The sequence below is a fragment of the Synechococcus sp. BL107 genome, from assembly GCF_000153805.1.
In the GTDB taxonomy this organism is placed as follows: Bacteria; Cyanobacteriota; Cyanobacteriia; order PCC-6307; family Cyanobiaceae; genus Parasynechococcus.
In genome coordinates this window covers 1,592,391-1,700,921 of the sequence record NZ_DS022298.1, presented here as the reverse complement: position 1 = coordinate 1,700,921, position 108,531 = coordinate 1,592,391, and the positions used below count along the sequence as shown (strand labels likewise).

134 protein-coding genes (2 of these 134 running past the window's edge) are annotated in these 108,531 nt (G+C 51.5%); 77 read left to right on the top strand and 57 right to left on the bottom strand.

The window, feature by feature from the left end; translation table 11 throughout:
• The 4 genes from BL107_RS08865 to BL107_RS12965 all read right to left on the bottom strand — a co-directional run.
• A protein-coding gene (locus BL107_RS08865; RefSeq protein WP_009789991.1) for a hypothetical protein crosses the window boundary here: on the bottom strand, positions 1-196 show its 5' portion. 125 nt of this gene lie to the left of the window's left edge; the window shows 196 of its 321 coding nt (coding positions 1-196); it begins with the start codon at positions 194-196; its stop codon lies off the left edge, out of view.
• 15 nt (positions 197-211) lie between these two features.
• A complete protein-coding gene (locus BL107_RS12320) occupies positions 212-886 on the bottom strand; it encodes a fatty acid desaturase (protein WP_232193082.1) in 675 nt (224 codons plus the stop codon).
• An 85-nt stretch (positions 887-971) separates the two neighbouring features.
• Positions 972-1,928: an orange carotenoid protein N-terminal domain-containing protein gene (locus BL107_RS08860; protein WP_009789989.1), complete on the bottom strand. Its 957-nt coding sequence runs from the start codon at positions 1,926-1,928 to the stop codon at positions 972-974.
• Positions 1,929-2,247: 319 nt separating this feature from the next.
• Entirely contained in the window at positions 2,248-2,412 is a 165-nt protein-coding gene (locus BL107_RS12965; protein ID WP_198002336.1) for a hypothetical protein, read from the bottom strand.
• Between the two features lie 169 nt (positions 2,413-2,581).
• On the opposite strand from BL107_RS12965, the gene BL107_RS08855 reads away from it, so the two are divergent.
• A complete protein-coding gene (locus BL107_RS08855) occupies positions 2,582-2,818 on the top strand; it encodes a Nif11-like leader peptide family natural product precursor (RefSeq protein WP_006169687.1) in 237 nt (78 codons plus the stop codon).
• Positions 2,819-3,115: 297 nt separating this feature from the next.
• Here the strand turns inward: BL107_RS08855 and BL107_RS08850 are convergent, their stop codons facing one another.
• Complete coding sequence (locus BL107_RS08850) at positions 3,116-3,376, bottom strand: hypothetical protein (protein WP_156776456.1); 261 nt, start codon at positions 3,374-3,376, stop codon at positions 3,116-3,118.
• A gap of 16 nt (positions 3,377-3,392) precedes the next feature.
• On the opposite strand from BL107_RS08850, the gene BL107_RS08845 reads away from it, so the two are divergent.
• The 4 genes from BL107_RS08845 (at position 3,393) to BL107_RS08835 (ending at position 5,834) form a co-directional block, all read left to right on the top strand.
• On the top strand, positions 3,393-4,058 hold the full coding sequence (locus BL107_RS08845; RefSeq protein ID WP_037988398.1) for an SDR family oxidoreductase: 666 nt from the start codon (positions 3,393-3,395) through the stop codon (positions 4,056-4,058).
• Between the two features lie 46 nt (positions 4,059-4,104).
• Positions 4,105-4,875: a J domain-containing protein gene (locus tag BL107_RS08840; protein ID WP_009789987.1), complete on the top strand. Its 771-nt coding sequence runs from the start codon at positions 4,105-4,107 to the stop codon at positions 4,873-4,875.
• Between the two features lie 319 nt (positions 4,876-5,194).
• Complete coding sequence (locus tag BL107_RS13255; RefSeq protein ID WP_009789986.1) at positions 5,195-5,323, top strand: hypothetical protein; 129 nt, start codon at positions 5,195-5,197, stop codon at positions 5,321-5,323.
• A gap of 316 nt (positions 5,324-5,639) precedes the next feature.
• Positions 5,640-5,834 (top strand): hypothetical protein, encoded by a 195-nt coding sequence (locus BL107_RS08835; protein ID WP_232192926.1) that lies wholly within the window; start codon positions 5,640-5,642, stop codon positions 5,832-5,834.
• A 406-nt stretch (positions 5,835-6,240) separates the two neighbouring features.
• On the opposite strand, the gene BL107_RS12675 is transcribed toward BL107_RS08835, so the two are convergent.
• On the bottom strand, positions 6,241-6,405 hold the full coding sequence (locus BL107_RS12675) for a hypothetical protein (protein ID WP_156779435.1): 165 nt from the start codon (positions 6,403-6,405) through the stop codon (positions 6,241-6,243).
• 84 nt (positions 6,406-6,489) lie between these two features.
• Positions 6,490-6,720 carry a DUF3136 domain-containing protein gene (locus BL107_RS12315; RefSeq protein WP_009789983.1) on the bottom strand — a complete coding sequence of 77 codons (231 nt, stop codon included), beginning with the start codon at positions 6,718-6,720 and terminating at the stop codon, positions 6,490-6,492.
• Between the two features lie 402 nt (positions 6,721-7,122).
• Between BL107_RS12315 and BL107_RS08825 the strand changes: the two genes are divergently transcribed.
• From BL107_RS08825 to BL107_RS08815, 3 genes are all read left to right on the top strand, one after another.
• Positions 7,123-7,809 carry a response regulator transcription factor gene (locus BL107_RS08825; RefSeq protein ID WP_009789982.1) on the top strand — a complete coding sequence of 229 codons (687 nt, stop codon included), beginning with the start codon at positions 7,123-7,125 and terminating at the stop codon, positions 7,807-7,809.
• A gap of 212 nt (positions 7,810-8,021) precedes the next feature.
• Positions 8,022-8,267, top strand: a complete 246-nt coding sequence (locus BL107_RS08820; RefSeq protein ID WP_009789981.1) for an RNA-binding protein — start codon at positions 8,022-8,024, stop codon at positions 8,265-8,267.
• A gap of 330 nt (positions 8,268-8,597) precedes the next feature.
• Entirely contained in the window at positions 8,598-8,816 is a 219-nt protein-coding gene (locus BL107_RS08815) for a DUF3136 domain-containing protein (protein WP_009789980.1), read from the top strand.
• A 180-nt stretch (positions 8,817-8,996) separates the two neighbouring features.
• Here BL107_RS08815 and BL107_RS08810 read toward each other — a convergent pair whose 3' ends face one another.
• Positions 8,997-9,593 (bottom strand): superoxide dismutase family protein, encoded by a 597-nt coding sequence (locus BL107_RS08810; RefSeq protein WP_009789979.1) that lies wholly within the window; start codon positions 9,591-9,593, stop codon positions 8,997-8,999.
• Positions 9,594-9,728: 135 nt separating this feature from the next.
• On the opposite strand from BL107_RS08810, the gene BL107_RS08805 reads away from it, so the two are divergent.
• The 4 genes from BL107_RS08805 to BL107_RS08785 all read left to right on the top strand — a co-directional run bounded on the left by BL107_RS08805 (position 9,729) and on the right by BL107_RS08785 (position 12,165).
• On the top strand, positions 9,729-9,965 hold the full coding sequence (locus BL107_RS08805; RefSeq protein WP_009789978.1) for a hypothetical protein: 237 nt from the start codon (positions 9,729-9,731) through the stop codon (positions 9,963-9,965).
• A gap of 118 nt (positions 9,966-10,083) precedes the next feature.
• On the top strand, positions 10,084-10,398 hold the full coding sequence (locus tag BL107_RS08800; protein ID WP_009789977.1) for a hypothetical protein: 315 nt from the start codon (positions 10,084-10,086) through the stop codon (positions 10,396-10,398).
• 398 nt (positions 10,399-10,796) lie between these two features.
• Complete coding sequence (locus BL107_RS08790) at positions 10,797-11,660, top strand: SDR family oxidoreductase (RefSeq protein WP_037988394.1); 864 nt, start codon at positions 10,797-10,799, stop codon at positions 11,658-11,660.
• A gap of 298 nt (positions 11,661-11,958) precedes the next feature.
• Positions 11,959-12,165, top strand: coding sequence for a hypothetical protein (locus BL107_RS08785; RefSeq protein WP_232192922.1), 207 nt, complete (start codon positions 11,959-11,961; stop codon positions 12,163-12,165).
• A 420-nt stretch (positions 12,166-12,585) separates the two neighbouring features.
• On the opposite strand, the gene BL107_RS08780 is transcribed toward BL107_RS08785, so the two are convergent.
• A complete protein-coding gene (locus BL107_RS08780) occupies positions 12,586-12,828 on the bottom strand; it encodes a hypothetical protein (protein ID WP_009789972.1) in 243 nt (80 codons plus the stop codon).
• A 109-nt stretch (positions 12,829-12,937) separates the two neighbouring features.
• Positions 12,938-13,312 carry a DCC1-like thiol-disulfide oxidoreductase family protein gene (locus BL107_RS08775; protein ID WP_009789971.1) on the bottom strand — a complete coding sequence of 125 codons (375 nt, stop codon included), beginning with the start codon at positions 13,310-13,312 and terminating at the stop codon, positions 12,938-12,940.
• Positions 13,313-13,326: 14 nt separating this feature from the next.
• Here BL107_RS08775 and BL107_RS08770 point away from each other — a divergent pair, with 14 nt between their 5' ends.
• Positions 13,327-13,680 carry a hypothetical protein gene (locus tag BL107_RS08770; protein WP_198002335.1) on the top strand — a complete coding sequence of 118 codons (354 nt, stop codon included), beginning with the start codon at positions 13,327-13,329 and terminating at the stop codon, positions 13,678-13,680.
• Here BL107_RS08770 and BL107_RS08765 read toward each other — a convergent pair.
• Positions 13,659-13,982 (bottom strand): hypothetical protein, encoded by a 324-nt coding sequence (locus tag BL107_RS08765; protein WP_009789969.1) that lies wholly within the window; start codon positions 13,980-13,982, stop codon positions 13,659-13,661. The genes BL107_RS08770 and BL107_RS08765 overlap by 22 nt on opposite strands.
• 10 nt (positions 13,983-13,992) lie before the next feature.
• Here BL107_RS08765 and BL107_RS08760 point away from each other — a divergent pair, with 10 nt between their 5' ends.
• Both BL107_RS08760 and BL107_RS13125 read left to right on the top strand, forming a co-directional pair.
• Positions 13,993-15,231 (top strand): glycosyltransferase family 2 protein, encoded by a 1,239-nt coding sequence (locus tag BL107_RS08760; RefSeq protein ID WP_009789968.1) that lies wholly within the window; start codon positions 13,993-13,995, stop codon positions 15,229-15,231.
• Between the two features lie 252 nt (positions 15,232-15,483).
• Positions 15,484-15,744, top strand: coding sequence for a hypothetical protein (locus tag BL107_RS13125; protein ID WP_009789966.1), 261 nt, complete (start codon positions 15,484-15,486; stop codon positions 15,742-15,744).
• A gap of 14 nt (positions 15,745-15,758) precedes the next feature.
• Here BL107_RS13125 and BL107_RS08745 read toward each other — a convergent pair whose 3' ends face one another.
• Entirely contained in the window at positions 15,759-16,106 is a 348-nt protein-coding gene (locus tag BL107_RS08745; protein ID WP_009789965.1) for a hypothetical protein, read from the bottom strand.
• A 50-nt stretch (positions 16,107-16,156) separates the two neighbouring features.
• Between BL107_RS08745 and BL107_RS08740 the strand changes: the two genes are divergently transcribed.
• Positions 16,157-16,339, top strand: coding sequence for a hypothetical protein (locus BL107_RS08740; RefSeq protein WP_037988392.1), 183 nt, complete (start codon positions 16,157-16,159; stop codon positions 16,337-16,339).
• 329 nt (positions 16,340-16,668) lie between these two features.
• Positions 16,669-16,794, top strand: coding sequence for a hypothetical protein (locus BL107_RS13250; protein ID WP_255344621.1), 126 nt, complete (start codon positions 16,669-16,671; stop codon positions 16,792-16,794).
• Positions 16,795-16,829: 35 nt separating this feature from the next.
• Here the strand turns inward: BL107_RS13250 and BL107_RS08735 are convergent, their stop codons facing one another.
• Together BL107_RS08735 and BL107_RS12310 are read right to left on the bottom strand one after the other, a co-directional pair.
• Positions 16,830-18,236, bottom strand: coding sequence for a serine hydrolase (locus BL107_RS08735; RefSeq protein WP_232192914.1), 1,407 nt, complete (start codon positions 18,234-18,236; stop codon positions 16,830-16,832).
• Positions 18,237-18,300: 64 nt separating this feature from the next.
• Entirely contained in the window at positions 18,301-18,546 is a 246-nt protein-coding gene (locus BL107_RS12310) for a DUF4278 domain-containing protein (protein WP_232192912.1), read from the bottom strand.
• A gap of 283 nt (positions 18,547-18,829) precedes the next feature.
• Between BL107_RS12310 and BL107_RS08725 the strand changes: the two genes are divergently transcribed.
• Positions 18,830-19,147, top strand: coding sequence for a DUF3303 domain-containing protein (locus BL107_RS08725; RefSeq protein WP_009789962.1), 318 nt, complete (start codon positions 18,830-18,832; stop codon positions 19,145-19,147).
• Between the two features lie 837 nt (positions 19,148-19,984).
• Here the strand turns inward: BL107_RS08725 and BL107_RS08720 are convergent.
• From BL107_RS08720 to BL107_RS08700, 5 genes are all read right to left on the bottom strand, one after another.
• Positions 19,985-20,278, bottom strand: coding sequence for a 2Fe-2S iron-sulfur cluster-binding protein (locus BL107_RS08720; protein ID WP_037988925.1), 294 nt, complete (start codon positions 20,276-20,278; stop codon positions 19,985-19,987).
• Between the two features lie 816 nt (positions 20,279-21,094).
• Entirely contained in the window at positions 21,095-21,247 is a 153-nt protein-coding gene (locus BL107_RS12665) for a hypothetical protein (RefSeq protein ID WP_009789959.1), read from the bottom strand.
• Positions 21,248-21,251: 4 nt separating this feature from the next.
• Positions 21,252-21,389 carry a high light inducible protein gene (locus BL107_RS13120; RefSeq protein WP_009789958.1) on the bottom strand — a complete coding sequence of 46 codons (138 nt, stop codon included), beginning with the start codon at positions 21,387-21,389 and terminating at the stop codon, positions 21,252-21,254.
• A gap of 579 nt (positions 21,390-21,968) precedes the next feature.
• The gene (locus tag BL107_RS08705; protein WP_009789957.1) at positions 21,969-22,331 is read right to left on the bottom strand and encodes a hypothetical protein; all 363 of its coding nucleotides are present in this window, start codon (positions 22,329-22,331) and stop codon (positions 21,969-21,971) included.
• Between the two features lie 361 nt (positions 22,332-22,692).
• On the bottom strand, positions 22,693-23,004 hold the full coding sequence (locus tag BL107_RS08700) for a hypothetical protein (protein ID WP_009789956.1): 312 nt from the start codon (positions 23,002-23,004) through the stop codon (positions 22,693-22,695).
• A gap of 458 nt (positions 23,005-23,462) precedes the next feature.
• On the opposite strand from BL107_RS08700, the gene BL107_RS12305 reads away from it, so the two are divergent.
• Positions 23,463-24,050 (top strand): phycobilisome rod-core linker polypeptide, encoded by a 588-nt coding sequence (locus BL107_RS12305; protein WP_009789955.1) that lies wholly within the window; start codon positions 23,463-23,465, stop codon positions 24,048-24,050.
• Between the two features lie 690 nt (positions 24,051-24,740).
• Here the strand turns inward: BL107_RS12305 and BL107_RS08695 are convergent.
• Complete coding sequence (locus tag BL107_RS08695) at positions 24,741-24,968, bottom strand: hypothetical protein (RefSeq protein ID WP_156779432.1); 228 nt, start codon at positions 24,966-24,968, stop codon at positions 24,741-24,743.
• Positions 24,969-25,207: 239 nt separating this feature from the next.
• On the opposite strand from BL107_RS08695, the gene BL107_RS12300 reads away from it, so the two are divergent.
• Positions 25,208-25,342, top strand: coding sequence for a photosystem II protein Y (locus tag BL107_RS12300; protein WP_009789954.1), 135 nt, complete (start codon positions 25,208-25,210; stop codon positions 25,340-25,342).
• Positions 25,343-25,710: 368 nt separating this feature from the next.
• Here BL107_RS12300 and BL107_RS08690 read toward each other — a convergent pair whose 3' ends face one another.
• Entirely contained in the window at positions 25,711-26,745 is a 1,035-nt protein-coding gene (locus BL107_RS08690) for a chlorophyll a/b binding light-harvesting protein (protein ID WP_037988387.1), read from the bottom strand.
• A gap of 1,084 nt (positions 26,746-27,829) precedes the next feature.
• Here BL107_RS08690 and BL107_RS08685 point away from each other — a divergent pair.
• Both BL107_RS08685 and BL107_RS08680 read left to right on the top strand, forming a co-directional pair.
• Positions 27,830-28,486: a uridine kinase gene (locus tag BL107_RS08685; protein WP_369791570.1), complete on the top strand. Its 657-nt coding sequence runs from the start codon at positions 27,830-27,832 to the stop codon at positions 28,484-28,486.
• Between the two features lie 23 nt (positions 28,487-28,509).
• Entirely contained in the window at positions 28,510-28,794 is a 285-nt protein-coding gene (locus BL107_RS08680) for a 2Fe-2S iron-sulfur cluster-binding protein (protein ID WP_037988384.1), read from the top strand.
• Here the strand turns inward: BL107_RS08680 and nth are convergent, their stop codons facing one another.
• A complete protein-coding gene (gene nth, locus BL107_RS08675) occupies positions 28,795-29,448 on the bottom strand; it encodes an endonuclease III (protein WP_009789950.1) in 654 nt (217 codons plus the stop codon).
• A gap of 164 nt (positions 29,449-29,612) precedes the next feature.
• Between nth and BL107_RS08670 the strand changes: the two genes are divergently transcribed.
• From BL107_RS08670 to BL107_RS08655, 4 genes are all read left to right on the top strand, one after another.
• The gene (locus BL107_RS08670; protein WP_009789949.1) at positions 29,613-30,545 is read left to right on the top strand and encodes a metal ABC transporter substrate-binding protein; all 933 of its coding nucleotides are present in this window, start codon (positions 29,613-29,615) and stop codon (positions 30,543-30,545) included.
• Positions 30,545-31,312: a metal ABC transporter ATP-binding protein gene (locus tag BL107_RS08665; RefSeq protein WP_009789948.1), complete on the top strand. Its 768-nt coding sequence runs from the start codon at positions 30,545-30,547 to the stop codon at positions 31,310-31,312. The genes BL107_RS08670 and BL107_RS08665 overlap by 1 nt, the downstream gene beginning before the upstream one ends.
• A 939-nt stretch (positions 31,313-32,251) precedes the next feature.
• Positions 32,252-32,503 carry a hypothetical protein gene (locus BL107_RS08660; protein WP_009789947.1) on the top strand — a complete coding sequence of 84 codons (252 nt, stop codon included), beginning with the start codon at positions 32,252-32,254 and terminating at the stop codon, positions 32,501-32,503.
• A gap of 123 nt (positions 32,504-32,626) precedes the next feature.
• The gene (locus BL107_RS08655) at positions 32,627-32,923 is read left to right on the top strand and encodes a hypothetical protein (protein ID WP_009789946.1); all 297 of its coding nucleotides are present in this window, start codon (positions 32,627-32,629) and stop codon (positions 32,921-32,923) included.
• Here the strand turns inward: BL107_RS08655 and BL107_RS08650 are convergent.
• Entirely contained in the window at positions 32,920-34,194 is a 1,275-nt protein-coding gene (locus BL107_RS08650) for a Y-family DNA polymerase (protein ID WP_009789945.1), read from the bottom strand. The genes BL107_RS08655 and BL107_RS08650 overlap by 4 nt on opposite strands.
• A gap of 5 nt (positions 34,195-34,199) precedes the next feature.
• Positions 34,200-34,643 (bottom strand): LexA family transcriptional regulator, encoded by a 444-nt coding sequence (locus BL107_RS08645; RefSeq protein WP_009789944.1) that lies wholly within the window; start codon positions 34,641-34,643, stop codon positions 34,200-34,202.
• 54 nt (positions 34,644-34,697) lie between these two features.
• Here BL107_RS08645 and BL107_RS08640 point away from each other — a divergent pair, with 54 nt between their 5' ends.
• Positions 34,698-35,111 carry a hypothetical protein gene (locus tag BL107_RS08640; protein ID WP_009789943.1) on the top strand — a complete coding sequence of 138 codons (414 nt, stop codon included), beginning with the start codon at positions 34,698-34,700 and terminating at the stop codon, positions 35,109-35,111.
• Here the strand turns inward: BL107_RS08640 and BL107_RS08635 are convergent.
• The 5 genes from BL107_RS08635 to BL107_RS08615 form a co-directional block, all read right to left on the bottom strand.
• On the bottom strand, positions 35,080-35,691 hold the full coding sequence (locus BL107_RS08635; protein WP_232192909.1) for a 2OG-Fe(II) oxygenase: 612 nt from the start codon (positions 35,689-35,691) through the stop codon (positions 35,080-35,082). The two genes, BL107_RS08640 and BL107_RS08635, sit on opposite strands and share 32 nt — an antisense overlap.
• Entirely contained in the window at positions 35,682-36,515 is an 834-nt protein-coding gene (locus tag BL107_RS08630; protein WP_009789941.1) for a hypothetical protein, read from the bottom strand. Before BL107_RS08630 ends, BL107_RS08635 begins: the two co-directional genes overlap by 10 nt.
• A gap of 63 nt (positions 36,516-36,578) precedes the next feature.
• Positions 36,579-37,013 carry a 23S rRNA (pseudouridine(1915)-N(3))-methyltransferase RlmH gene (locus BL107_RS08625; protein ID WP_009789940.1) on the bottom strand — a complete coding sequence of 145 codons (435 nt, stop codon included), beginning with the start codon at positions 37,011-37,013 and terminating at the stop codon, positions 36,579-36,581.
• Positions 37,010-37,429, bottom strand: coding sequence for a hypothetical protein (locus BL107_RS08620; protein WP_009789939.1), 420 nt, complete (start codon positions 37,427-37,429; stop codon positions 37,010-37,012). Before BL107_RS08620 ends, BL107_RS08625 begins: the two co-directional genes overlap by 4 nt.
• Positions 37,430-37,432: 3 nt before the next feature.
• On the bottom strand, positions 37,433-37,921 hold the full coding sequence (locus tag BL107_RS08615) for a pentapeptide repeat-containing protein (protein ID WP_050749875.1): 489 nt from the start codon (positions 37,919-37,921) through the stop codon (positions 37,433-37,435).
• 106 nt (positions 37,922-38,027) lie between these two features.
• Here BL107_RS08615 and BL107_RS08610 point away from each other — a divergent pair, with 106 nt between their 5' ends.
• The 8 genes from BL107_RS08610 (at position 38,028) to BL107_RS08575 (ending at position 44,438) form a co-directional block, all read left to right on the top strand.
• Positions 38,028-38,393 (top strand): YraN family protein, encoded by a 366-nt coding sequence (locus tag BL107_RS08610; RefSeq protein ID WP_009789937.1) that lies wholly within the window; start codon positions 38,028-38,030, stop codon positions 38,391-38,393.
• A gap of 95 nt (positions 38,394-38,488) precedes the next feature.
• Positions 38,489-39,313 carry a 16S rRNA (adenine(1518)-N(6)/adenine(1519)-N(6))-dimethyltransferase RsmA gene (gene rsmA, locus BL107_RS08605; protein ID WP_009789936.1) on the top strand — a complete coding sequence of 275 codons (825 nt, stop codon included), beginning with the start codon at positions 38,489-38,491 and terminating at the stop codon, positions 39,311-39,313.
• Between the two features lie 17 nt (positions 39,314-39,330).
• A complete protein-coding gene (gene ispE, locus BL107_RS08600) occupies positions 39,331-40,254 on the top strand; it encodes a 4-(cytidine 5'-diphospho)-2-C-methyl-D-erythritol kinase (protein ID WP_037988915.1) in 924 nt (307 codons plus the stop codon).
• On the top strand, positions 40,251-40,571 hold the full coding sequence (locus BL107_RS08595; protein WP_009789934.1) for a DUF3082 domain-containing protein: 321 nt from the start codon (positions 40,251-40,253) through the stop codon (positions 40,569-40,571). The genes ispE and BL107_RS08595 overlap by 4 nt, the downstream gene beginning before the upstream one ends.
• A 183-nt stretch (positions 40,572-40,754) precedes the next feature.
• The gene (locus BL107_RS08590) at positions 40,755-41,738 is read left to right on the top strand and encodes a pyruvate dehydrogenase complex E1 component subunit beta (protein ID WP_009789933.1); all 984 of its coding nucleotides are present in this window, start codon (positions 40,755-40,757) and stop codon (positions 41,736-41,738) included.
• Positions 41,739-41,743: 5 nt separating this feature from the next.
• Entirely contained in the window at positions 41,744-43,231 is a 1,488-nt protein-coding gene (gene secD, locus BL107_RS08585; RefSeq protein ID WP_009789932.1) for a protein translocase subunit SecD, read from the top strand.
• A gap of 3 nt (positions 43,232-43,234) precedes the next feature.
• Complete coding sequence (secF, locus tag BL107_RS08580; RefSeq protein WP_009789931.1) at positions 43,235-44,221, top strand: protein translocase subunit SecF; 987 nt, start codon at positions 43,235-43,237, stop codon at positions 44,219-44,221.
• Positions 44,222-44,228: 7 nt separating this feature from the next.
• Positions 44,229-44,438: a hypothetical protein gene (locus tag BL107_RS08575; protein ID WP_156779431.1), complete on the top strand. Its 210-nt coding sequence runs from the start codon at positions 44,229-44,231 to the stop codon at positions 44,436-44,438.
• On the opposite strand, the gene BL107_RS08570 is transcribed toward BL107_RS08575, so the two are convergent.
• From BL107_RS08570 to mnmH, 5 genes are read right to left on the bottom strand one after another with little or no spacing between them, the layout of a single operon-like run.
• Positions 44,429-44,653, bottom strand: a complete 225-nt coding sequence (locus BL107_RS08570; RefSeq protein ID WP_232192906.1) for a hypothetical protein — start codon at positions 44,651-44,653, stop codon at positions 44,429-44,431. The two genes, BL107_RS08575 and BL107_RS08570, sit on opposite strands and share 10 nt — an antisense overlap.
• Positions 44,654-44,701: 48 nt before the next feature.
• Positions 44,702-45,691, bottom strand: a complete 990-nt coding sequence (locus tag BL107_RS08565) for an AI-2E family transporter (RefSeq protein WP_037988911.1) — start codon at positions 45,689-45,691, stop codon at positions 44,702-44,704.
• The gene (locus tag BL107_RS08560) at positions 45,688-46,767 is read right to left on the bottom strand and encodes an AI-2E family transporter (RefSeq protein ID WP_037988381.1); all 1,080 of its coding nucleotides are present in this window, start codon (positions 46,765-46,767) and stop codon (positions 45,688-45,690) included. The genes BL107_RS08565 and BL107_RS08560 overlap by 4 nt, the downstream gene beginning before the upstream one ends.
• Positions 46,764-47,159 (bottom strand): photosystem II reaction center protein Psb28, encoded by a 396-nt coding sequence (gene psb28 / locus BL107_RS08555; protein WP_009789926.1) that lies wholly within the window; start codon positions 47,157-47,159, stop codon positions 46,764-46,766. Before psb28 ends, BL107_RS08560 begins: the two co-directional genes overlap by 4 nt.
• Before the next feature lie 26 nt (positions 47,160-47,185).
• Complete coding sequence (mnmH, locus tag BL107_RS08550) at positions 47,186-48,229, bottom strand: tRNA 2-selenouridine(34) synthase MnmH (RefSeq protein WP_037988379.1); 1,044 nt, start codon at positions 48,227-48,229, stop codon at positions 47,186-47,188.
• A gap of 40 nt (positions 48,230-48,269) precedes the next feature.
• Between mnmH and BL107_RS08545 the strand changes: the two genes are divergently transcribed.
• Positions 48,270-48,989 (top strand): GUN4 domain-containing protein, encoded by a 720-nt coding sequence (locus BL107_RS08545; protein ID WP_037988377.1) that lies wholly within the window; start codon positions 48,270-48,272, stop codon positions 48,987-48,989.
• Between the two features lie 16 nt (positions 48,990-49,005).
• The gene (locus BL107_RS08540; protein WP_009789923.1) at positions 49,006-49,455 is read left to right on the top strand and encodes an ATP-binding protein; all 450 of its coding nucleotides are present in this window, start codon (positions 49,006-49,008) and stop codon (positions 49,453-49,455) included.
• On the opposite strand, the gene BL107_RS08535 is transcribed toward BL107_RS08540, so the two are convergent.
• Entirely contained in the window at positions 49,452-49,706 is a 255-nt protein-coding gene (locus BL107_RS08535; RefSeq protein ID WP_009789922.1) for a DUF6439 family protein, read from the bottom strand. The genes BL107_RS08540 and BL107_RS08535 overlap by 4 nt on opposite strands.
• Between BL107_RS08535 and BL107_RS08530 the strand changes: the two genes are divergently transcribed.
• Entirely contained in the window at positions 49,705-50,025 is a 321-nt protein-coding gene (locus tag BL107_RS08530) for a hypothetical protein (RefSeq protein ID WP_232192904.1), read from the top strand. The genes BL107_RS08535 and BL107_RS08530 overlap by 2 nt on opposite strands.
• A gap of 6 nt (positions 50,026-50,031) precedes the next feature.
• Here BL107_RS08530 and BL107_RS08525 read toward each other — a convergent pair whose 3' ends face one another.
• The 3 genes from BL107_RS08525 to glnA all read right to left on the bottom strand — a co-directional run bounded on the left by BL107_RS08525 (position 50,032) and on the right by glnA (position 53,039).
• Positions 50,032-50,355, bottom strand: coding sequence for a hypothetical protein (locus BL107_RS08525; protein WP_009789920.1), 324 nt, complete (start codon positions 50,353-50,355; stop codon positions 50,032-50,034).
• 72 nt (positions 50,356-50,427) lie between these two features.
• Positions 50,428-51,501: a class I SAM-dependent methyltransferase gene (locus BL107_RS08520; protein ID WP_009789919.1), complete on the bottom strand. Its 1,074-nt coding sequence runs from the start codon at positions 51,499-51,501 to the stop codon at positions 50,428-50,430.
• A 116-nt stretch (positions 51,502-51,617) separates the two neighbouring features.
• Positions 51,618-53,039, bottom strand: a complete 1,422-nt coding sequence (gene glnA / locus BL107_RS08515) for a type I glutamate--ammonia ligase (RefSeq protein WP_009789918.1) — start codon at positions 53,037-53,039, stop codon at positions 51,618-51,620.
• A gap of 201 nt (positions 53,040-53,240) precedes the next feature.
• On the opposite strand from glnA, the gene BL107_RS08510 reads away from it, so the two are divergent.
• A complete protein-coding gene (locus tag BL107_RS08510) occupies positions 53,241-53,765 on the top strand; it encodes an allophycocyanin subunit beta (RefSeq protein ID WP_009789917.1) in 525 nt (174 codons plus the stop codon).
• Between the two features lie 95 nt (positions 53,766-53,860).
• Positions 53,861-55,045, top strand: a complete 1,185-nt coding sequence (locus BL107_RS08505; protein WP_009789916.1) for an alanine--glyoxylate aminotransferase family protein — start codon at positions 53,861-53,863, stop codon at positions 55,043-55,045.
• Here the strand turns inward: BL107_RS08505 and BL107_RS08500 are convergent.
• Positions 55,017-55,460, bottom strand: coding sequence for a nucleoside deaminase (locus BL107_RS08500; protein WP_037988908.1), 444 nt, complete (start codon positions 55,458-55,460; stop codon positions 55,017-55,019). The two genes, BL107_RS08505 and BL107_RS08500, sit on opposite strands and share 29 nt — an antisense overlap.
• 101 nt (positions 55,461-55,561) lie before the next feature.
• On the opposite strand from BL107_RS08500, the gene BL107_RS08495 reads away from it, so the two are divergent.
• A complete protein-coding gene (locus tag BL107_RS08495) occupies positions 55,562-56,962 on the top strand; it encodes a pyridoxal-dependent decarboxylase (RefSeq protein WP_037988372.1) in 1,401 nt (466 codons plus the stop codon).
• On the top strand, positions 56,946-57,101 hold the full coding sequence (locus BL107_RS12660; protein WP_156779430.1) for a hypothetical protein: 156 nt from the start codon (positions 56,946-56,948) through the stop codon (positions 57,099-57,101). The genes BL107_RS08495 and BL107_RS12660 overlap by 17 nt, the downstream gene beginning before the upstream one ends.
• Here the strand turns inward: BL107_RS12660 and BL107_RS08490 are convergent.
• The 3 genes from BL107_RS08490 to BL107_RS08480 all read right to left on the bottom strand — a co-directional run bounded on the left by BL107_RS08490 (position 57,089) and on the right by BL107_RS08480 (position 59,841).
• Positions 57,089-58,678: a YcjF family protein gene (locus BL107_RS08490; RefSeq protein ID WP_009789913.1), complete on the bottom strand. Its 1,590-nt coding sequence runs from the start codon at positions 58,676-58,678 to the stop codon at positions 57,089-57,091. The two genes, BL107_RS12660 and BL107_RS08490, sit on opposite strands and share 13 nt — an antisense overlap.
• 120 nt (positions 58,679-58,798) lie before the next feature.
• Positions 58,799-59,275 carry a signal peptidase II gene (gene lspA / locus BL107_RS08485; protein ID WP_009789912.1) on the bottom strand — a complete coding sequence of 159 codons (477 nt, stop codon included), beginning with the start codon at positions 59,273-59,275 and terminating at the stop codon, positions 58,799-58,801.
• Positions 59,272-59,841, bottom strand: coding sequence for a biotin transporter BioY (locus tag BL107_RS08480; RefSeq protein WP_009789911.1), 570 nt, complete (start codon positions 59,839-59,841; stop codon positions 59,272-59,274). The genes lspA and BL107_RS08480 overlap by 4 nt, the downstream gene beginning before the upstream one ends.
• Before the next feature lie 56 nt (positions 59,842-59,897).
• Here BL107_RS08480 and BL107_RS08475 point away from each other — a divergent pair, with 56 nt between their 5' ends.
• The gene (locus tag BL107_RS08475) at positions 59,898-60,185 is read left to right on the top strand and encodes a DUF3148 domain-containing protein (RefSeq protein ID WP_037988370.1); all 288 of its coding nucleotides are present in this window, start codon (positions 59,898-59,900) and stop codon (positions 60,183-60,185) included.
• Positions 60,186-60,206: 21 nt separating this feature from the next.
• Here BL107_RS08475 and BL107_RS08470 read toward each other — a convergent pair whose 3' ends face one another.
• The gene (locus BL107_RS08470; protein ID WP_009789909.1) at positions 60,207-61,460 is read right to left on the bottom strand and encodes a pitrilysin family protein; all 1,254 of its coding nucleotides are present in this window, start codon (positions 61,458-61,460) and stop codon (positions 60,207-60,209) included.
• The gene (locus BL107_RS08465; protein ID WP_009789908.1) at positions 61,457-62,695 is read right to left on the bottom strand and encodes a pitrilysin family protein; all 1,239 of its coding nucleotides are present in this window, start codon (positions 62,693-62,695) and stop codon (positions 61,457-61,459) included. Before BL107_RS08465 ends, BL107_RS08470 begins: the two co-directional genes overlap by 4 nt.
• A gap of 67 nt (positions 62,696-62,762) precedes the next feature.
• Here BL107_RS08465 and BL107_RS08460 point away from each other — a divergent pair, with 67 nt between their 5' ends.
• The 11 genes from BL107_RS08460 (at position 62,763) to BL107_RS08415 (ending at position 73,571) form a co-directional block, all read left to right on the top strand.
• On the top strand, positions 62,763-63,503 hold the full coding sequence (locus BL107_RS08460; protein ID WP_009789907.1) for a phycocyanobilin:ferredoxin oxidoreductase: 741 nt from the start codon (positions 62,763-62,765) through the stop codon (positions 63,501-63,503).
• Positions 63,503-64,417: an HlyD family efflux transporter periplasmic adaptor subunit gene (locus tag BL107_RS08455; RefSeq protein ID WP_009789906.1), complete on the top strand. Its 915-nt coding sequence runs from the start codon at positions 63,503-63,505 to the stop codon at positions 64,415-64,417. Before BL107_RS08460 ends, BL107_RS08455 begins: the two co-directional genes overlap by 1 nt.
• Entirely contained in the window at positions 64,414-65,583 is a 1,170-nt protein-coding gene (gene devC / locus BL107_RS08450) for an ABC transporter permease DevC (RefSeq protein ID WP_037988366.1), read from the top strand. The genes BL107_RS08455 and devC overlap by 4 nt, the downstream gene beginning before the upstream one ends.
• Position 65,584: 1 nt before the next feature.
• Entirely contained in the window at positions 65,585-66,298 is a 714-nt protein-coding gene (locus BL107_RS08445) for a DevA family ABC transporter ATP-binding protein (RefSeq protein WP_009789904.1), read from the top strand.
• A 30-nt stretch (positions 66,299-66,328) separates the two neighbouring features.
• Complete coding sequence (locus tag BL107_RS12655; RefSeq protein WP_006850288.1) at positions 66,329-66,484, top strand: hypothetical protein; 156 nt, start codon at positions 66,329-66,331, stop codon at positions 66,482-66,484.
• A 103-nt stretch (positions 66,485-66,587) separates the two neighbouring features.
• Positions 66,588-67,520 (top strand): glycosyltransferase family 2 protein, encoded by a 933-nt coding sequence (locus BL107_RS08440; protein ID WP_009789903.1) that lies wholly within the window; start codon positions 66,588-66,590, stop codon positions 67,518-67,520.
• A gap of 138 nt (positions 67,521-67,658) precedes the next feature.
• On the top strand, positions 67,659-68,378 hold the full coding sequence (gene rpsB, locus BL107_RS08435) for a 30S ribosomal protein S2 (protein WP_009789902.1): 720 nt from the start codon (positions 67,659-67,661) through the stop codon (positions 68,376-68,378).
• 82 nt (positions 68,379-68,460) lie between these two features.
• Positions 68,461-69,120 carry a translation elongation factor Ts gene (gene tsf, locus BL107_RS08430; RefSeq protein ID WP_009789901.1) on the top strand — a complete coding sequence of 220 codons (660 nt, stop codon included), beginning with the start codon at positions 68,461-68,463 and terminating at the stop codon, positions 69,118-69,120.
• 5 nt (positions 69,121-69,125) lie between these two features.
• Entirely contained in the window at positions 69,126-70,325 is a 1,200-nt protein-coding gene (locus BL107_RS08425; protein ID WP_009789900.1) for a hypothetical protein, read from the top strand.
• Positions 70,250-72,802, top strand: coding sequence for an ATP-dependent DNA helicase RecG (recG, locus tag BL107_RS08420; RefSeq protein WP_156779429.1), 2,553 nt, complete (start codon positions 70,250-70,252; stop codon positions 72,800-72,802). Before BL107_RS08425 ends, recG begins: the two co-directional genes overlap by 76 nt.
• Before the next feature lie 58 nt (positions 72,803-72,860).
• A complete protein-coding gene (locus BL107_RS08415; protein WP_009789897.1) occupies positions 72,861-73,571 on the top strand; it encodes a M15 family metallopeptidase in 711 nt (236 codons plus the stop codon).
• On the opposite strand, the gene BL107_RS08410 is transcribed toward BL107_RS08415, so the two are convergent.
• A complete protein-coding gene (locus BL107_RS08410) occupies positions 73,535-75,277 on the bottom strand; it encodes an NADPH-dependent assimilatory sulfite reductase hemoprotein subunit (RefSeq protein WP_009789896.1) in 1,743 nt (580 codons plus the stop codon). The genes BL107_RS08415 and BL107_RS08410 overlap by 37 nt on opposite strands.
• A gap of 87 nt (positions 75,278-75,364) precedes the next feature.
• Between BL107_RS08410 and glyS the strand changes: the two genes are divergently transcribed.
• On the top strand, positions 75,365-77,527 hold the full coding sequence (gene glyS / locus BL107_RS08405; protein WP_009789895.1) for a glycine--tRNA ligase subunit beta: 2,163 nt from the start codon (positions 75,365-75,367) through the stop codon (positions 77,525-77,527).
• Positions 77,528-77,654: 127 nt separating this feature from the next.
• Positions 77,655-77,840, top strand: a complete 186-nt coding sequence (locus BL107_RS08400; RefSeq protein WP_009789894.1) for a hypothetical protein — start codon at positions 77,655-77,657, stop codon at positions 77,838-77,840.
• A 19-nt stretch (positions 77,841-77,859) separates the two neighbouring features.
• On the opposite strand, the gene chlP is transcribed toward BL107_RS08400, so the two are convergent.
• Positions 77,860-79,218, bottom strand: coding sequence for a geranylgeranyl reductase (gene chlP / locus BL107_RS08395; RefSeq protein ID WP_009789893.1), 1,359 nt, complete (start codon positions 79,216-79,218; stop codon positions 77,860-77,862).
• 57 nt (positions 79,219-79,275) lie between these two features.
• Here chlP and BL107_RS08390 point away from each other — a divergent pair, with 57 nt between their 5' ends.
• The 8 genes from BL107_RS08390 to ccsB are packed head-to-tail and all read left to right on the top strand — an operon-like array spanning position 79,276 to position 88,157.
• Complete coding sequence (locus tag BL107_RS08390) at positions 79,276-80,079, top strand: D-alanyl-D-alanine carboxypeptidase family protein (protein ID WP_009789892.1); 804 nt, start codon at positions 79,276-79,278, stop codon at positions 80,077-80,079.
• Positions 80,076-82,631: a U32 family peptidase gene (locus BL107_RS08385; RefSeq protein ID WP_009789891.1), complete on the top strand. Its 2,556-nt coding sequence runs from the start codon at positions 80,076-80,078 to the stop codon at positions 82,629-82,631. Before BL107_RS08390 ends, BL107_RS08385 begins: the two co-directional genes overlap by 4 nt.
• A 57-nt stretch (positions 82,632-82,688) precedes the next feature.
• The gene (typA, locus tag BL107_RS08380; RefSeq protein ID WP_009789890.1) at positions 82,689-84,491 is read left to right on the top strand and encodes a translational GTPase TypA; all 1,803 of its coding nucleotides are present in this window, start codon (positions 82,689-82,691) and stop codon (positions 84,489-84,491) included.
• Positions 84,491-84,856, top strand: coding sequence for a DUF309 domain-containing protein (locus tag BL107_RS08375; RefSeq protein ID WP_009789889.1), 366 nt, complete (start codon positions 84,491-84,493; stop codon positions 84,854-84,856). The genes typA and BL107_RS08375 overlap by 1 nt, the downstream gene beginning before the upstream one ends.
• The gene (locus BL107_RS08370) at positions 84,846-85,328 is read left to right on the top strand and encodes a hypothetical protein (RefSeq protein WP_232192901.1); all 483 of its coding nucleotides are present in this window, start codon (positions 84,846-84,848) and stop codon (positions 85,326-85,328) included. Before BL107_RS08375 ends, BL107_RS08370 begins: the two co-directional genes overlap by 11 nt.
• Positions 85,325-86,053: an LPS export ABC transporter ATP-binding protein gene (gene lptB, locus BL107_RS08365; RefSeq protein ID WP_009789887.1), complete on the top strand. Its 729-nt coding sequence runs from the start codon at positions 85,325-85,327 to the stop codon at positions 86,051-86,053. Before BL107_RS08370 ends, lptB begins: the two co-directional genes overlap by 4 nt.
• Positions 86,050-87,204, top strand: a complete 1,155-nt coding sequence (locus BL107_RS08360; protein WP_009789886.1) for an LptF/LptG family permease — start codon at positions 86,050-86,052, stop codon at positions 87,202-87,204. The genes lptB and BL107_RS08360 overlap by 4 nt, the downstream gene beginning before the upstream one ends.
• A gap of 38 nt (positions 87,205-87,242) precedes the next feature.
• Positions 87,243-88,157 carry a c-type cytochrome biogenesis protein CcsB gene (gene ccsB / locus BL107_RS08355; RefSeq protein WP_037988356.1) on the top strand — a complete coding sequence of 305 codons (915 nt, stop codon included), beginning with the start codon at positions 87,243-87,245 and terminating at the stop codon, positions 88,155-88,157.
• 831 nt (positions 88,158-88,988) lie between these two features.
• Here ccsB and rpe read toward each other — a convergent pair.
• A complete protein-coding gene (gene rpe, locus BL107_RS08345) occupies positions 88,989-89,654 on the bottom strand; it encodes a ribulose-phosphate 3-epimerase (RefSeq protein ID WP_009789883.1) in 666 nt (221 codons plus the stop codon).
• A 779-nt stretch (positions 89,655-90,433) separates the two neighbouring features.
• Between rpe and glpX the strand changes: the two genes are divergently transcribed.
• From glpX to BL107_RS08310, 7 genes are all read left to right on the top strand, one after another.
• On the top strand, positions 90,434-91,438 hold the full coding sequence (gene glpX / locus BL107_RS08340) for a class II fructose-bisphosphatase (RefSeq protein ID WP_009789882.1): 1,005 nt from the start codon (positions 90,434-90,436) through the stop codon (positions 91,436-91,438).
• A gap of 30 nt (positions 91,439-91,468) precedes the next feature.
• Positions 91,469-92,767 carry a glutamyl-tRNA reductase gene (locus BL107_RS08335; RefSeq protein ID WP_009789881.1) on the top strand — a complete coding sequence of 433 codons (1,299 nt, stop codon included), beginning with the start codon at positions 91,469-91,471 and terminating at the stop codon, positions 92,765-92,767.
• Between the two features lie 121 nt (positions 92,768-92,888).
• Entirely contained in the window at positions 92,889-94,184 is a 1,296-nt protein-coding gene (locus BL107_RS08330; RefSeq protein ID WP_009789880.1) for a glucose-1-phosphate adenylyltransferase, read from the top strand.
• Between the two features lie 124 nt (positions 94,185-94,308).
• A complete protein-coding gene (gene gndA, locus BL107_RS08325; protein ID WP_009789879.1) occupies positions 94,309-95,727 on the top strand; it encodes an NADP-dependent phosphogluconate dehydrogenase in 1,419 nt (472 codons plus the stop codon).
• Between the two features lie 11 nt (positions 95,728-95,738).
• A complete protein-coding gene (gene pgl / locus BL107_RS08320; RefSeq protein WP_009789878.1) occupies positions 95,739-96,452 on the top strand; it encodes a 6-phosphogluconolactonase in 714 nt (237 codons plus the stop codon).
• Positions 96,433-96,993 (top strand): CIA30 family protein, encoded by a 561-nt coding sequence (locus tag BL107_RS08315; RefSeq protein ID WP_009789877.1) that lies wholly within the window; start codon positions 96,433-96,435, stop codon positions 96,991-96,993. Before pgl ends, BL107_RS08315 begins: the two co-directional genes overlap by 20 nt.
• A 4-nt stretch (positions 96,994-96,997) precedes the next feature.
• Positions 96,998-97,363 carry a hypothetical protein gene (locus tag BL107_RS08310; protein ID WP_009789876.1) on the top strand — a complete coding sequence of 122 codons (366 nt, stop codon included), beginning with the start codon at positions 96,998-97,000 and terminating at the stop codon, positions 97,361-97,363.
• On the opposite strand, the gene ilvD is transcribed toward BL107_RS08310, so the two are convergent.
• From ilvD to BL107_RS08295, 3 genes are read right to left on the bottom strand one after another with little or no spacing between them, the layout of a single operon-like run.
• Positions 97,364-99,037, bottom strand: coding sequence for a dihydroxy-acid dehydratase (ilvD, locus tag BL107_RS08305; protein WP_009789875.1), 1,674 nt, complete (start codon positions 99,035-99,037; stop codon positions 97,364-97,366).
• A gap of 44 nt (positions 99,038-99,081) precedes the next feature.
• Complete coding sequence (locus tag BL107_RS08300) at positions 99,082-99,360, bottom strand: hypothetical protein (protein WP_009789874.1); 279 nt, start codon at positions 99,358-99,360, stop codon at positions 99,082-99,084.
• Between the two features lie 37 nt (positions 99,361-99,397).
• A complete protein-coding gene (locus tag BL107_RS08295) occupies positions 99,398-100,015 on the bottom strand; it encodes a uracil phosphoribosyltransferase (RefSeq protein WP_009789873.1) in 618 nt (205 codons plus the stop codon).
• A 55-nt stretch (positions 100,016-100,070) separates the two neighbouring features.
• On the opposite strand from BL107_RS08295, the gene BL107_RS08290 reads away from it, so the two are divergent.
• Both BL107_RS08290 and cobW read left to right on the top strand, forming a co-directional pair.
• Positions 100,071-100,580 carry a pentapeptide repeat-containing protein gene (locus BL107_RS08290; protein ID WP_009789872.1) on the top strand — a complete coding sequence of 170 codons (510 nt, stop codon included), beginning with the start codon at positions 100,071-100,073 and terminating at the stop codon, positions 100,578-100,580.
• 10 nt (positions 100,581-100,590) lie between these two features.
• Entirely contained in the window at positions 100,591-101,691 is a 1,101-nt protein-coding gene (gene cobW / locus BL107_RS08285) for a cobalamin biosynthesis protein CobW (RefSeq protein ID WP_009789871.1), read from the top strand.
• Here the strand turns inward: cobW and BL107_RS08280 are convergent.
• From BL107_RS08280 to BL107_RS08270, 3 genes are read right to left on the bottom strand one after another with little or no spacing between them, the layout of a single operon-like run.
• Positions 101,628-102,479 carry an EamA family transporter gene (locus BL107_RS08280; protein ID WP_009789870.1) on the bottom strand — a complete coding sequence of 284 codons (852 nt, stop codon included), beginning with the start codon at positions 102,477-102,479 and terminating at the stop codon, positions 101,628-101,630. The genes cobW and BL107_RS08280 overlap by 64 nt on opposite strands.
• A 13-nt stretch (positions 102,480-102,492) precedes the next feature.
• A complete protein-coding gene (locus tag BL107_RS08275) occupies positions 102,493-103,461 on the bottom strand; it encodes an SDR family NAD(P)-dependent oxidoreductase (RefSeq protein WP_037988354.1) in 969 nt (322 codons plus the stop codon).
• Positions 103,415-104,257, bottom strand: a complete 843-nt coding sequence (locus BL107_RS08270) for an SdiA-regulated domain-containing protein (RefSeq protein ID WP_009789868.1) — start codon at positions 104,255-104,257, stop codon at positions 103,415-103,417. The genes BL107_RS08275 and BL107_RS08270 overlap by 47 nt, the downstream gene beginning before the upstream one ends.
• Positions 104,258-104,310: 53 nt before the next feature.
• Here BL107_RS08270 and BL107_RS08265 point away from each other — a divergent pair, with 53 nt between their 5' ends.
• From BL107_RS08265 to BL107_RS08255, 3 genes are all read left to right on the top strand, one after another.
• Positions 104,311-104,859 (top strand): TIGR00730 family Rossman fold protein, encoded by a 549-nt coding sequence (locus BL107_RS08265; protein ID WP_009789867.1) that lies wholly within the window; start codon positions 104,311-104,313, stop codon positions 104,857-104,859.
• Positions 104,852-105,547: an SDR family NAD(P)-dependent oxidoreductase gene (locus BL107_RS08260; RefSeq protein WP_037988353.1), complete on the top strand. Its 696-nt coding sequence runs from the start codon at positions 104,852-104,854 to the stop codon at positions 105,545-105,547. The genes BL107_RS08265 and BL107_RS08260 overlap by 8 nt, the downstream gene beginning before the upstream one ends.
• Before the next feature lie 94 nt (positions 105,548-105,641).
• Positions 105,642-105,929 (top strand): hypothetical protein, encoded by a 288-nt coding sequence (locus tag BL107_RS08255; RefSeq protein ID WP_037988902.1) that lies wholly within the window; start codon positions 105,642-105,644, stop codon positions 105,927-105,929.
• A 505-nt stretch (positions 105,930-106,434) separates the two neighbouring features.
• Here BL107_RS08255 and BL107_RS08250 read toward each other — a convergent pair.
• The 4 genes from BL107_RS08250 to BL107_RS08235 form a co-directional block, all read right to left on the bottom strand.
• Entirely contained in the window at positions 106,435-106,845 is a 411-nt protein-coding gene (locus tag BL107_RS08250; protein WP_009789863.1) for a hypothetical protein, read from the bottom strand.
• Positions 106,842-107,078 carry a hypothetical protein gene (locus tag BL107_RS08245; protein WP_009789862.1) on the bottom strand — a complete coding sequence of 79 codons (237 nt, stop codon included), beginning with the start codon at positions 107,076-107,078 and terminating at the stop codon, positions 106,842-106,844. Before BL107_RS08245 ends, BL107_RS08250 begins: the two co-directional genes overlap by 4 nt.
• 209 nt (positions 107,079-107,287) lie before the next feature.
• On the bottom strand, positions 107,288-107,437 hold the full coding sequence (locus BL107_RS12650) for a hypothetical protein (RefSeq protein WP_156771085.1): 150 nt from the start codon (positions 107,435-107,437) through the stop codon (positions 107,288-107,290).
• A 192-nt stretch (positions 107,438-107,629) separates the two neighbouring features.
• Positions 107,630-108,064: a hypothetical protein gene (locus tag BL107_RS08235; RefSeq protein WP_156779428.1), complete on the bottom strand. Its 435-nt coding sequence runs from the start codon at positions 108,062-108,064 to the stop codon at positions 107,630-107,632.
• Between the two features lie 194 nt (positions 108,065-108,258).
• Here BL107_RS08235 and BL107_RS08230 point away from each other — a divergent pair, with 194 nt between their 5' ends.
• On the top strand, positions 108,259-108,531 hold the 5' portion of the coding sequence (locus tag BL107_RS08230; RefSeq protein ID WP_232192893.1) for a DUF2808 domain-containing protein. Its footprint extends 249 nt past the window's final position; the window shows 273 of its 522 coding nt (coding positions 1-273); the start codon lies at positions 108,259-108,261; its stop codon lies off the right edge, out of view.

The window sequence follows — 108,531 nt, the reverse complement described above, 5'->3', positions numbered from 1 at the left end:
ACTCTGATCTCCCTTCAAATATATGCCGTTCTGTGCTGAGATAATCGTGCATGCTCCACACCGACTCATCAGTACTTAATTCCTGACATTTGGTTTGGAGTACTGAAATCAATGATTCGATCGAACGCCTCCTGCCATTATCGAATACATGGCGTGCAACTTGTTCTTCTTGGGATGACCAGTCGGCGGGCGTCATAAAAAGCTCTGGGGATTAGTGAGAATGTTTAATCTTGGCTCCTTCAACTTGTCGTAAAGCGACATGCAGATTAGGAAGCTTGAACCAGGGTGTGCTTGGACTCAAATGATGTTCTAAATGGTAGCCAAAGTGATAGCAAGCCGCGAACGAAATGAGCGGATGTAATGAAAGACTTCTGGGTAGTAGTCTTCCTGGCTCATTTTGTGATGGTTGATGTGGAAGGCATGTGCCAACCAAAAAAAGTTGAATAGAACTGATGATTAATGGTAGTGGGCAAAAAATTGCGACGTTCTGGATTGCATTAGGATTAACAACTATTGTAAGTTGCAAGATAGAAAGCCAAACCAGTAACAGAATGCAAAACTGTTTCCAATCAAGATAGTTACTCAGAAATCTGAAGTACCAGCCGATGGGTTTTGGATTTTGGGATGAATAAAAGTCTGGATCCGCTGCTGATTCTGGATAACAGTGATGAAGACGATGATTTTTTGAGCAAGACTTGTAAGAGAGTCCTGCGTACAAAAACAGACAGAGTCTCCCTATGTTGTTGTTCAGCTTTTCGTTGAGTGGAGCCAAGCTTTGATGCATGGAATCATGAGCAACGATGAACAAACCCGTATGGAGGAATGATCGAAGAAGAACAAAACCGAGAATCGCGGAGCTGGACCACACGTGAATGTCAATCAGCATGGAAATCACAAACGTGATAAACCACGCTAAGCAAATCAGAGTCGCAAAAAGAAGACTTTGGCGTTGATTCTTAGCTTGTAAAGGCTTAATTGCCACCAAGCTTTAGTAGTTCAGCGGGAGATGCCAGCAAATCGATTGCGACAAAGTATATTTTGTCGTTTTCATCTAACAAGAACCGCCAGGCGACATTCATTCCCACTTCTTGTCCAAACCAAGGTGTTTGCACTTTTCCTGTCACTTTAATTTGATTGAAGCCACTGTCTGCTGGTTCTCCAAAACCACCCTGAGGCATCAACCTGAGATTTTGACAATCGCGACGGAAAAACTTTAAAATTGATTCTCGGCCAACGATAGGACGTTGGAACGGTGGTTGCAAAGCACCATCGTCTAGGAATAGTTCAATTAATTGGTCGAAGTCATTGGAGTTCAAGAGCTCCATATAACTTAGGATGGTTTGATTGAGTACACCAGGGATGAATATCTTTTCCCTTTCACTCTCTGGTGTTGGAGCAACAATTGGCTCAGCTACAAGTTTATCGTCGACCACGTCTGGGTCGAAACCCATATCGGAAACAAAATTACGGAGCAAGCTAATTTGTTGACCTTGCTCAACTTTTTTAACCGCATCGAGAACTGAGGATGCGTTGGCTGAAAGCTTGTAGCCAGGTGGGATAGGCGCTACTTTTCCGCCTCGCATCAGTTCTCCGAGCTCGTACCAAAAACCAAGTTTCACGTTGATCGACCAGAAGGCGTAACGCGTCGAGATCGGTGCGTTGATTTTGCTTGCTAGGTCGCACATCACCTTTGTCTGCTCGTCAAAGCTCATGGCGACGATCTCGTCGAGCGTTGGCTTGGCTAAAGCCATTCTCGCTGCGCCAGGAGCGGCGACAGTAATCGTCTGCCCCATCTCTAGATAGGCGAACCAGATCAACGCCAGTTGGTCTTCAGCGCTTAGGAGCTTGAAACGAGCTGTGATTGCGGGTACAGCGTCGGCCGTTTGTGTATCAGGAAAAATCTGACGTGCCTTATCAATCGTGTACATCGCATCCCGGTACGTGAAGTGCTGAGACTATCACCATGTAAACGCTTGTGTCTTCTTTTCTCTGATTTCTGGTGTTTGAGCAAGTTTTGTGGTAGGAAATTTTGACGCACGGTCGATTCTCTAGCCACTGTTGAGAGCTTCGTTCGGGATGCAGGTGGATTGGATTGGGTAGCGATAGCCCGATGGATCAGATCGGTTGGGTTCTTGTTGTGGTGCGTGCCTCGGTCAATCTTTACGTTGGACTGTCGTTATTCATCTACAGCTTCCAATGGCACGCGTTAGTTGTTTGCCATCTCGTTGTCGCTTACCTCTTGTCCATTCAGTTGATTCGTTGTTCCTGCATACGTAGTGCCTCATAGGCCTGCCACAGTCCAGTGACTTCTGAGCATTGGGATTGTTTGTTGCAGACCCGATACCGGCCGTTGCCAACGGCATCAATGGTTGATCCCTTCGACGTTGCGCAGATCCGGCTGATAAACGACATTTGATCTTGTGCTCTGACTTCAGGTTTAGGTCTAATGGGCGCGTGTTCGCTAGAGAATGTTTTAGTTCGATATGACTATCGCGAAGAAATAAAGTTTTTCTAAGCTTTGCTACGACTGCTTAGGATTTCTGCGGTTCAGTCCGTTTCTCCTCGCCTTTGATTCGTTGTTATGACTGATGATTCTGGTATGGAGCTTGCACGGTTTTTTCAGCTCTTGGGTCGAGATTCAAGGTTGCAGGCGCAAGTGAGAGCTTGTATCACGGCCGATGAGGTTGCTCTCATTGCCCAGGACAATGGTTTTGCGGTAACGGGTGCTCAACTCTTGTTGGCGTCTGGTCGCACTGAATACGGGGTCACGATCGATCGCGTCGATCATCCTGGCGAATATCCTGGTCGTTATTACTAATTATCGACAAATGGGATGATTTGATTGCCGTTTTTTTGTGTTGTGGATATTTAAGTTCGTAATGTGTCTCCTAATTGATTTGATCGAGTTCGCCGCATTTGGTTGCTTACCGGATTTATTTGCTAATAAGTCTTTGTATTTGCCAATAGTATATTTCAGTGATTGTGATCTGTTGAATTTGCATAAATATTTTCTGCCATCTTAAACCTAGCTTTATAAGGGTTCATTCTAATGCTGCGTTTTGAACGACTAAGCTCTTCGCTTTTTCATTATTTGATTTTTTATCGATTCGTCGGCTCAATTATTTTTCCGGTGTGATGGTGGTTGGTTGGATAGTGATTCTGCAAATTCTCGAAAGGCTGTTGCGGCTAAATCTGTTGTTGTTCCGTACTTGGCCGACCATTGCTCCATCAGTTTGTGAAGGTCTTGCCACATTTCAATCATCGAAAGTGGATCAAAGGTTTTCTCATTCCCCGTGTCATCTCCTGATCTGGTCATTGTGTTGTTCTGATCGTTCCATCCATGATTGCAAGACGGCGTCAGGGGAGAATGCTGCAAGTTCAATCGATCAGCTATGGCAACTGTTCTCGTGACGGGTGCAAATCGCGGAATTGGACTGGAGTATTGCCGACAATTGAGTATCCGTGGTGACCACGTTATTGCTGTCTGCCGTAAAGCCAGTCGAGAACTCGGCTCTTTGGGGGTACAAATTGAAGCTGGAATCGAGCTCACTGAGGCGTCTGCACTAGATGAACTAATGTCTCGTCTTCAAAGTCAATGCCTTGATGGCGTAATCCTCAACGCTGGGATTTTGCACTCGAATGCATTAAACAATTTGGATGTCGAGGCCATCCGCCAGCAGTTTGAGATCAATGCGCTGGCTCCCTTGCGGCTTGTCAGTGCCCTAACTTCCAACCTTTCATCAGGGTCTTGGATTGCGCTGATGACCAGTCGTATGGGTTCCATTGCTGACAACTCTTCTGGTGGATCCTATGGATATCGAATGTCGAAGGCTGCTTTAAATATTGCCGGTAAGTCATTAGCAATTGATCTCAAGCCGCAGGGCATCGCTGTCGTCATTCTCCATCCAGGCTTGGTGGCGACCCGGATGATTAATTACAACCCAAGTGGCATTAGCCCTCAACAGTCGGTTGAGGGCTTGTTGAAGCGTATCGATGCTTTGACTCTTGAAACGTCTGGTTCGTTCTGGCATGCCAATGGCGATGTGTTGCCGTGGTAGTCGTTCTCGGCCGTAGATTGAAGATGTGTGGTGATTAAGGCAGCCCATGGGCTTTGATCCACGGCAGTGGACTTCGGCATCCCAGCCAAGTCAACGCCAACGTGTTACCAGCAATGTGGAGTCTTTGCTGGTGGAGAACGATGCTCTTCGCCATGAAGTGCGACGGTTGCGTGCAGAGCTCGAACGCCTCCGTTTGCATCAGGTTCGAGAAAATCGCCATCGGTCAAAAGAATCGTTCAACGACGCCACTGAGGTTTCAGGAATTACGGCTTTCCACATTGATGCATGGGGACAAGTCCTGTCTCAGCAAGTTGGGTGGGGGGATCTACGACTTCGTTCTTTGATCGCTTTAATTGAACGATTAAATCGCAAAAGCTTTCATCCAAAACTAAATCTTTATCAGCGATTAGATCGTTTGTTGCCAGGTTTTGGGAGTGAGCTCCATGCTGCGATGGCTGGTTCATTGACTAAAAAGCGTGGTGCGGTTTTGGCTGCCTTTGCCTTTTACGGAGTTCGAGCTAGTGAATGGCTTAATGAGGATCCACAACGCGTTGTCCAAGAACTCCTCAAGCATCAAGAGTCCACTCAATCGAGCCGTAGGACCAGGAGTGATCGACGTTCTACTGATCGAAAGAGATCCGGATCATCGGACGAACGTTTAGCCGCCTATACGATTTTAGGATTGCAATACGGTTCTACTGAGTACGATATCAAGAAGGCATATCGTCGCCTCGTGAAGCAACATCACCCTGACTTGGGTGGTTCAACAGAGGATTTTCATAAGATTAGTGAGGCTTATCAGTTTTTAATGGAATAAATTTTACGTTTAATGCCTACAGCAAAAGCTTAAATATAACACGCTAGATTGCGATTATAGCAAAATTTATTAAGGAGTTCCGAATAGATAGAAATGATCTTTGCATAACTATTAATCTGTTTCTTCTGTGATCCAAGGAATGCTATTTGTCTTTATCCTGCGATGGCAAATCAGATGGCTGAACTAGGACGTAGACGACGGCAATAGTGAACACAAGTCCAACTGCAACTAAAGCAATAATAGCTGTAGAATAATCTGTCATTGGAAATTTTATTCAACCCTTATATATTAACACTTCAAAGATTCGTCTTTGAGGTTGATGTCAACTGAAATCACCAAGCTCGCCATCTTGGATGGAGATGAGTCTTTGTTTTTCGAAAATGAGCTGCCGCAACTTCTCGGCGTTTTGCTTGTTTTCTCCTTCTGTCCAGTGATGCGGATGAGCTAGCCGCGATTCGAGCTCAGCGATGTGGTTTTTAAGATTGCGCGCTTGGCCCTCGGAGCCTTAGTTCAACTTCATTATGGCTGTTTTGTTGGTGTCATGCTGCTGCTAATGGTGTCTTTGAATTTACAGTTGCTTTGCCCAAATAGCTTTAAAACAGAGTTGTGGAGAGCGTTCTGAGCGAAATTCAAACCGGCAGTTGCTGACCACATTCTTCCGTCATGGTGTTTTGGTTTTGGTGTTGTTTTGTGATGACAATCAGCTGCAAAAACGAAGCTGAAGGCCTTTCGTTGGGAAAGAAGGCCATGGTTGAGTGATGAGCATGAGTCTTGAGAGAGTTGTTGCACGCGGTACGGCGCGTGGCTTGATTAACGGTTCGGCTGCGCCGAGCTACGAGATGGTGATCAGCCTCTACAAAATTTTGATGCTTGAAGGTGATGCCGTTCTTGCTGCAGGTTTGTTGGATTTGCTCGCTTCGAACAACCTCTCGGAGTTAGAAGATAGAAACTGCATCTAAGAAGTGACTCCGTTTGTGGATCGACCCATGTTCCGTTGAGCCATCCGAGCTGGCTTTCGCCCACAAATGTTTTCTCGCTTAGCGTCTGCAAAGTCTTATTGCGCGATTGCTGTTCGGGTGAGGTATTGCAGTGGTTGTTTTTGCTTGGGTTTCTGCGCTGTTTGCGATCCCTTCACTTCCTATTGCTGATCTTGGCTTGTTTCGGCAGTTAAACCAAGAACTTGGAGCGTTATGTATGGCTCCGCCAGCCCAAGCGGTGAAGGTCTGTCGTTTGCATGCAAGGCTCGTTCGCCATTAGGGCAGAGGATAATGCGAGTGTTTCATGAACTTCTATCGCCGATTCGTTGGTATCGTTTATGTGAACTGCCAAGCACTCAATACGAGCTATCTAAGTTACGAAAAGCGTTCAAAAATTATTGTTGATTTGCGGGTCGAGCAGCCATTCGCGCCATTCCTGCGTTAATGCATAGCTCTCTTCGAATTGTTCAAGATTATCAAGTTTAATGATTTGTCTCCAAACATCCTGCGTGAGTTTTTTTCTTAGTTGTAATTGAGAGGTTGTTGTTTTCATAATGTATTAAGTAATTTGCAAGGATCATGTTTTCGTGCTAAGGCTTGTGCCAACTTTTGGAGTCTTATGTGCTTAATTTAGCTTTTAGGGTTTAACTTTTTTAGAATTGATCTCGCTTTGCATGATCTGCATCAGGCGTTCGGGTGATTTATATTGTCGTGGGAGTGAGTGATGTAATTTTTCCAGCCGTTCCCAGCACACTGTCCTTCTAAGTCGCTCTGGCGTTTGACCATCTCGAAGCAAGAGCTTCATTGCTTTGCAATACAGCGGATACTTCGCTTCAAGTTCCCCGATTGTCAGTGTTGCGGATTGCATGCTTTAACCCTGTCATTTGTGTACTGTCTCGCAGAACTTGGATTGTCTCTCCTCCCAAAAGGGGACAGTTGACTTTCCCCTTTTGGGGATGAACCCATTTATCCTACATTGCGTCGATACCCCGAGTTTCTTGTTGGGGTTATTACAACTATCGTGGCCATGATCGGTGATTCAACCGTTTCACTGGTTTGAGTCCATTTTAAATGCTCCTTTTGTGGCCATCTTGGTGATGGAGTTCGTTGTCCCATATTTCCTTCTCGTAGAGTACAAATACTTATCGAATTGACGTCCATTCTTTTGTTTCTGGCTTTCACAGCCGATGTTGTCTATGACAACTAACAACGTCGGCTCCATTACGGGCATGCTTGTTGTAAGGATGGTCGCTCGGCGTATTGAGCCGCCATGGACCTCACGCCATATCTTCATGATCCATCCTCATCAGGTTTCGATGACGCACTCTTATCAGTAGCTGTCAACGGCAAAATTGCATTGGCGATGAGAGGTCGTTTTTTTCTACGTTGCTTTTGCGAAAGTTTCAGTGAAAAAACATATATTGGCTGTGCAGTCACCGATGAAGATTCTTGCTTGGAATATTTGCGTTCGGACCAGTTTGAATTGTTGATTTGTACAGATCAACTTGAGCGTGGTAATGGCTATGAACTTGTGAGAAAGGCGAAGGAGCAATATCCAAATCTCAAAGTTGTTGTTCTTGCTTTAACAGACGAGATTCCTGTTGAACACGATAAAGCTTCTTGGTTAGAAGCTGTTGTTGCTGAAGCTGACATCATTGAAGATCAAAAACCCCTTGAAGCTGCTGTTCTAGCTGTGATGGGGCATCACTCATATCGCAGTCCCTCGCTGCGGGGCGGGGAGCTGCCCTATCTGAGCTGCCCGCGTCTAACCCCACGTGAGTATGAGGTCTTGGATCGTCTCGCCCGTGGGATGACAGACAAGGAAATTGCCGAGGCTTTGGTGGTTAGTGAGCAAACAGCAAGGACGTACACCAAGCGATTGCTGAAAACTCTTGAGGTGAACAATCGCGTGCAGGCCGTCCTGAAGGGGATGCGATGCGGGATGGTTCAGCTGTGATTGTTTGCAGAACGTCGCTAAGAACCGAATTTTTCATCGTCCCCTCTTTCTCAGCGCTTCGAAAGCTTGTCAACACAATGGAGAATCACCGAGATGCTGTTTCTCCTCTGCGTCTGGATGACCATGTGCGCTCACCCTCACGAGGACAAATGCTTCTCGCCGATGCTTGTGGCGATGTGTGAAAATGGTGCTATCCCTTTTGGATTAATTTTTTGACGATTTTCATTGGTAATCTCTCCTGGGACGCAGAGAGAGAAGACCTCATCCACTTGTTCAGCCAGTACGGAGAAGTCAGCAAGTGTTCGATGCCCCTCGACCGGGAGACAGGTCGTAAGCGCGGTTTCGCCTTCGTTGACCTCGGCAACGCTGACGAAGAAAAAAAAGCCATCGATGATCTTCAGGATGTCGAGTGGATGGGACGTGCCATCTCCGTTCGTGTTGCTGAACCTCGCCGTTAAGCACTGCTAACTCAGGAGCGGCGCTTGGGTTTTGACTCTGATGTTTTACACGTTTAAGAGCCCCACCCAAGCGCAGTTTCTGCGATTTTCAGATCGACGTCCAATGACTCTGTTATTGGATTATTTCGTTGTGCCTGATGCGATCAGCTGTTGAATCAAGCCGAATGATTCTCCGTCGATTGTTATCCGCTTTTTTTGCTTGTTGGTCGGCTTCCGAGCGCCATTGCTTGGATCAACCTTGGCACCATCTCTTCAGACTGAAACACCCCATAAGGGGGTATTGGGATTTTGTTTTGTTTGGCTTAATGGTTGTTGCCCGCCAGACCGGCGATGTCAAGCATTACCTTCACCAACCATCCGTCCGTTGCTGAACTGCAACAGACTTACGACGTCTACACCAAAGCGCTGCGCCTGCTTGTTGCCGATGGTGTGAAGGAGTCCGAGGCCCGCAAAAGTGTCTGCTGGAAGCGATTGACGAGTTTGCACGAAGCCCTGCCTCACCTCTATGGCAATCCCCAATCAATGTTTCAAGCTCTCCAAAAACGTTGACTCTTCGGATTGCTAATGATTTCAAGAGCGAAATAATTTGTTTATATGAGTATAAAATCTGAAAATAATTCTTAGAATGAGGATGAATTGATCGATTAACTCATGTGTTAATCGTCGTAATTAATCAGCATTTAAGATAGATTTTGATTGTTAAAGGGCCTATAAATTGGTTTGTTTGGATCATGAATTGATCACGCCACAGGCCACGCGTTCTCCGCCACCGCCTAAAGGAGGAGTATCGCTGTAGGTGTCACCACCTGCATGAATGATCAAGGCACGACCCTTTAGGGCTTTTGTGTTGAGGCGCGGCGCAACGACGCTCGTTTTGGTTGTTCCATCCTCATCAACAATCAATTTGCTGAGATCGCCTCGATGTCCACTTCCAAAAGGGCCAAGGTGGGTTCCGCTGTTGTCTGGATCCCAGTGACCTGCCGCTGCTAGTCCTGCGACTGACTCACCCTCTGGGTTCAAGGCTGCTTCACAACTTGGGTTGCTGTGAACATGGAAGCCATGGTCTCCGGGGCTGAGGTTGGCCAAATCGGGAAAAATCACGAGCCCTTGGTCGCTATCTTTCGCCGTCACTGATCCGATCACGTCCCCAGCCCCATCGGCGTTGATGCTTCGCATGGTGATTTGAATCGGTTCTGCCTTGGCAATCGGTGCAGCGATGAGCCAGCAGATCAGGCAGGTAATGGTGATAAGAAGCCGCATGGGGTTGGGGCCAGGCCCTTTCATTGTGACGTCATCAATCACCATCTGTTGGGCACGACGACTCACGCAACACCCAGTTAACTCTGACAGCCTGATCGTGTTGAATTTTTTCACCTTGGCATGCTGTGGAGAGCGGATGTCGGTGGTGATCTGGGAGGATGCAGCTCAGATTGGCGTCCTTGATGCCCCCAGGTGCTGTTCATGACGTGGGAATACACCCAATTGCGCTTCGTTCCAAGGGGAAAATCTTGGACTGGTGAAATCGAAGAGCTTTGGCTCGATGATCAACAATTGATTTCAAGAAGCCAGCCCCAACGTGATGTCAGTTTGGTTGGCCTCATGAACGAACTTGGGCAGCAGGGTTGGGAATTAGTGGCCTACGCCCAGCCATTTACGGGATACCACGGTGGATGTTACACATTTAAACGACAGAAATAACGGTAGTGGATCTCTTGTTTTCTACTGGATTAATCCATTATCCTCGAGATGTTGGAGTTTGCCGACTCTCAGAATAATAGGATGGATCTGATCGCCCTATTTATTTGCAAATTCTGATATGTTGAATGACAAAAATAAGCTTGAACGCGATTTTCAAATAGCTAAAAATCAGGGACGTTGGCTCAGTGATGATGAGCATATCGTTCTTGAAAAACGTAATCAAATTCGCTCAAAACTAGTTCTCCTCACTGGGGTTTGTATTCTGTTGCCCCCGCTCTGGCCTTTCGCCTTTGGTTTGACTCTTTACCTGCTTTTCCCAAAAACTATTTCCCGCATTGGAGTTGTTGCAACCGTTTGCTTCCTTCTGAGTTCTTTGGTTGTAACAGGTATCCTAATTTTTCTCTTCTTAGGATTATTTAATGCTCTCTTTTAGGGCGCTTGGTTCCTAGTCTTGATCTCGAGGTTGGCCTCGATTCGAATGTATTTCCGTTCAGGACCATAATCCGACTGGTATCCAATATTCAATTTGCACATCATCATCACTGTCTCCGTTGTCTTTATCACAATGAGTGCAAATTTGAGATGTTGAACCACTACAAGACCTGCGCTCATTGACAATCAGTCCAAAAAAACCGATATCAGATCCGAATGGCCAAAGCGCTAATGGTCTAATCGCCCATCTTGAGTGTTCTCAGAGCAACCCAATCTCAATTGCGGTTTTAGTACGTTCTGTACATCAATGGATTTTGTCCAGCGCTTCAATCGGTTTCAATTGCTGCCGACAACGGAGCTTCTGCTTCGTTAAGTTGTGTGTAATTCGATTGCTTTCCTGTGGCTGGTTCCTTCGGAGTTATTGGTTGTGGATACGTAGGTTCGGCAGCCGCGCATCATTTCAGGCACCTTGGATTGGAGGTCACTGGCACGACAACGTCGCCATCCCGTTTACAGGAGCTTTGTGATCTCGTTGATCATCCTCGGATTTACAGAGCAGGCGATTCTTGCTCAGATGCGAGCTTTTTGGATTCATTAGACGGTCTCTTGATCGCGATGGCTCCGACATCCGTGAGCATGGAAGAGGATCAATACCGTGCTGTCTACGGCACAGGGGTTACTTCGCTGGTTGAGGCAATTAAGTCTCGTCAATCCGAACGTCCTCTCCACGTTTCATATTTGAGTAGTGCAGGTGTTTACGGCAATCAGCTCGGGGCGGTTTGTGATGAATCCACCCCCACTGACCGTTCCAACACAGCCAATGCACTGTTGGCTGATGCGGAAGAAGCTGTTCTTAGTTTGAACGGTTTTGGCACGTCCACATGTGTTTTGCGATTGGGCGGAATTTATGGACCGAATAAAGATATTGCTTCATTTATTCGAAGCGCATCCGGGCATATGGTTCCTAAAAATGGAAGCCATATCAATGCATGGGTCCATCTTCGGGACATTGTTCAAGGAATTGATTTTGCTTACCAGCAACGGTTGCACGGTGTCTTCAATCTCGTAGACGACCTGCAGGTATCCCGTAGAGATCTCTCGAATTTGCTTTGTGATGATGAAGGATTAGCCCCAGTCATTTGGGAAAATCACGATCGTTCTGATGCACGCATCTTTAATGCACGTGTGAGCAATGAAAAGCTCAAGCAATTGGGCTTCCAGCCATCGGTGCGTTCCATGCTCGATCCGGTTGCCGCCATCTAACTTTTTCTTGGTCTGATTTTTGACGCAAAGGTTGACTTGTTTTTTCATCATCCTCGGCTTGGCTACGTTGACCCACTGCATGTCAACGTCAAGGATTCGAGTCCGCTACAGACTTGTTCCCTCTCCTGATGCTCCGTCCAGGCCGGATCCCTCTCTGAACAATCCACAACAAACAGGCTTGTTTTTAATCTGAGCGGCTAAAACCTCCAGCATTGTTCGATTTTGTATCAATACGAACATTGCAATCGATTGATTTGAGTCGTAATGGTCTCATTCGATTGGATTCGTTTTGGATTTGGTGACGAGCTCCAGCGATATTCGTGGTCTTCATCGGTTGCAAGCGCAAACGATTCATGGAGTTCTATGGCTGCAGTCCCACTTTCCTGCATCTGAATGGGATGCTCTTTTGCACGATCAAGCTTGTTTCAGTGAAGATTGCCTCGATCACCTGCTCTCGGATGCTCTGAAAGCAGGTTTGTTCATCCAGGCACCTGTTACGGCTTAACTTGAATAATGCTTGTTTGTCTGCGAACTAACACTTCTAAAGTTGTTTCATGAGCAAGGAAGTTTTGTAGTTGGTGACAAGGTTTTAACGGGATTTTCTTGCGATCGTTTCTAAGTATTTTTTGATTTGTAAACCCACGTTGCTGGCAGCCACGTTGGTCGAGTTGAGTTGATTAGAACAAGTGAGTTCCGCTCTGTATTTCTGTGTCGGAAAAATTTTGTATTGAGTTCGCGACTTCCTTGGCAATCCTGCTGATTGAGTTGAACGCTGAGTTAGAAGATTTCGCTGAACAGATCGATCAAGTGCCTTCTGCTGAGCTAGAAGGGGCTCTCTGAACAATTTGATTGTTTTGAAGCTGTTCTTTTTAAGAGCTACTAAGCCAGAAAAATAAATTTTTGTTTTAAAGCTTATAACCTCTTTTTATCGCTCTGCGTATTTAAGGGCCTTGAGTCCCATCACCATGTGGGTTCTAAAGCTTCCGAGTGCCATCAATTGTTTTGGTGATCGTGTTGTGCCTAACGAGTCACCTCTATTTTCAATCCAGCGAATCATTTCTTTGGTTTGGTCTGCCCAAGCACACAAGGCAGCACGCAATAACTCGTCTTCGTCAACGCCAGGCCATGACACGGATTGATCGTCCGTGGCTGCCTGCAAAAGTTGCATGAGCTGGTCGTGGCTCAGGGCATCTGGAAAAGAGGGTTCGGTTTCGATGATTAAGAAAATCTGAAGACCTCTCTAGACCGTAGTCCTGGGCGTGACCTTTTTGCCACCCCTAGCGGTCGGGATCGACGGGGAGTCCGCGGATGTTTAAAGCCACTCGTCGGGCCAAAAGCAAGGCTGGATAAAGGATTTTCGATCTGGTGTCATCGCAAAACATCCCTTGGAGGATGCCTAAAAGTTGATCCGTTGGCTCCATACGTCGACACAATTCGGCAATGGCAGCACTTCCATGCCAAACAACATCCCCCTCGAGGAGTACCGCTCCCTTGGCCAAAGCAAAACCTCGTTCCCTCAGGTTTTGTCTTCGAACGTGATCGTCGCGACCATCGATGATTTGAAGGCCATCCACACCACCGCTTAATTCGCTCCGTGCAGCAAAATTTCGGCAAAATGGACAACCACCGTCGTAGAGGAGGGTGAGTGTCATCCAAGAATTGTGCCGTGCCCTTACTCCTTGCCGTGGGCTTACTTCTGTTGATCAACGTTGTCGGTGCGACTACCGCAACGGCTGCTTGGCTGTGTGAAGGCGATCCACTCACCGTTGAACGCATTTCAGGAGCTGTGGACCCTCGTGGCCTGGTTCAAGAATTACCCAACCAACTGGATGGAACGCTTCCAGGGGATGGGATCCTTGTGTATTGGCGAGAGATCACTCTGCAGTTGCCACGGACCAATAACGCTGGTACTCCGAGCTACACCGATGGCCGATGGTGGTGGCGCGAAGAGGATCCCGATCATCCAGAGTTTTTTGAACGTCGTGGAGACATCACGCGTTATTCCTGCGACCCAGCTTGACGCACTTTTTTGACAGCCAATCTTGCTTCGAATGCTGTGATCAAGCCGAGGGTCGTTAACCCCAGGAGCCCGATGAACTGCATGTTTGGATCCATCGACGCGCCATCCCCTTGGCTGAATAGTGCACCAGACAGAATCCAGGCTCCGTTTGCGGTGGCTGTGACCCAGTACGCGCGCCAGCGACGTTGGTACAAGTAGCCGGTGCCAAGACCCGGCAGCACATTTAGAAGGATGGCCACCCACGCCGAGGACGCCGCCAAAATCTGATCACGCGTCGGCGTTTTTGGATTGAACGAGGTCACTTAAAACACCATGACAAATTTGATCGTATCGCTGCTTTGCTTGGCCCTGACGTTGTCCTCATTTCTTGGACTGTTGATTCTTTTGTTGGGTTTAAGACGTGTGTTTCGTGAAGCCCCGCAACTCAATCCTCTCGTTGCAATCGACGATGAAGCAGTGGTTGATGGCAATGGCGACCGTGATGAAATCAGCCTCACGGTTGTGATTCCAGCGTTCAATGAATCGTTGAATATCCAACGTAGTTTGGGAAGTGTCTTTCAATCCCTGCCACCCTGTTCAAATTGGCGTGTGGTGGTTGTCGACGATATGTCGACAGATTCCACAGCAGATTTGGCTCAGCAATGCGCTCTTGCCATGCATGAGCAAGACCGGTTCACGTTGATTCAGGCCGGCCCACGCCCCCCTACCGAACGTTGGGTTGGCAAAAATTGGGCCTGTGCAAGGGCCATGGAGCAGGTGAAGAGTACGTGGGTTCTCTTCATCGACGCCGATGTGGAGTTGCGGCCAACAGCCCTGCGTCGTGCGCTGTTTCAGGCCATGGAGGAGCAGGCCGATTTATTCAGTCTTGCTCCACGCCTCGTCTGTCAGTGTCAGGCGGAATGGATGGTTCAACCGATCATGGCAAGTTTGCTGGGCCTCGGGTTCCCAATCGTCGAAGCGAACAACCCCTCGTCAGATGTGGCATTTGCTGCTGGCCCGTTCATGTTGTTTCGTCGGGATGCCTACGAAGCGATTGGCGGTCATCGTGCTCTAGCAGGTGAAGTTGTGGAAGATCTTGCATTGGCTCGAACGATCAAAACGTCAGGTTTTCGTCTTCGCTACGTGCTCGGCCTCGATGCCCTAGATCTGCAGATGTATTCGGATCTTCCTGCTCTTTGGGAGGGATGGACAAAAAATTGGTTCCTTGGCCTAGATCGCAATATTCCGAAGGCTTTAGCTGCTGGAGGAGTGGTGGTTTTGATGTTTGCCTCTCCATGGATTCTTTTCCCCATCTGTGCTGCCTTGGCTTTGCTGCTGCCCCTCGATCTAATGAAGATTTTTGTGGCCTCGTCCCTACTTGCGGGGATGGCGTTAGGTCTTCAAATTCTGCTCCGTTTTTGGATCAAAGATCGCTTTGGCGTGCCAATGAAGTTCTGGTGGTTGATGGGTGTTGGTGGACTGTTGGTGGGTGCGATCGCTCCCGTATCGGTTTGGAGAAGCATTACGGGTCGTGGATGGACTTGGAAAGGACGATCGCTTTCGTTGAACTAAGGCTTGTTCGATGATTTGCGTTGTCGTCGGTTTGCCTTTCGTGTTCCGCCGTAGCGATATCCCTTCTCTTGCACCAATGTTGACCAGCAACTGGGGCAGACAAACAACCAGCTTGTTTGCTTGTCACTCGTGACCCGAAAATGGGTCTGACCCGAGCAATGGCAGATATCGCATTGTTGCTGTTGGTTTTCCACAGTTTTTTGCCGAAATTCGCTGCTTTTTGGGTTGAGCTGCCCATCTTCAGCGAGAGTCATGGGTCTTAAAAATCGAGACCCAGAACAAACAGCGGCTGACAGACGTTGGATCGTTCAAGTCGCGCTGCAAACGGAAATCATTGCTATCACTGCATTGTGTCTAAAGATACAGACGCCACCCATGGAGTGGGATACAGAAAAATTTGATTGGACGCCCCTATTTGCTCAAGCAGTCGGAGCAGTCGCCTGTCACCCAGGAGGGGGCAATTTTCCCTTTGTGGAAAACCTGTGCAAAAGCCCCGTGGTGAAAGGCTTTTAGGGATAAGTGCCTACCTACTGATCGCTTTTCTGTGGCTTGAGGGAGCCCTTTGAGGCCGCAAGGGCGGCCATTTCGTGGGCGGTGCGTCCGGGTTCGACAGCGTCGGGCTTCTTCTCGAAGTGGGCGAGCCAGCTGCGGTAGGCATCCAGCTGAGATGCCTGCGCGGAATAGTTTGCATCCATATAAAAATCCTCGACGCCTCCTTGGGCGCCTTGGCCTGTTGCTAGCGCGAGCTCGACCTTGCTCAAACGTTGTTCGATGGTTGATAGGCGTTTGAGCAGATCTCCCTCTTGATTCGTGCCGTTGAGCACCCTTCGAAGCGATTTGGACGGCTTGAGTTTGATGTGGCGCTTTTTTCCCATGATGAAAGCTGTTCTTCTGCCATGGTGGATTGGCTCAGAGGAGGTTCGCCATGGAAGGACTCCCCCCAGTGACTCCGTTGACGGCCTTAATCGTGGACGACCATGGTCGATTGACCTATGTGGGTGCCGACGGCTGTCGAAGGGTGATTGTTGGAGACTCTGATCTTCTTCAACGCCTGCAACAGCTCCGTGATCTGCCGGGAGATGAGATGGAGGGGGGTTGCGGAATTTGAACTTGACGGACTAGTACAAGTGCACTAGAACAAGTGTATTAGTTGGTCTAGTGCCATGTCGACAAGCTCCCCTTATGCACCCTTTCAGGCTGATGCCTGGATGCAGCAATCTCTGATTCGTCCTCGGAAGGTATTTGTTCCTGCGGTCGCTTCGCAAGCGGTTCGTTCGAGAGGAGTGCCTCGTCATCGTCCATCGCAAGTCGTCCAAGGAGAACTTTTTCTGTTTCCTGTTGTTCTTCCTTGCTGACCAGTCTGCAAAGAACGTTTGCAGGCTGGCGCGAATGCCCTTGGATCTGCCAATGTGATCAATGGTTTTTCGCTATCCCTCCATGCTGCTCTTCGCATCCCAGACGGCTCAGGGTGGTCCTTCCGTCATCCTCCCTGCTCTGTTAATCACAGGATTACTCATTGGCGCATCTCAACTTTTTGTTCCCAAAGGTGGTGATCAGGATTGATTATTGATTGCTAGGGAGTCTTGTTTTGTTGATACTCATTCCTTAGGTGTGAGTGCCGACAAAAGCGAGGCTCCAAATTTGTTGGGATTGAAGCTGCTTCGTTTCGGAGTTTGCCCTAACCGGACAATCACTGTTTTGTAGCTGGGTACCACAAGGATGAGTTGTCCTTCATATCCTTCCGCTGAATAACTGTCTCTTGGTAAGTCGGGTCTGCGGCGTTTAGAGCTCAGCCACCAATGAGCTCCGTATCCTTTTTTCGATCCTTTAGAAGAAGTTACGGCATGTTGAACCCAGCTTTTAGGAAGTATTTGTAAACCATTCCATACCCCTTGATTGAGGTATAGCAAGCCAAATCGAGCCCAGTCTCTGGCGCTAGCCCATCCAAGAGATGATGCTACGAAATTTCCTGACGCGTCGGTTTCTAAATAGGCCGTGTTCATTCCTATCGGTTCGAATAGTTCTTCATAGGGATAGCTCCAGTACGCAGGATCATTGTTAATCGCTAAACGTAATCCTCGGCTTAGAATATTGGTTGTTCCTGATGAATACGACCAATCCCGCCCCACTCGTCCTGTCAGTGGTTGTTTCGATGCAAATGTTCCTGTGTTGGCTTCTTGAGTAAGCATTTGCACTAAATCTGAATCCAAGCTCCTTGAACGTTCATCAAATCTCAAGCCACTATTCATTCTTAAGAGATGATCCAGTGTGATTTTTTGTCGGTCATCTTTGTTGTTGCCCCATTCTGGTAGTGACAACGGTTCATTAAGCCGTAATTGACCATTTTCAACAGCAATTCCAATCAGCGCATGGGTCAGACTTTTGCTCATCGACCAACCAATTAAAGGTGTTTCCGGTGTGATGCCATCCGCATATCTTTCAGCAATTACCCAGCCGTCTTGCACAACAACAATGGCGCGGGTGCGTTTTGGTGCAGAGGCTTGTGCTTCTTCAAATGCCTTTCTGATGGCCTTGTCTAGTTTATTTCTGTTAATTCTTGGTGGTATGTCTGCTGCATCGGATGAAATCTTCCAGGGAGTTGTTTGAACTATTGGATTTGTTGGTTGTTCTCTTCTCTGATCGGGGAGTTTGACGACTTTGGTATTGGCAATTGCTTGACTACACCCAAGATTCCCTTGACGAACAGCTTTGCCTCGCACAAGTCCAAGGAACGCCCAAGCGTGAACGACTCCACGATTGACATCGATTTGGGTTTGGATTAGTCCTTGGGCGAGCGCTAGATCTTCACGTTTGAGCCGGTTTGCATCCATTCCGGCCATCAAAACGCCGGAGCAGAGAATCTTTGCGCTGTAGGCCGTACCTGCCCGGGCCAAGTTGAACGTTTTGTGGGCGAGTGGAAGGGTCAGGGCCGCAGCAGTTCCTAAAACAACGACGGAAACTCCAAGCGCTCGATTTTGAACCGTTCGACCAAACAGCCTTGGCAATATCGCCTCCCCTAGAAAAAGGCGGGAGTGAACCTCCCACCTCCATCATCGTCGTTATCCGGATTTAGTACACGCCGTAGCTGACTCCGCGGTACCGAAGTGTGCGTCCAGCAGTGGCTTCTTGTTGTTGCCCAATTGCTTCATAGGCAATGCCCCTATACCGCAATTGTGATTTGTTGGTAGGGACTAACGGTGTGTGCTGGTTGTCGGTGTAATCAGCATTCCGAAAGGCACGGACCATGGCGGAACGTGCAAGGTCAACGGCCCGACTTTTCACGGCGCGGGCTTTGATCAGTTGAAGCGTGTTCATAAAACACTCCTTCATTGCCCACGCCCCCGTTGCTTGGCATGGGTCTGACTGCAGCTTCGATTGGAAGCTCAACGTGCATCAAGAATAGCATTTTTGTATCAACCGCTACCGAATGTAAGCTTTCATTGCGCGTTCCGTTGTTCAGGCCTTCAGTTGGAGGGGGGAGGAGATCGATTGCGCGCCACCACTCTTCTTGGATGGCCAGCCCCAGGGATTCGTCTGATCGATCACATCGCACACCATCGATTGCTGTTAAAACAACCAGATCTGAAGCCACAGCCCCATGCAGCACTACCTCATTGTCTGGAACTTCCCAACAGTGCAGGGGTCTTGGGAAGCCTGCCCTTCATTTGCCGGATACATCAATTCGGGAGGGCCTGGCGATCACTTCGAAGGTTTTGAACTGAAGTACCGCGTTTGTGATCCAATCGGTGGAAAAGGAATGGCGATTGCGGTGGCTGCCGACATCGGCAAAGTGTGGGCCCATCTCGCACCTTGGATCGAAGGCTTTGGCATCCAATTCGATGTCACCCCGGTTGTGTCTGATGCAGAGTTCGCTGCCATGTGGCCTGGCGTGCAGGCATCTGCAGCGTCTGCTTGATCGTTTGAACAACACTCCACTGGTTCACTGGAGAATAAGCCGTTTGTTTTTATGAGTTATGGCCATTGGAGGGTGTCGGATTATGAAGTGAACTGGCTATCAAACGAACTGGTTCCGAGTTTGAAACCTTCCTGCTTTAGGGCCCGTATTGTTATCAGTACTTTTTTATATTCTACCAAGCTATTTTGGCTTCTTATGTATAACAATTGCCAAGCCTAGTGTACAGTAGCTCTTGTTGCTTTGGATAGCATTTAAGTGAGAAATCAAAAAAGGCTGTGATTTTAATAATTCCCTTCTGAATGCTATGTATTTGAACTGATAAGACGATGGTTCCATGAATGATGCAGAGTTCAATGGTTTCGAGATGGATGCAATCTCTGCTTGATCATTCTTTTCCTGTTGTTACGCAGATTGGTAGCGAATGAGTCTGTTGCTTTTTCTGGAACTGAATATAAACAAGGAATGGAAACACCAACCTGGCTTTTTACAGTCGAGCTTGTCTATTCGGTTGTTGCTGTCATGGGCTTTGTCCAACTCGCTGGTGTGTTAACTCGTCGCTCGAGGCGTGCCAGGTTTCGTCGACGCAAGTCCTAATTGTTAACGCTAAGTCGTTTGAATCCGTTTCTTTAGCGACTTTACCGAAAAATCCAATCCTTAATAAGCAGCGTTTGGTTTCAACTCTTCACCAAATACTATTCTGATGAGGGAAGCATCCAGAATGCAGCAACAGTAGTAAAGTTAGAAGTGGCGTTTAAAACTTTTAGATCTCTTGATTCCTTTACAGGTCCATTTGCCTAAGAATGGGTGAATATCCTAAATCACTTTATTGATTCATACTTACCACAATTCTTCTTCGCACTCTGTTTTTATCGTAAGATTTGAGGTTGCGTATGCTACGCAGAGTAATGAATAGCCCTCCTCGATTTGATCATCATCTAAAAAGCTTTGATCAGATTGATCGACTGTACCTTCTAATATTTTTCCAACACATGAGCTGCAAGCCCCTGCTCTGCATGAATATGCCATATCGAATCCCGCTTGCTCTGCTGCATCAAGAATGTATTCATCATCCTGACATTCAAATGTTTGCAATCCCTTTGGGGTATGCATTGTGATCTTGAAAGCAGACATCATTAACTACAACCCACATAATTATTGTTGTGCAAGAAGGATCGATAGATGTTTATGTTGCTCTTCGTGCGATAATTTTATACCACCCAGGGTTGTGTTGGCGATTGTCAGCACCCAGTTTATGTGTATCGTTTGATGTATTATTCTGGTCTTTATTAGCGCCTGCTTGTTGGAATTAATCAGCCATTCGGACTGATCAAGATAATGTGTTAACAGTTTGGAATTAACAATGACAATTTCAAATCCCATTTCGCATCACTTGGGTCCGATAAAGGGCTGGAGGTATAAAAGATTACACATAGCAGTCGCCTTGAGAAAGCAAGGCTGGTCGTACACGAAAATAGCAGATTATTTATTTATGACGCCCAAAACAATTATGCGAGATATAAAATGTCTCGCGATTAAGGCACATTGTAGTAAAAAATATAAGTTTCACTCGAAGATTCAAGCATGATGATAATTGTATCAATCACTGTTTAACTACGAAGATTTATTCCTAAGCAATTGGGGCCCGGGTCGAGCAATTCATATCCAAATTCACTAGATAATCACTTCGCGTAAAGAGAGGATGTAAAACATTTGTTGTGCGATTAACAATATTTGTCCAAGTCATCAAACTCCAGACTAGCTAATGGGAACGCAGTCTCAATTGCTGAATATAGTGACATCTTCAAAAAAAACGACACAGTTGGTTGTGTCGCATAATCTGAGAGGTTTCAGATTGATTAATTTGTTGAGCTTAGTTCTAGTCTAAACTCAAATTGAGTTATTTCGCAGAGTGCCCTTTGAGTATCAGCCAGTGGTTCTCAGAGGAAACTAGAAGTAGTTGTTCATGGCTTGAATCGATACCCAAAGATAGTGGCCAACCGTGTTGGCTCCCACCCCAAGCCCTGCGATGAATGATCCAAAGAAAAAGAGTCGGTAATAGCCAGCACTGTTCTCTGGAACCCAAACGTCGGGATCCTGCATGTATTTAGCCAAGTCCAATCTGATGCAGGATGCTCTGGCCAGTCAGCAGCTCCGTACCGAGGCCAATGATGAAACCCATCATTGCCAGACGGCCATTCCACTGTTCGGCAAAAGAGGAAAAACCGAATTTCGCGTCGTCCATGCTTTAGAAGTGCATTTTCAATAATGTAACGGATTATGTCACCAGCCTGTGATCTGCTGTGATATTCGATACTCCTAGTTGAAGAACATAACACTCACAGCATATGCCTCAGATTGCTTAAAAATCATTGATCAGCTGGCATGAGTCGTTTGATGCCTTTCTTTAACTCGCTTATCCAGAGCTACGAATACAAGACAATTATCTGCAACCTGTGTGTAATCTATATCCGCGAGCTGTATGCACATATGTCACGCTTGTTGCGAGCGTTTAATACTCTTACTAAGTCTGTGATCGACCATTCTGAATTGGTCGTTCTTAGACGGGATCGACAGGTCGCGAACACATCTACCCCTTCTGGTGAATGCAGGGGTGGATGGGCCTGCAATTCTGTAGACGGCCTTCACGACAAATTCGACAACGTATTAATGCGAACCAAGAATCCTGATGCGTAACATGATTTGAGTTCTAAGGAATTATAATTAAAAATTTAATTTATTTTTAGTGTCTTATTCAATGATTCTTTCTGATGACACGATTATGTATGCGTCAATCTCATGTTAATTGTTGTTATGTTATGGTTCAATAAACACCAATGCTAGAGAAGAAACCCTTGCTGCAAATAATTAGAACAAAGATCGCGGTAAATGAAATCAAACTTGCATTGACTAATCTAAAGACAATCGGACTTCTTTTTTTCTTCTCTTGATCTCCTAAGCTTTCGTCTAGGTTTCCCCAATATCCGTAGACAACTAGTTTTTGTGGCTTAAGATTCTTGTCAACTGAAATTGAATTATATCCATTATTATCAATCTCATATTGTTGAAAATCAATTTTTTCTGTTTCTCTTAGAAAAGTATCCATAATCCATGAAGCATGCATTCTAATTCCAATCAGAACCCAGGCTGCCAAAGAAGAACCAATAACAACGTTCAGAAAATTCATGAAATAAATATTTTATAAATTCTACATTTCATCAACTCGTAAAATGATTCTATGCTGCTTATTTACTTATCAAATGAGACAATTAAACCCCCAATATCTACATAGCGTCAGATCACAAGATACACATGAGTCGTTCGAATATAATAGCAACACAATTATTTGCGTCTTTATCTATCATTCAAATCGATAGAGCTTGCATTTAATATTCCGGTGATTTAGCTTAGAAGATATTTATATATCTTATCCGCATCAAAATGATTATCGACCCTGAATATGATCTGAAGGCTATTTGTGGTTAATCCTAAGGCTTGGAATCTGGTACAGCTGAAGTTATTTCTTTATCATCAATCTTTGGCCTCACTTAATCTTTTATATCTATTGACTTCCTAGAGTTAACAGTTTTGTCATTAGGGCTTTTCTTAATAGTTGCTGATTCTCTCTCTGTCGCGCTCTTATTTGTATCTGTATCCTTTTTAGAAACATCAGCTTTTTCGGATTCAGACGTCTCTTTTGAAGGACCAGCTTTCTTAGTTTGTACAGGTTTTTTGGGCTTATACTTGGTAGTATCTAAGTTTTTTTCACCAAAAGCTTTATAGCTTAGAAATATAAGAGCCGCCGTAACTGGAATTGACGTGATACCACCTGTAGCGATTTCGAAGCCGGAAAGTGCCATTGCAATTTGTACGGTCAGGATAATTTACCATCCCGTATCGTTGTCAATGATTGAAACTTATCGATCTGCGGACGGTATAAAATCTTCAAGCTGCAAGTCAAATATAGTATGTAGTAATTATGATGACTGTTTATGATAACAAGTTATTTATAGACACTTCAAGTATGGACTTAAACCCCTTTAAGTATGTTGCAAGGAGAGTAAGTAACAAATAATCCACTTTAATGACAAATTTTGTCCGCTGTTTGCGGCTAGATGCGTAATCATAGTTTATAGGTTAATAAGTAATCGGTATGGGAAATCTTTCGTCGAGCAATAGATTGGATTTTAACTATAAGACTCAAAATTCTCGAGTAGAAACGATCTATTCTTTCAACAACGATTCTCGAAAAGACACATCTTTGAATTCCTCTATAGAATTAATAGAAAAATGTTATCGGCAAATATTTTTTCACTCAATGAACTCTGACCGAGATTTATTTCTTGAGTCACAGTTTAAAAGTGGCAGTATTGAAACAAGAGATTTCATTAGAGGCTTACTGCTATCTGATCGTTTCTATCGGGGTTATGTTGCTTGCAATAATAATAATCGACTTGTTGAACAGGTGATTGGAAGAGTTTTAGGGCGGCCTATTTATAGCATTCGTGAAAGGCTTTCTTGGTCAATTTTGATCGCAGATCGTGGATTTAATTATTTCGTTGATACCATTTTAGATAGTGATGAGTATATGCAAAGGTTTGGTTACGATGATGTGCCGCGACAAGTTAATAGGACTCTTCCAGGTAAAGCAATCGGAGAGATTCCTATCTATCAGCGATTGCCCAGGTATGGTGAAAGTTGGAGAGATCGTCTCATTCAAGATAACATTATGATGTCTATCGAGGCATTTAATGTTGCAAACAGACCGCGCACATCTGTTGACAATTTAATTTACAACGAACCTAAAGGGAGGTCATTGATAATCTGGAGAGTATCACTATCCATTGGCATTATTTCAAGCGTCGTAATTATTCTATCTATTTTTGATGCTATGTTTAATTCTTAGTAAGATTCGCCAAGAAATCATCATCAGCAAATTGATAATCACGCTGCACTATTTTATAGGCTATTCGTGCGTCAATTGTATAAGTGTTCAGCATCGAATAAACATAATTCTACCGACAAATACACCTGAAAAATTTGGATTCAATTGTTTATCATTAATGCGCTATAACGAGCGCTTGTCGAAATCCGATAAAGACAGAAATAAAATATAGTAATTTATTCAATTGTAAATATTATTATTAGCGATGAAAATCGTCTCTCTTTAGTGGGGTTTTCCTGTCATTGTTCCGTATGTAGAAGAATATTGTAGCTGCAACAACGGCTAGTGGTATCGCCGTGAGCAACATAAGTAAAATAGCGGTATAGTCTTGGTACATGTCTTTGCTTATTTATTAAATTTTAGTCCTGCCATTTTTGCATTCGTAACTAATGACTCATTCGGGCATCTGAAAAGATTCACAATTCTAATTTTATTGTCTTAACATAAATAGTTTTGGCAATTTGCTAGTTTTCATTGTCATTGGAAGATATTTGAAAAATGCATACATTTATCTTATTGCTTAATACCTAGTCAAGGCATTGATTCTTTGGTTTGATTTCTGCTCAACGGTTATGTATTACGGATTGTTCTTAGGCATTTTATTCTCCTTGACTATTGAGTGTGAAATTGAATCGCAGTCGACGATAGCACTCATAGACTTGCTCTTGCTCTAGCAGCACGGCGCCCATCAAGAAAGGCCTCTAGGTCATATTTTGCAAGCCTCCAAGTGTTTAATCGATCTAATGAATTCTGTTCCATCCAATTTGCTTCTCCAGCAATCACACGAGCAAAAAGTGCCCGCTCTGTTTTTGTTTCGAATCGAATCGTTCCACTGTCAAGTGGCTCATTAACAAAGTAATCCCAGTTCGGTTCAACCATCATCTCGAAAAGCTCACTACACCATTGAACAAACTCTAGTGATCCTCGGTTGTTGCATTGCAAATAACTCATTGTTTTATTTTTTACTACACTCTCGAATTATTGTACTGTACTAAATGTTCTCCAAGCTTGAATCATATTCTTCCTCTAAAAGATCTTCGGTATTGCTTTATTTGTAGCTAAAGATATGAGTTCTTGCGTTTAAATTGTGATACTTGTACTTTCTTTTGGTGTCGTTGTTGGACTTTAGAATCCTTCTTGATTTTGCACCTATTTTTTTAGCACTGGGTTGGGCTGGGTTCAACATTGGCCGAGCAGCTCTTGGACAAATTCAGTTAGCTACTCAACAGTACAAGCAAAATTCTTCTAACTGATAACGATACAATGAATTGGAAAGTATTTCTATTTTCGATTGCATACACATCTATGTGTGTTGGGGTGTTGATTCTCGCTCGTCATGAATCAACGATTCAACCTATCGGGCTTCTGGTCGTCGCAATGGTTTTTACACCATTGTTCATTTCAATAGTTGGAGGCCTTCGTCTTGATTGTTTGCCACTGATCAAATCGAAAGAATCAAAACCTGATCAGTTGTGATTGGTGTTTTTTTAATTCTGCTATCCGTACTTTCTGCATCAATAAGTGTTGGTCAATGAATTCTGTTTCTCTACAATAAAAAGCCCCTCTAGGGCTTAGAGGGGCTTTGGCTTTAGGAGAGCGGTAGGTACTTATCGTGTCGTTTTTAGCTTACCTTTGCCGTATCCATCGTTTCTAACGCCTGAGATACACTTTTAAAGTTGAATCCCATACTGCGTAGTGCATGCCAAAAATGGCCTTGAAGGAAGAAGAAGGCAAGATAGAAATGTGTATTAGCTAACCAGGCCCTTGCTGTATGTCCATTGTTTAAGACTGCAGCAGTGTCACTGAAGTATGGAGAGAATGCGAAATTGAGTTTCAGTGCCTCTCCGTAAAACTCAACTGGATAGATCAGAGTGTTCTGTGCACACCAGATACTAGTAACAAATCCCATTAGAGCGATGCCTGCTAATGAATAAGACAGGATGGCTTCTCCGGAATAGATCAAAATCTTCTTGAATGGCCCAAATGGACTTGAAATGATATGCCAGACCCCACCAATAGTGAGGATAAATGCCAGAACGGCGTGTCCTCCCATCACGTCCTCAAGACTATTGATTGAGAGAAAATTTGTCTGGTAACCCCAGACCATTCCTAGATCTATATTGGGCTCAACTTGGCGAACGGCACCTATTGCAGTGTCATAGATGCCATGGTGTTTGGCCCATTCAACGAATGCGATAACACCCAATCCAAGAAAGATCAGATGGTGGCCAAGGATAAAGGTGAGTTTTTTAGCGTCGTCCCATTCAAAGTGGAATTTTTGTGCTCGTCCCTCTGCTTCAGACAAGTCTTTTGGTGCTCTTAGCGTATGCCAAATTCCAGCGGCTCCCAAAACTGCTGAAGACACCAAATGAAAGGCAGCAATAGCAATGTATGGCTCTGTATTTGCAATTGTTCCATTAGCATCGAGGCCTAAGCCTAAAGACGCCATATGGGGCAGCAAAATTAATCCTTGGTCACCCATAGGCAATGCGCTGCTGTAGCGAGCCAATTCAAAGAGAGTGAATGCACCAGCCCAGAACATGATGAGGCCAGCATGTGCCGCATGCGCTGCAATAAATGAGCCAGATCGCTTGGCTACTCCTGAATTTCCTGCCCACCAGTCATAGCTGACTGATGGATTTCCATAGGATTGCATGTAAACAAACCATTGTGCTTTCACAGAGTACGAATTAAGTAACCCCCTGCTTCAGTGTTGTTAACACTACTTTTCCTGACTGAATCATTGGTCATTTGTTTTATGACAATTTATACATAATGCGGCATCGTGTTTTACGTGCTTCGAGATGAATTTCCCAGCTCCATTCTTGCGAGTGCTTTTTGCTACCTCCCTATTTGTCTTTGTTTACAACTCATTTACTGTCTATTCTCATCTATCTTTTTTGGTTGCCGTGCATGATTCCCGCTCGTTTTTCTATGCCATTCGCTTATTCCAGGTCTTTCCTTGATCGACAAACCGCCAGTTTGTTCTGCCTCGCCAATAACACGCGTTCACCTTCTCCTCACCTATTTTTGCATTAATATATTATAAATTTCAATTAGTCGTTGCATCCTGTCTCCCATTCAGCAAATAAAGCCCGAGCTTCTTTGGTCTTTGACACTGAGGATAGATGTGCAATTCGGCAACGCCACCAAATGCCATAGTTATCATATGCAAATTCTAAAAATGTAGGCTCGGCCCACTTTTCCGGAAATGAATGCATTGTGTTACTTGTTCTTAATTTAGAGATTAGCCGTACAGCCACTCTGCTCTGCTGTAATTGTTTACCAATGTTGCGGCATATATTACTTTATTGGCATCCAAATAACTCTTTCGCTTGTTCTTTTTGCCTGAGTTTTGTTTTCTCTTTCCATTTTTTGTCAAAATAAATCTTGTCGTGCCATGGAAATTTATTGGATCATGGTTTCTTCGCTTCGGCTCTTTGTCTAAAGTGGTTCGCGGTAAAACCATTCGTTTGTTAATTTAAGCAGTTTTAAGTTAGCTTGATGTGTTGATTTTTTAATCAACAATAGTTAATTGACTGCAACTTCACCATCCTCAGTGATGTGTTGAAATTTGTATGTTCAGCCTTTGAGATCACCACTTTTGAAGCCTTTGATTTATTCCTTGTTGAGACGCACGCTTCAGTTAAGTTGTTGGCCCACTTGTTGACTTTTTCTGGCCTGGATCTCTGGTGTAGCCCGTTGGTATGAGTAGACCTGATTCAGGGTGGAGGCTTTCGTTGGACCAATCTACGAAGAATACCCTCAACAATTTGAATCATGCCGATGGTTCCCCACCTCTCCTTTGTATTTGTGGTGGGTCGGCATCTGGCAAGACTCATTTTGTGAATGGTCTGGTGCGACAGCTCGAATCAATCGGGCTTACTGCCCTTTCCTTGCATTGCGACAACTACTACCGAAGTCGGTACAAGCCTGATCCGATCACTGGGTTTGACACGATCAATGCGATTGATACAGAGGCTCTTCTGGCCGATCTGCAAGCGGCCAGAGAGGGAACGCTCACTCATTTGCGTCACTACGACATGTCCTCGCGCGTGGTTGTTTACCGGCCCATTGGAGAAAGCTGCCTTACCGCTGGTTATGACCTGATTGTTGTGGAGGGTGCCTACGGGCCTCAAGCGATCCTTCCCAGAGTTTTGATCGCTGTCGTGGTGTATCTCGAAACACCACTTTGGCGTCGTATTTGGCGACGACTTTGCCGTGATGTTCGTGAGCGTGGGCGTTCTCCGATCTCTGTTCTTCACCAAACGTTTTGGCAAATGCTTCCTGGGGAGCGCCGCTTCATCGTTCCACTACGACAGCAGGCCCATGTTGTGGTGCGTGATCCTGTTGAAGGTTGCCGTGCGGTTTTGGCGCGGATCACCAGTCACGGCTAACAACGGGTCAGGTGGTTTTGATTATGGCCTCTTACACGATCAGCATCGAAGGTGGTAGCAGCTTCGAGTGCGAAGACGACGTCTACATTCTCGATGCCGCTGATGCGGCGGGTGTTGACTTGCCATCCTCCTGTCGGGCCGGCGCCTGTTCAACCTGCGCTGGAAAAATTCTCACGGGGTCTGTAGACCAATCCGATCAAAGTTTTTTAGATGACGATCAGATGGGTCAGGGCTATGCCCTGTTGTGCGTGAGTTATCCAACGGCAAATTGCACCATTCAGTCGGATAGCCAAAACGACTTCAACTAATCACGCCTTCTGCGTGATCACTGCTTTTCGACGCTTGGGGAAGAGTTCTTTGCAGAGAGGGCAGATCGTTCCATTACATCCCCGTGCTGAGCAGTACTCCCTGCCGTAAAAAATGATTTGCAGGTGAAGTCGATTCCACTGGCTTTTTGGAAAGAGTCGTTTGAGGTCTTGTTCTGTGGTGGCTACGGATGAACCATTGGTCAAGCCCCAGCGTTGGGCAAGGCGGTGGATGTGGGTATCGACGGGAAAGGCAGGGACGCCAAAGGCCTGGGACATCACAACGCTGGCCGTTTTGTGCCCCACGCCTGGAAGTGCTTCGAGGGCCTTGAAGCTGTTGGGTACAGCCCCGGCATGCTCGCTGATTAACAGTTCAGAGAGCCGGCGAACGTGTTTGGCCTTTGTCTTTGCCAGGCCGAGTTGACGGATGAAGCTCAAAATCTCTGTTTCATCGAGAGATGCCATCGCCTGTGGTGTTGGCCCTGCAGCAAAGAGTGCTGGTGTGACTTCATTCACCTTTTTGTCTGTGCATTGAGCACTCAGGAGAACTGCGATCAGAAGGGTGAACGGATCGGAGTGGTCTAGGGGAATGGGTGTTTCGGGGTAGTGCTGATTAAGTCGCTCCAAAACAAGCTGAGCCCGCTCTGCTTTGCGCAAGACAGTCCTGCATCACAAATGGCAACTTAGGCAGCTTGTGGCGTGAAGTGTTGGCACGATATAAACACTAAATAGTGTCAGTATAGATAAAATATTGTGTTCCTAAGTCTTTGCTCCTGGCTGCGATGCCTCCGTTGCATCCATGTGGCAGACATAGTGGGTCTATGGGGATTCGTCTGATCTCGAGAGCTGCAGCTGTTGTGCTGGGTCTGGGCGTCATCGTTGCGGGTTGTGTTGATCGTTCCCGTGTGTCACGGGACGATTCACGGCCACGGGTTCTCACCACATTCACGGTGCTCGCTGATTTGGCGCGCAATGTGGCTGGCGATCGCCTTCAGGTGCATTCGATCGTGAAAGAGGGAGCGGAAATTCATGGATATCAGCCCACGCCCAGTGATATTGAGCGGTCTGTTGGTGCAGATCTTTTAGTTGAGAATGGGTTGGGCCTCGAGCTTTGGGCCCGTCGTTTTACGGCTGCGGCAGGAGACATCCCCACCGTCACCTTGTCGGAAGGGATGGAGCCACTTCTCATCCGCGCAGACGCTTACGCCGGAAAACCCAATCCCCATGCCTGGATGTCGCCGAAGCGGGCTATGGACTATGTCGATCGTCTTCGGGATGCCTTCACCAATTTGGACCCTGATGGTGCGGAGGACTACGCCAATAATGCTGAGGCCTACAACAAAAAGCTTCAAGCCTTAGATGGTGAATTGCGCGAAGTTCTTGCCACCATCCCACCGCAACATCGGGTGTTGGTGAGCTGTGAAGGTGCTTTCACTTATCTCGCGACGGATTACGGACTCGAGGAAGCTTTCCTTTGGCCTGTGAATGCCGAAAGTGAGATCACTCCAAAACGAATGGCGCGATTGATCAATATCGTGCGTGAGCGTGCAGTCCCTGCGGTGTTCTGCGAAAGCACTGTGAGTGATAAGGCTCAACGAGAAGTCGCTGCCGCAGCTAACTCTCGGTTTGGAGGGACGTTTTTTGTGGATTCGCTTTCGAAGCCTGATGGCCCGGCGCCCACCCTCTTGGAATTGCAGCGTCACAATGTGAAACTGATACTTGATGGTTTAACAGACAGGGGGGGAGACGGTTGATGCGCATCGACGCCGATCAACTCTGTGTTGACTACAACGGCACGGTGGCGCTCTATGACGCCAGTCTCCATTTGCCTGCTGGTTGTATTTGTGGTCTTGTCGGGATGAATGGGGCTGGCAAGTCCACCTTGTTTAAGGCTCTAACAGGCTTCGTCCGACCTTCTCGAGGCTTGATTCGCATCAATGGCCGCAGTGTCAAAGAGGCCCAGCGTGAGCAAGCCGTTGCCTACGTCCCGCAGAGTGAGGGAATCGATTGTCAGTTTCCTGTCTCGGTTTGGGATGTGGTGATGATGGGTCGCTATGGCGCGATGAACTTCCTCAGGATTCCACGCGGTTCCGATCGCGTAGCCGTTCGACATGCCCTGGAACGAGTTGAGTTGTTGGAGCTGCGCAACCGACCGATCGGTACCCTTTCCGGTGGTCAACGCAAGCGTGCGTTTTTGGCTCGTGCTATTGCGCAAAGAGCAGATGTTCTTTTATTGGATGAGCCTTTTAATGGAGTAGATGTAAGAACTGAGAAATTAATGGCCCAGTTATTTATTCAGTTTCGTGAAGAAGGTCGTACGATTTTGATTTCCACCCACGACCTCAGTCATGTGCGTGATTTCTGTGATTCAGTTGTCTTAATTAACAAAACTGTGCTCGCTTATGGTGAGACGTCTGAAGTCTTTACGCCTGAGAATCTTGCTATGACTTTTGGCGGGTTTCCTCCTAATCTATTAACAGGTCGCAGCTCTTCAGGCGATTCTGTTGAGCCAATTAATTAAGGATCTTGGTTTAATCTTTTTTCAATAATGATGCTGGCCAATGATCTTGTTAAGTCGTTGAGATGGTCAATCATATTTTTAATTACTACTAGTGTGAGATATTAAGGCTTAATGACAGTTCTCGAAGCTGAGCAGACTGGTTATCGCGCGGTTCAAATTTGTTTGATTTGATTTGATCTGATCTGAAATGTGATTGCTGTATCTGAGATTTAGGGGTTAAAAAATGCTTTCGGGTTAAATTTTTTAAGTGTGGGCCTAAGACTCGTGATGGGAGTCGGTTTTTTGGTCAATCGAAGTAGTCTTCGGTGCGACAAGCCAGGTAAAGATAGAGGTTGATGAATTGAGAGCAACATTCATGACTCCCTCTCCATCACTCAATCAAGACTAAGAGTGGTTGTCATCGTTGAACAATGATCGCTCATGCTTGATCGCCCGCCTCGTGCTTTCGGTCCGCTTCCATTGCTCGGACGAAGCCGTCTTTGCGTCAGTCAAATGTGTTGTGAAAGAGGCAGTAGGCGTGACCCAACCCACCAATACAAGCAACCACGCCTGATTGGTCTCCCTTTCACCTCAACATCATAGAGACGAAGTGCGATTTCGTCCTTGGCTCGTTGATCTCGATTCTGGGCCAGGCATGATTGGGATAACCCAATTCATCCTTCTAGAAGAATAGTCCTTAAATCTGTGCAAATTATTTTTTAAATCGCCCTGCGATCGCGTCTTTTAAATTATTGATGGTTCAATTATTCTCACGATTGGAGGCTTTATGAGCTACGGTTAAATGACCTATTTAAAGTGAAACATGAATGACATCAATGATGGCAAGGATAGATTTATTCTTATGGGAACCTTATTTATTGTTCTCTTTCTTTTTCTCCTGTAAAATACGCTTGCATCAGCTGAAAGCACTCCAAGCAATGATCGTTTTGTGTTTTGAAGATGTCTGAATTCTTTGAAGCGATTTGGCAGGGTGAAGGCATTGGTGATGGTGGTGACCTCGAGGAAGCACTTCAATCGTTTGTTGCGGTGAAGCCTGACGATGGAGATTGGGTTGCGGCCTGTGCTGCTGACGGTGCCTCGCCCCATGTGGAACGCTTTGCCTCGTTTGATGCCTATCTCGATAACAAGGATGCGTTGGAAACCATTTCTGTTCAGGCTCAAATGATTATTGATGCCTTGTCTGATCTCTAAAACGATTTGTTCTCCGTGAGAATTTCAATCGCTTCTTTCGGGGTTTTGCTTCTTCTCCAATGTTTTTTGGGGATACACCGACCCTCTGCCTCGGCACAATTGTGTTGATCTCCACGATCGCGAATGGCTGATTCATCGCTCGACTTCGCTGCGTTATCGCCAGTCAATGATCTTTGGCCAGCTTTTGTGGAGCGGCTCGGCATGGAGCGGGCCCAGCGCGCTGTCCTTCAGGCGTTGGATTTACAACGGATGCGTGGGCATGGCAGCACCTTGCCTGTACTCGTCACCGAGACCTGTGGTTTGGCTTTGGCGAGTACCGATTTAGTCCGTGAGCAAACCGGCTTAAACGCCCATGGCGAGCGGATGGTGCTCCTGCTGAGTACGCAGGATCAGGCGATCCAGCTGTTGCAACATGCTTAAGCCTGGACCACGGGAATATCCCTTAAACGGGTGGTCGCGGCACGACTCAATTGGTCGCGACGCATGGCCCATCCGGGTTCCAGTCCACAGGCCGCCCAGTGCACGGAGCCTCGCCCATAGCGTCGGTTGAGCTGGTCGATGGTTTGCATCAGGCTCTCCCGTTTGTCTTGTTGCTCGGCACTCATCGGTACCAACAAGTGGGATTGAAGGGTGTCGATGCTCTGGAGGTGTTGCATCAAGACCCCCGCTTTCGCGAGGGGGCGGTGCGGGCGAAAGATGTGATCGACCAGGGGCAGCGCCGCTTGGAGCAGAACAGCAGTGTCGTTGCTGGGTAGATCCAATTGGCGGCTGGCAGCACGGCTGTAAAAGTTGGGCTTGAAGGGACTGGTGCGGGTGTAGATCGTGAAGGCCGAGGTGCGTTGCTGTTGCTTACGCAATTTTTCGGCTGCGCGCACCACATAGGTCGCGATCGACTGGCGCAGCTCTTCGCGGGTGGTTACCGGTTGGCTGAAGCTACGGCTCACACATGTTTCTTGTTTGGCTGCGGGTGCCAAATCCATGGGCAGGCAGGCATATCCCCGCAGTTCCCATTGGAGTCGTAACCCCACCACGCCACATTTCGCTTTGAGCTCTCCTTGGGGCATATCCCTCAGTTGGCGTGCGTTGCTGATGCCTCTCCGCTGACACCACGCCGCCAATTGCCGGCCGATCCCCCAAACGTCTTCGATCGCAATCGTTTCCAGCCATTGATCTGGGTTGTGGCAAGTCCCGAAATCGAAGACCCCCGCATGATTAGGGACCGCTTTTGCCAGCCGGTTCGCCAGTTTGGCTTGACTTTTGCTCGCGCCCAATCCGATCGCAATGGGCAGTCCCAGATTTTGGCGTACCCGTGCGCGAAGTTGGCGCGCCCAGGGAATCAGGGCCCCATTGTTGGGCCGCCTTAGTCGTCCAAAGGCTTCATCGATGGAATAGATCTCAACGTCGTCGCAATGGGCCTCAAGCAGGCTCATCATCCGTTGGCTCATATCGGCGTAGAGGGCATAGTTCGAGCTGCGCACCACAACGTTTTGGCGTTCAAGCTCCCGGCGCGCCTTGAAGTACGGCGTCCCCATGCGGATGCCAAGCGCCCGCGCTTCGGCACTTCGAGCCACGATGCAACCGTCGTTATTGGAGAGCACCACCACCGGCCGACCAACCAGGGCTGGGTCCAGGCTCTGTTCGCAGGATGCATAGAAATTGTTCCCGTCAATGAGGGCGGTGACCTGAGCCATGTCACTCAGAGTGGGTGGATGACATAAATGGCGATGCCCCAGATCTGCACATCGCTGCAGTGTTGGAGTTCCAAGGGGGGGTAGTCCGGATGGGCTGCTTCCAGTCGGAGACGCCCGTGATGACGGGCCAAGCGTTTCAGCGTGAAGGCCCCGTCCAGCACGGCCACGACGACGCGTCCGGGCCGTGGGTCGAGGCTGCGGTCGACGACCAGCAAGTCGCCGTCATGGATGCCGGCTTCCGTCATCGATTCGCCGCTCACCTTCAAGAAAAAGGTGCTGCCGGGATGGCGGATTAATTGTTCATTGAGGTCAATGCCCATCTCCACGTAATCGTCGGCCGGGGATGGGAACCCGGCTGGAACGCGCTCGCTCACCAAAGGGAGGATCTGCTGCGTCCGGCTGGCGTGTAGCGGTCGCGGGATGCGCTGGAAGTCCAAGGCCAACAGCAACGAATTCTTGAATAGTACAAATGTACTTTCTTTTTTGCCCCCGTGCCGGTGAGGATGGGGGTTCTTGTGTGGTTTGCGGTGGCTGATACCCCGTATTTAATTGCGTTGGCGTTGTTTGATCAGCAAGGGCGACGGGCGTTGCCCTTGGCGGGGCGGTCGCAGGCGGAGGTGGTGCCTGAAGGTGAGGTGCCGCAGGTGCTAGGCCATGCGTTGGTGCTTGAGCTGTTACTTCGGGTGTGGCAGCGCAGTGACGAGGGTGCCTTGCAGCGGGCTGCTGGGTTGCACAGCCTCCTGCTGGTAGAGCTGCCGATCGAGCGATTGCCGGAAGATTTGCCGGCGGCCAAGGCGGCTTGGCTGAGAACGGGTGATACGGAGGAGTTGAAGATGGCTCTGCAGGCCATGTCGTCACGTGCTTGGACGATGGCCGTGGAGAAGTTCAAGCCGGTGGCGCTGACTCCTGCGTGGTGAGGGGTTCGCTCTGCCAGATGTTGACGGCAATGGAATAGCGCTCACCTTCGAATGGGTTGATTCGGTGCACGATTCCGGGGGAAAACGCCACCAAGCGATTCACCACCGGAGGGATCGAAATCACAGATCGGAACCGTGGTGGCGGGGCGGTTTGGCCTTCCTTCACCGGTGGATTGTCGGCGACAAGAAGTTCACCACCTGCGCAGCTCACGTGGGGGTAAAACACGGTGGAGAGGAGAGGCAGCGCGTATTGACCACTGCGCCTGTATTCGGCCTCATCTTTATCGATGTGCCAGTCGAGGTCATTGTTGGTGTTGCACCACCATTCCACGCCAGTCGCGGTGGGGCTCCACGGGGCGAGGAGAGGGCGCAAAAATTCGCTGAGATAGTGCTCCATCACGGCTTGCTGCTCTGGCGCGTGGGCGGATCGGGGGGTGCCGTGGTCGGGTCTCCAGCTGAACAGCTGGTTTTCGAGTTGGTTCTGCCTCAGTGCTCCATGAGCGTCACATAGCTGTTGAAGTGACTGCACCAGAGTGGTCGGCAGCCAATTGTCGATCACCTGCAACATCGTTAAAAACACTCTCCTGTTGCTTTAGCTTGTAAGCGCTTTAAATAACGGAAAGCCTTGCTGTTTGGATCGCGACCGATCTTTTTGAGTCCAAAATAATCTCCAAACCATAGATGTTGAGAGATCGTTTTGCGGTCTATCTTTTCTTTTGGATTACGAATTAAAGGTAGTTCAAATTCACGCCCTTGGCCCGCTAGGAGTTGTAAAATTGTTGGGATAGCAATCTCTGTAATTGGCCAAAATGCGTTTTGGTTCTTATCAAAAAAAGTATCGTTAAAGTAATAGTTGTACATCACGCCGAAAGATTTGAATAAATCCCATGGCATGAAGCTCCCACAGACACGCCCAACCCTCAAAGAGGCAGGATCTCCATCTAACATTTCTAAAATTAGGCGATCAATTCTAGGATCAGCTTTCGCCTTTGAGCACCATTTCCAGCCACGGTTGCTGAATCGAAAGGGTTTGTTTCCGCAGCCAATGGAGTGCTGCTGTAAGTGAGTTTTTATGCCTTCGGAGAATAGAAGATCGGTATCTGTATGGATCAGAACTTTGTCATGTCTAATATTGTCTTTAAGAGTTGTCTTGATTAATTCGCAAAGGGCATTGGATGTGCAGGGGCGCCATGTGGAGCGAGATTTTTTGCAAATGACGATGTCATGGCCATTTTGATCGGCAAATTCAAGCAGATTTGATTTTAGGTCTGGGCTGCTATCAAGGGATATATGTAAGTAATGCCGAAGCGCAAATGGTGCAAGAAATGCTTTGTAGTTGTCCAATTGCTGGGCAATATGGTCGATCGACTGTCCATGCACGGGCGACAACAAGGCGAGGCGCATCGATGTGCTTTTACAGACGTACTGGTGTGTAATTTTATAGGTCTGCTCGTGTTGTTTTCCTCTTCAAGCGCGATGGTACGGGCTGCCTTGAAGGATGGACTGGGCGCGGAAGAGCTGTTCCACCAGCATCAAGCGGGCCAGTTCATGGGGAAAGGTCATCGGCGACAGGCTCAGCTGCCAGTGGGCTTGGGCCTTGATCTCCTCGGTTAGGCCATCGGCACCACCGATTACGAACACGAGTCGTTCGTTGCCGTAATGGTTGAGCCGTTTTGCGAATGGAATCGAAGCGAGGACGTCTCCCTGTTCCATTAACACGATCAGGGTTTCGTCAGAACGAATGGCTGATCGGATTGCTTCAGCTTCCTTGGCTGCTGAGCTATCACGCAATTCGGTGATGCTGAAGCCGGGCAATCGCTTTAAGTAGAGATCAATCCCGTCTTGAATCCAACCGCGACGAACCTTGCCGACGGCAACGATCCGACAGCGCGCGGGATTCAATCGCTGACCTCATCGTCTTCGAGTAGGAGTTGCCCAAAGGCCACATACAAACTTTCCTCTTCACTTCCAGGGGGAACATTCGGTGGTTGTGGCCGGGTGGTTTTCCCTGGGCCCGCATGGTTTCTGGGTAGGGGCGGTAAATCGCGAGCTGCTGCACCGGTGGTTGTATTGGTTGGCGCAGGGATACGGCGCTGCTCAAGTTCTTTGAGACGGGCCATTAGGTGCTCAGGAACCGTTCCATCCGGGCTCACTTGCATTAACTCTTGAAAGAGCAAATCGGGATCTTGCTCGGTTTCGACTTTGTGGCGCACTTGACGTGCCTTGGGCGTTACAGCGGGCTCGGGCTCAGGCAGCCGTTTCGGCAAGCTTCTGCCCAATTCACGTAAGCGGTCCAAGCTGCGGGAATCGAAACTCATCGCTCAGCTGCAGCCAAGGCTTTCGCGGGTGCTCCGGCCGGTGACGGGGTTGGTTCCATCAGCAACACTGCAAAGACTTTTCAGCTGATCAGGACGCATGGGGACATCGGTGAAGTCAGCCCCGGTAATCACAACGTCTTTAAAACGGGTGTTGAAGGCAAAGGCACCTTCCATCACTGCATTGCTGAGATTGGTGCCGGTCATGACCGCTGAATCCAAGGTGGCTTCACGAAGGTCGGTGTCGCTGAGGTCGGCATCCTGGAGCTTGGCCCCGTACAAACTGGCTCCACGAAGGTCGGAGCCGGAGAGATCGGCTTCACGAAGATTGCTGAGGTTGAAGGTGGCCCCGACGAGATCTTTGTTGGCGTAATCAGCGCCAATCAACACTTGCTTCGCGACATCCACCGCCGCGAACACTGGCGCTGCGGCGTAAAGAAGAGGCGAAAGCAGAAGAAGCAATGCAGCTAACAAAGCCAGCGGTCGGCGACGCATTGGTTCCATCCCGTGATGGCCTAACCCTAGGCCGACTCTGAAGACAGCGACTCGCGTCGCGATGTGACGCCCTGGGAATTCAGGCAGACAGTGAGGGCATCAGGGTTTGACCAAGCAGCAGATACAAGGGGATCGAGCCGAAGAGATCGCGTTCAAGCTCCTGCAAGGGAAGGGGTGGGTGTTGCTCGATCGGAATTGGACTTGCCGTTGGGGGGAATTGGATCTGGTGCTGCAGAAAGATCAACGCTTGTTGGTTGTGGAGGTGAAAGGTCGGACGGCACGACGGCATGACCGTGGCGGTTTGGATGCCTTTCACAGTCGTAAGCGGCGACGCTTGGCGCGGGCGATTAACTGTTGGAGATCCGATCATCCAGACGCTGATCATCAGCTCCTTCAGGTGGTTTTAGCCCTCGTCAACCTGTCCGGCTCCGCCACATCCGTGCGCTGGTTGGCCATTCATCAATTGAGTTGACCGCTGCCGTTGACCGCTGCCGTTGTGATTGATCACCAGCTCGTCCCGGCCTCGGGCACAGTGAATGAATCCAGTTCGGGAATCCCGAAACCGAGATGTCCTTTTCAGGCCATACCGCCCGTAAGCGTTTTGGCCAGCACTGGCTGCGTGATGCGCGGGTGCTGGATCAGATCGTTAGCGCTGCCCGTCTGCAGCAAGACGACCGCGTGTTGGAGGTCGGTCCTGGTCGTGGTGCTTTGACAGAACGTTTGCTGGCCTCAGCGGCGGCCCAAATCCATGCGATCGAATTGGACCGCGACTTGGTGCAGGGTTTACACGATCGCTTCGGAGCCCAGAGCAGGTTCAGCCTTCGCGAGGGCGATGTCTTGGATGCACCGCTACACCTGGGGGATGGCGGATTTGCCAACAAAGTAGTTGCCAATATTCCTTACAACATCACGGGTCCGTTGCTGGCGCGACTGATTGGCCGCCTCGATCGTCCAGTCGAGCCCACCTATGACTGTCTTGTACTGCTTCTACAGAAAGAAGTGGCCGAACGGATTCGCGCCCAGCCCGGGCGGAGCAGCTTCAGTGCTTTAAGTGTTCGCATGCAGCTTTTGGCGGATTGTTCCTTGGTCTGCCCCGTTCCGCCCCGTTGTTTTCAGCCACCACCGAAGGTGCAGTCAGAAGTCATCCTTCTTAAGCCATTTCCTCCAGAGAGGCGCCTGCCCATCGATCTTGCGAGTCGCGTTGAAGCATTGCTGAAGCAAGCCTTTCAAGCGCGGCGGAAGATGTTGCGCAACACCCTGGCCGGTGTCATCGAACCTCAGATTTTGGAACCGTTGGCGGCATCAGTGGGAATCAGCCTGCAGCAACGTCCCCAAGAGGTGGCCGCTGAGGCCTGGGTTGCCCTCGCCAGGGGTTTGAATCAAGACGTTTGAACCGCCTTCCGATCGCCATGCTCACTGTGACGGCACCGGCCAAGGTGAATTTGCACTTGGAGGTGTTGGGACTGCGGTCCGATGGCTTTCATGAATTGGCGATGGTGATGCAGAGCATCGACCTGGCCGATTCCCTCCAGTTCACCAACACTGCTGACGCACAAATCACGCTTCGTTGTGACGATCCCAGCCTGAGTACTGGTGCCGACAACTTGGTGCTGAAAGCGGCAATGCTGCTGCGGTCCAGGTCGGGCTTCAGCGAGCTGGGGGTTTCGATGCATCTGGAGAAGCGAATTCCCATTGGGGCAGGCTTGGCGGGAGGCTCTAGCGACGGCGCAGCGGCTCTGGTGGGGCTGAATGCGTTGTGGGGACTTGGCTACACCCCAGCTGCCCTCGAGTCCATGGCTGCTGAACTCGGCTCGGATATGCCGTTTTGTGTGGCTGGAGGCACACAGCTTTGTTTTGGTCGTGGTGAGTTATTGGAACCCGTGGCTCCAACAACGGAGGGATTGGCTGTGCTTTTGGTGAAGGATCCCCTGGTGAGTGTGTCCACTCCCTGGGCCTATCAACGCTGTAAAGAGCTCAAAGGCATGGATTACCTAGAGGGGGAGATGGCGTTTGAGCAGTGCCGACAGAACCTGCGGGAGGCCCCATGGCTTCAGCCGTTACGGGCTGAGTGCCCACCGCCTCTCCGGAATGATTTGCAGGTGGTGGTGGCACCGGAAACGCAGGCGGTTCAGGCGTCGCTTCAGTTGCTCAAAATGCTCCCCAATACCCTCGCGGTTGCCATGAGCGGCTCGGGCCCCAGTTGTTTTGCCTTGTTTCGCGATCAAGACCAGTGTGATCAGGCTGCTGCTGACCTGGGTCCACAGCTCAAGGCAGCCGGATTAAAAGCTTGGACTTGCTCGTTTCGAAGCGATGGCGTGAGGATTGCGTCATGACTGACCCCACTCCGACCGATTCAGTCGAAGAACCGCGGGATCCGAGAAAAGGGCCTCTCAGCTTTTTGTCTGGGGCCCTCACGGCAGGCGTCCTGGCTTGGCTTGCCCTGGGGTTAAGTCGGCGAATGGTGGTGTACTTCGCCGTCCATCCCCCGCACTACAGCTCACCGATTGCCACAAATATCGCCGTCACGTTGAAGACGCTGTTGGTGGGGTTGTCGTTCATCGCCACCTTCAGCACAAGCTTTGTGGCCCTTGGTTTGACGTTGGTGTTCCTTCGCAGTCTTTTTGCAAGCAAGGATCAGAACCCTGCCTAGCGTCGATTCATCTTGCAGTGGTTGGATGACGCCCCATGACCTCGGTCAACTGGTGCTGCTGTTGTCGCCAGCGATGTTGTTGTCAGTTTTGTTGCTCTTTACCTTCGCGGCAGGCGGTTGAGCTTGCGCAGGCTGAGATAGCTTGGCTTCATTCCCCGGATTAGCCGGGATCACAGTGAAGCCGTGGCAGGAACACTTCTCTTCAACGCTCTGCGCGAAGCCATCGATGAGGAGATGGCCCGCGATCCCTACGTCTGCGTGATGGGGGAAGACGTCGGCCAATACGGCGGCAGTTACAAGGTCACCAAAGACCTCTACGAGAAATACGGCGAACTACGGGTTCTCGATACCCCAATCGCTGAGAACGGTTTCACAGGCATGGCTGTGGGTGCTGCCATGACCGGCCTGCGGCCGATTGTTGAAGGCATGAATATGGGCTTTTTGCTCCTCGCCTTCAACCAAATCTCCAACAACATGGGGATGTTGAGGTACACGAGTGGGGGCAATTTCACGATTCCGACCGTGGTGCGCGGTCCGGGTGGTGTAGGCCGTCAACTGGGTGCTGAGCACAGCCAAAGGCTCGAGGCTTACTTCCATGCGGTGCCCGGCATCAAAATCGTGGCTTGCAGTACTCCCACGAATGCAAAAGGCCTGATGAAGGCCGCGATTCGAGATAACAATCCCGTGCTCTTCTTTGAGCATGTGCTGCTCTACAACCTCACAGAAGAGCTGCCAGAAGGCGACTACACCTGTGCCCTCGATCAAGCTGATCTCGTGCAGGAGGGGAGTGACATCACGATCATCACCTACTCGAGAATGCGGTATCACTGCCTGAAGGCGGTTGAGCAGTTAGAGGCCGAAGGCGTGAGTGTTGAGCTGATTGATCTGATCAGCTTGAAGCCACTGGATATGGACACCATCAGTCAATCGATTCGGAAGACTCACCGCGTGATTGTGGTGGAAGAGTGCATGAAAACTGGCGGAATTGGCGCTGAGCTACTTGCGCTGATTACGGAGCACTGTTTCGACGATCTCGATGCCCGTCCGATTCGGCTGTCGAGTCAAGACATTCCAACGCCCTACAACGGCTCCCTTGAAAATCTGACCATCATTCAGCCCCATCAAATTGTTGAGGCGGCGAAAGAGATGGTCACCAAGGGTCTCTGACGTTGATGGCGCGTTATCAGGGTTGGTTTGCGTTTGTTCTTGCCTTGGCCATAGCGGCTGGGATGTTTTTGCTTCGGACTCCGTTGGAATTGGGTCTTGATTTACGCGGGGGTAGTCAGCTCACCGTGCAGGTGCAGCCGGCTGGGGAGATTACCCGCGTGGGCTCCGAGGAAATGGAGGCGGTGAAAGCGGTGCTGGAGCGCCGTGTCAATGGTCTTGGTGTAGCCGAGTCGACGCTTCAAACCGTGGGTGATACCCAGTTGGTGCTTCAACTCCCCGGCGAACAGGATCCAACCCGAGCGGCAAGGGTGCTTGGCAGCACCGCGATGTTGGAGTTCCGTGCACAAAAGCCAGGTGCGGAGGGAGATCTCAGAAGTTTGCGTCAGTTGCGATCGCAAGTCCGCGCCATTTTGCGGTTGCGAGAAGAACAAGCTCTTAATGGCGATATCGATGACAACGATGGGATCGATTTCGACCAATTGGCTGAGGCCCAGAAGCTCTTTGGTCTCGATGGTGAGGCCACCAGCGAAACCGATCAGTTGCAACAGCTCCTCGAGAAGGTGAATGAGGAAATCGTTCAACAGTTCGAGCCCGCTGCCTTAACGGGTAAGGATTTGGTTACGGCAGGTCGTCAGCCGTTGCAAAACAACCCCAATAGTTGGGAAGTCACCCTGTCGTTCAACAGTGACGGGGCTGAGGCGTTTGCTGAGCTCACGAAATCCATTGCTGGAACCGACCGGCTGCTCGGCATCGTTCTTGATGGTCAAGCCATCAGCGAAGCCAGTGTTGGCCCCCAGTTCGAAGCTGCCGGCATCTCCGGTGGTGCCGCCAGTATCAGTGGAAACTTCACCGCTGAAGAAGCGAGAGAGTTGGAAGTTCAGCTCCGCGGTGGATCGCTGCCTCTACCCGTTGAAATCATTGAAGTTCGCACCATTGGTCCAACCCTTGGTGCCGAAAACATCCGTCGAAGCTTGGTGGCGGCCCTATCTGGTCTGGCCTTTGTGGCGGTCTTTATGGTCTTGGCCTACAGGCTCCCTGGGGCCGTGGCGGTGGTTGCTTTGAGCTTGTACGCCCTTTTTAACTTGGCAATGTATGCCTTGATTCCTGTCACCCTCACGCTCCCTGGGATTGCAGGTTTCATTCTCAGTATTGGCATGGCGGTGGATGCCAACGTGTTGATTTTTGAGCGGATTAAGGATGAATTGAGGCGTGGCAACACGCTAATTCGTTCGATTGATACAGGCTTTTCCGAGGCCTTTTCATCCATTGTTGATGGTCATCTCACCACGCTGATCAGCTGCGCAGCCTTGTTCTTCCTTGGCACGGGTTTGGTGAAGGGTTTCGCTGCAACGTTGGGGATTGGCGTTTTGCTCAGCCTGTTTACGGCACTCACGTGTACCCGCACGCTGTTGCGATTCCTGATGGGTTATTCGGGTCTTCGTTCCCCGAATAATTTCTTGCCCAACAGTCAGCTCCCTACCCCCTCCGCCTGATCCATGGTTGACGCGTCTTCCCCCGCGACGGCCGAAGTCCGTCAGTTGCGCTGGTCTTTGAGCTCGATGCGACAACGCGTGTGGCTGATTTCAGCAGCGGTTGTTGTGGTGAGCCTGATTGGTTTAGTGACCAGTTGGCTGGATCCAGCGATTCGTGCACCGCTGCGTCCTGGCCTTGATTTCACGGGTGGCACCCAAATCCAGCTTGAGCGCAATTGCGACCCAACCTGCTCCGATCTCAAAGCGATTGCCGTATCGGATGTCATCCGTGGATTGGCTCTTCCCAAAGAGGGCAATGCGCCGTTACCGCAACTGAATGCACCTCGGGTGCAGTTGCTCGATGCGGGCCAATCGCTGTTGTTGCGGCTCCCCACGCTGTCTGCCGCCCAGGGACAAGCGGTCATTCAGGCCGTTGAACCGGTCGCTGGTCCGTTCAGGGATGGTGGTCAATCGGTTGACACCATTGGGCCAAGCCTGGGGCGCCAGTTATTGCAAAGCAGCTTGGTGTCCTTGCTGGTGGCGTTTGCGGGGATCGCCGTCTACATCTCCTTCCGCTACGACCGGCGATATGCATTCTTGGCACTGGTCGCCTTGGCCCATGACGTTGTCATCGTCTGCGGCATTTTTGCTTGGCTCGGATTGTTCTTTCAGCTGGAAGTCGACAGCCTGTTTGCCGTGGCACTGCTTACCATTGCCGGCTACTCCGTGAACGACACGGTTGTGGTATTCGATCGGATCCGTGAACGCACCCAACAAGGGTCTGATTTGCCCCTGAAGCTTCAGGTGGATCAGGCCGTATCAGCCACCCTGACCCGGACGCTTTACACCAGTGGAACCACCTTGATGCCTTTGCTGGCCTTGGTGTTTTTCGGTGGCTCCACCCTGTATTGGTTTGCGATTGCCCTTGCCCTGGGCGTGGTGGTGGGGAGTTGGTCGAGTATTGCCCTTGCTCCCTCATTGCTCACGTTGTGGCAACCACAGGGTGATTAACAAGCTGATGAACTCCGCACGACCCCTGCTGCAGCGTCGTTCAGCTGGATGGTTTCCTCTCCTACTGATCCTGCTGGCGTTTGGTGACTTGCGCACAGAGCTCATTCTCCTTGCGGATCACTTCACTCTGACGGCGATGACCTATGCGATCCGCGATCATCAACTGGCGATTGTTGTTCTGCTGAGCTCTGTCTCTTTATGGCGGCGCTATCGCTGAACGTCCTTAGGACCAAATTCGTTCCAAAGTGAATTCCAGGTTCGTTCTTTGATGGCCTCATTCCATTCCCCCTGACTGTTATTGGATGACCACCATGATTCGAAGAGGTCATGGGCTTCTTCGCGAAGAAGTTCGGGATCAAAGTTGTCGCGCTGGAGTTGCTGCACGGCCTCTCGCAGCTCCTCGTAACGGGAAAAATTAAAAATGACGTCCAACTCGATCGTATGAAGGTGATCACAATCCACCGTATGTAACCGTCGGACCTAGGCCCATCGATCCATGATTTGCTGCACAACGACCCGTTGCATCAGCACTTGCAGCACAACAACCAAGGGAAGAGCCAAAAGTACACCGGGTAAACCGAGCAAAGCCCCCAGGCTGAATTGCGCCATCAACGCCACTGTTGGGAGAAGATTGACCGTTTTCCGAAGCAGTAGCGGTGTGAGCAGAAAAGCTTCGAGGTTTTGAAGAATGAGACGGAACACCAGAACAGACACCATCAGTTGTGGTGACTGGAGAAGCGCTAGCCCGGTCGGGAGAAGAGTGGCGGCCGTTGGCCCAATGGTGGGAACAAAGGTGAGGAATCCACAAACCAGCGCACTTAAGAGGGCAAGCGGTGCTTTGAGGACAAGTAATCCGCCCCATGTCAGCAGAAAGACAGTTGTGGCTGAGAGGGTCATTCCGCTGAGCCAACCGCCCAGTGCATGTCTGCATTCATCCAGAAGCTGGTCCAACTGTTCCCTGGCTGGCCGTGGGCAAGCCGCAAGCAGCATGCGGCGGTGGGCACCGGGATCCAGCGCAAGAAGAATCGCCAGCAGAACCATCAGCAAGAGCTGGATCAACGTGTTGGCAGCCCCACCTGCAAAACCAAGTAGGGGTTGAAGTCCTTTGAGATTGATGGCTGAGCCAATGGCCTCGTCAAACTGCTCTAGACGGGGGTCGCTGCTGATCAGATCAGACAACTTTCCAACCAATTGGGGAAGGTCTCGCCCCAATTGCCGGAACTGATCGAGCAATTCCGGTAGAAGGAGCTGACCAAGGAACGCTCCCGCTAAGAGCAAGAGGCCCAGCACAACAGCGAGCGCTGCGGGACGCTCCAGCTTTGTGCATTTTTGAAGGCTTTGGATCAGCACATCCAGGGCCACCGCCACCACCACGGCGCCAAACAACACCAACAACACCCAGCGCAAGTGCCATGTCAGTAAGGTCAGCACCACGAGGCTTAGGGCCACCAAGACGCTTCTTGCCGTCATGGCGTCGCTCCAGAGTTGGTCCAATGATCCAAAACGTCGTGGATCAAGACTTCACGAATCACGACTTGAAAAACTACGGCTAAGGGCAATGCCAAGAGCAACCCCAGCGGTCCAAACATCAATGTGAATACGAACTGGGCGGCCAAGGTCAAGCCAGGGAGCAATTTCACTTGGTGATGCATCACCGATGGGGTGATCACATAACTCTCCATGTTTTGGATCACCACATACGCTCCAAGCACTGCGATCGATTTCCAGGGAGCATCCAACACGGCAACCGCCATAGGAAACACCGTGCTCATCGTTGGTCCCACATTGGGGATGATGTTTAAAAGTCCAGCAAGCAGGGCGTTAGCGAGTACTAATTTCACACCCAAAAGCGATAAAGCGATGCCACACAGTGCTGAGACAGCGACTGAACTGATCAACACTCCCACCATCCAACTGCTCAGAGCTTGTCCACATCGATCCAAGACCTCTGCAGCCCGGCGTCGATAAAACGACGGAACCAATTGCAAGCCCACGCCGCGATAGGCCTGGGGTTGCACACTCACCATGAGTGCTACTGCAACCACGAAGAGCAGGCGCAATACGGCATTACCCACGTTGCCGGCCAGACCAAGGAGGCCGAGCACACCGCTGCCAAGCCCGGCTGCGATGGACTGACCATCTGGCACCAATTTGCTCGGGTCGGAGACGCCAAGCTCGTCAAGATTGGAAGCGGAATCAGCTCCGTAGATCGCTTGGCTGATGCCATCGATCCAGTCCATCAACAACCCCAAGAGTGTTTGCGCTGCTTTAGGAAGTTGCTGCAAAAGAACAGCGAATTCCTCCAAAAAAGGGGGGATCACCACTGTGAGAATGACGGTGAAAATCGTCAAAAGACCGCCCAAGCAGATCACGAGTGCGAGGGAACGACCCATGGGGCGACGTTCACGCAAGATGCCTACAAGCGTGCAAAGGGCCATTGCCACCACAACCCCCGCGAACAGGAGCAGCAAGACCTCACGCAACGACCACAGCAGAACTGTTGCTGCAATTAAGGCTGTAAGTGACAGCCAGTGAGGCAATCTCAAGCTTGTTCTTCGGTTGCTGCGTCTGATTGATCAGACTTTTGATTTTGTGAGTAACCAAGTCCGTTGGAATCGGCATAGCGCTGGGCGAAGCGCATAAACCGTTCAAAATCTTCTTCTGTCTTCCAGGTGTAGGTGGCTTCGAGGGCGCTAGGAATGCCGTTGACGAATTTTCCGTTTACTTCACGGGTGACCATTTCCCCTTCTTCATCCACCATCCACATGCCTCCGATGTTCCCGAAGGTTTCTGGGGCCAGGGCTTGAGGTTGCTCGAACACGAATGTGGCTTGGCCGGTTCTCCCATCACGGCTGCGAGTGAGACGAATATCGGGGACGACCGGCTCATCGACGCCTCTGAAAAATTGAATCGATGCCGTTCCTTTTGCCTCGGCCATAGGATCCCCTTTCTTGAAGCGGGATCTTAGGCGGAAAGTTCCACAAGTTTGGCTTTGAGCAGCGTCTCTGCGGCCACTGCCGCGGTTTGCCCGGTCAAATCAACGCTATTTCTGTCGGGGCAGCGTGCCAGTTCGTGGTCGTAGCAGCGGTCGTAGTAATCGAGTGTGGCTCGACAGGCTGTCGCCCAGTCTTGGGCTGCAATGGCCTCCAAAGCCTGCTGAGTGCGTTGGGGACCCAGTCGACGACTAATTCTGTTGGTGGCTTCTGCTAAGCCCTCAGAGCCCTGTTGTCCATAGACCTCCACCAGCTGCTCAACGCGTTCGTCGAGGTTGCGCTGGATTTCGAGAACAGGTGCGGTTTGCATTTGATCAAAAAGACCTTTTGGGATGCGGCAGCGTCCGACCTGAATGCTTTCCGCCTCGAGCCAGATGGAACCGGCACCCTGGCGCCGATGGTGATCAAGAACCTCAGCGAGAAGATTTTCGTAGTGCTCAGTGCTGGGTTGAGCTGGTAGTCCAAGACCTCCGAAACTGCTGCCGCGATGGTTGGCAAGACCCTCAAGATCTAAAACGGCAACACCTTTGATCTGCAGAGCCAGCAGCAGATCGGTTTTTCCCGTACCGGTGCGACCACCCATGATCCTTAAGGGCCATTCCTGATCGAAACTTGATTGAGCCCAATGGCGATAGGCCTTGTATCCCCCTTGAAGCAGCAGAGGGTTGAGGTCAATTTGATGCGCAAGCCAAGCCATGCTTGCTGAGCGCATCCCGCCTCTCCAGCAATACAGTCTCAACTGTTCTGCCCCCCTGTATTGGTCGAGCTGTTCGGCTAAGACCGCCATCTTCGGTCCAGTAATCCGCAGCCCCAGGTGAATGGCTTTCAATCGCCCGTCTTGCTTGTAACTGGTCCCAACGGCGGCGCGCTCGTCGTCGCTGAATAAGGGGAGGTTCACAGCCCCTGGCCAATGCCCCTTCTCGAATTCGGAGGGACTTCTGACATCGATCAGCGGTCCATGGAGTTGCCGCAGCTGTTCGATTGAAGTGAAATGGTCATCTCCCATGCCTGACATAGTGGGATAACGCCGTGCTCGACAAAGCCGGTTGCGAAAAATGCTTTCCGGTTCTTCTCCCACCACGTCCCTCAGCGTTGAGATGCTCATTGAGCGCTTCGCCGCTGGTAATCCCCGTCAGCGCCGGCCGCTGATCAAGACGATTGAATCTCGGGTCGATGACCTGGTGACGTTGGATGCTTCCGAATTGCTGCCCTTTGACCCCAAGGGTGACGATTGGGCGCCTGGTTGGATCCTTCAGGTGATCCAGCGCCATCGTCCTGCCGCCTTATCGGAGCTGCTGAAGGGTTCCACGGCCGGCTGGTTAAGCGTGGAATCAGCCATGGGTCTCGATTTTGTTGCGTTGCAGCGAGATCTTTTGAATCAAGACTTTGAGGCGGCAGATCGTCTTACGAGCAGCATGTTGCGTGAGCTCGCGGGAGATGCTGCGGTTCAGCGTGGTTACGTTTATTTCAGTGAAGTGCCCGCCATGCAGGGCGTTGATCTCGTCAGCATTGATCGTCTTTGGACGGTGTATTCCCAGGGACGGTTTGGCTTTACGAGCCAGGCGAGGTTGTTAACCACCTTGGATGGTCGCTTTGACCAACTTTGGCCGCGTATTGGCTGGAAACGGGAAGGTGTGTGGACCCGATATCCCCGGTCATTCACGTGGTCGTTAGAAGCACCTGAGGGCCACATGCCTTTGATCAATCAACTGCGGGGTGTACGCCTGATGGATGCAGTTCTGAAGCACCCAGCCTTGATAGCCCGTCGAGCCTAATTGCTCCTGTCATCGGGTGTCGAACGAGGTAGGTTCAAAAGAGGTCGTTGCCGCCGGGCGAATCGTGCCGTTTCATCGATTCCGCTGGGCAGACTTTGTTTTGCCGTCCACGCTTCAGCTGGCTCCCCTGTTGGAGCTTTTGGTTGAACCTGTCGGCTGTGAAATGACCAGTCAGAAAGTCGAGCTTGGCTTACACGAAGCGTTGGTTAATGCTGTGCGTCATGGCAATTCCGAAAACCCCCAAAAACAACTCCGCGTCCGTCGAATTCTGACTCCCAATTGGTTGATTTGGCAGGTGCAGGATGAGGGTTGTGGATTACCTCCGACGGCTCGTGCCGCTGAGCTTCCCCTATCTGTAGACGCCCAACATGGGCGTGGCTTGTTTCTGATTCATCAATGTTTTGATGATGTTCGTTGGAGCCGGCGTGGAAATCGGCTTCAACTCGCCTGTCGCCGTCCTGATTAGTGGCGCGGACAACCGGGATCTTTCAGGTCTCCTTTGATCCATCCCAGCGCTTGATTGGTGAGAGCAGCCACATCCTCAGGGTTGCCGTCTTGAATTAACTGAACCAGGGCTGCTGCAAGGAGTTCGGCGGCGCGTCGGTTCGATTGTGATTTCAACCGGTGCCAATCACGATCACCAATTTTCAAGAGGCTATGGAGCTCAGTCGATTTGGCCTGGGTTTGCTCCGGCCAGATCGAATCTGGTTTAGCCATGGCGATGCGATGTAGTGGATCTAGTTTCGGAGTTGAAGGAGGCGAGCGGATGCCACCAAACCCACGTCGTCGTGAACAGCGACAGTTGAAATGGCTTCATGGCCTCTCCCGATTGATCCAACAGGGAGAATGTCAACATCAGCCGGTGTTGGGCGTTCGGGGACGCCGTTGGAAGCAACGGCAGTCGTTCGCTCAACAGTTGCTCGATCGCGACTTCAAAGGATGGCTTCATCCTCAGCTTTCGGGATCACGTTTTTGGAGAGGGCTGCGCTGGGGAGGAGCAGGATTTGTTGTGGCTTGGGTTATGGCCCATCTTTAAACCAACTCAAGCCACCAATTGGCGATGTCCTTCGCCAACAACAACGAGTGAGTTGGGAAGACTCTCCTCAGAATTCGCGTTCGAATAACGCGTCTCCTTGTTGGGCGACAGAGCATCTTGCCCCCGAATCCAAGCTTGTCGCATCGCTCTTCTGCGGCGATCTTCATCCAAAACCAGTCGATCAGCTGCCGCTTGAGGTGTTTCCTGAGGACGAACGGGTGTTCGAAGGGTGATGCCAAACCCTTGGGCTTCAATTTGAACGTGACCTTCCATCAGGACCACTTGAAAGGTCCAACCTTCTAACCAACGCAACCGAAAGGGATTTGTCATGAATACCCTTTGGGTTTGAATTCACCATATGGCGGCCAGCCTTGTGGGCACAGGGCATGTCAGCGAATCCGCTCAGGTGTGGCTGGAGATCGGCTTCCGTGCAGACCAAATCCTCGTCATGAAGTGGGATTCAGCCGTGACCCCTTCAAATCCAGCGGTGTGGAGTCGAGCCTCAATGTCATCGCCGATGTAATCGCGGTAGTAGGGCTCGTGGAAGAACTTGCGAAAGTTCTCCATCACCACACTGAATTCCGGTGTGTCCGCTAATTGAATCGAATCGGCCAACACGAGCACTCCACCGGGCTCCAACACCCTCCAGGCTTCGTTGATCACGTTTTGACGCGCTTCTCCAGGAAGTTCATGCAGCAAGAACACGCAGGTCACCCCCTGCAAGCATCCATTCGCCAAAGGGAGTGATTCTCCGTTGGCGCGAATCAGTTGTACGAGGGACGATTGGGCACTATTGAGCCAACGATTGGCCTGTCGCAAGTAGGCGTCAGATAAATCTGTTCCGATGAGCTCGGCGTTGGGAAGAGCGGCTCTGATTTGGTGCAGAGTTCGACCCGTTCCTGTTGCTACATCAAGGATGCGTACAGAGGCAGGACTGCGGTCTGAGAAATGCTTCAAACCACGCTTCAAAGGCGCAATAACGCGACGACGCATCGCATCAGCGGTGCCGTTGAAAAGAATTTCAACCTGTAGGTCGTACAAACCTGCCGAATGATCACTGAGGTAACCGTCGGTTTGGTGATGAAAATTTTGAAGGTAGTACTCAGGGAAAAGGGCTGGATCGGTGTCTTTAGGAAGATCACGCACATTGCGTTCTTTCCTCCGATTCCAGATCGAGGGCAGGTCAAGCCAAACCTGGGGGTAGCGACTGGCCCAATCCAGCCAGGGTGCATCGAATAACAGTGATGTTGGATAGACGCCCTGCTCAGCTTCTTGCCAATCACGCTCCTCGAGCTGTGCCATGGCATTGCGCAACGTTTGCAGAATGTCTGGTGACACCGACTCGGTGGTCGGCATCGCCTCTGGAGCCACCAGCTCCATCAGTTTGGTGCTTAGCTCCTTATGGGCCAGTCCAGCGATGCTTTTGCCCTGTTGAAGGGTCTGGTAAGCCAATTTGCTGAAGGGCGTGGTCGCCATCGAGACATCGCACAAGACCACTATTCCAACGAATGCGACAGAAAAATGCGGCTTTGAGTAGGCACTAAAAAGCCCGCCTCAATTGAGGCGGGCTTTGGAGACTCCAACTACCTAAATCAGGCGTCGTAATACATCGTGAATTCGTGGGGGTGTGGGCGCTGGCGCAATTGCTGAACTTCCTCGTATTTGAGGTCGATCCAGTTGTCGATGAAGTCGTCGGTGAAGACGCCACCTTCGGTTAAGAAGGCGCGGTCAGCACTCAGAGCTTCTAGAGCACCATTCAATGAAGGCGGCACCGTTGCGATCTTCTGGAGTTCCTCAGCACTCAGTTCAAACAGATCGCGATCTTCACCATCGCCGGGATCAATTTGATTTTTGATGCCGTCTAACCCAGCCATCATCATGGCGCTGAAGGCCAAGTAAGGATTGGCGAGGGCATCACCTGATCGGAACTCCAAGCGCTTGGCCTTTGGGCTTGGACCCGTTAGAGGAATGCGAACAGCGGCGGAGCGGTTGCCTTCGGAATACACCAAATTCACCGGGGCTTCAAAACCTGGAACCAGGCGTTTGTAGCTGTTGGTGGTTGGGTTGGTGAAGGCGAGGAATGCCGGCGCGTGCTTCAAGATGCCACCGATATACCAACGTGCTGTCTGAGACAGGTTGGCGTAGGTGCCTTCACCGAAGAACAACGGTTCACCGCCCTTCCAAAGGCTTTGGTGAACATGCATGCCTGTGCCGTTGTCGTTAAACACCGGCTTCGGCATAAAGGTGGCGGTTTTGCCGTATTTCTTGGCAACGTTCCGAACGACGTACTTGTAAATCATGACGTTGTCGGCAGCTTCAATCAGCTGCGCGAACTTCATGCCCAGTTCGTGCTGTCCCGCACCGGCCACTTCGTGGTGGTGCTTTTCAATAGGAATGCCCAGTTGGGCCATGAGCAGCAGCATTTCGGAGCGAATGTCCTGAGCTGTGTCATTCGGAGCTACAGGGAAGTAGCCCTCTTTGGTTTGGATTTTGTACGCAAGGTTGCCACCCTCCTCGATGCGGCCTGTGTTCCAGCCGGCCTCAATGGTGTCAACGCTGTAGAAGGATCCACCCTCTGACGAGTTGTAGCGAACGTCGTCGAAGATGAAAAATTCAGGCTCAGGTCCGAAAAATGCCGTGTCGGCAAGCCCGGTGTTGTTGAGGTGGTTGAGAGCGCGTTGCGCTAATGCCCTTGGACAACGGTCGTAATCCTGACCGGTGCGAGGGTCTTGAATTGAGCAAATCATGCTCAACGTTTTATGGCGGTAAAACGGATCGATCCATGCTGAATTTGGATCCGGCACCATCGCCATGTCCGAGGCGTTAATGGCCTTCCATCCACGAATGGAGGATCCATCGAAGGCCAGTCCTTCGGTGAACGACTCTTCCTCCAGCAACTCAGTGCATACCGTCAGGTGCTGCCACTTGCCGTGAAGGTCAGTGAATTTCAGATCAATTAGCTCTATGCCTTCGTCCTTAATTTGACGAAGGACTTCCTGGGGGGTTTTGGCCATGAAAAACGGGCGCCAAAGACGGAATTAGAGAGACCGTAAAGATCTCGATGGCTCCATCTTGTATCAAGGGGGACATTCCGGCTTCTGAATGTGGATCGCGTAACCGTTTCTGTCAAAAAGACAGGATCACAGGCCTGCCAGGGTTTCTCAGCTGTAAAGCGGTGTTAGCGTCCAAATCGGGGTAGTCCTGAGTTCCAAGACATGCGCGATGCCATTGGTGGTCTGATCGGTCGCTACGACCAGCTGGGCCGCTATTTCGACAGGTCGGCGATCGACAGCATTGAGTCATACCTCGATGAATCGGAGCTGCGCATCCGTGCTGTTGAGTTGATCAACTCCAACTCGGCTGAAATTGTGCGCGAAGCCAGTCAGCGCCTTTTTCAAGATGAACCAGATTTGCTTTTGCCCGGAGGGAATGCCTACACCACTCGGCGCCTTGCGGCATGTTTGCGGGATATGGATTACTTCCTGCGTTACGCGAGCTATGCGCTTGTGGCCGGAGACAGCACGATCCTCAATGAACGTGTTCTGAACGGGTTGGACGATACGTATAAGAGTCTTGGCGTTCCGACCGGTCCGACTGTGCGCAGCATTGTTTTACTGGGCGAAGTAGTTGCTGAGAGCCTTCTGCAACAGGGTGTTCCTGCTGACAAGCTCGGCTCAGTGATGCAACCCTTTGATCATCTGGCCCGTGGGTTGGGGGAGACCAACCTTCGTCAGCGCTGAATCAAGGTTTCAGCAGGTTTGCAATCGCCCCGTTTGGGTGCCGATTCGGAACGATGACTGCGTAGGCTCTGTTCTCAGAAATAACGTTCAAGGCCTTGGCGACGTCGCAATCTCTTCTCCATGTTGACGATCGTCATCGCAAGTCCTTTGCTCCGATCGCAACACCCGACCGATTGTTGTTGGGTCCGGGTCCGTCCAACGCCCACCCAACTGTTCTTCAAGCGTTAGCGCGCACGCCCATCGGTCACCTCGATCCGCTCTATGTGGAGTTGATGGGTGAAGTTCAAGAACTTCTTCGCTATGCCTGGCAAACCGATAACCGTCTCACCCTGCCGATGAGCGGCACGGGGAGTGCGGCCATGGAAGCCACGATTGCTAACACGGTCGAACCCGGCGACACGGTTCTGGTTGCAGTGAAGGGGTATTTCGGTCTTCGTCTTGTCGATATGGCCGGCCGTTATCGGGCCAATGTCAAAACCATTGAAAAGCCCTGGGGTGAGTGGTTCTCCCTCGAAGAACTCGAAGCGGCTCTGATTGAGCACAAGCCAACAATGTTGGCAATCGTCCACGCTGAAACCTCAACGGGCGTCTGTCAGCCCATGGAAGGGGTTGGTGACCTTTGCAGAAAGCATGACTGCCTACTGCTGCTGGACACGGTGACGTCTTTGGGCGGGGTGCCGCTCTACATCGATGAATGGAAGGTGGATTTGGCCTACAGCTGCAGCCAAAAGGGGCTGAGCTGTCCTCCCGGGTTGGGTCCCTTCACCATGGGGCCAAGGGCTGAAGCCAAGATGGAAGCTCGTACGGACAAAGTTCCGAACTGGTATCTCGATGTTTCTCTGCTGAACAAGTACTGGGGGAGCGACCGTGTCTATCACCACACGGCCCCCGTCAACATGAACTTCGGGATGCGGGAGGCGCTACGGCTTCTAGCCGAAGAAGGCGTCGAGCAATCTTGGGCCCGCCACCGCCATAACGCTGAAGCGTTATGGAACGGATTGGAGAGCCTTGGTTTGTCGATGCATGTTCCAGCCGATCGTCGGCTTCCCACGCTGACGACGGTTCGAATTCCGGAAGGTGTGGACGGTAAGGCCTTTAGTCAGCACCTCTTGAACCAACACGGCATCGAAATCGGTGGTGGTTTGGGATCTTTGGCCGGCAAGATTTGGCGGATCGGCTTGATGGGCTACAACTCCAATCCAGAAAACGTGACCCACCTGCTCAATTTGTTTGAGTCCGAGCTGCCGAAATTCAGCGGTTCCGTTGCCTCCGCTGCTTGAACCATTGCTCCAGTTGGGTGGAAGCTTCGGCCTCCATCACTCCGCCGATCACCGTCATTTTGTGATGGGCACTGGGGTGGGTTGAGAGGTTCATCGTGCCTCCCAGACCTCCCCTTTTCCGATCATGGGCTCCAAAAACAACGGTCCCCATTCGGGCCTGAACTAGAGCTCCGGCACACATCGGACAGGGCTCGAGCGTCACGATCAAGCAACATTGGTTGAAGCGCCAATCTCCAAGTATCAACGCGGCTTGTCGAAGCGCGACCAATTCCGCATGGCCCAGGGGATCTTGTTCGGTTTCACGTCGATTTCGGCCATGGCCGATGGCTCGACCATCCGGACCCAATACCACTGCAGCAACAGGAACCTCACCGCTGAGGCCGTTGACCTGAGCCCGCTGCAACAGCACCTTCATCCACTCGTGGAATCGATCGGTTTGATCCACTCCGAATCGCAGGCACGGCTGTGAGCACCATCCCACGAAGGGCGAGGATTAGGTCAGTTCAGCCCTCGCTCTTGCACGCCGGTTCCGATCCAAATCCTTCAACGGCACGATTGGCACCGTTTGCGGCTCCCTATGCAACGGATCCTGTGCTGCAGGATTTTCTGCACAGGACGGCGGATCTGCTTTGTGCCTGGATTGGATCGGCGGAGCAGCACAGTCCTTTGCCTCTGATGCGTCCCCAGCCGTCGATTGCACCGAATACTGAGGCGGCGGATCTTGATGCTCTTCTCCACGATTTGCAGGTGGTGATGGATGGGGCCTTCCAGCCATCCCATCCAGGCTCTCTCGCCCATCTCGATCCACCACCCCTAACGGCATCCATTGCGGCGGAACTGGTCTGTGCGGGGCTCAATAACAACCTGTTGGCGGATGAGTTGTCACCAGGCCTATCCAGCTTGGAACAGGAATTGTGCCGCTGGTTTTGTCAGCGACTTGGGCTTCCCAAAGGAGCTGGTGGTGTCCTTGCGAGCGGTGGCACCCTCAGCAACTTGATGGCACTGGTCACGGCGCGTGCCTGTGGGCAAGGCCTTCGCGATGGGGTGATCCTGTGTAGTTGCGATTCCCATGTGTCGTTGGTCAAGGCAACGCGGGTGATGGGTTTGCCGGATGAAGCCCTTGTCTTGCTGCCAACGGACGACGCTGGACGACTGTGTGTTGCTGCGGTTGAGCAAAAGCTGAATCACTTGCGTCGTCTGCAGCGTCCATGTCTGGCGGTGGTGGCCACAGCAGGAACCACGGTTCGCGGTGCGATTGATCCTTTGCTTCAGTTGGCAGATCTCTGTCGACTGCACAGTGTTTGGCTTCATGTTGACGCAGCTATCGGCGGCGTCTTTGCCCTGAGTGCCGAGCATGCGTCCTTGATGAGAGGTTTGGATCAGGCGGATTCGATCACGCTGAACCCCCAAAAGCTGCTTGGCATCACTAAGGCCTCATCGCTGCTCCTGCTTCGTGATGGGCATCAACTCAGCACAACGTTCGGCACCGGACTTCCATACATGGAACGACCGACCGGTGAACACCATGGCGGAGAGGTGGGCCTGCAGGGAACGCGTCCAGCTGAAGTTCTCAAGCTTTGGCTTGGTCTTCGCCAGCTGGGAGAGGTGGGCATCGAAACGATTCTGTCCAATGCCTTGGCGCGACGAGCGGCATTTGCCAGTCAATTGGACAGCACTCGCCTCACCTTGTTGCCAGGTGAGTTGCATATTCAGGCGTTTCGTCTCAACCAAAGCGATTCAGCAAGCGGTGATGCCTGGAGCGATCATCTGCGTCAGCAGCTGTTGTCAGCGGGGTACATGCTTTCGCGGCCGTTCTATGGGGATCGCTTCTGTTTGAAGGGGGTTTTTGGTAACCCCCACACCACGCCAGAGCATCTGACCGAACTGGCACAACTGATCAATGGCTCGGTGCGTTGATCCAATCGACCACAATCGATTCATTGCTTCAACAGCCCATGCCGGAACAGTCGCAGCGACCCCGCTGGATCGCCATCGTGACCGGCGCAATTTCTGTGGCGATTGGACTGCTCTATCTCTTGATGATCACCGCTCTTGATGCCCGCGGTCCGCTGCTCCCCCCTCCTCCCGAGGCCCTGGCTGGGGCGGAAGTTGTCGCTTCGCCGACCGCTGAAGTGGCGCCACCACCTGACGCATCGCGGTTTCCAAAAAGCGTTGCAGCGATGTTTCCCGCCGATTGAGCTGAAACGCCTCTTGAACGGCGTCTTGCATGCCGCCATCTCCCCAATCTTGGTCTTGTTCAAAAAAGCGAATGAAGCTGCTTCCCGCGACTCGGGTGAGCCATGCCGCTGTCACTCCCTGGATCGCACGACCCACCAACAGGGTCGGCAAATGTACGGTGAGCGCAGTACCCAGCAAGCTCATGGCACCTTTCACCATGCCAAGGGTTGCCAGGGTGCGTCCTACCGAAACGGCGAGTTCCTTGGCGCGCTCTTTTGACATTTCAATGCCGTAGATGCCCGCCATTTCCACCACCATTTGGGCATTGACCGCAGCCGTACTGAGGAGGTCGACACCCGGCAGTGGATTGGCGGCTACGACCCCTGCTCCGATCCAGCAATAGCGATCGACGCACCGCTTCGCTTCGCGGATGCGTTGTTGGTTTAACAAGTCTCGACCGCGGGAATCAAGGTTGCGGCACTGGAGAAGAATGTTGTCGGCGATGAGTTCTTCTCCCTCAGCCTGCAACACAACCGCTAAGCGTTGCAGCAGATCCATCACGTCGGGCTTGGGTTGTAGGGGCCGCCGACCTGGTTGTGGGATCGATTGAGGGGCGGCACTGCACGCCAAAACATCCGCGTTCGACAACAGACCTGTGCAGCGAGATCGCAACACTTGCAGGAGTTGTTTCTCTTCATCCACTCCCCGTAAATCGCGTTTGTTGAGAACAAGGAGAAGCCGTTTTCCAAGATCAGCAATCGAGCGCACGACCGCCAGTTCCGACGCTCGGAGATCGCCATCCACCACCACCAAAAGCAAGTCGGCTCGAATTGCGCGTCGTCGTGCTTGATCTTCTCGACTCAGACCGTCGTCGCCTGCTTCAAGAATCCCAGGGGTATCCACGAGTTGCAGTCCTCGACTTAACCCTTTGAGGCGCAACCTGTAACTGCGCGTTTCTTTGGTGAGCCCCATTGGAGCCCCCACGTCTCCGACCATTTTTTGCAGGAGGGCTCTGATTAAAGATGTTTTGCCGCTGGAGCCGGTGCCAAAGACGACGACCACCAGGTCTCCACGCTGCAGTTCTTCGTTGACCCGATCTCGCTCAGCCTGAAGGCTTTCGCGGGCAATATCACTTTCAAGCCTCTCGATCAAACGGTCGATATTGCTCAGGCTTTGGTCAGCGGCATCGCGCCGATTGGTTGGCGCCTGCAGGGGTTGCGTGGGGCGGCGTTGTGCCGTTGTTTGTCGTTGCTTCCACCAAGGCAGACCCACCTGGACAACGGCGGTTGCGATGAGAACGAGTCCGAGCAGCAGAATTGGGGTGAGAAGCCAAGGGGGCAGGAAATAACTGAGATCCCAAAGCAGGGTGCGGACGGCCTGTAAAACAACTCCCACGATCACCATGGCCAGCAAGGCACAGGCGAGTCCAAGTAGTAGCCGTGTGCGACCTTTCATGGTTTGGCTTGGCTTATTCGGCCCCTAGCGGCAAAGACCATTTCGCCCCGTAGGCCAACGGCGATCGCCATTGATCCCAGGGTTGGGTTGTGGACTTTTGAATGTTCTCCCGAGGTGGGTCTAAGCATGGTCTCCGTCATGGCGATTGAGCCAGAGATCAATGCCGAAGCAGAGCACCGCAAAATTGATGGCGATATCTGCAGCGTTGAAAATGGGGAAGTTAATTGGCACCAGCGCTAGAAAGTCCACCACGTAGCCAAGGCGCCACCGGTCCAATCCATTTCCGAGCGTTCCGCCCAACAGGCATGCTGTCGCTAAGCCTTGCCAAAAAGGTATCGCGCGCTGTCGCCCAATCCATACCAGGATTCCCAGACTCACCAACAGACTGAGTAGGCCAAGAAGTTCTGTGGATCCGCTGAATAGGCTGAAAGCAGCGCCGCTGTTGTGAACGAGTTGCAGGGAGAGGATCCCGGGAATAGCGGGGATCGATCTGCCATCAACCAAGATCGCCGAGAGTCCCGCTTTACTCAGCTGATCGATCAGCACGATGGCTGCAGCAATCGACAAGGTTGTGGATCGTTGCAGCAACCTGCTCATGATTCAACGATCAGTAAGCGGCGCAAAATCACAGCAAGCAAGCCTGATGCAATGCACAGGAGAATTTGTGCCGGTAGAGGGTTGACGGAGTACTGCATGATCAGGCTCAGCAACGGTGAACTCCACCGCCCGAGTAGCGCACCCAAACCGAGGTTGAGAAGGCCACACAACTGCAAAACCAAAAGGCCAGCTCCGGCAGAGAGGCATTGCTTTGATAGGTCCTGCATTCCCGTTTGATGCGCCAGTCGGCCGGTTAACCATGCGGCTGGAACAAAGCCTGCCAAATATCCAAAGCCTGGCTCAAGCAGGTAATTCAACCCCCCACCACCGTGGAACACCGGAAGGTTGGTGAAGCCCATGCTCAAGTAAGCCACCGCTGCAATAACGCCAGCGCGAGGGCCACTCACCATGGCGCAGACCAACAGTGCGGAGACTTGCCAGGTTGCAGGGAGATCAAGAACCGCGATCTCTGGAGTCGGTAGGAGAAGGGCCGCTGGCACAAGGCTGCCAATCAAAATGGCCATCAGCCCAGCCAGGGCACCGCTCCAGATGGCGAGAGCCCTCACGTTCCACGAGCAACTGGGCCCATCCTGCTCGAGAATGAATGTCCTGCCTAGAGATCATGACGGCCTCCATTGGTGACAGGTTGCGACTGAAGCGACAAGTTCCTTATTTGAAAACCGCCGACCCCATGCCGATGTTGCGTCCATCGGACCTTGTCAGCCTGGATGAGTTGGGTGAAGTCGTCGCGCTTCATCCGTTCGACACCGTTGCTGTTCGGTTTCGCCGCGGAACCTATTTAATTTCCCTCGATCAACTTGAGGCTGCTTCTCAAGACGATGCTTCTCAAGACGATGCCACCACAAAAGATGCCGATACCGATACCGATGCCGATGACGTGATCGAGTGATGTCTTGACGCCGTGATCTCGTTATGAATGTCGTTCAGCCCAAACCCGTTCGAGCGTTTCCAATGATTCTGGAGGGCCACAGAGGCTGAGCTGGGGTTTCTGAAACCAGCGTTGGCAGGTTGCTTGGATTTGATCAACCGTGATCGCCTGAATGGCGTCCATGCAGCGCTGGTCGTGGTCATCGCGCAGTCCCATGGCGCGAAGTTGAACCCTCCGCTCAGCGCGTTGAGAGCAGGTTTGTCGTGCCTGCGCCATCTGACCGATGAACTTGGCGCGGGCAAGGGTGAGATCGGTTTGGCTCAGAGTGGTTTGTCTGAGTTCGTCCCAGCTTTGAAGGAGGAGGCGCAGACTGAGTTCTGCCCGCTCCATTCCTGTAGCAGCCAGGAGCACAAATGGGGCTGGTCCTATGAGTTGTGGATAGTGCACCGCAACTTCATAGGCAACACCGTGTTCCTCTCGAAGACGTCGAAACAGAAGGCTCGACATCCCAACCCCGAGATGACATTGGAGCAAACGCAACACCAGATCATCGGGATGTCCGTGGGGGACCGTTGCTTGTCCAAGCATCAGAACCACCTGTTCGGTGTCCATGGATTCAAGGTGAATCGTTTCGCACGCAGGCGTTCCGTAATTGAGACGACAAACGTTTGATTCTTCAACGACTAAGGGCCAGCCACGGAATCCATCCATGGCATGAATGTGGTGCTCAATGTCATCGGGTAAGCAGCCCGCCAGGCTCAAAACGCTTCGCCCGTTGGGGAGTCGCTGGGCCAGGGGAAGAATCTGCTGACGCTCGATGCTTTGGAGGTCGCATTCCACTCCCATCGGATCATGGCCATAGCCGCCAGCGCCGAATGCCAGTTCTCGCCAGGCGATGGCTGCCATGTGGAATGGGTCTTCCCGCTGCCGTTGCAGCATTTGCAGGGTAAGGCTTTTTTCAAGGGCGACCTGATCCGGTGCGAGATGCGGTTCCAGCACCATCCACGCCAATAACGGAAGAAGCAGCTCAGCGTCTTCCAGGGTGCTGCGAAGGCTCAGCAGCAGCCCATCCTCTTGGGCATCGCAGCGCAGCCCTGCTCCACATCCTTCGACAACATCGGCGAGTTCCCTTGGGTTGTAAGGGCCGCAGCCCCGGCTCAGAAGCGATGCCAATAAGTCGTGGGCACCGCGCTGATCTTTGGCATCGCAAGCACTGCCAAATGGCAGCCAAAGCTTTGCGGCCATCACGCCCGGTGACGCGAGAGGTTCGACCAGAACATCCAGTGCTGATTTCACTGGTGATCTCCCGGGCGAGCAATCAATACACAGGCCTTTTCAGGCAGAAGCGCAGGAAATAGTTCGGTCTGTAGTCGGTCGGTACTCCAGTGGCCTAGGAGGTTTAGGGGAGATAACAAGTCTTGGTGGCGATGCCAAAGCACGTGGCTGGCACAAAGACCGGTCACATGTCCGACAGATTCCAACGAATAGCGGAGGCTATTGCTCACAAGTTGATAACCACGCCGTAACTCTTGTTCTGAGACGGCTTCGTTTGCCACTTGATGCAGCACTGCACTGATCTCTTGTTCGACGGCGGACAATGCGTCCTCTTGGCAGATCACTTCAAGGGTGATGAGGCTCCCCTCCTCCAAGGCTGTGAGATCCATCGAGATGCTCTCAACCAATTGAAGCTCTTCCCGTAAACGCTCCACCAAACGGCTTCTTCTTCCCTCACCTAATAATGTTGTTGCGAGATCTGCTCCCATGACGGCGTCCTGGTTGTGGGCGGGAGCTGTCGTCCAAAGCATCAATATTCGCGCCGACTCCAATCGGTCGACCCGTTGCGTGTGGCGGCCGGCTTGAAGCATCAACGGCAAGGGTTGATGCGAGCTGGGCTTGTTTTGATCTGCTGGTAGGTCCGCTAGAGCCGATGCTGCGATGGCCGGTTTGAGAGTTTCTGGGGCAGGGCCAGCCAGGGCAAGTGTGCAATTCGGCCCGAGATAACGCCGTTGGTGAAACCGCTGCATCAGGCTGGGCTCCATGGCGTTGAGGGTTGCAACGTCGCCAAGAATGGGTCTGCCATAGGCGTGGTCTCCACAACCCAAGCTCAAGATGCTTTGCAGCACTTGCTCGGTGGGTTGGTCGGCATATTGGGCAATCTCTTCGAGCACCACATCTCTTTCTGTGGCAAAGCCCTGCGGTTCGAGAGCTGGTTTCAGCACAAGTTCGAGAAGCAAATCCAGAGCCTCTGCTGCTCGATCTGGTGGGACCAAAACGTGAAAGTGCACGTCGTCGAATCCAGTGGCTGCATTGCTGCTGCCTCCAAGCGCTTCGATGGCTTCATCGAATGCCCCAGCGGCTAGACGACCACTTCCCTTGAACACCATGTGTTCAAGAAAATGGGCGATGCCTTCCTCACCAGACCGCTCACTGCTGCTGCCGGCTTGGCACCAAAAATCAATGCAGGTGAGCGGTGCATCGGGCATCGCTGCCGCCACGCAACGGGTGCCGTTGGGCAAAGTCCAGTTGTCCAACTTGGGAGCGAAGAACGAACGGTTCAGAACTGCGTGGCAAAGTTCTATTCTGTGCCTGCCGGCCTTGATGCAGCCTCAGTCGAAGGATCCCTGTCAGGAACTGCATCCTCTGGTGTTGACGCTCGCAGCGTCCATCCGTTCGTCTTGGCAAAAACTTCCAGAACTTGCACCGTTAAGCACCGCTGAAGACCTCAAGGCGATTCATGGAGAACTCGATGGTGAAACGCTTTTTATCGGCAATGAGCTGTATCAGTGCCGAGGTTTTCGCAAAATTCATCTGGAAATAGCAAGACTCGGTAACGGCTTGCAGATTCTTCACTGCGTTTGGTTTCCTGATCCCCGATACGACCTACCGATTTTTGGTGCCGATATCGTTGCGGGTCCTGCGGGAATATCAGCAGCGATTGTGGATCTATCGCCCACATCGGGACGATTACCCGATCCTGTGTTCGAAGGCCTTGAGTCGATCGAAAGGCCAGCATTTCGTCAGGTGCGAGACCTGCCTGGCTGGGGGACCATTTTTTCGAGCAAGGTGTGTTTTATTCGGCCGGATGGAGCCGATGAGGAGGCTCTTTTTAATCAGGTCGTCACCGACTATCTCAAGGTCCTTACTGACTGCGCATCGCGCGCGATTCCCGAATCACCAAGAGCTGTTTCTACGATTGCTCGGTATGAAGGCCAACTGAACTACTGCCTTCAACAGAAGCGCAACGACAAAACCCGCCGGGTGCTCGAGAAAGCGTTCGATCCAGAGTGGGCCGATCGATACATCGAGCTTCTGCTGTTTGATAACCCGCCAACTCTTTAATGCTCCAGATTCCTCGTCCTTTGATCGCAGCCACTGCAGTCGTTGTTGCGGCTGGCGGTTGTTGGTTACTGCGTCCAAAGCCTTCAGAGCTTCAAAGCGCGCCAGTTGTTCCAGAGCAGGCGCTTCCTAGGAAAGCTGAAGCGGTGGCAGCCCTCGGTCAACTGGAGCCCGCCGGCGATATTCGTAGTCTTGCGGCACCGACCGCGGGCATCGCGGGAACGCCTCGAATCGCAGCCCTTCATGTGAATGAAGGTGCGCTGATTCAACGTGGTGAGGTGTTGGCCACCTTTGATCACCGCCAGGGACTCTTGGCAGATCTAGAGGAAATCAACGCAAAATTACAAAGTCTTCAGCTGCAAATAGCTCTGCAAACGGTTGAGGTCAGTCGCTTTCAAAAAGCAGCTGAGTCGGGGGCTGCTGAACGGGTGTTGGTGGATAACAAACGTGAAGAGCTGATCCGGATGCAGGGTCAACGCTTAGAGGCATTGGCGGCTCGAAAGGGTTTGCAAACAGATCTTGAATTGAGCCAACTCACCTCGCCGATTGACGGCCTAGTGCTTGAAATTCATGCCCATGAGGGAGAACGCCCTGGCAGCGATGGCGTCATGGATGTTGGGGCCAGTCAAAAGATGGAAGCCAAAATTGAGGTTTATGAGTCGGATGTTGCGCGTATCCGGATGGGTCAAATCGTGCTTTTAACGAGTGAAAATGGTGGTTTCAAAGGCAATCTGAATGGTCGCGTGATTCGGATTAGTCCCCAGGTTGAGCAGCGTGCTGTGTTGTCGACCGACCCCACCGGCGATGCGGATGCCCGGGTGGTGCAGGTTGATGTTGGTTTGGATCCTGCTGATGCCAAAAGGGTGATGCGCTTGGCTGGGTTGAAAGTGATTGCCCGTTTCCAGCCCACCCCATGACTTGGTCTTGGCAGGGACGTCGTATTCCCCTTTCGTGGATGTTGCTCACCCGACAACCTGTGCGGTTGTTGGTGGCCCTGGCTGGCATCAGTTTCGCCGGGATCCTGATGTTCATGCAGCTCGGTTTTCGGGATGGCTTGTTCGATGCGAGCGTCACGGTTCACCGCCTGTTTGATGCCGACTTAGTGCTGATCAGCCCCCGTTCGGCGAGCTCGGTGCGGATGGCGGGATTCCCGCGACGACGACTCATTCAAACCCTGGCTGACCCCTCGGTCGAAGGCGTCACACCTGTTCATTGGGGTCTGATGTTGTGGCGCAATCCAGAAACCCGTCGAAACCGAGCCATCCTTGCCCTGGGCTTCAATCCTGATGATCCCTTCTTTTTGGACCCTGGACTTGCGGATCAAACCGGGGTGTTGAAGCAAAAAGGCCGAATCCTCTTTGACCGGCTGTCGCGTCCTGAATTTGGCCCGATTGCCGATTGGTACAACGAGGGGAAGGTTGTGGAAACAGAGATCTCTGGGAACCGCGTTCGTGTGGAAGGGTTGGTGAGCTTGGGCACCAGCTTTGGTGCGGATGGAAATTTGCTGACGAGCACCGAAACGTTTTTGGACTTGATGCCTCAAAAATCGCCTGGTGGCATTGAGGTGGGCCTGATTCGCTTAAAGCCTGGAACCAATCCCGATCTCGCTGTGGAGCGTCTTCAGCAACGCTTGCCCGGTGACGTCACGGTTCTGACGAAACAAGGTTTTATTGATTTCGAGCAGAACTACTGGAAAAGCAGCACATCCATTGGCTTCATCTTCACCCTGGGGGCTGCCATGGGCTTCGTGGTGGGTTGCGTGATTGTGTATCAGGTGTTGTACACCGATGTGAGTGATCATCTGCCCGAATACGCCACCTTGATGGCGATGGGATATCGCATCAGTCACCTGCTCGGGGTTGTGATGCGAGAAGGCTTTTATCTTGCAGCGCTTGGTTATGTGCCCGCTTATCTCGCTGGACAAGGTCTCTATTGGTTTGTTCGCGACGCCACAAAACTTCCCGTGGGGATGGACCCTGCCCGCGCCATCACTGTTCTGGTGATGATTCTTGTGATGTGCATGCTGTCGTCGCTGTTGGCCATGCGCCGTTTGATCGATGCCGATCCTGCGGAGATCTTCTGATATGCCTGTTGTTCAAGACTTTGATTCGGTGCTCCCGGCGGTGTCGATTGACACGTTGAGCCACTCCTACGGACAAGGTGCGATGCGCCGTCAGGTTCTTGAAGACATTTCCCTGCGCATCAACCCTGGAGAAGTTGTGCTGCTCACCGGCCCTTCGGGATGCGGCAAAACCACATTGCTCACGCTGATTGGTGCTCTACGCACGGTGCAACAGGGGTCGGTGCATGTGCTCGGTCAACGATTAGACGGTGCAGGACGCCGCAGCCGCCAACAAGTGCGCCGTCGCATTGGAATGATTTTTCAGGGCCACAACCTATTGCGCTGCCTAACGGCAGAACAAAACGTGCAAATGGGTGCAGATCTGCTGCCGGATCTCAGTTATCGGGCGCGAAGGAACGAAGCACGCACTTGGCTTAGGGCGGTTGGTTTGGATGATCATCAAATGGGCCAGTTGCCCCATGATCTGTCGGGTGGCCAAAAACAGCGTGTTGCGATAGCCCGTGCCCTCGCTGCCCATCCGCGTTTGCTTTTGGCTGATGAACCCACCGCAGCACTCGACAGCAGAACCGGACGGGAAGTGGTGGATCTCCTCAAGAAACTGGCCCGGGAGCAATCCTGTGCGGTGTTGATGGTGACCCACGATCCGCGCATTTTGGATGTGGCCGACCGTCTTCTTCAAATGGAAGATGGCTGTTTATTGCCTGCTGTTCAGTAAGATGGTGGAAATTGAATGTGACACCAACGGATGGCCAAGCGCAGAAACCTGAAGAAAGAGAAACAGGAGCGCAACCGCGCTTATGCGCGCAAATTTAAAAAGCGTAAAATGCGTAACGATGGCCGGGGCGAAGGTGCCGGCAATGGTGTAACTGGAACTGCCAACAACGGTGGCGCTGCCGATTAATCGTTCTAACCAGTCTTTGAAGAACGATTTTTTAAAAGAGGGGGGTTTAGCCCCCCTCTTTTTGTGTCCGTAGGCTGGGGGTCTCCTTGTTTCGGCCGTCGCGATGTTCGTAAGCGTCGTTATTCCGACCTACAACCGCCGGCCGATTCTCGAGAAGTGTCTCGATGCATTAGAGCGCCAGCATTTAGCGGATGCTCTTGATCAGTACGAGGTGGTTGTCGTCGACGACGGCTCCACCGATGGCACCCCCACATGGCTGCTTGGGCAGGTGGATCGTTTCCCCCATGTTCGTTTGGTGGAACAGCAGCACGGTGGTCCTGCGGAAGGGCGTAATCGCGGAGTCGATCACGCTAGAGGCGATGTGATTGTCTTTATCGACAGTGATTTGGTGGTCACTGAGTCGTTTTTGGCTTGTCATGCCAAAGCTTTGCAACGCAGTTGGAAGCAGCGTGGCGATCGCCTTTGCTTCACCTACGGGGCGGTTGTGAATACTGCCAATTTTGAAGACCCCACATCGGAACGACACAAGCTTCGAGATCTTTCATGGGCTTATTTCGCCACGGGCAATGTGGCGATCGACCGTGGAGTTTTGGAGCGCTCTGGCCTTTTCGATTGTTCGTTCCGTCTGTATGGATGGGAAGACTTGGAACTGGGGGAACGATTACGGCGGATGGGGGTTGGCTTAATTAAGTGTCCAGAGGCCGTGGGGTATCACTGGCATCCAGCCCTCACCCTCGACCAGATTCCCAAGTTGATCCGTGTTGAGGGTGAACGGGCACGAATGGGACTGGTGTTCTTTCGAAAACACCCCACCCGTCGGGTGCGTTTCATTATTCAGTTCACTTGGTTGCATCGATTGCTCTGGGAGCTCTTAACGCTTGGGGGTCTAGTGAATCAACACAGTCTTCGACCGTTGCTGCGCTGGTTGATTCATAACGGCTATACGGGCACTGCGATGGAGGTCTTGCGACTTCCTTTGAACAGGATTGGCGTTCGTACTCTTTTTCAAGTGGCAAAGGCGGAAGGACTGCGCTAATTGCGATCGATTTGGTAACTTCAAGGGGTACCTAACACCGCACACTTGCCCGTTTCGGGTGTACTTGGATGATTTTCAGCCTTTCGCTGTGATTGTTCAGTCCCTGGCAGGTGGAGGCGAACCCGAAACCCTCAAACCATGGCTGTTGTCACTCTCTCCGAAATGATGGAGGCGGGTGCCCACTTTGGGCACCAAACCCGTCGTTGGAATCCCAAGATGTCGCGCTACATCTACTGCGCGCGAAATGGGGTTCACATCATTGACCTCGTTAAGACCGCTGTGTGCATGAACAATGCATACAAGTGGACTCGTTCTGCGGCCCGAAGCGGCAAACGTTTCCTCTTTGTTGGCACCAAAAAACAGGCCTCCGAAGTAGTTGCTTTGGAAGCTGCTCGTTGTGGGGCGGCCTACGTCAACCAGCGTTGGTTGGGCGGCATGCTCACCAACTGGACCACGATGAAGGCGCGCATCGATCGTCTGAAAGACCTCGAACGCATGGAATCCAGCGGTGCCATTGCGATGCGTCCGAAGAAGGAAGGAGCTGTTCTTCGCCGAGAGCTCGAGCGTCTTCAGAAGTACCTCGGTGGTCTGAAGACCATGCGTCGTCTTCCTGATGTTGTCGTTTTGGTCGACCAACGCCGCGAATCCAACGCCGTTCTCGAGGCCCGCAAACTTGATATCCCGTTGGTGTCGATGTTGGACACCAATTGCGATCCGGATCTCTGTGAGGTGCCGATCCCTTGCAACGACGATGCAGTTCGTTCTGTTCAACTCGTCCTTGGTCGCTTGGCTGACGCGATCAATGAAGGCCGCCATGGCTCAAATGAGCAAAGAGGCGGAGACGATTACGAGGGCTAAGCCCTTGATCCGCTAAGTTCTCGCCGCCGATCTGCTTGCAGATTGGCGGCGTCATGTTTCCTTTTTATCTCCTTTTAATCCGATGGCTGCCGTAACCGCAAAGCTTGTCAAAGAACTGCGCGACAAGACAGGCGCGGGAATGATGGACTGCAAGAAAGCTCTTGCAGCCACCGACGGTGATACCGACAAAGCTGTTGAGTGGCTGCGCCAAAAGGGTATTGCCAGTGCCGAGAAAAAATCTGGTCGAACCGCCGCAGAGGGGTCGATCGGGAGCTACATCCACACCGGTGCTCGGGTGGGAGTGTTGATCGAAATCAACTGTGAAACAGATTTCGTCGCCCGTGGCGACATGTTCCAAGAGCTGCTCCGGGATGTGTCGATGCAGGTGGCTGCCTGTCCCAATGTGGAGTACGTCACCACCGATGAAATTCCAGCAGAGATCAGTGAGCGCGAGAAAGCGATTGAAATGGGTCGGGATGATCTGGAAGGGAAGCCCGAGAAGATGAAGGAAAAGATCGTGGAGGGTCGCATTGCTAAGCGCCTGAAAGAGCTAGCTCTGATGGAACAACCCTTTATCAAAGACAGCTCGATCACCGTTGCGGAATTGGTGAAGCAGGCTGCCGGCAAGATCGGTGAGAACGTCAAAGTCCGTCGTTTCACCCGTTACACCCTCGGCGAAGGCATTGAAGTCGAAGACAACGACTTCGCCGCTGAAGTGGCATCCATGCAGAACGCCGGCTGATCCCGGTGTCAGCCCTGGACATCCAGTCCGCCTACGACCCATCTGAGCAGCTGGCACTCCTACAACGGCAGTGCCGGCAGAGATCGGTTGCCATCTATCGGGATCAAGCGCTTTATCTGCAGGTTTTGCGCGATGAAGTGCAAACTGCCACGCGTCAGGCGCTGTTCAGTTTGTTGAGCGAGGTTGATCCAGCACGATTTAGTCGACTAAGTGCCGGAGAGCGGAGCCGTTTTCACGCGGCGATTCAGGACCTCACCAAGCGGTGCTCCGTTTTACTGACGGTTGAGCAACTCATCCATCTCGTCAACCAAATGCATGATGAGCAGCGTCGCCAACAGGCGCATGCAAGTCGTGAGATGTTTCAGGGTCTCTCCAAAAATCTTCAAGAGACCAAAGCAGCAACACAATCGGACCAACCCGATTCGTCGCGGTTGAACCGAAGTGATCCTGCGGGGTCCGTTCATTTGAGTTTGGCGTCTCCGCTGGGCACCCCTCCTGTCGCACCGCGCCATGTTTCTGATGAAAGTCAGAACGAAGCCAGCGATGCGTCAGATGCCGTCATGCCTGGGGACGAGGAGGAACCACAACAGAGTTCTGATCTCGACGTCTTGCAATCGTTATTTCAGCTGGCTGGTGATGTCATGCAACCGTCTGATCCTGTGGAGGATTGGATGCTGGATGCACCGAGCAGCCCCTCGTCCGAAGGGGATGACTATTTGCTTCCGACACGTCCGGATGCCCTGCTTCATTGGATGCAGTCCATGGATCTGGCCCTCTCTCGGCGTCTGCGTAATTTGTCCCATGCCGTCAATGTTCAGATGTTGAGGGCGGGGCTTGCGCAAGCCCTTCTCCCCATCACCCTTTTGGAGGCCGTTCAGCGGGGACAAATGGAAACCCAGCCGACGGCGAGCAATGTTTTACGCATTCGATTGCCCTTGGCCATGGGTGAACTTGAGCCAGGCATGGATGTGTTTTCGATTTTGATTCGAACCAGTGAGTTGGAATTCGACAGTCATCGGTTGCGCCGTTGCCGCAGCCGTTTACGCCAACACCATCAAGACTTGACCAAAATGGTCGGACAGCAACGTCATTGGGAGCGTCGCTCCCTGGATCGCGAGGCCCGGACCCATTGGCAGACCCCATCCGATTCGACCCCACTCGACTCGACTGCACGCGACTCGAGATCAACGCCGACCGTGGACTGACAAGCGCTCAGCTAGCGCTGTTCCTCGACTGGTTGCGTCCACTGCAGCAGTCGTTGGGTTTGGAGGTGGATCGCGGTTTTCAAAATCTCCAGGGACGTCAACAGCGTTTTCACCAATTTTTATCGCAACAGTTGTCGGCGCCTCCCCCGATACCCATGCCCCGTGGCGCTGTGGAACGGATGGAGCGTTTGCGCAGCTCCTTTGATGCGTATCCGCAGCTCTCAGATGTCGCCCGTCGTCGGCTCGTCACTGATGCCCGTCAGTGGCTGTTCGAGTTACGCCATCGCTTGGAACCATCGGCTCCGATGGCACCACCGCGCTTAAAACTGCAAACCGCTTCTGGGCCACAACCAAACGAACGTCCCAGCCTTGATCTTGAGAGTCCGATCACCCGCATTAAAGGGGTGGGACCGAAGTTGGCCAGTCGCTTGGCCTCACTCAATTTATTGCTGGTGAAAGATCTGTTGCGTCATTACCCCCGCGACCACGTCGATTACTCGTCCATGCGACGGATTGAGGCCTTGGTTGCAGGGGAAACAGCCACCATCGTGGCCACGATTCGCCGTTGTAATGGCTTTGTAAGCCCACGCAATCCCAACCTCGCCATTCTTGAACTTCAGCTGCAGGACCCAACAGGGCGGCTCAAGGTGACGCGCTTTCTCGCCGGGAAACGCTTTAGTTCACAGGCATACCTCAAAGGTCAACAACGCCTTTATCCAGCTGGAGCCAGCGTGGCTGTGAGTGGTCTTGTGAAAGATGGTGCCTATGGGTTGTCGTTTCAGGATCCATTGATTGAGGTTCTTGAGAACCCCTCCTCGCCAGTGAAGTCGGCCAGCATTGGACGTCTTCTTCCGGTGTACGCCCTCACAGAGGGTGTGGGGGCTGATCGATTTAGAGGCCTGATTGAACAGGTGTTACCCCTTACAGAGCAATGGACCGAACCTCTGCCAGAGGCATTACGGCAGACGTTTGATCTTTTGTCGGTTTCAGAGGCATTGCAGGCGCTCCATGCTCCGAAGGATCGGACCACGCTGGACCGTGGTCGTCATCGTTTGGTCTTCGACGAATTTCTGCTGTTGCAACTGGGCTTGTTGAGGCGTCGCCAGGCGTTGCGCTCTCGTCCTGGTCCTGAGCTCGGCCTTCTCCCCTCCACTCAGGGACTTGTCCAGGATTTCAGGGATTTGCTGTCGTTCCAGTTCACCGAGGCTCAACAGCGGGTGTTGCATGAAATCGAGGCTGATTTGGCCCAGTCGAAACCCATGGCACGTCTGGTCCAAGGCGATGTGGGCTCAGGGAAAACCGTCGTTGCGATTGCAGCTCTACTCAGCACCATCGCCTCTGGCTGGCAGGGCGCATTGATGGCACCCACCGAAGTGTTGGCTGAGCAGCACCATCGCAATCTGTGTCATTGGTTGCCCCAACTTCACATCACAGTTGAGTTGCTTACGGGCTCAACGCCCCGTCCCCGTCGGCGTCAGCTCCTCGACGACCTGGCCAGTGGCTCGTTGAAATTATTGGTGGGCACCCATGCTCTCTTGGAGGATCCCGTGGTGTTTGAACGGCTTGGACTTGTGGTGGTTGATGAGCAACATCGCTTTGGCGTTCATCAACGGGACCGACTGCTGAACAAAGGTCTGCAGCCGCATCTGCTCACGATGACGGCAACTCCAATTCCCAGAACATTGGCACTGTCTGTTCATGGTGATTTGGATGTGAGCCAAATTGATGAATTGCCGCCAGGTCGAACGCCGATCAAGACGGCGATGCTGTCCGCCGGACAACGGGAGAAGGCCTATGCCTTGATCCGGGACGAAGTGTCGAAAGGTCAGCGCGCCTATGTGGTGCTGCCACTCGTGGAGGAATCCGAGAAATTGGAATTGCGTTCAGCGGTTGAAGTGCATGCTGAGCTGGTGTCGGAGGTGTTCCCAGATCTGCAGGTTGGCTTGCTGCACGGTCGGTTGAGCAGTGTGGAGAAACAAGAGGTGCTTGCCTCGTTCTCGTCCGGAGCCTGTCAGGTGCTGGTGTCGACAACCGTCGTGGAAGTGGGGGTGGATGTGCCTGAAGCGAGCGTGATGATGATCGACCACGCAGAGCGGTTTGGCCTGGCCCAACTCCACCAGTTGCGCGGACGGGTGGGGCGTGGGGCGGCTGCATCCCACTGTTTATTGATCAATGGCAGTTCCAACCCCTTGGCCCGTCAGCGGCTCGATGTTTTGGTCCGATCCACCGATGGATTTGAAATTGCTGAAATGGATTTGAGGTTGCGTGGTCCTGGACAGGTGCTGGGCACGCGCCAATCCGGTTTGCCAGATTTGGCCCTGGCAAGCCTCGCCGATGATGCAGCTGTTTTGGAGGATGCCCGAACTGCAGCCCAGGATCTACTCCGTGATGATCCAAATCTTGAACGTTGCCCCCAACTTCGAGCCTTGCTGGATGATCAACAACGTCGCCTCAGTGGTGGCACGCCACTGAATTAATCATTATTCACTGGATTCCATTCAACTTTGGACATCCACATCACCGAATCTTCAACCCATGCGTCCTTGGAGTGATCGTCCGATCCAAGATTGCTTGGAACCATTGGATCATTTACCGCCGCCATTGTTTCGAATTGAGCCCCATCCCTATGCGTCTGTGGGAGCGCCCTATGGCCAAAATAAGGACCCCTTTCGTCTCCGATCCGGTGTCGTTAGTCGATTACTTGAGGCGCAGGATCAATTGCGTAATCGTGCCCCCCATCTCCATTTCGCAATCTTCGATGCATGGAGGCCGATCAGCGTTCAGGCCTTCATGGTGAATTACACCGTCGATCAGCTGTGCCGAGAACGGGGTATCGATCGCGATGATCCTGGTCAAAAAGCTGACTTACACAACGTGGAATCTGAGGTGGGGCGCTTTTGGGCTCCACCGAGTCGAAATCCTCAAACCCCTCCCCCCCATAGCACTGGAGCTGCAGTCGATCTCACCCTCGCAACGGATGCTGGAGAGCTGCTGGAGATGGGTGGACCAATTGATGCCATTGGAGCCGTTTCAGAACCTGATTACTTCGCTAAAGCATTCGATCCAGCGGAGCAGTTGTTTCATCAACGACGAGAACTTTTGCGCTCGGTGATGGCGTCTGCCGGGTTTGCTCAACACCCAAATGAGTGGTGGCACTATTCCTATGGCGACCAATTGTGGGCTTGGCGGACTGGGGCCGAAGTAGCGATCTACGCGGAAGTAGGAAGCAATTCAGCAACCCCTTGATCGCCAAGTTTGTTGATGTGATCTCCAAAACTTCGACGGCCACCAGCAGCTTTCCAGCTCAGCAACAGTGGCTCAATGGTTTGCTCTAGATCCTTGAGTGGAAGCTTCTCCACGTAAGGGCGTGCCAGATTTTGCAAATTCGGAGTACCTCCTAGCCAGAGCTGGTATTGATTCACCCCATTCCCCACCAAGGCGAGCTCAGCCATGTACGGCCGAGCACAACCATTGGGGCAGCCAGTCATACGCACCAGTAGGGATTTCTCAATCTCCAGTCGCCTGAGCTGGGCATCGAGTCGATCCAACACATTGGGAAGAATCCGCTCGGATTCTGTAATCGCTAAACCGCATGTCGGCAGAGCTGGACAGGCAATCGCGTGTCGGGCCAAGGGTGCCGGCGACTCCGGTACTTCAAAGCCCAGTTCAGCTAGTGCCGATCGAATGCCGGCGCGTTGCGCGGTTCCGATGTTGCAGAGCAGTAAATCCTGGTTCGCCGTGAGCCTGATTTCCAGTTGATAGGTCTCCACGAGCTGTCGAAGCCCTTGTTTCAGTTCTCCTTCCAACCGCCCGCAAAGCAGGGGTAGTCCCACAAACCAGAGCCCGGCCCGCTGACGGTGCCAACCCAGATAGTCGAGAAGTTTGGGTTTGGGTTCGTTACGGAGTCCTGTGAGCTCAGCCTTGAAATAATCCCGCTGCAACGTCTGGCGGAACCATTGAATCCCTTTGTCGTGCAGCAAATATTTCATTCGGGCGTGGGGCCGGATGATCCGATCGCCATGATCTCGCTGTAGCGCAAGGATCGACTGAACCACGTCTAAGACGTGCTCTGCTGCTACGTATCCGAGGGGATCAGCGATGCGAGCGAACGTCTCATCTTTGTTGTGGGTGCGTCCCATACCACCGCCCACATAAACGTTGCAACCTTTCAACTCCCCAGATGGATGGGTAAAGACCACCAATCCGATGTCTTGCGTGAGCAGATCGATGGAGTTGTCGCCTGGCACGGTGACGCCGACTTTGAATTTCCTCGGTAAGTAGGTGTCTCCATAAAGAGGTTCAGCCTCACTTCCGGAGAAGACCCCACCTTCCGACTGGCGCTTGCGTACCTGTTTCACCGCCTTGGATGGTTTGAAGCGATAGCTGAGATCGCCATCTACCCAAAGGTCGAGATACGAACCTTCAGCCGCTTCTGGACTGAGTAGGTCGGCAATCTCGTCAGCTAGCTGCCGAGCTGCGGGGTATCCACCTTTTTCAAAAGGGGCAGGCGGCGCCATCACATTTCTGTTGATGTCGCCACAGGCAGCAAGGGTGGATCCCAAGTTGCGCACGATGGTGCCGATCACCTCTTTCAGATCAGCCTTTGGGATCCCGTGCATCTGGAAGGCCTGCCGGGTTGTGGTCCGAAGGGTTCCATCTCCAATACGGTTGGAGAGCTCATCGAGGGCTAAAAACAACTGGGCAGGGATTCGACCACCCGGGCTGCGAAGCCGCAGCATCATTTGCCAACTACGGACCTTGTCGGTTTTTCTGAGTTCCCTGTGGTGCTGCTGGTAGCTGCCATGAAATTTGAGGAGCTGAACAGCGTCTTCGCTGAAGCGAACCTCATCGTTGCCAAGTTCCGTTAACAACGGCTCGCGCAGATGGTCGCTGTCGAGCTTGCGCTGCTCTGCTTTTGAGAGGCTGTTGGTTTGAGGTTCCGCCACGTCCACAGAGCCTTCTCTTGCTCAGATCAGGAGTTACTAACTGACCGTAGCGAAACGGCTTCCAATACAGTCGGATTGGCTCATGTCCGTGTCGTGACAACAACGTTTCTTCTTGAAATCGGCACTGAAGAATTGCCGGCGGATTTTGCGCGTCAAGCGCTCGATCAACTCCGAGACCGGGTTCTGCACGATCTTGCAGAAGCTCGGTTGAGCCATGGATCGATTTCGATCTTTGGAACGCCGCGCCGTCTCGTGGTGTCGGTCCCCAACCTGGACGACCATCAACCAGATCTCCGTGAAGAGCGAAAAGGTCCTCCAGTCGCTCAGGCTTTCAAAGATGGTGTTCCAGGCCCTGCTGCGATTGGCTTTGCCAAACGTTGCGGCATCGATGCTTCGCAGCTCGAGCAACGCGATACACCCAAAGGACCGTGTGTCTTTGCCACTGTGTTGACGGCAGGACGCGACGGTGTGTCTCTCCTTCGCGACCTGATCCCAACCTGGATTGACGCATTGCAAGGTCGTCGCTTTATGCGATGGGGGACGGGGACCCAGCGCTTCAGTCGACCAATTCGTTGGCTGGTTGCTCTCCATGGCGACGACGTGATCGATGTGGAGATGCCTGGAGCAGATCCCGTGGTTCAAAGTGATCGCTTCAGCCGTAGCCATCGTCTCCATGGCGATCAACCGCTGTGCATTGCGTCGGCGGATCAATACGTCAAAACCCTGCAACAGGCTGGGGTTCTGGTGGATCGTGATGAACGATCTCGTTTGATTCGAGCGTCGATTGATCAAGGGGCTGAGGCCGCAAATGGGGAGGCCAACTGCCCAGACCGACTGTTTGAAGAACTCGTTGATCTTGTCGAGGGTCCCAGGATTTTGCAGGGGCAAATTGCGGAACAATTTCTGCACTTACCGCCTGAGGTGATTTCCACCGTGATGCAAGCGCATCAGCGCTACGTGCCGTTGCAGATTCCTGGACTTACCCCTGACCCGCTGCGACTCACGGCAGAGGCGGTGCTGCGCCCTGAGTTTCTGCTAGTGGCGAATGGTCTTGAGCAGGCTTCTGCGTTGATTATCCGCGGCAATGAGCGGGTCTTGGGTGCTCGTCTTGCCGACGCAGAGTTTTTCCTCGAGGTTGATCGACGTCAGGCCAGTGCAACGCGTCGTGATGCTTTAAGCCGCGTCACGTTTGCCGAGGGGATTGGAAGTCTTCGTGATCGGTGTGACCGGATTGAACGCCTCACGGACCAGCTATTGACTGACCTTGGGCTGTCGGATTCAGTTGCGACGGCGTCGCGTCGTGCGGCGCATCTGTGCAAGCACGATCTTGTCAGTCAGATGGTGGGTGAATTCCCTGAACTTCAGGGGTTGATGGGTGGGAAATATCTACTGGAGGAAGGCGAATCGCGTGATGTGGCGCTGGCCGTGGTGGAGCACTATCTACCGCGGGGTGCGGGAGACGATTTGCCCAGCACCGACGCTGGGGCCGTGGTGGCCCTCGCCGAGCGGTTTGAATTGCTCCTCAGCATTTATGCCAAGGGGGAACGTCCCACTGGCTCATCCGATCCTTATGCCCTGCGACGGGCGGGGAACGGTGTGCTCCTGATTCTTTGGAATCAAGGCTGGAAACTCGATCTCAATGGTTTTCTTGCCAAAGCTGTTGAAGCCTGGAAAGAGCTGTTCCCTGCGTTCGCGGTGGATACAGCCCAACTGGTTGGTGATCTCTCAGCCCTGTTGCGACAGCGCATCACCTCGCAACTCGAAGACGATGGCTACGCCGCCGATTTGGTTCAGGCGGTCGCTGGCGACACCGTTTCGACGACACGGCTGTTGTGGGATCCCCTGGATGTGCGGGTTCGTATTCAAATGCTGCGGGGCTTGAGAGATCAGGGGCGATTAACTGCAGTGCAAGCCGTCGTTCAGCGGGCTTCTCGATTGGCTGAGAAGGGTGATCTCCCTTCAGGTGTGTTGTCCAGCTCTGATGTGGTCGACCCTGCGCTGTTTGAGTCGGCCAGTGAGCAGGGGTTGTTCGATGCCACACAACGCTTGAACCCGCTTGCGGCAAGTGGTGCTTATCAACAACTTTGTGACGTCCTTGTGGAATCCACACCGGCCTTGGAGGCATTCTTTGATGGTGATCAGAGTGTGATGGTGATGGCCGATGATCCGGCCCTTCGGACGAACCGACTTAATTTGCTCGGGGTGTTACGCAATCAAGCGGCTGTCTTCGCTCAATTCGAGTTGATTCAAAGTTGACGATTTCCTTGGCAGCAGTGTCTTAAACGAATATCGAGACGCTGCTGAATTTTTTCAAAATGACCGATCAAGAGAACGCATCAGGAACGGGCTCTCAGCAACAAGCTCTCAGCAACAAGCTCCCGTCGTGATTCATCTGGAGGGAAACGCATTGGGAACGATTGTGGCGGAATTGATCATTGCCGGTGCGGCGATGTACGCCATCAATGTGTGGTCAACCACCAAAAAAGAAACTGCTCCAGGCAAGAACCTGGAGCAGGGAATCGAACGGCTGAAGGATGCCGCGGCGAAAGCAATGGAATCTCGCCGGTGAGGCTGGAGGCAAGCTGGAGTTAATTCACTTTGGCTTTTTCTTTGCTCTCCTGTTCTTTTGCTTGAGCTTTGATTTGTTGGGAGGCTTCTTCCGCCAGGAAATCACCATCAGACCGACCGACGGCCGAAGGTACTGGCTTGTACACCGGAGGAGCTAGTGCTTCTCCGCGAAGCAAACTTCCAAGGGTGCGAAGCGTGAGCTTCACCTGCTGCCATGGATTCATCAGCACCACTCGCTTGTAGAGGTAGCTGTCAAAGGTGAGGCGTTGGACATCTTTGTCGTCACACATTTCGACGAAGGCTTCCCGTGCGGCGTCATTTCGATAAAAAATGCGCTGCAAAATATCGAGCACGGCATAGGTTGCGCCGTATTTGCGATCCCAACGCTTGAGGTAGGTGGATTTGATCTGCTTCTCCGTCGGAACGTTCGCACCGTTGTTGGAGATTTCAACAATCGCTTCCGCGCACATCCGGCCACTTTTGGCAGCGAAGTAAATCCCTTCTCCAGAACTTTTGGTGACGTATCCAGCGGCATCACCCACAAGCGCCATGCGTCCCACGACGCGGCGAGGCCGCGGATGCTCTGGGATGGGGTGAGCTTCAACCTTGATCACTTCACCTTTGAAGAGGCGTTTGGTGGCGCGTTCACGGATGCCCTTCTGCAAACCCTTAATCAGGCTTTGGTTTTGTTGCATCGTGCCGGTACCAACCGCCACATGGTCGTACTTCGGGAACACCCAGGCATAGAAGTCCGGCGATACGTCTGTACCGACGTACATCTCCGCGAGATCCTCGTAATAAGTCATCTCCTCAGGCGGAAGTTTGATCCGTTCCTGGAAGGCAATCGCCACGTTGTAATCACCGGCGTCCATCGCCTTCGCCACTCGGGAGTTGGCTCCATCGGCACCGATGATCAGATCCACATCAAGGGTTTTAGGCTCGCCTGTCGGACCGCCACTGCTGTAATCGGCGTAATGAATGCAATACGGCCCCTGACGGTTTTTGCCGGTGTCGATTTTTTGCACCAGGCCATTGATCAACGTGGTGCCTAGGTCTGCCGCGCGGTTCCTTAGGAAGGCATCAAACACTTCCCTTCGGCACATGCCGATGTAGGCGTTCTCGTCGTAACCGAGGGGATCGAGCTGAATATCCACCTCACGATTGGAGGGGGAAATCATTTTCATGTTCCGCACCTTTCGATCGATGATCGAATCAGGCAGGTTGAATTCTTCAACCATGCAGAGCGGAATAGCACCACCACAGGGTTTGGCGTTGTCGAGTTTTCGCTCGAACAACCAAGTTTCAATCCCAGCCTTCGCGAGAATTTCCGCCGCGCAAGAACCACTTGGTCCTCCGCCAATCACTGCGACTTTCAACATCTCAGCAAAACTCCGCTGGTCTGTTTTTTAAAGCTACTACCGAGAAATGAACTTGTCTTGGTAGCACGGGCTTACACCCTTACGATCGAAACAACATGCATCAGCGCTGTGGTTCGGCCATCCTCTGCGCGACGCACCGAGCGCGATGACATTCCCGTTGCCCAACGCTCTCGACCGCCACGTCAACGCAAATCAAACAGTGGACTTGGTCTCCTAATGGGATGTCTTTTCGTTGGCGGTGGAAGTGTTCTGGCCGTGATGGTGGCTCCACAGTTGTTGATGGGCATGGCACCAAGTGAACCGTTTGAAATTCGTGGGTTCCGTGAACGTCCCGATTCAGATGGTCGTTTGTTGGGTCACTTTCCGTACCGTGAGGCACTAACCGATGAGCTGATTGTTTTTCAACCCGGCGTGGAATTGCATGTTGATACGGCAGCGGCATTGAATTCGATGATGAATGCTGCCCTTGCCGACGGTGTTGATCTTCGTCTGCTCAGTGGGTACCGCTCTCAAGCACTTCAGGAATCAATCTTTTTTGATGTGGCATCGGAACGTAATCAAACGCCTGAAGAGCGCGCACAGGTTTCAGCTCCCCCTGGCTATTCCGAACACAGCACTGGTTATGCAATCGATCTCGGCGATGGGGAGGCTCAAGAAACCAACTTGTCCACGCAGTTTCAAAACACCCAAGCCTTCCGATGGCTTCAAGATCACGCTGCTCGATATCACTTTGTGCTCTCCTTCCCTGATGGGAACGATCAAGGGGTGATGTACGAGCCTTGGCATTGGCGATATGAGGGCTCCGCGGACGCCCTGCGTCTGTTTGAGGCTGCTCGTCGCTTTTCCCGTCCGCTTCCGTGACGTTTCCTGAGCTGTTATCGCCAGCTGGCGACTGGGCTGCACTGAAGGCGGCCGTTGCATCTGGCGCCGACGCGGTTTACTTCGGCGTTGATGCTTTTAACGCAAGACAGCGCGCCGAAAATTTTCGTGTGGAAGAGCTGCCGCAATTGATGCATTGGCTGCATCAGCGCGGTGTGCGGGGCTTCCTTACCTTCAACGTTCTGGTGTTCACCGATGAGTTGGAGTCAGCGGCCCAGTTGCTGCTTGCTGCAGATCAAGCCGGTGTCGATGCGGTGATTGTTCAAGACGTTGGCCTTTGCCGTTTAGCCCAACGGTTGGTGCCGCGATTAACCCTGCACGGTTCGACGCAGATGTCGATCACCAGTGCCGCGGGGGTGGCCCAAGCCGCTGCCTTGGGTTGTGAACGGGTTGTCTTGGCTCGTGAGCTGTCCTTGCAGGATCTTGAGCGGCTTCAAAATCAGCTCACCCAGAGGCATTTGCAGATTCCTTTGGAAGTGTTTGTGCATGGCGCACTATGTGTGGCGTATTCAGGACAGTGCCTCACGAGTGAATCGTTGGGGCAGCGCAGTGCCAACCGTGGCGAATGCGCCCAAGCCTGTCGCCTCCCCTATGAAATGGTCGTGGATGGCACGTCCCATTCCCTTGAAGATCAACGTTATTTGCTCTCACCACAGGATCTTGCCGCCTGGGAACTGCTTCCTGAATTGCAGCGCATTGGTATCGCCAGTCTCAAAATTGAGGGTCGTTTAAAAGACGCCACCTATGTGGCTGCTGTGACGGAGGCTTACCGCAATCGGCTGGATCAGCAGGATGAAGACCCTTTAGCTGTTCGACGACAACTGGAGCTTGCTTTTTCCCGGGGTTTGTCCACCGGTTGGTTGGGGGGGGTCAACCACCGTCAATTGGTGCACGGGCGTTGGAGTAAGAAGCGAGGCCCGTTGGTGGGGCAACTCCTCGCTGTTGAGCGGGGCGGCTGGCTTCAAATTCGAAGTCGTGAGCGGATTCGGGCAGGTCAAGGTGTTGTCTTGGAGGTGTTGTCGCCTGATCCATTAACCCCACCCCGCGAGATCGGTGGACGGGTGATGGCCTGTGAGCAGATCGGTCGTGAGCGCTTGAAACTTCGTCTAGGACCTCACCGTCTTAAGACCGACGCGCTGAGGGCTGGTGCATCGGTATGGCTGACAAGCGATCCAGCTTGGCAAGCTCAGTGGCAACGGGCCTCCCGCCGCATCGTCGAGCCCGTATCCACCCCTTTGGTGGTGTCGGTAACTGGCGCGGTGAATCAGCCCCTAACAATCGAATTACTGCAACCGAGCACCGCAGGGCTCAGCGTAAAAAGCGGGATGCCTCTTCAAGTTGCGAGCCAAAGGCCACTGGATCATCAGCGTCTGACTGAGCAACTGGGACGGCTGGGTGGCACGGCTTGGCGGTTAGAGCGCCTTGAGCTGCATTTGGAAGGGGATCTCTTCTTACCTGTCGCTGAACTGAATCGGATGCGTCGTCAACTGCTGGATTCCCTTGAGACCCTTGCCGTTGCTGATGAAGCCCCGACGGCAGATCGTGAAGTGACTGAAGACAGTGCGCGGTGTGTGCAGGACGTCCTCGTCCCGATGCTCAGCCCCATAGCGGGATCTCCCACTCCTTCAAATCCTGCGGACCCCCAGGAGCCGGGGCTGGTGGTGCTCGTGCGCAGTCTTCAGCAGCTCAGGGCTTTGAAGGCGTTGCCGGCAGCCCTGGCCCCCATTCGTTCGGTGGTGGCAGACCTCGAGCATCCGCGAGATTTGCGTGAAGCCGTTGCCATGGGGCGTGGGCATTGGCCGGAGGGGATCTGGCTGTCTGGTGCCCGTGTCACACGACCGAATGAACGGTGGACTTTGGATCCTTTGATTCGAGCGCGACCTGATGGATTTCTGGTTCGTAATGCCGATCAATTGGAAACTTTGTCTCCGTTAGCTCCTTGCATTGGTGATTTCTCCCTGAACATCGCCAATCCCTTGGCGATGTCTTGGTATCGCGAACATTGGGGCTTGAAACGCGTGACAGCGAGTTACGACCTGAATTTGCAGCAACTGCTTGATTTGACATCCCATGTCGATGGAACCGCGCTGGAGGTCACGCTCCATCAACACATGCCCTTATTTCACATGGAGCACTGTTTGTTTTGCGCCTTCCTTTCGGACGGACAGGACCACACAGATTGCGGACGTCCTTGTGAGCAACACACGGTGACACTGAGGGATCGCAGCGGTGTTGAACATCCGCTACGCGCTGATTTGGGATGCCGCAATACGCTTTTTAATGGCATTGCTCAGACAGGGGTTGAGGCTTTACCCGCCCTAAGAAAGGCAGGTGTGACCTCCTTTCGTCTCGAGTTATTGGATGAGGATGCTGAGTCGACGTTGAGGCGAGTCCGTCTTTATGCCGATGCGCTGGCGGGTCGACTCGCATCGAAGGATGTTTGGCGTCAGGAGCGGATCCACGATCAACTTGGCGTTACGCGAGGGAGCCTGTTGGTGAAGGGGCCGGAAAAGACCAGTCGCGTCTCACGTTGAGATAACCTTTCGCAGCGCCGTCGTGGCGTTCTTCACAATTCCTGACGAATATCCCGTATGAGCGCCCAGCAAAAGGCGATTCGCAATATCGCGATCATCGCCCACGTTGATCATGGCAAAACGACCTTGGTCGACGCATTGCTGGCGCAATCCGGAATTTTCCGCGACAACGAAGCTGTGCCGACGTGTGTTTTGGACTCCAACGATTTGGAGCGTGAGCGCGGCATCACCATTCTTTCGAAGAACGCAGCTGTTACCTACAACGAGACTCGGATCAACATTGTTGATACCCCTGGTCACGCCGATTTTGGTGGCGAGGTGGAGCGGGTGCTCGGCATGGTTGATGGGTGCCTGCTCATCGTTGACGCCAACGAGGGTCCGATGCCCCAAACCCGCTTTGTTCTGAAGAAAGCACTGGAGCAGGGGTTAAGACCGATCATCTTTGTGAACAAGATTGATCGAGCCCGGGTCGATCCCGAAACCGCAGTCGACAAGGTGCTCGATCTGTTTATTGAGCTTGGTGCAGATGATGACCAGTGTGATTTCCCTTATTTATTTGGTAGCGGTCTTGGTGGTTTTGCCAAGCCAGATATGAAAACAGAGAGCGATAATATGCGTCCTCTCTTTGATGCAATTCTCCGTCATGTCCCGCCCCCAGTTGGTGATGTAACCAAGCCACTCCAGCTTCAAATTACAACTCTGGATTATTCAGACTTTTTGGGTCGAATCATCATTGGTCGAGTTCATAATGGTGTGATTCGGAAAGGGCAAAATGCGTCCTTGATTAAGGATGACGGAAATCTTAAAAAGGGAAGAATTAGCAAATTATTAGGGTTTGAAGGCCTTCAACGGGTTGATATTGATGAAGCCTCCGCTGGTGACCTTGTTGCGGTTGCTGGCTTTGATGATGTCAACATCGGCGAAACGATTGCCTGCCCAGATGAACCGAAGGCTTTGCCTCTGATCAAGGTAGACGAACCTACCCTCCAGATGACATTCGTTGTCAACGATTCTCCGTTTGCTGGAAAAGAAGGAAAGTTCGTCACAAGTCGCCAGATCCGAGACCGTTTGCAGCGAGAATTACTAACGAACGTCGCTCTAAGAGTTGAAGATACGGATTCTCCTGACAGCTTCGCTGTCAGCGGACGGGGAGAACTCCACCTGGGAATTTTGATTGAAACGATGCGCCGCGAGGGGTTTGAGTTTCAAGTGTCCCAACCTCAGGTGATCTTTCGCACAATTGATGGAACGCCTTGCGAGCCAGTTGAAACCCTGGTCATGGATGTGCCTGAGGCTGCGGTTGGATCCTGTATCGAAAAGCTTGGAACCCGTAAGGCAGAAATGCAAAATATGGAAACAGGAACTGATGGCCGAACCCAGCTGGAGTTTGTTGTTCCTTCACGGGGATTGATTGGTTTCCGTGGTGAATTTATTCGTGCCACAAGAGGTGAGGGAATTATGAGCCACTCCTTCTTTGAGTATCGCCCAATGTGTGGTGACTTTGATACACGTAGAAATGGTGTTTTGATTGCTTTTGAAGAAGGAACAGCAACGTTCTATGCATTGAAGAATGCCGAAGATCGTGGCCAATTCTTTATCACGCCTGGTACAAAGGTCTACAAAGGAATGATTATTGGTGAAAATACCCGTCCGCAAGATATGGAAATCAATATTTGTAAGGCAAAGCAAGTAACGAATATTCGTTCAGCAGGTGCTGATGTTCTCGATACTCTTCAGTCTCCAATTCAGATGACCCTGGAGCGCGCACTCGAGTACATCGGACCTGATGAAATGCTTGAAGTCACGCCTGAGTCGATTCGTTTACGCAAGCTACCGGCCAAGAAGATGGCAAAGCGTTGATGGTTGAGGGTCCTCAAGCAGATCCCCGCTTTAAGAAAGCTGTTGAACTCTTCAACGACGGTGAGTGGTACGACGCTCATGATGTTTTTGAAGAGCTATGGCATGAAACTGCCGATCCCCATCGACGGTGCTTGCAAGGTGTTCTTCAAGTTGCTGTGGCTCAACTCCATTTGCAGCGCGACAATCGTCGCGGTGCAACCATCCTTTTTGGAGAAGCTCTTGGCCGTTTAAAACGTCCAGGAACACCTGATCTGGGTCTTGACATCAAAGGGCTTTGTACGTGTGTTGAGCAGCGGCTTCGATCTCTTCAACTCGAGGAGGATCCCGAGTTGTGCACTGTCCCCGTTCTGCGGGTTGTCGACTGAAAGAAGGTTAAAATTCGAATATCTTGCTGCATGTGGCGTGAACGCTTTAGGGCCGCTCCGATTGAAAAATATTTGTTCACTTAGTCTTCTGGCTTCGTTATCGCTTTTTCCTGTAATCGTTAGGGCTCAACAATCAACTGAAACTGGTTTAATTACGATTGAATCGGATCAGCAAACTGCAGATAACTCGATTGGAGTTGTGACTGCTCAAGGAAATGTTCGTCTTATTCATATTGATCGTGGCATTGTGGCCACTGGTCGTCAGGCCCAATATTTCATCAAAGAAGAGAGCATTGTCTTGAGTGGAGATGTTGATATTGTGCAAAAGAATGGCGACTTACTTCAAGCCGATAGGATTGTGTATTCCTTGGTTGATGAGCGTGCCTTGGCGACACCTTCTGAGAATGAGCAAGTCTTTAGTCAATGGAGTTTCGGTACTAACGCAGATGATTCAACCCAGGTAATTCCATGAGTCTGGAGCTTCAAAATGTCTCCATCTCTTTAGGTGGGCGGCAGCTCGTTAAGTCCGTCAATGTCGACCTGTCACCGGGAGAGGTCGTTGGTCTGCTTGGTCCGAACGGCGCTGGTAAAACAACTACATTCAATCTTGTGATTGGATTACTTCGACCCGACGTCGGTCAGGTATTGCTGGATGGTGAAGAAGTCACCGAACTGTCGATGCCAGAACGTGCGAGGTGCGGTATCGGTTATTTGCCTCAAGAAGCTAGTATTTTTCGGCAACTTACTGTGCGGCAAAATCTTGATCTTGCCCTTGATCAAACAGATTTAACATCAAAAGAGCGTCGTGATCGTCGCAACCAACTCATCGATGAGTTTCACCTCAATGATTTTATTGATCGCTGCGGTTTTCAGCTGTCCGGTGGAGAGCGTCGACGCTGTGAAGTCGCAAGGGCTTTAGCGGTTGGCCGTGATGGTCCTCAATATCTTCTTCTAGATGAACCATTTGCGGGTGTTGATCCTCTGGCAGTGGCCGATCTGCAGAGCTTGATTCAATCGTTGCGGAACCGTGGTATGGGAATTTTGATCACCGATCACAACGTGAGGGAAACGCTGGCGATTACGGATCGAGCCACAATCCTCAACGATGGTGCAATTTTGGCATCAGGTCGGGCTGAGCATGTCTCGAACGATCCTTTGGTACGTCGTTACTACTTGGGAGAGGACTTTCAGCTGTGATCAGAACCTTCACCCGCTGGATTCATAAAATACCTCTTCTCGACCAGTGGTTACTGGCAGAGATCGCTGCGCCACTGCTCTTCGCCATTGCCTCTTTTACGGTTTTAGGGCTCTCCATTGGAGTGATGTTTGAGCTTGCAAGACGTCTTGTTGATGGTTTACCGATCTTGGTGGCGTTGCAGTTACTCTTGCTGAATATTCCAAGTTTTTTAGTTCTCTCACTACCGATGGCGACCTTGTTCGCAACGCTGCTTGCTTACAGCAAGTTGTCATCGAACAGTGAGCTGACGGCCCTTCGTAGCCTTGGTGTTTCAACCACGCGACTCGTTGTACCCGCCTTAGCTCTATCAATCTTTCTAACTGGCCTCACGTTTGTATTTAATGATGTCATTGTTCCAAGAGCCAATACCCAGGCTGAAATAACGTTGCAGAAGGGGCTTGGACGTGCCCTTGCCACTGAGAAAGGAAAAGATATTACTTTCAACAGCTTTGGCAAAATTTATGATCCAAAAACTGAAACAAGTTCTAGGGGCTTGCGCCAATTGTTTTACGCAAGACGTTTTGAACAAGGCGAAATGTTGGATGTCACCCTTCTCGACTTCTCCCGCGCCGATTACCGCCAGATGTGGATTGCAGAGCGTGCTGTGTATAACGAAGCAAAAGCCATGTGGGAATTCTTTAATGGACAAGTTCTAACGTTGAATCCCAACGGAAGTACGACGCGGTTGGCCTTTGACGAAAACTTTTATCCGTTGAGTTCCGGCCCTCTTCAAGTTGCAAAATTGCCAGATGATGCCAATGACATGACTCTATCTCAGGCGATTTCTGCAGAAAAAATTGAATCTGATGCCGGCAATATTAAAGCTGCACGTAAATTAAGAGTTCGCATTCAAGAGAAATTCTCCTTTCCAATGGCGTGCATCGTCTTTGGCCTTATCGGTAGCAGTCTTGGTGCACGGCCTGGATCCCGCACCAGTCGAAGCCAGGGGTTTGGTGTCAGTATCCTTCTGATTCTTGGTTATTACGCTCTGAGCGTTAGTTTTAGTTCTTTAGGCGTGAGCGGAATCCTTCCACCGTTTTTTGCCGCTTGGCTTCCAGTTCTCATCTCACTTGGAGCTGGTGGTTTGCTTTTGCGTCAGGCCAGTCGCTAGCGATTCACGCCAGACTCATCACTACCCCTTGATTTGGTTTGTTGAACGCTCCGTTTGAACTAGTGACAGGCCTTGGGTTTGCGGCTTTTGTTCTTCTGTTAATTGCACTGCCCGTAGCGTTCTGGTCAGTCTCCAGCGACACCAGGCCAGGTGTTGTTCGTTTGCTTGTAGCAGTCGCGAATCTGTTGCTGACGGCCCAGCTCGTTCTTCGCTGGTGGCAGTCGGGTCACTTCCCGATCAGCAACCTGTATGAATCCCTTTGTTTCCTTGCCTGGGCCTGCACCCTTACGCAGTTGCTTGTCGAACGTGCCTGGCCATCACCCATCGTTGCTGCTGCAGCGACACCCATGGGTTTGGGGTGCATCGCGTTTGCGAGTTTTGCATTGCCTGATCAGTTGCAGTCGGCAGCTCCTTTGGTGCCCGCTTTGCGATCGAGTTGGTTGGTGATGCATGTCAGTGTGATCATGGTGAGCTATGCCGCCCTACTGGTGGGTTCGTTGCTGTCGTTAGCTGTTTTGGTGATGGATCGCGGCGAAGCGTTGGAACTACGAAGCAGTTCCATCGGCAGTGGTGGATTTCGCCAGGCAGTTACCACTCCTCAATCGGGTCTCTTGCAGCTTCAATCGGTTGAACTCAGTACCAATGAGCAATTGGATAGTTTGAGTTATCGAACAATAACTGTCGGTTTTTTAATGTTAACTGTTGGCATCATTAGTGGTGCTGTCTGGGCTAATGAAGCTTGGGGTAGTTATTGGAGCTGGGATCCAAAAGAAACCTGGGCCTTGATCTGTTGGTTGGTCTATGCAGCTTATTTGCACACGCGCCTTAGTCGTGGGTGGCAGGGGCGTCGCCCTGCTCTTGTTGCTGTTGTTGGGTTAATTGTGATTGCTGTTTGCTATATCGGTGTCAATCTTTTAGGTATTGGTTTGCATAGTTATGGGTGGTTCTTCTGAGACTTTATTTTCTCCAGCTCATTCCTGTTAGACAATCAATCCCGACTGTTTGGAGGCCAAACTGTTTTTACTTATTGCCTTGATTCACGGGAATACATTTTTTATCTTCGAATCTATCATTGTAGGTAATTTTTGTGTCAATTATTTTCGCGGTAGCATCTTTTTTTGACTCCTTCGAGAGTAGCGTTGTGTGTCTGAGGTTTTTTTTTAGCGATTGACTCTGTATCATTTGCCCTTGATTGTTCTCTTAACCTAAAGATGCTCCGGGGTTTTAACTTGTAGCTCGTTTGCCGCGTTGCTTATTCTCTTTTATTGTAAATTTGAAGTGTCTTGGACTTTGTTTCTGCTGAATCCTTATGTTATATACGGTTGAACAAATTGTCGACGCGTTGTGCAATGAGTATGAAGCACTATTCACGCAAAAGACTTTTAATCCAGCATCTGATTTGAGTTATGATGAGTATCGGAATGCCATGTTGAAAAAGACGTTGCCAGAGCTTATCCAGGAGACATCTACGGATCAAGAATATTATACTCTCGACACATTTATGAGGAAATACGGGAATTGAATGGGTTGAATTTTTTGTGGTCTGATAAACAACTTCACTAGTAATTTTTCTCGCTAGAATTTTTAGGGTTTTATTGTCAAGATGGGGGAATTATTGGGTGAACGGCTTGGTTCAATCAGAGATGGTGGCCCTGATGATGAAAAAAGGAATGAATTAATCAACATCTCCTGCGATTCACATGGAGGGTCAAGCTGATTTGACGTTCTGCCCTAGATATCTAGAGCAGAACGAATTGATTTGCTTGGTGGCGTAAGTGCTGCGACTAACGCTTGCTCGTACGAATGCCTTCGATCGCCTTGGCGTAATCGGGTTGGTTGAACACACCGGAGCCAGAAACAATGGCATTGGCACCCGCTTCGATCACTTTCCATGCATTCGATCCTTTGATGCCGCCGTCGACTTCAATCCAAGGATCTAAGCCCCGTGCATCGCACATCTTGCGCAGATCACTGATTTTTTGCACCTGATTCTCGATAAAGCTTTGTCCGCCAAAACCTGGGTTAACGCTCATGATGAGCACCAGATCACAAAGCTCCAGGCAATATTCCAGTGTGTCGAGTGGGGTGCCAGGGTTCAGTACGGCACCGGCTTTCTTGCCTAGATCTTTGATCTGGCCCAGGTTGCGATGAAGGTGAGGGCATGCCTCGACCTGAACAGAAATAATGTCTGCGCCAGCCTTGGCAAAATCCGGTACGTATTTTTCAGGCTCCACAATCATCAAGTGAACATCGAGGGGCTTCTGTGTCACAGGGCGCAGAGCCTCAACGATCAACGGGCCAATGGTGATGTTGGGCACAAAACGACCATCCATCACATCTACGTGAATCCAGTCAGCACCTGCCTTGTCGACGGCCTCCACCTCAGCACCGAGTTTCGAAAAATCGGCTGAGAGAATTGACGGAGAGACGACAAGACTTTTGGCGGACATCGCAGCGCTAACGGTTTGACCCAGCAATGTTACATCGATTACTAAGGCATGTTTCTGGCTTGCTGTCGCCGTCTTACCCCTGCTGCGACAAGGTCTGTTTTCGATCAAACCACGATGGGTGAGGTTCGTTTGCTCGTCGTTTAGAGATGGGCATTCGGCTGTGGTTCTTATGACTTTATTTTGTTTAGATCCTTATTTGTTTATGCATTAGAATTTGATTTTGAATGCTTACTTCTCTGTTTGATGAATTCCATTCATGCGATTTGCATTGGCTGCATGGAAATATTTTGCTCTTTGATTATGCTCTAAGCTTGAATATATAGGGATTGAAATTATTGTAAGATTCATTTGCCTGATGCTTTCATTTAGGGAAAGGCTGTAATCCTTGTGCTGTCAAATTGAACTATCCATTGATTTGTCTGTGATTAGTTTTGAATGTCTTTTAGGGCGATTAATCCAGCTTTATCTGCTCTTTTGAGCTTGCCTCCTTTCACCAATATTACAAGTCATTGTCGAAGTTTTTGTGGAGATTGGAAATACCCTGGGATCTCTCTAATTCTTTCAAATCTCTGCCCGGGGGTGAGCTGCTGACTCGCTATTCGTTTCACTCACAAGGTAAAAGTGCGTTGAGTTTTTTTTTGAGGCTTCTCCTCTCTGCTGAGACTGGGGTATCGCTGATACAGTGAGCCGCGCTTCTAAGCCGAGATCGACTGCGGCATGGGCCAACTGCCCTGTCAGCACTTCTCGCTAGCCCAATTACCCTAATTATCCGGAGTCCCGTGGATCAGTCGCTTATTCAGGAAATTCTCGAGATCGTCGAGCAGGCCGCCATTGCTTCCGCCACGCTCTCCGGCAAAGGCCTGAAGGACGAGGCTGATGCCCTTGCCGTTGATGCGATGCGTAAGCGCATGAACAAGATCAACATGCAGGGCAAGATTGTGATCGGTGAGGGTGAGCGCGACGAAGCTCCCATGCTCTACATCGGGGAAGAAGTAGGAACGGGCAACGGTCCTGGGGTTGATTTCGCTGTGGACCCCTGCGAAGGCACCAACCTTTGTGCCTACAGCCAGCGTGGCTCGATGGCAGTTCTGGCTGCTTCCGACCGTGGTGGTCTATTTAATGCTCCCGACTTCTATATGAAGAAGCTGGCAGCACCACCAGCTGCAAAGGGCAAGGTTGATATCCGTAAATCCGCCACTGAAAACATCAAAATTCTGAGCGAGTGCCTGGGCCTTGCTCCTGATGAGCTCACCATCGTCGTGATGGATCGCGCCCGTCACAAGGATTTGATCGCTGAAATTCGCGCAACCGGTGCTCGCATCCAGCCCATTTCTGATGGCGATGTTCAGGCAGCGATTGCCTGTGGTTTTGCTGGTACGGGTACCCATTGCTTGATGGGTATTGGAGCTGCTCCCGAAGGTGTGATTTCTGCTGCCGCCATGCGCGCGTTGGGTGGTCACTTCCAAGGACAGTTGGTCTATGACCCTGCCATTGCTCAAACTTCTGAGTGGGCAGACATGACGAAGGAAGGCAACTTGCAGCGTCTTGCTGAAATGGGCATCACTGACCCAGATAAGGTGTACGAAGCCTCGGAGCTCGCTTGCGGCGAACATGTTGTTTTTGCTGGCAGTGGCATCACTGATGGCCTTCTCTTCAACGGTGTCAAGTTCGAAGCTGATTGCACGCGCACAAGCAGCTTGATCATCAGCAACATGAACAACACCTGCAGTTTCACCACCACCATCCACATGAAGGATGGAGCTCAAAGCATCGCTTTGAACTAATCGCCCAATACGGTTGAGAGGAACATTTCCATGCATATTGCCGTCGTCGGCCTCAGTCATCGAACGGCTCCGGTGGAAATCCGGGAACGGCTCAGTATTCCTGAGCAGAGCATGGAAATGTCTCTCCAAACCCTTCGTGGAAACGACCAGGTGCTTGAGGCCTCAATCCTCAGCACCTGTAATCGGCTTGAGATATACACATTGGTTCGCCACCCTGAACTTGGCGTTGGCGCCGTCAATCAATTTTTAAGCAATCACTCTGGTTTACAAACTGGAGAATTGTCTCCTCATTTATTCAACTTTCATCATCAAGATGCGGTTGATCATTTGCTAAGGGTTGCTGCCGGTTTAGACAGTCTTGTACTTGGAGAAGGCCAGATTCTTTCCCAGGTTAAAAAGATGATGCGTCTCGGCCAGGAACACAAATCCTTGGGCCCAATTTTGAATCGATTGCTTACGCAAGCCGTAACGACTGGAAAGAAAGTTCGCAGTGAAACAAATTTAGGAACTGGCGCCGTATCAATTAGCTCTGCGGCTGTTGAACTTGCGCAACTCAAGTTGGGCCAGTCGCGTGGTGTCGACGACTTGGTCACCCTTGAAAGTGAGCAGATTGCTGTTGTGGGAGCGGGACGAATGAGTCGACTTCTCCTGCAGCACTTGCAGTCCAAGGGCGCTTCAGGTGTTGTTCTTGTGAATCGAACCGTTGAAACAGCTGAACGTCTCGCCAAGGACTTTCCGGATTTATCTGTTCAATGCAGGCCCCTAACGGAACTTGATACGTTCCTCAGTACTTGCTCTCTTGTCTTCACCAGCACAGCGGCTGAAGATCCAATTATCGATTCAGCGAGACTCAAGCCACTCAATCGACGCAGTCAGCTTCGCTTAATAGATATCGGGGTGCCCCGCAACGTTGCCGCTGATGCGGCGAACGTAGATGGCGTGGAATCCCATGATGTGGACGACCTCGAAGAAGTTGTTGCAAGAAACCAGGAGGCACGGCAGGCCATCGCACGCGAGGCTGAGCTTCTCCTGCAGGATGAAGCTCAACAGTTCCTTGACTGGTGGGACAGCCTTGAAGCGGTTCCCACCATTAATCAATTGCGTTCGTCGATGGAAACGATTCGCACTGAGGAGTTGCAAAAAGCCCTCAGTCGTATGGGGCCCGACTTTTCAGCCCGTGAGCGCAAGGTTGTCGAGGCCTTAAGCAAGGGCATTATCAATAAAATTCTCCACACACCGGTTACGCAATTAAGAGCCTCACAAGCCCGTAGCGAGCGTCAACAGGCGCTTCGTACCGTCGAGCGACTCTTCGATCTCGACCCTTCTTGACCAAAGAATTGGGTCTGTCCAGAGTTGATTCCCAGCAATCTCGTCGGATTCATGTCCAAGGTTGGTTTTATGTTCCAAATCTCCGGTAAGTTCTTGCGGCAACGCCGAGTTGGGTAGCGGCATGAAGAGAGTTCTGGCGATTATTCTTGGCGGTGGTGCTGGTACCCGCCTCTATCCCCTTACCAAGATGCGGGCCAAGCCCGCAGTGCCTTTGGCAGGCAAATATCGGCTGATCGATATTCCCATTAGCAACTGCATTAATTCCGACATCCACAAGATGTACGTGATGACGCAGTTCAACAGCGCATCACTCAATCGTCACTTAAGTCAAACATTTAATCTTTCCAATTCTTTTGGCGGGGGTTTTGTTGAAGTCCTTGCTGCTCAACAAACTCCCGACAGTCCTACTTGGTTCGAAGGAACAGCCGATGCTGTTCGTAAATATCAGTGGCTTTTTCAGGAATGGGATGTTGATGAGTACTTGATTTTGTCCGGTGACCAGTTGTACCGCATGGATTACAGCTTGTTCCTCGAACATCACAGACGCACTGGCGCAAAACTCACCGTTGCCGCTCTTCCTGTTGATGCAAAGCAGGCCGAATCATTTGGCCTGATGCGTACGGATAGTGAAGGAAACATCCAAGAGTTTCGCGAGAAGCCTAAAGGCGACTCGCTACTGGAAATGGCTGTTGATACTTCACGGTTTGGTTTGAGTCCCGAATCCGCTCAAGAACGTCCCTATTTAGCGTCTATGGGGATTTACGTGTTTAGTCGCGAAACCCTGTTTGATCTTCTAGATAAGCATCCTGGCCATAAAGACTTCGGAAAAGAAATCATTCCCGAGGCGTTGAAGCGTGGTGACAAGCTTCAAAGTTACGTCTTTGATGATTATTGGGAGGATATTGGAACCATCGGTGCTTTTTATGAGGCTAACCTTGCCTTAACACAGCAGCCCACTCCTCCATTTAGTTTTTACGACGAGAAGTTCCCGATCTATACCCGTCCCCGCTATTTACCCCCTAGCAAATTAGTTGATGCTCAGATCGTTAATTCAATTATTGGTGAGGGTTCCATTCTCAAATCCTGCAGCATTAATCACTGTGTATTAGGTGTACGAAGCCGTGTTGAAACCGACGTTGTGTTGCAAGACACGTTGGTCATGGGCGCCGATTTCTTTGAATCGAATGATGAGCGGGAAGCCATTCGTCAGAAGGGAGGTATACCCGTTGGTGTTGGGCCAGGTACAACAGTGAAACGGGCAATTCTCGACAAGAACACTCGAATCGGTTCCAACGTTTCGATCATCAACAAGGATCACGTGGAAGAAGCCGATCGTTCTGACCTTGGCTTCTACATTCGCAATGGAATTGTTGTTGTTCAGAAGAACGCCACGATCCAGGATGGAACTGTGATCTGATCCCCATGTTGTGAACTGGAGCGGCAGGACATCCATCCTCCATCCCTGACACAACCCTCTGAATATGCAGCAGACGACCGTCTAGATGCTCACACTGGCATCAGTCGTCGACGGCTCTCAGAGCATGACCAAATCCCACTTCGGTTTAATTGGACTCGGTGTTATGGGCGAGAACCTCGTCCTGAATGCCGAGCGCAATGGTTTTTCAAGCGTTGTGTACAACCGTACGTATTCCAAAACCGAGGATTTTTTAAAGGGGCAAGGCGCCGGTAAGAACATTCAAGGCGCGACTGATCTTCAAGATTTTGTTGAAAAACTTGAACGTCCACGTCGAATTTTGATGATGGTGAAGGCGGGTCCTGCTGTGGATGCCGTTGTTGACCAGCTTTCTCCTTTATTGGATGAGGGTGATCTTTTAATTGATGGAGGCAACTCTGATTATCAAGACACTGAACGCCGAGTAAAGCAGCTGGAAAGCAAGAGTTTTGGCTTCATTGGAATGGGGGTTTCCGGTGGTGCCAAGGGTGCTCTAGAAGGGCCCAGCATGATGCCTGGTGGAACCAAGGCGTCCTACGACGCGATCGAGAGCCTCGTGACCAAAATGGCTGCCCAGGTTGAAGATGGGCCCTGCGTTACATACATCGGACCCGGCGGTTCAGGGCACTTGGTGAAAACCGTTCACAACGGGATTGAATACGGCATTGAGCAGATCCTGGCCGAGGCCTACGACCTAATGAAGCGGGTCAAAGGAATGGACGGAGATCAAATGGCGGATGTTCTTGGCCAATGGAATTCCACAGAAGAGCTGGCGTCGTATTTGGTTGAAATCACTGAGGTTTGTTTGAGGACTAAAGATCCCAAAGATGGCGGCGACTTGGTTGAAAAGATCATGGATCAGGCCGGACAAAAGGGCACAGGTCTTTGGACTGTGGTGACTGCATTGCAAATGGGTGCTTCTGTACCCACGATTTATGCCTCCTTGAATGGTCGGGTGATGAGTTCAATGAAGCCCCAACGCGTCAAGGCAGAGGAGGTGTTGAAGGGTCCGTCGGTCAAAGATTTTGACCTTGGTCAGCCTGCCGATGGAATGTCTCCACTCATGGATGCCGTTGTTTTGAGTTGTGTGGCTAGTTACGCCCAGGGTATGGAGCTTCTGCGTATTGCCTCCAACGACCTTGATTACGGGTTGGATATGCCGTCCATTGCTCAGATTTGGAAAGGTGGTTGCATCATTCGGTCGCGTCTGTTGAAGCGCATTCAAGACGCCTTTAAGGCCGATCCTCAGCTTGAGAATTTGATGGTGGATCCTTGGTTTGCGGATCAAGTCAACCGTCGTTTGCCCGGATTGGCGCAGGTTGTAGCCGGTGCAGCTGAAGCTGGTATTCCTGTGCCTTGTTTCAGCAGCACTCTCGACTACATCAACAGCTATCGCACAGGCCGGTTGCCCCAAAACCTTGTGCAGGCCATGCGCGACTGTTTCGGCTCCCATACCTACAAGAGGGTTGATGAAGAGGGCAGCTTCCACACCGAGTGGCTGGATTGAGCGGTTGATCAATGACGAACTACCGCATTGTTCAAGCCAGTGATTCTGAGGACCTTGCTCGCCAGGCCTCTCAGACCATTGCTGCTCAGATTGCTCTCACCCTCGATCAACGGGATCGTTGTCAGATTGCTCTATCTGGTGGATCAACCCCGAGCAAGGCGTATGCCTTGCTCGGACAAGAACATCTGCCTTGGGACAGGGTTGATGTTGTTCTTGGAGATGAACGTTGGGTTTCAGCCGACGATGACTCCAGTAACGCCCGCATGCTTCGACAAACGTTGCTGGCTGAGGGCCCGGCATCCGTAGCGGCCTTTCATCCTGTTCCCACCGTGGAGCTCAAGAATGCTGAGGCAAGTGCAGTGGCCATGGCCGACTTGGTGTCACGACTGTGTGCGGCCAACCCGCCCATTTTTGATGTGATGTTGTTGGGTCTTGGCGATGATGGTCACACCGCTTCGCTTTTTCCAGGTACGGACGCCCCCGGGGTGACCGACCAATGGGCAACCGTTGGTCGGGGAAAAGGCCTGGATCGCATCACCCTGACCGCACCAGTGCTCAGCGCCGCCCGCCAAGTGATCTTTCTTGTGAGTGGTGCCAACAAACAAGAAGCGCTTCGACGACTCATGGATCCAACGGAATCTTCAGAGCGCACTCCCGCTCGACTGGTTCAACCTGCTAGTGATGTGCTGATCATTGCGGATCAGGATGCAACCGCCGGCCTCTGAACACGTTCTATTCCAAGGCAGCGATTTCGCTGAATGGGCAAGTTTGAACGACACCATCATGGGAGGAAATTCCCGGGCAGGCTGTCGAACGACTGCGGATGGTCTTCTGCTTGAGGGCCAGCTCGTCGCAGCGGGGGGTGGATTCGTTAGTTGTCGATCACCGCGCTTGCAGCCTCCCCTCAATCTCTCACCGTTCTCTGCCCTTCAGATCGATCTGGATGGTGAAGGTCGCACTCTCAAAATCGCACTTGGCTGCAGAGATGGAGCCATGGGTCTCACCGAATTAATTCCGGGTGGAGTGCGTTGGGTGATTGACGTTCCAACCCAAGCTGAAGGAACAACACGCCTCACCATCCCATTTTCGGATCTACGCCCCACCATTCGTGCGAAACCTGTGGGACTTCCTCTGAAGTTCGACACCAGTGGAATTACCCGAATACAGGTGCTCCACTCAAAGTTTGGAGATGCTGGTGCCCTCAATCCTGGTTTCAGGCCAGGGGAGATTCGACTGTTAATTCGATCGATACGAGCGCTGCCATAACGCCATGGATCTTTTGAAGCTGATTGCCAAGTCGGCAGATGTGTGTCTGAAACCTTGGATCCATGCGGTTGTGCCCATCGACCCCTCCGCTCCTGCTGTTTTGGATGAGCTGAATGTGCGGATCGAGTGTCGAGATCCCCAGGGAGAGCGCTGCCCTGAACGCGACTTAGAGCTGGAGATCTATCGCAGCGGTGACGACATCAATTTGATGCTGAGTTGGTGGGACCAGCCGGAACGGCCGATGCTTTGGCAGGGTCGTCATCCCGTTTGGATGCATGGAGAAAATGGTCAACGGCTGTCGGCGCCCCAGGATGCAGGCCCCTTAGAAGCACTTGGACGACGGTTGCATTCCCTTCTGCAACCCAGCTAATTAATCCGGTTGATCGGTGACAGCCCCTTTGCTGGATGTGGAAACGAGTCGGGCATATTTACCCAAAATTCCAGTGGTGTATTGAGGTTTTGGTTTCGACCATGCTGCTCGTCGTTTGGCTAATTCCGTGTCGTCAACATTGAGCTGAAGCAAGAGTTGATTGGCATCCACGGTGATGCTGTCTCCCTCTTGCACAAGGCCAATCGTTCCACCAACAGCGGCTTCTGGAGCGACGTGACCCACCACGAGTCCGTAGGTACCACCGCTAAATCGTCCATCGGTAATTAATGCCACTTTGTCGCCGAGTCCCTGGCCGACGATGGCTGAGGTGGGCGCCAACATTTCCCGCATGCCAGGTCCACCGACCGGACCTTCGTAGCGGATCACAACGACGTCTCCCGCATTGATCCTTTTCTCAAGGATGGAGGCCAGACAGTCTTCCTCACTTTCAAAAACCCGAGCTGGACCCGTCAGTACAGGAGTTTTGACGCCGCTGATCTTGGCCACACTGCCCTCCAGGGCCAAATTTCCTTTGAGGATGGCAAGGTGTCCTTTGCTGTACATCGGATTGCTCAGAGGTCGAATCACCTCTTGGTCTGCGGGGGGTGCAGATGGCACATCCGCCAACAATGCGTTGAGACTTTTCCCTTCAACTGTTTGGCAATCGCCGTGGAGCAATCCGGCATCAAGCAGCAACTTCATCACTTGAGGGATTCCTCCAGCGTTGTGCAGATCAACGGTGACAAACCGACCGCTGGGTTTGAGATCGCAGATCACTGGGACGCGTTGCCGAATGCGTTCAAAGTCGTCAATGCTCAAATCAACCCCAGCTGTGCGAGCAATCGCCAGCAAATGCAAAACGGCATTGGTGGAACCGCCGACCGCCATGATCACGCTGATGGCGTTTTCGAAGGCTTGTTTTGTGAGCAGATCGAGCGGCCGGATGTTGGCTTTCACGGCATCCACCAACACCTCTGCTGAGCGAGCCGCGCTGTCCGCTTTTTCCTGGTCTTCGGCCGCCATCGTGGAGCTGTAAGGAAGGCTTAACCCCATCGTTTCGATGGCTGCACTCATCGTGTTGGCGGTAAACATGCCGCCGCAACTTCCTGCACCAGGACAGGCGTTCTTTTCCACCGCCGTGAGTTGTTCTTCATCGATTTTGCCGCTGGTGATTTGACCAACGGCTTCAAAGGCACTCACCACAGTGAGATCACAGCCGCCGAGTTTTCCCGGCTTGATCGTTCCCCCATAAACAAACACGGAGGGGATATTCATCCGTGCCATGGCCAACATCGCACCAGGCATATTTTTGTCGCAGCCACCAACTGCCAAGACTCCATCCATGCTCTGACCGTTACAGGCCGTTTCGATGGCATCGGCGATGACTTCTCGGCTGACAAGGGAATATTTCATCCCTTCAGTCCCCATCGAGATTCCATCACTCACCGTGATGGTGCCAAACATTTGCGGCATTCCTCCAGCCAGACGGGCCGCTTCTTCGGCACGTTTCGCTAAAACATCAAGCCCGATATTGCAGGGCGTAATCGTGCTGTAGCCGTTGGCGATTCCCAGGATCGGTTTGCCGAAATCAGCATCACCAAAACCAACGGCCCGGAGCATGGCGCGGTTGGGGGATCGCTGAATCCCTTTGGTAACGGCGTCGGATCTGAGCATGGCGCGAACTGGGCCTTCAGCTTTCTCGCCAACCTACTGACGACTCAGTCGTTAGTCCCGAGACCCTCAAGTTGAGCGCGAACGCGGGCAATTTCGGCGTTGAGTTTTTCTACCCGTTCTTCGAGATGACCATTGTCGGAGCTTTCATAAACCTCTGAACCGTCTTGCATACGGGGGACGTAGAGCATTGCTTTTTGTCCTCCGATGCGGCGGCGACGATCGGCTTCGTTGAGTAACCACCAGGCAAGACCCGCTGCACCAATGACGGCTCCCGTCACCAAAGTTGAAAATGTGCCTGAGCCGCTGTCGTGGTTCTGCACCATGGCCGAAACAATTGGTTTGAAAAATTATTTTTTAAATCTAGACACGGCCCTTCCACCTGAGGTTGAGCCTTTGCAGAGGGTCACCAATTCCCGGAACGGCTTGTCCGTATGCGTCGAGCGCCTCATCGATGCAAGTGGTGTAAATCGTGAGGTCCGGTACGGCTTCTCCAAGGATCTTCAACCCCGGGTTGGCACAGAGCGCCGTAATCAAACGAATGCGATTGCCGCTTACTCCTTGTTGTTGCAGGTCTTGCAGCAGCCGCAATACGGCTGTTCCATCGGTGATTTGGTCGATAAAGATCACCAACCCTGCGTTGGTTTCGATGCTGTCAGGAACGCCGTTTAGGCAAAGGGATGCCTCGGGGAGGACCTGTCGGCCTCCTTGCCATAACTCCAAACCCCCAGGCATGACAGGCATGGCTAGAAGGGGAGCTCTCGACTCCACCACGAGTCCTTCGGTGTCTCCATGGGCTGTGGGAATGGGTTCGCGACGATGTGGCAACCAATCACGAAGCGCCTCATAGGTGAGCCAGCGACCCAGCTCTTGCATCGCTGTTGCGTACAACGCTGGCGGTGTCTCGCGGTGCCGCAGCATCGTGAGCCAGTGACCGATCAGTGGATGCGGGGGCACCACCACCCGAAGGCTCATGGCCATAAGCGACGCTCCGTTGGGAACTGCCATAACGTGAGCGATCAAGCTACCCGTCCAGATGCAAGCTCTCTTCCGCCCAGTCTCAATTCTGGCGGCTGTGTTGATTGTTTTCACCACACTGTTCTGGACTGATTCTGTCGCCGCGATTACGGCTCCTGAGTTGCGCGGCAGCAGCTCTTATCAGGGGATTACAGAAGACATGCATGGCATGGATCTCAAAGAGAAAGAGTTCCTCAAGGCCAACCTTCGCGATGTAAACCTCAGCGGTGCTGATTTGCGGGGTGCTGTGATCAACACCACTCAATTGCAAGGTGCTGATTTGCGAGATGCCAATCTTTCTGATGTGGTGGGTTTTGCAAGTCGATTTGACGGTGCAGATCTTCGTGGGGCTGTTTTAACCAACGCAATGTTGATGCAAAGTCGTTTTACGGATGCACAGATTGAGGGTGCTGATTTCACCGATGCAGTGATCGATCTCCCCCAGCAAAGGGCTCTTTGTAGCTCTGCCGATGGTGTGAACCCTCAGAGTGGTGTCTCCACCCGTGAAAGTCTCGGGTGTCGTCCTTGAGTAATTGGTCATGGCGAATCGACTTCCTGTCACGGTCATCACAGGGTTCCTTGGTGCTGGTAAAACCACTGTTCTGCGCCACCTGTTGACGAATAGCGGCCAGCGCTTGGCGGTGATGGTGAATGAGTTCGGCAGCGTTGGTTTGGATGGTGATCTGATTCGGAGTTGTGGTTTCTGTCCGGACGAGGAGGTTGAAAACCGCTTAGTTGAACTCAACAACGGCTGCCTTTGCTGCACGGTGCAGGACGACTTTCTTCCCACCATGGAGAAGCTGCTCGAGCGTTCGGATCGATTGGACGGAATCGTGGTGGAAACAAGTGGCTTGGCCTTGCCACGCCCCCTGCTGCAAGCGTTGGATTGGCCCGAGATTCGCAGTCGGGTTCACGTCAATGGTGTCGTCACCTTGGTGGATGGCGAAGCCCTCTCTGAAGGGAGTCCTGTGGCCGATCGAGAGGCGCTGGAACGACAACGGGCCGAGGATCCAAGTCTCGATCACATCACGGCCATTGATGAGTTGTTTCGGGATCAATTGCAAGCGGCAGATTTGGTGCTGATCAGTCGTGCCGACACCTTGTCTGCGGAGAAACTCGCGTCTGTTCAGGCCGCCATCGCACCGAAGGTGAGGCCGGGAACCAGCCTGTTACCGGTGTCGAATGGTGTACTGGATTCCTCCGTCGTGTTGGGCATTGAGCACCATTCCCGGGCCCATGCCCACGGGGATCATCAAGAGCATGACCACGACCACCACGACCACAGCCATGTCGAGGTCATCGGCCAAGGCGTGCGAATGGAGGGGGATTGGGATCGAAAAGAACTTGAGTCACTCCTCCCCGAGCTCGTGCGTCAACACCAGGTGATTCGCCTCAAGGGTCGCGTTTGGCTCGCGGGTAAGGCCCTCCCGCTTCAGCTGCAAATGGTGGGACCTCGATTGAACAGTTGGTTTGAGGCGGCTCCCAGGGACGCTTGGCGTCCAACCTCGGGCACTGGCGCTGATTTGGTTGTTCTTGCTTTGAATGATGCGGCGAGTTCAGCCCTTGAATCAGAGCTTCAAAGGCTGCTTAATGCCACACCGGACACGGCCAAGAGCCCAGCCACGATCCCCTGCCATTGAAGTGATTCCCCCTCCAGACGATGGAGAAAAAGGGCCATCACCGGTGCCGTACTCATCAAGGTGATTCCCTGGCCAACAGGAAGCATTTGAAAAACAACTTGCTGAAGAACGATGCCGAGGTTGGTGCCCAAAAGGGTGGCAAGGACAACCTTTGCCATCACACCCTTTGGCAAATGCTTGGGGCGTAAACGTCCGCGAAGTAGTGGCAGCAATCCAAGCCATCCCCCCAACAAGCGAATGGCAGCAGTTTGCATTGGGCTGAGCGAGCTCGTGATCAGAACATGCCGCGACAGAAATGCACCGCTTAGTCCACACATCACCGCCAGCACACACAGCAGAAGACCAAAAGCTGTGCCGTTGGTGGCTGACGACGCTTTGGATTGCTGTGCCACCAAAACAACGGCACAACTCACCAGAAATGCCCCCGCCCAGGCCGCTGGTCGAACCGTGTCTCCCATCATCAACACGCCTCCCATGCTGGCCAAAACCGGACCAATGGCCTCAACGGTGAGAGCCCGCTGCGTACCCAGCCGTCGTAATCCGCCGAGATAAAAACTATCCCCTGCAGCAATCCCAATCACTCCGCTCAGCAGCAGCACGACGATGGCGCGGGTTTGATCGGTCCAAGGAAGGGTGAATAAAAAGGGCAGAAAGAACAGGAGCGCTAGCCCGTTCTTCAAGCCGTTGAGTTCGATGGCCGTCCCGAATTGAGATAAGGAGCGCCAAAGGGCGCTGGCCGCGGTCCATGCCATGGCTGCGGCCAGGGCAGCTTGATGTCCAATAAACAAGGGTCAAGATCCCTCAGGCTGGGGTTTGCAAACTGGTTTTGATCAGGTCCTCGCTGAGTTGCCAAAGCGTGCGGGCTAAATCAATGTTCATTGCTTCTGGCGAGGGTTCAGTCGATTCAAAAATGTGTTTCCCAGGAGCTACAGCGTGATTGCTCATGTAGCGCATGCCGGTTGCATCGTGATCACCCTTTATTAAGGAAAGAAGAAGACTCCCAGCCCGTTCTGGTTGTTCCGTAAGCCGAAAGAGATCTCTTGCGATGAAGCCGAACACAGCCTGGCCCCAGGGGTTTGCTTTCCAACTCTCGCGGAAAAAACCATCCTTGCTTCGAGGAATAACGAGGCCAGGACTCCAGCACAAAACGGGTAGTTGTGGTTGTCGATGGGAGAGTTCAAGTCCCATCAGTAAATTGCATAATTTGCTGTCTTTGTAGGCCTTGTCAGCACTGAAGGGGCTGGTGCCATCAACCATTGATGCACCTTTTCCTTGATCCAGTCCTGCCAGGGTGCCAAGACCGGCCGGCTGACCGACCCGACCACCTCCCGTCGTGGGGTTATGCACCTCGGACGCTGTAATCACCACTCGCGGCGATGGACTGTCTTGCAAGAGGGGTAAGACCAGCTGAAGGAGACACTGGTGCGCCAGGTGATTGACAGCCCAGGTGAGTTCAAATCCTTGTTGGCTCCAACGGGGAGTATCGACACCGGCGTATTGAAGACCTGCATTCAAAACAAGAACATCAAACTGCTGGCCATCCAGACCAAGCTGATGAGCCATGTTCTTGACAGCGTTCAGGTTGGCGAGATCTGCAATCAGGATTTGGCTCGGGTCCTGAATCCACTCCAAACTCTGTTCAGCGCGTTCGCGACTTCTGCAGACGACCGTCAGGACATGGCCGCTTTCCTGGAGGTGTCGTGCCGCAACTTCACCGATGCCACTATTGGCACCCGTCATCAAAATTCGTAGCGGCTTCGTTGTGGTCATGCAGTTGATAAATGTAGAGCTCGCACTCCCGTTCACTCACAATGTAGAGACGCTGATTGTTGGGATCAAAAGCAATTCCTTCTGATTTGACAACGCGTTCGGATTGAGTGTCTGTCTCACGGGGTAGATCCAAGCGGTTTACTACCTTCTTTTCATTAAAGTTGAAATGAAAGAGGCATTCTCCTTTATCACTGGTAATCCAAATTGTATCGCTGGTAGAATCATAACTTAGGCCTGAAAAATCGAGCTTTTCGGATTTAATCCTTGGATGTTTGAAGCCATGTTTTTCATTAAGCTTGCAATAATTGATGATCGTATTGCATTCTGCATCGAGTTCGATGAGTAGGCCAGGCGCCCCCTCCTTGACGATAAATATATGGTTGTTGTTTAAATTTATAGTGATCCCCTCTAGACCTTTGTTTTGATCCGCATGAGTAAAATACATCGCAATTTGATTATAGTTCTTCAGAGTTGCAAGCGGAATTTGTTGGATTTCTTTCCTGCTGAAAATATCAAATTGAATGATTGAATTTGATTCCTCTTGAACCGCGAGTATCGTTTTTTCGTCTGCTGTAACCGCAAGCCCCTCTAAATCTTTTACGTTAATAAGAAATGATGAATCAGGGATAATCCTCCCCTGGAGGTCTAAATTAAAAATAATCCTTGTATCATCACTAACGGTATAAAGGCTTGTTCCTTGTCGATCGAGTGCGAGGCCTGATGGTTCATTCAGGCCGCTTGCTGCATCTCTGATGGGGTGGTGTTCAAGAAGTTCGAGCTGTAGCTTGCGAGACATATTAAATAACGCAGTATTGGCTAACTATTATGAACTTGTCATAGGAAGGATGCATGCAAGCACTCACTGTTTACTGCGGCTCCTATTCAGGAAATCACCGGTGTTATGTAGAAGCGGCCCAACGGCTTGGCACTTGCCTTGCTGAACGGAAGATCACCCTCGTCTACGGGGGGGCTCAAGTTGGACTGATGGGAGCATTGGCCGATTCTGTTCTCGGAGCAGGCGGTCATGTCGTTGGAATCATTCCAAAACCACTCAATCACGCCAACCTTGTTCATCAAGGACTCACGCGCTTAGAAGTGGTGGACACGATCCAACGACGTAAGTCCAGGATGCTGGAGCTAGGTGATGGTTTGATGGCCTTACCGGGAGGCTTTGGCACGTTGGAAGAGCTGTTTGAAGCCCTCGCTTGGTGTCAATTGAAGTTGCATCAAAAGCCTTGTGCGGTTCTCAATGTCAACGGCTACTTCGACCCATTGATGTCGTTCCTGGATCAAGCCACAAATCAAGAGTTTTTGTCGATGGCCAATCGCAATTTGTTGCTTCAAGCTGCAACACCTGAAGATCTGCTCGCTTTGATGATGCAGCCAAGCAATGACTAAAACAATTCTTGTGAGCGGTTCTAGCCGTGGAATCGGTCGCTCGATTGCGGAGCGTTTGCTCTCTGACGGCTATCAACTCAGCTTGGGTGTTCGAAATCCCGATGCCCTGAATGGAACCTGCTTCGATTGTGACCAAGTGCTCTGCCATCCCTATGAGGCAAAGGATCCTGATAGTGCATCGGCTTGGGTCAACGCGACAGTTAAGGCATGGGGGAGGGTCGATGGACTCATTCATTGCGCTGGCATTCTTCGCACTACACCACTTCTATTTCGCGATGGGGAAGAAGACGATCTTGATGATCTGTGGAATGTGAATGTGATGGGACCTTGGTGGCTGACGAAGGCGGCGTGGTCTGAGTTGTGTCGTTCTGGTGAAGGTCGAATTCAAGTTTTGGTGTCGATGAGTGGAAAGAGAGTCAAAGGTCAGATGGCCGGCTATCCCGTGAGCAAGTTTGCTCTGATGGGTCTCTGTCAAAGCATGCGAAACACGGGCTGGGATCAAGGAATTCGTGTGACGGCGCTTTGTCCGAGTTGGGTCAATACAGATATGGCCCATGAAGTGAGTCGTGTTTCCGCTGTAGAAATGACGCAACCCTCTGATCTCGCGGCTCTTTCCAGTCAACTTTTGGCATTGCCCAATGCAGCAATCCCTTTTGAAGTGGCATTGAATTGCGCTTTGGAATATTGAGCGATGCTCTTGAAGCTGAGATGTTCTGAGCCGTTTCGACTTTGGCTAATTGGCAGCAAATGTGGCTAAGCATGAAATGGTTCGACGTCTCCCCATGTGCCTTTTTGCTGCTATTGGTCTACTAGCGCCCCGTTTGATTCTTGTTTTGATGTGGTTGTTGAACAGTGCTTTTATACTTCAGCCATTTGAGGGATTTGGTTTCCCCAACCCCGTGCTTCCGATTGCGGGATTGGTCTTTCTTCCAACAACAACATTGGGATTCTGTTGGGCAACAGCATCTTTTGGTGGTCTATCGTCATTTAGCGGGATGCTAATTGTTGCCATTGGTGTAATTATTGATCTTGGTTTGTTGGGAAATGGGAGAGGGATCGCTAAGCGGTAAAATCATCAATAAATACATCATCGCTGCTTAATTTTTTAAGTCTATTATGACGCTTAATTGTCCAATCTGTGATCTGCATCACGATATTGATCAACAGAGTAAATATGAAATTTATAGGGATGATCTCTGGGTCTTACGTCATCATCCAGCACCAGCACCGCTAGTCGGTTGGTTGCTGCTGGATTCATTGCGACATTGTTCAGGTCCCATTGACTTTTCTACACAAGAAGCAACAAATTGGGGATTAGCTGTTCAGGATGCTTCTACGTTGGTAAAACAACTAACTCAGTGTGATCGCGTTTACGCAATTGCATTTGGGGAAGGAGCACAGCATTTGCACCTTCATCTGATACCTCGATTTATAGCTAATCCAGCGACTAAAGCTTGGTCAGTAGCCGACCATTATCGGTCTATTGATTCTGATCAATCTCGTCAAGTGTCTCACGATCAACTCAACAAGTTTGTCATCAGGGCTCGAGAAATTAAGGGGACAGTTTTGCATTACTCATGACTTTGATTCATGCGATGTTTGTGTAGTTATTGTTTCGATCTCTCCAACAGGCCAGTTTAAATTGATAAGATGTTCAATAAGTTCGATATTCGCTGAAAAGCAACGTTCGTTATAGGTTCCTGAGATGTTCAAGTCTTTAAGGGTATGCAAAAGTAATCGATGCTCTCTTTTTGTTCCACGACGTGTACCCGTTGTATAAAAATTGCGTTGCCTAAGACTTAATTGTTCCTCTGTCAAGTCTTCGCTGTATCCAATCAAAAGTGTTTTATCAATATCTCGATATGCGGTAAAAAGTTGTCCGTTAGGCCTCAGCTCCAGTGTCTGAACATGCTCCGTCAGGTTGATGACCACGTCCATGGTTAAACCCTGGAGTGCATGCTCAATCAGGGCAAATTCAACAGTCATGGCCCACCAATGGCAAGGCGTTCCTCGCAGGACGACTCGTAATGACGGATCGCAGCTCCTGGTATTGATCCATTGCTTTTGAGCTGCCGCACTGAATACTCAACGCACTGGAGCACCACACTCGTGAGTTCACGGCCTTCGCATATGGCCCAACTGCGCAATAAAACATGAAGGCTTGGCGGCACAGAGACCGTCAGCTTCACCTGATTTTCTCGAGTGGTCGTTTTGACCATGGCACGCGCCTTTTGGATCAACTTAACGTGTTTCTCGACTCAAAGCAACTGCTGGGTATCTTCGTAGTAACTGCTGAGGTACTGCAGGGGTGCTACGCCCGATCCTAGTGCCATGCAAGAACGGGGCAAAAAAACAGGCCCTGCAAAAGGCCTGGTGGGGAATGAAGTTGGGTCGAAGTAGTGAGACTCAGTACCGCGATCGAATTGAGCTAAGCAGCGCGTTTGTCGTCGCCGTACCAAATGCCACGTCGGCTGTCGGGAAGACGCTCAACGGCTCTTTCGTAGCGCTGTCTGCAATTGCGTTGGCGAAGATGTTCCTCTGCCTCCTGAAGGAGTTGAGCGATTCGTGCCTCTGACATACAACGCGAGTTGGGCTCTCTAATTCAGATGCAGGACCACAGCTTCATCAACCCCTTGGGCTAATTATTAAGTATTTATGCTTACAGGCGTGACGTTTGTTGGCGCAATCTCTCCCCTTCAATGCCCCCGATCAGGGTCAGGCTGACTAGGTGTCATGCACGCTCCCTGAGAGTCCTCTCGTGGTGAACGATCTAGCTATGGAGTTTGTTGGCTAATACAACGAGACGTTTGTTGAATGGAGTGACGTAGGTGTCGTTGAACTCAGCTCGACGTGATGTGTTGGTGCAGTCGCTTCCATATGTCTCTCGTAAATCACCATAATTCACGACAAAATCCTGCCTAACTGCGACAAGTTTTGATGAAAATTCTGTGTATTTCTTCCGCCAGTCAGTTGGGTTATCTCCTTGGATGTTCTCGAGCAGCTCAGCTTTCAACGCGAGAACATCGTTTAATCCATTTTCGTAGCCCTTCCCTGCGATTTTGATGGCTGTCTCGGAGTCTTCGCAGGCTTGAACCATGGCAACATTTGCCTCCGCTAAGGCCACGTCTTGTTTTGAGGGTCCACAGGCACCGAGCCCAAGGGACAAAACGCATGCGGACGATGCAGCAAGAAAAGAGAGTTTCAAGAGTTCTTTTTTTTTGGAGTTTGATCCGATCAGTTCAACCGTGCAATCAAGACTGTTCGATTCGTACCATTGCACGATTTGAAGCAGAGTCCAATCCTTGTTCTTATCATCTTTATTTAGCAAACTATTCATGCATAAGAATCTTTCGCGGATGAGGTGAATGTGTTTAAGCTAGGTAATTGGCTGGAACACTTTTGAGCCGGTTCGCATTGCAGCTGATCATTTTTTCGAGCTTGGTTTGGCTCGGGCCATGGACAAAGGCGCAATCGTTTTTCCGCCGACCACCCGTTCAGCTATCGATCCATAACCCCTCCTCGATCCAAGGTGAGAGAAACCGGACCACGATCTGTATTCGTGTTCCCTCTGATGCTGGGGCAAAACTTGAAACAGTTGTGTTGTCTCAACTTCCTAATCCTGATCAGTGGGATTGGGGGAAGCGTCCACCTCAGGTTTATAAAGGCCGCTAT

Excerpts from the sequence above, each read along its gene's own strand:
- BL107_RS08475 (WP_037988370.1), top strand. The coding sequence starts at position 59,898 with ATGACGGCCTCCATTGGTGACAGGTTGCGACTGAAGCGACAAGTTCCT.
- BL107_RS12655 (WP_006850288.1), top strand. The coding sequence starts at position 66,329 with ATGGCCAAGCGCAGAAACCTGAAGAAAGAGAAACAGGAGCGCAACCGC.
- BL107_RS08615 (WP_050749875.1), bottom strand. The coding sequence starts at position 37,921 with ATGCGTCGCCGACCGCTGGCTTTGTTAGCTGCATTGCTTCTTCTGCTT.
- tsf (WP_009789901.1), top strand. The coding sequence starts at position 68,461 with ATGGCTGCCGTAACCGCAAAGCTTGTCAAAGAACTGCGCGACAAGACA.
- BL107_RS12315 (WP_009789983.1), bottom strand. The coding sequence starts at position 6,720 with ATGCAATCCGCAACACTGACAATCGGGGAACTTGAAGCGAAGTATCCG.
- BL107_RS08660 (WP_009789947.1), top strand. The coding sequence starts at position 32,252 with ATGTCTGAATTCTTTGAAGCGATTTGGCAGGGTGAAGGCATTGGTGAT.
- BL107_RS08740 (WP_037988392.1), top strand. The coding sequence starts at position 16,157 with ATGGAAGGACTCCCCCCAGTGACTCCGTTGACGGCCTTAATCGTGGAC.
- BL107_RS08315 (WP_009789877.1), top strand. The coding sequence starts at position 96,433 with ATGCAACCGCCGGCCTCTGAACACGTTCTATTCCAAGGCAGCGATTTC.
- BL107_RS08650 (WP_009789945.1), bottom strand. The coding sequence starts at position 34,194 with ATGGCTCAGGTCACCGCCCTCATTGACGGGAACAATTTCTATGCATCC.
- BL107_RS08565 (WP_037988911.1), bottom strand. The coding sequence starts at position 45,691 with ATGACGGCAAGAAGCGTCTTGGTGGCCCTAAGCCTCGTGGTGCTGACC.
- BL107_RS08665 (WP_009789948.1), top strand. The coding sequence starts at position 30,545 with ATGCGCATCGACGCCGATCAACTCTGTGTTGACTACAACGGCACGGTG.
- secD (WP_009789932.1), top strand. The coding sequence starts at position 41,744 with ATGGCGCGTTATCAGGGTTGGTTTGCGTTTGTTCTTGCCTTGGCCATA.
- BL107_RS08310 (WP_009789876.1), top strand. The coding sequence starts at position 96,998 with ATGGATCTTTTGAAGCTGATTGCCAAGTCGGCAGATGTGTGTCTGAAA.
- BL107_RS08275 (WP_037988354.1), bottom strand. The coding sequence starts at position 103,461 with ATGACCACAACGAAGCCGCTACGAATTTTGATGACGGGTGCCAATAGT.
- BL107_RS08630 (WP_009789941.1), bottom strand. The coding sequence starts at position 36,515 with ATGCGCCTCGCCTTGTTGTCGCCCGTGCATGGACAGTCGATCGACCAT.
- BL107_RS08775 (WP_009789971.1), bottom strand. The coding sequence starts at position 13,312 with ATGACACTCACCCTCCTCTACGACGGTGGTTGTCCATTTTGCCGAAAT.
- BL107_RS12305 (WP_009789955.1), top strand. The coding sequence starts at position 23,463 with ATGAACTCTGACCGAGATTTATTTCTTGAGTCACAGTTTAAAAGTGGC.
- rsmA (WP_009789936.1), top strand. The coding sequence starts at position 38,489 with ATGTCCTTTTCAGGCCATACCGCCCGTAAGCGTTTTGGCCAGCACTGG.
- lptB (WP_009789887.1), top strand. The coding sequence starts at position 85,325 with ATGAGTCTGGAGCTTCAAAATGTCTCCATCTCTTTAGGTGGGCGGCAG.
- BL107_RS08250 (WP_009789863.1), bottom strand. The coding sequence starts at position 106,845 with ATGACTGTTGAATTTGCCCTGATTGAGCATGCACTCCAGGGTTTAACC.
- pgl (WP_009789878.1), top strand. The coding sequence starts at position 95,739 with ATGACGAACTACCGCATTGTTCAAGCCAGTGATTCTGAGGACCTTGCT.
- BL107_RS08525 (WP_009789920.1), bottom strand. The coding sequence starts at position 50,355 with ATGACAAATCCCTTTCGGTTGCGTTGGTTAGAAGGTTGGACCTTTCAA.
- BL107_RS08375 (WP_009789889.1), top strand. The coding sequence starts at position 84,491 with ATGGTTGAGGGTCCTCAAGCAGATCCCCGCTTTAAGAAAGCTGTTGAA.
- BL107_RS08780 (WP_009789972.1), bottom strand. The coding sequence starts at position 12,828 with ATGCAACTTTTGCAGGCAGCCACGGACGATCAATCCGTGTCATGGCCT.
- secF (WP_009789931.1), top strand. The coding sequence starts at position 43,235 with ATGGTTGACGCGTCTTCCCCCGCGACGGCCGAAGTCCGTCAGTTGCGC.
- BL107_RS08455 (WP_009789906.1), top strand. The coding sequence starts at position 63,503 with ATGCTCCAGATTCCTCGTCCTTTGATCGCAGCCACTGCAGTCGTTGTT.
- BL107_RS08245 (WP_009789862.1), bottom strand. The coding sequence starts at position 107,078 with ATGGTCAAAACGACCACTCGAGAAAATCAGGTGAAGCTGACGGTCTCT.
- BL107_RS12965 (WP_198002336.1), bottom strand. The coding sequence starts at position 2,412 with ATGTCGTTTATCAGCCGGATCTGCGCAACGTCGAAGGGATCAACCATT.
- BL107_RS08415 (WP_009789897.1), top strand. The coding sequence starts at position 72,861 with ATGCGTCCTTGGAGTGATCGTCCGATCCAAGATTGCTTGGAACCATTG.
- psb28 (WP_009789926.1), bottom strand. The coding sequence starts at position 47,159 with ATGGCCGAGGCAAAAGGAACGGCATCGATTCAATTTTTCAGAGGCGTC.
- BL107_RS08295 (WP_009789873.1), bottom strand. The coding sequence starts at position 100,015 with ATGGCCATGAGCCTTCGGGTGGTGGTGCCCCCGCATCCACTGATCGGT.
- chlP (WP_009789893.1), bottom strand. The coding sequence starts at position 79,218 with ATGTTGAAAGTCGCAGTGATTGGCGGAGGACCAAGTGGTTCTTGCGCG.
- BL107_RS08670 (WP_009789949.1), top strand. The coding sequence starts at position 29,613 with ATGGGGATTCGTCTGATCTCGAGAGCTGCAGCTGTTGTGCTGGGTCTG.
- BL107_RS08860 (WP_009789989.1), bottom strand. The coding sequence starts at position 1,928 with ATGTACACGATTGATAAGGCACGTCAGATTTTTCCTGATACACAAACG.
- lspA (WP_009789912.1), bottom strand. The coding sequence starts at position 59,275 with ATGAGCAGGTTGCTGCAACGATCCACAACCTTGTCGATTGCTGCAGCC.
- BL107_RS08695 (WP_156779432.1), bottom strand. The coding sequence starts at position 24,968 with ATGGTTGAACCGAACTGGGATTACTTTGTTAATGAGCCACTTGACAGT.
- BL107_RS08805 (WP_009789978.1), top strand. The coding sequence starts at position 9,729 with ATGACGTGGGAATACACCCAATTGCGCTTCGTTCCAAGGGGAAAATCT.
- BL107_RS08335 (WP_009789881.1), top strand. The coding sequence starts at position 91,469 with ATGCATATTGCCGTCGTCGGCCTCAGTCATCGAACGGCTCCGGTGGAA.
- BL107_RS08845 (WP_037988398.1), top strand. The coding sequence starts at position 3,393 with ATGGCAACTGTTCTCGTGACGGGTGCAAATCGCGGAATTGGACTGGAG.
- BL107_RS08545 (WP_037988377.1), top strand. The coding sequence starts at position 48,270 with ATGCTTTCCGGTTCTTCTCCCACCACGTCCCTCAGCGTTGAGATGCTC.
- BL107_RS08800 (WP_009789977.1), top strand. The coding sequence starts at position 10,084 with ATGTTGAATGACAAAAATAAGCTTGAACGCGATTTTCAAATAGCTAAA.
- rpe (WP_009789883.1), bottom strand. The coding sequence starts at position 89,654 with ATGTCCGCCAAAAGTCTTGTCGTCTCTCCGTCAATTCTCTCAGCCGAT.
- BL107_RS08690 (WP_037988387.1), bottom strand. The coding sequence starts at position 26,745 with ATGCAATCCTATGGAAATCCATCAGTCAGCTATGACTGGTGGGCAGGA.
- devC (WP_037988366.1), top strand. The coding sequence starts at position 64,414 with ATGACTTGGTCTTGGCAGGGACGTCGTATTCCCCTTTCGTGGATGTTG.
- BL107_RS08835 (WP_232192926.1), top strand. The coding sequence starts at position 5,640 with ATGAGTCTTGAGAGAGTTGTTGCACGCGGTACGGCGCGTGGCTTGATT.
- BL107_RS08815 (WP_009789980.1), top strand. The coding sequence starts at position 8,598 with ATGTCAAGCATTACCTTCACCAACCATCCGTCCGTTGCTGAACTGCAA.
- BL107_RS08720 (WP_037988925.1), bottom strand. The coding sequence starts at position 20,278 with ATGTCTGCTTTCAAGATCACAATGCATACCCCAAAGGGATTGCAAACA.
- BL107_RS13255 (WP_009789986.1), top strand. The coding sequence starts at position 5,195 with ATGTCAACTGAAATCACCAAGCTCGCCATCTTGGATGGAGATGAGTCT.
- BL107_RS08575 (WP_156779431.1), top strand. The coding sequence starts at position 44,229 with ATGAACTCCGCACGACCCCTGCTGCAGCGTCGTTCAGCTGGATGGTTT.
- BL107_RS08705 (WP_009789957.1), bottom strand. The coding sequence starts at position 22,331 with ATGAATTTTCTGAACGTTGTTATTGGTTCTTCTTTGGCAGCCTGGGTT.
- BL107_RS08265 (WP_009789867.1), top strand. The coding sequence starts at position 104,311 with ATGCAAGCACTCACTGTTTACTGCGGCTCCTATTCAGGAAATCACCGG.
- BL107_RS08520 (WP_009789919.1), bottom strand. The coding sequence starts at position 51,501 with ATGGCGACCACGCCCTTCAGCAAATTGGCTTACCAGACCCTTCAACAG.
- BL107_RS08640 (WP_009789943.1), top strand. The coding sequence starts at position 34,698 with ATGGGGGTTCTTGTGTGGTTTGCGGTGGCTGATACCCCGTATTTAATT.
- BL107_RS08745 (WP_009789965.1), bottom strand. The coding sequence starts at position 16,106 with ATGGGAAAAAAGCGCCACATCAAACTCAAGCCGTCCAAATCGCTTCGA.
- BL107_RS08620 (WP_009789939.1), bottom strand. The coding sequence starts at position 37,429 with ATGAGTTTCGATTCCCGCAGCTTGGACCGCTTACGTGAATTGGGCAGA.
- BL107_RS08760 (WP_009789968.1), top strand. The coding sequence starts at position 13,993 with ATGACAAATTTGATCGTATCGCTGCTTTGCTTGGCCCTGACGTTGTCC.
- BL107_RS08290 (WP_009789872.1), top strand. The coding sequence starts at position 100,071 with ATGCAAGCTCTCTTCCGCCCAGTCTCAATTCTGGCGGCTGTGTTGATT.
- BL107_RS08440 (WP_009789903.1), top strand. The coding sequence starts at position 66,588 with ATGTTCGTAAGCGTCGTTATTCCGACCTACAACCGCCGGCCGATTCTC.
- BL107_RS12310 (WP_232192912.1), bottom strand. The coding sequence starts at position 18,546 with ATGAACACGCTTCAACTGATCAAAGCCCGCGCCGTGAAAAGTCGGGCC.
- BL107_RS08825 (WP_009789982.1), top strand. The coding sequence starts at position 7,123 with ATGGACCTCACGCCATATCTTCATGATCCATCCTCATCAGGTTTCGAT.
- BL107_RS08490 (WP_009789913.1), bottom strand. The coding sequence starts at position 58,678 with ATGAAAGGTCGCACACGGCTACTACTTGGACTCGCCTGTGCCTTGCTG.
- BL107_RS08530 (WP_232192904.1), top strand. The coding sequence starts at position 49,705 with ATGGCGATGCGATGTAGTGGATCTAGTTTCGGAGTTGAAGGAGGCGAG.
- BL107_RS12665 (WP_009789959.1), bottom strand. The coding sequence starts at position 21,247 with ATGCAGGATCCCGACGTTTGGGTTCCAGAGAACAGTGCTGGCTATTAC.
- BL107_RS08270 (WP_009789868.1), bottom strand. The coding sequence starts at position 104,257 with ATGTCTCGCAAGCTACAGCTCGAACTTCTTGAACACCACCCCATCAGA.
- BL107_RS08535 (WP_009789922.1), bottom strand. The coding sequence starts at position 49,706 with ATGGCTAAACCAGATTCGATCTGGCCGGAGCAAACCCAGGCCAAATCG.
- typA (WP_009789890.1), top strand. The coding sequence starts at position 82,689 with ATGAGCGCCCAGCAAAAGGCGATTCGCAATATCGCGATCATCGCCCAC.
- BL107_RS12675 (WP_156779435.1), bottom strand. The coding sequence starts at position 6,405 with ATGAAAACAACAACCTCTCAATTACAACTAAGAAAAAAACTCACGCAG.
- BL107_RS08595 (WP_009789934.1), top strand. The coding sequence starts at position 40,251 with ATGACTGACCCCACTCCGACCGATTCAGTCGAAGAACCGCGGGATCCG.
- ilvD (WP_009789875.1), bottom strand. The coding sequence starts at position 99,037 with ATGCTCAGATCCGACGCCGTTACCAAAGGGATTCAGCGATCCCCCAAC.
- BL107_RS13250 (WP_255344621.1), top strand. The coding sequence starts at position 16,669 with ATGCTGCTCTTCGCATCCCAGACGGCTCAGGGTGGTCCTTCCGTCATC.
- cobW (WP_009789871.1), top strand. The coding sequence starts at position 100,591 with ATGGCGAATCGACTTCCTGTCACGGTCATCACAGGGTTCCTTGGTGCT.
- rpsB (WP_009789902.1), top strand. The coding sequence starts at position 67,659 with ATGGCTGTTGTCACTCTCTCCGAAATGATGGAGGCGGGTGCCCACTTT.
- glnA (WP_009789918.1), bottom strand. The coding sequence starts at position 53,039 with ATGGCCAAAACCCCCCAGGAAGTCCTTCGTCAAATTAAGGACGAAGGC.
- BL107_RS08445 (WP_009789904.1), top strand. The coding sequence starts at position 65,585 with ATGCCTGTTGTTCAAGACTTTGATTCGGTGCTCCCGGCGGTGTCGATT.
- BL107_RS12660 (WP_156779430.1), top strand. The coding sequence starts at position 56,946 with ATGGCTCGGTGCGTTGATCCAATCGACCACAATCGATTCATTGCTTCA.
- BL107_RS08260 (WP_037988353.1), top strand. The coding sequence starts at position 104,852 with ATGACTAAAACAATTCTTGTGAGCGGTTCTAGCCGTGGAATCGGTCGC.
- BL107_RS08655 (WP_009789946.1), top strand. The coding sequence starts at position 32,627 with ATGGCTGATTCATCGCTCGACTTCGCTGCGTTATCGCCAGTCAATGAT.
- BL107_RS08840 (WP_009789987.1), top strand. The coding sequence starts at position 4,105 with ATGGGCTTTGATCCACGGCAGTGGACTTCGGCATCCCAGCCAAGTCAA.
- BL107_RS12650 (WP_156771085.1), bottom strand. The coding sequence starts at position 107,437 with ATGTCAGAGGCACGAATCGCTCAACTCCTTCAGGAGGCAGAGGAACAT.
- ispE (WP_037988915.1), top strand. The coding sequence starts at position 39,331 with ATGCTCACTGTGACGGCACCGGCCAAGGTGAATTTGCACTTGGAGGTG.
- mnmH (WP_037988379.1), bottom strand. The coding sequence starts at position 48,229 with ATGTCAGGCATGGGAGATGACCATTTCACTTCAATCGAACAGCTGCGG.
- BL107_RS08680 (WP_037988384.1), top strand. The coding sequence starts at position 28,510 with ATGGCCTCTTACACGATCAGCATCGAAGGTGGTAGCAGCTTCGAGTGC.
- BL107_RS08300 (WP_009789874.1), bottom strand. The coding sequence starts at position 99,360 with ATGGTGCAGAACCACGACAGCGGCTCAGGCACATTTTCAACTTTGGTG.
- BL107_RS08500 (WP_037988908.1), bottom strand. The coding sequence starts at position 55,460 with ATGAAGGTGCTGTTGCAGCGGGCTCAGGTCAACGGCCTCAGCGGTGAG.
- gndA (WP_009789879.1), top strand. The coding sequence starts at position 94,309 with ATGACCAAATCCCACTTCGGTTTAATTGGACTCGGTGTTATGGGCGAG.
- BL107_RS08725 (WP_009789962.1), top strand. The coding sequence starts at position 18,830 with ATGCAGCACTACCTCATTGTCTGGAACTTCCCAACAGTGCAGGGGTCT.
- BL107_RS13120 (WP_009789958.1), bottom strand. The coding sequence starts at position 21,389 with ATGGACGACGCGAAATTCGGTTTTTCCTCTTTTGCCGAACAGTGGAAT.
- BL107_RS08700 (WP_009789956.1), bottom strand. The coding sequence starts at position 23,004 with ATGGCACTTTCCGGCTTCGAAATCGCTACAGGTGGTATCACGTCAATT.
- BL107_RS08855 (WP_006169687.1), top strand. The coding sequence starts at position 2,582 with ATGACTGATGATTCTGGTATGGAGCTTGCACGGTTTTTTCAGCTCTTG.
- BL107_RS12320 (WP_232193082.1), bottom strand. The coding sequence starts at position 886 with ATGCTGATTGACATTCACGTGTGGTCCAGCTCCGCGATTCTCGGTTTT.
- BL107_RS08460 (WP_009789907.1), top strand. The coding sequence starts at position 62,763 with ATGCAGCCTCAGTCGAAGGATCCCTGTCAGGAACTGCATCCTCTGGTG.
- BL107_RS08330 (WP_009789880.1), top strand. The coding sequence starts at position 92,889 with ATGAAGAGAGTTCTGGCGATTATTCTTGGCGGTGGTGCTGGTACCCGC.
- BL107_RS08255 (WP_037988902.1), top strand. The coding sequence starts at position 105,642 with ATGTGCCTTTTTGCTGCTATTGGTCTACTAGCGCCCCGTTTGATTCTT.
- BL107_RS08510 (WP_009789917.1), top strand. The coding sequence starts at position 53,241 with ATGCGCGATGCCATTGGTGGTCTGATCGGTCGCTACGACCAGCTGGGC.
- BL107_RS13125 (WP_009789966.1), top strand. The coding sequence starts at position 15,484 with ATGGGTCTTAAAAATCGAGACCCAGAACAAACAGCGGCTGACAGACGT.